This is a genomic window from Mesorhizobium subarcticum, assembly GCF_055456085.1.
In genome coordinates this window covers 4,812,699-4,924,947 of the sequence record NZ_CM144237.1, presented here as the reverse complement: position 1 = coordinate 4,924,947, position 112,249 = coordinate 4,812,699, and the positions used below count along the sequence as shown (strand labels likewise).

General features: G+C 61.7%; 115 protein-coding genes and 4 pseudogenes (2 of these 119 only partly in view). 93 read left to right on the top strand and 26 right to left on the bottom strand.

The window, feature by feature from the left end:
• The 3 genes and pseudogenes from rpoB to ACZYHG_RS23940 form a co-directional block, all read left to right on the top strand.
• Nucleotides 1–327: the 3' end of a DNA-directed RNA polymerase subunit beta gene (rpoB, locus tag ACZYHG_RS23950; protein WP_464610645.1), read on the top strand. 3,810 nt of this gene lie to the left of the window's left edge; 327 of the gene's 4,137 nt are visible here — the last part of the coding sequence; its start codon lies off the left edge, out of view; the stop codon is at nt 325–327.
• A 129-nt stretch (nt 328–456) separates the two neighbouring features.
• Nucleotides 457–4,654 (top strand): annotated as a pseudogene (gene rpoC, locus ACZYHG_RS23945) (DNA-directed RNA polymerase subunit beta').
• 153 nt (nt 4,655–4,807) lie between these two features.
• The gene (locus ACZYHG_RS23940; RefSeq protein WP_464610644.1) at nt 4,808–5,473 is read left to right on the top strand and encodes an O-methyltransferase; all 666 of its coding nucleotides are present in this window, start codon (nt 4,808–4,810) and stop codon (nt 5,471–5,473) included.
• Between the two features lie 154 nt (nt 5,474–5,627).
• On the opposite strand, the gene ACZYHG_RS23935 is transcribed toward ACZYHG_RS23940, so the two are convergent.
• The 3 genes from ACZYHG_RS23935 to ACZYHG_RS23925 all read right to left on the bottom strand — a co-directional run bounded on the left by ACZYHG_RS23935 (nt 5,628) and on the right by ACZYHG_RS23925 (nt 8,068).
• A complete protein-coding gene (locus ACZYHG_RS23935) occupies nt 5,628–6,551 on the bottom strand; it encodes a Gfo/Idh/MocA family protein (RefSeq protein WP_464614774.1) in 924 nt (307 codons plus the stop codon).
• A gap of 106 nt (nt 6,552–6,657) precedes the next feature.
• Nucleotides 6,658–7,755 (bottom strand): PLP-dependent cysteine synthase family protein, encoded by a 1,098-nt coding sequence (locus tag ACZYHG_RS23930; protein WP_464610643.1) that lies wholly within the window; start codon nt 7,753–7,755, stop codon nt 6,658–6,660.
• A gap of 31 nt (nt 7,756–7,786) precedes the next feature.
• Nucleotides 7,787–8,068, bottom strand: coding sequence for a hypothetical protein (locus tag ACZYHG_RS23925; RefSeq protein WP_027028835.1), 282 nt, complete (start codon nt 8,066–8,068; stop codon nt 7,787–7,789).
• 462 nt (nt 8,069–8,530) lie between these two features.
• On the opposite strand from ACZYHG_RS23925, the gene rpsL reads away from it, so the two are divergent.
• From rpsL to ACZYHG_RS23705, 44 genes and pseudogenes are all read left to right on the top strand, one after another.
• Nucleotides 8,531–8,902, top strand: coding sequence for a 30S ribosomal protein S12 (gene rpsL, locus ACZYHG_RS23920; RefSeq protein ID WP_006333356.1), 372 nt, complete (start codon nt 8,531–8,533; stop codon nt 8,900–8,902).
• Nucleotides 8,903–8,959: 57 nt separating this feature from the next.
• Nucleotides 8,960–9,430: a 30S ribosomal protein S7 gene (rpsG, locus tag ACZYHG_RS23915; protein ID WP_008875664.1), complete on the top strand. Its 471-nt coding sequence runs from the start codon at nt 8,960–8,962 to the stop codon at nt 9,428–9,430.
• Nucleotides 9,431–9,459: 29 nt separating this feature from the next.
• On the top strand, nt 9,460–11,550 hold the full coding sequence (gene fusA, locus ACZYHG_RS23910; RefSeq protein WP_464610642.1) for an elongation factor G: 2,091 nt from the start codon (nt 9,460–9,462) through the stop codon (nt 11,548–11,550).
• 66 nt (nt 11,551–11,616) lie between these two features.
• Nucleotides 11,617–12,792, top strand: a complete 1,176-nt coding sequence (gene tuf, locus ACZYHG_RS23905) for an elongation factor Tu (protein ID WP_023723394.1) — start codon at nt 11,617–11,619, stop codon at nt 12,790–12,792.
• A gap of 69 nt (nt 12,793–12,861) precedes the next feature.
• Complete coding sequence (gene rpsJ, locus ACZYHG_RS23900; RefSeq protein ID WP_010909272.1) at nt 12,862–13,170, top strand: 30S ribosomal protein S10; 309 nt, start codon at nt 12,862–12,864, stop codon at nt 13,168–13,170.
• Between the two features lie 61 nt (nt 13,171–13,231).
• Nucleotides 13,232–13,945 (top strand): 50S ribosomal protein L3, encoded by a 714-nt coding sequence (gene rplC, locus ACZYHG_RS23895; RefSeq protein WP_027057018.1) that lies wholly within the window; start codon nt 13,232–13,234, stop codon nt 13,943–13,945.
• Entirely contained in the window at nt 13,945–14,565 is a 621-nt protein-coding gene (gene rplD, locus ACZYHG_RS23890) for a 50S ribosomal protein L4 (protein ID WP_027057017.1), read from the top strand. Before rplC ends, rplD begins: the two co-directional genes overlap by 1 nt.
• Nucleotides 14,562–14,855, top strand: coding sequence for a 50S ribosomal protein L23 (locus ACZYHG_RS23885; RefSeq protein WP_027028839.1), 294 nt, complete (start codon nt 14,562–14,564; stop codon nt 14,853–14,855). The genes rplD and ACZYHG_RS23885 overlap by 4 nt, the downstream gene beginning before the upstream one ends.
• 22 nt (nt 14,856–14,877) lie before the next feature.
• The gene (gene rplB, locus ACZYHG_RS23880; protein ID WP_015317983.1) at nt 14,878–15,711 is read left to right on the top strand and encodes a 50S ribosomal protein L2; all 834 of its coding nucleotides are present in this window, start codon (nt 14,878–14,880) and stop codon (nt 15,709–15,711) included.
• 16 nt (nt 15,712–15,727) lie between these two features.
• Nucleotides 15,728–16,006 (top strand): 30S ribosomal protein S19, encoded by a 279-nt coding sequence (rpsS, locus tag ACZYHG_RS23875; RefSeq protein WP_006205463.1) that lies wholly within the window; start codon nt 15,728–15,730, stop codon nt 16,004–16,006.
• 2 nt (nt 16,007–16,008) lie between these two features.
• Nucleotides 16,009–16,398, top strand: coding sequence for a 50S ribosomal protein L22 (gene rplV, locus ACZYHG_RS23870; RefSeq protein ID WP_010909277.1), 390 nt, complete (start codon nt 16,009–16,011; stop codon nt 16,396–16,398).
• Entirely contained in the window at nt 16,398–17,123 is a 726-nt protein-coding gene (gene rpsC / locus ACZYHG_RS23865; protein WP_027028840.1) for a 30S ribosomal protein S3, read from the top strand. The genes rplV and rpsC overlap by 1 nt, the downstream gene beginning before the upstream one ends.
• Nucleotides 17,124–17,150: 27 nt before the next feature.
• On the top strand, nt 17,151–17,564 hold the full coding sequence (rplP, locus tag ACZYHG_RS23860) for a 50S ribosomal protein L16 (protein WP_013531427.1): 414 nt from the start codon (nt 17,151–17,153) through the stop codon (nt 17,562–17,564).
• A 13-nt stretch (nt 17,565–17,577) separates the two neighbouring features.
• Entirely contained in the window at nt 17,578–17,778 is a 201-nt protein-coding gene (gene rpmC, locus ACZYHG_RS23855) for a 50S ribosomal protein L29 (RefSeq protein WP_006205459.1), read from the top strand.
• A gap of 11 nt (nt 17,779–17,789) precedes the next feature.
• A complete protein-coding gene (gene rpsQ, locus ACZYHG_RS23850; protein WP_010909280.1) occupies nt 17,790–18,029 on the top strand; it encodes a 30S ribosomal protein S17 in 240 nt (79 codons plus the stop codon).
• A 72-nt stretch (nt 18,030–18,101) separates the two neighbouring features.
• A complete protein-coding gene (gene rplN, locus ACZYHG_RS23845) occupies nt 18,102–18,470 on the top strand; it encodes a 50S ribosomal protein L14 (protein ID WP_006205457.1) in 369 nt (122 codons plus the stop codon).
• A 12-nt stretch (nt 18,471–18,482) separates the two neighbouring features.
• On the top strand, nt 18,483–18,797 hold the full coding sequence (rplX, locus tag ACZYHG_RS23840; protein ID WP_013531428.1) for a 50S ribosomal protein L24: 315 nt from the start codon (nt 18,483–18,485) through the stop codon (nt 18,795–18,797).
• Entirely contained in the window at nt 18,790–19,368 is a 579-nt protein-coding gene (rplE, locus tag ACZYHG_RS23835) for a 50S ribosomal protein L5 (RefSeq protein WP_051429567.1), read from the top strand. The genes rplX and rplE overlap by 8 nt, the downstream gene beginning before the upstream one ends.
• 27 nt (nt 19,369–19,395) lie before the next feature.
• On the top strand, nt 19,396–19,701 hold the full coding sequence (rpsN, locus tag ACZYHG_RS23830; protein ID WP_013895695.1) for a 30S ribosomal protein S14: 306 nt from the start codon (nt 19,396–19,398) through the stop codon (nt 19,699–19,701).
• A 12-nt stretch (nt 19,702–19,713) separates the two neighbouring features.
• Complete coding sequence (rpsH, locus tag ACZYHG_RS23825) at nt 19,714–20,112, top strand: 30S ribosomal protein S8 (RefSeq protein ID WP_006205453.1); 399 nt, start codon at nt 19,714–19,716, stop codon at nt 20,110–20,112.
• 90 nt (nt 20,113–20,202) lie between these two features.
• Nucleotides 20,203–20,736 (top strand): 50S ribosomal protein L6, encoded by a 534-nt coding sequence (gene rplF / locus ACZYHG_RS23820; RefSeq protein WP_027028842.1) that lies wholly within the window; start codon nt 20,203–20,205, stop codon nt 20,734–20,736.
• Nucleotides 20,737–20,872: 136 nt separating this feature from the next.
• On the top strand, nt 20,873–21,232 hold the full coding sequence (gene rplR / locus ACZYHG_RS23815) for a 50S ribosomal protein L18 (protein ID WP_032925343.1): 360 nt from the start codon (nt 20,873–20,875) through the stop codon (nt 21,230–21,232).
• 80 nt (nt 21,233–21,312) lie between these two features.
• Nucleotides 21,313–21,876, top strand: coding sequence for a 30S ribosomal protein S5 (gene rpsE, locus ACZYHG_RS23810; RefSeq protein WP_464610641.1), 564 nt, complete (start codon nt 21,313–21,315; stop codon nt 21,874–21,876).
• A gap of 24 nt (nt 21,877–21,900) precedes the next feature.
• Nucleotides 21,901–22,098: a 50S ribosomal protein L30 gene (rpmD, locus tag ACZYHG_RS23805; RefSeq protein WP_006205449.1), complete on the top strand. Its 198-nt coding sequence runs from the start codon at nt 21,901–21,903 to the stop codon at nt 22,096–22,098.
• A gap of 22 nt (nt 22,099–22,120) precedes the next feature.
• Nucleotides 22,121–22,594, top strand: a complete 474-nt coding sequence (gene rplO, locus ACZYHG_RS23800; protein ID WP_464610640.1) for a 50S ribosomal protein L15 — start codon at nt 22,121–22,123, stop codon at nt 22,592–22,594.
• Nucleotides 22,595–22,788: 194 nt separating this feature from the next.
• Entirely contained in the window at nt 22,789–24,129 is a 1,341-nt protein-coding gene (gene secY / locus ACZYHG_RS23795) for a preprotein translocase subunit SecY (RefSeq protein WP_027028845.1), read from the top strand.
• On the top strand, nt 24,126–24,722 hold the full coding sequence (locus tag ACZYHG_RS23790; RefSeq protein WP_027028846.1) for an adenylate kinase: 597 nt from the start codon (nt 24,126–24,128) through the stop codon (nt 24,720–24,722). The genes secY and ACZYHG_RS23790 overlap by 4 nt, the downstream gene beginning before the upstream one ends.
• Before the next feature lie 218 nt (nt 24,723–24,940).
• Nucleotides 24,941–25,309, top strand: a complete 369-nt coding sequence (rpsM, locus tag ACZYHG_RS23785; protein ID WP_023757968.1) for a 30S ribosomal protein S13 — start codon at nt 24,941–24,943, stop codon at nt 25,307–25,309.
• A 138-nt stretch (nt 25,310–25,447) separates the two neighbouring features.
• Nucleotides 25,448–25,837 (top strand): 30S ribosomal protein S11, encoded by a 390-nt coding sequence (rpsK, locus tag ACZYHG_RS23780; RefSeq protein WP_006205444.1) that lies wholly within the window; start codon nt 25,448–25,450, stop codon nt 25,835–25,837.
• A gap of 103 nt (nt 25,838–25,940) precedes the next feature.
• The gene (locus ACZYHG_RS23775; protein ID WP_027028847.1) at nt 25,941–26,951 is read left to right on the top strand and encodes a DNA-directed RNA polymerase subunit alpha; all 1,011 of its coding nucleotides are present in this window, start codon (nt 25,941–25,943) and stop codon (nt 26,949–26,951) included.
• A gap of 104 nt (nt 26,952–27,055) precedes the next feature.
• A complete protein-coding gene (rplQ, locus tag ACZYHG_RS23770; RefSeq protein WP_027028848.1) occupies nt 27,056–27,484 on the top strand; it encodes a 50S ribosomal protein L17 in 429 nt (142 codons plus the stop codon).
• A 180-nt stretch (nt 27,485–27,664) separates the two neighbouring features.
• Complete coding sequence (locus ACZYHG_RS23765; RefSeq protein WP_464610639.1) at nt 27,665–29,161, top strand: DegQ family serine endoprotease; 1,497 nt, start codon at nt 27,665–27,667, stop codon at nt 29,159–29,161.
• A 58-nt stretch (nt 29,162–29,219) separates the two neighbouring features.
• Nucleotides 29,220–30,527: a replication-associated recombination protein A gene (locus tag ACZYHG_RS23760; protein WP_464610638.1), complete on the top strand. Its 1,308-nt coding sequence runs from the start codon at nt 29,220–29,222 to the stop codon at nt 30,525–30,527.
• 5 nt (nt 30,528–30,532) lie between these two features.
• Nucleotides 30,533–31,216, top strand: a complete 684-nt coding sequence (locus tag ACZYHG_RS23755) for a DUF930 domain-containing protein (protein ID WP_464610637.1) — start codon at nt 30,533–30,535, stop codon at nt 31,214–31,216.
• 160 nt (nt 31,217–31,376) lie between these two features.
• On the top strand, nt 31,377–32,207 hold the full coding sequence (locus tag ACZYHG_RS23750) for an aspartyl/asparaginyl beta-hydroxylase domain-containing protein (RefSeq protein ID WP_464610636.1): 831 nt from the start codon (nt 31,377–31,379) through the stop codon (nt 32,205–32,207).
• A gap of 232 nt (nt 32,208–32,439) precedes the next feature.
• Nucleotides 32,440–34,095 (top strand): hypothetical protein, encoded by a 1,656-nt coding sequence (locus ACZYHG_RS23745; protein WP_464610635.1) that lies wholly within the window; start codon nt 32,440–32,442, stop codon nt 34,093–34,095.
• A gap of 178 nt (nt 34,096–34,273) precedes the next feature.
• Entirely contained in the window at nt 34,274–35,245 is a 972-nt protein-coding gene (locus tag ACZYHG_RS23740; protein ID WP_464610634.1) for a helix-turn-helix domain-containing protein, read from the top strand.
• A gap of 141 nt (nt 35,246–35,386) precedes the next feature.
• The gene (gene adh, locus ACZYHG_RS23735; protein WP_464610633.1) at nt 35,387–36,904 is read left to right on the top strand and encodes an aldehyde dehydrogenase; all 1,518 of its coding nucleotides are present in this window, start codon (nt 35,387–35,389) and stop codon (nt 36,902–36,904) included.
• 106 nt (nt 36,905–37,010) lie between these two features.
• Nucleotides 37,011–37,379 carry a DUF779 domain-containing protein gene (locus tag ACZYHG_RS23730; protein ID WP_464614773.1) on the top strand — a complete coding sequence of 123 codons (369 nt, stop codon included), beginning with the start codon at nt 37,011–37,013 and terminating at the stop codon, nt 37,377–37,379.
• 41 nt (nt 37,380–37,420) lie between these two features.
• Entirely contained in the window at nt 37,421–37,795 is a 375-nt protein-coding gene (gene crcB / locus ACZYHG_RS23725) for a fluoride efflux transporter CrcB (protein ID WP_464610632.1), read from the top strand.
• 60 nt (nt 37,796–37,855) lie between these two features.
• Complete coding sequence (locus ACZYHG_RS23720; RefSeq protein ID WP_027051791.1) at nt 37,856–38,836, top strand: RluA family pseudouridine synthase; 981 nt, start codon at nt 37,856–37,858, stop codon at nt 38,834–38,836.
• Between the two features lie 47 nt (nt 38,837–38,883).
• Nucleotides 38,884–39,757: pseudogene (locus ACZYHG_RS23715) on the top strand (DMT family transporter).
• Between the two features lie 12 nt (nt 39,758–39,769).
• On the top strand, nt 39,770–40,561 hold the full coding sequence (locus tag ACZYHG_RS23710; protein ID WP_464610631.1) for an ATP12 family chaperone protein: 792 nt from the start codon (nt 39,770–39,772) through the stop codon (nt 40,559–40,561).
• A gap of 182 nt (nt 40,562–40,743) precedes the next feature.
• Nucleotides 40,744–42,633 (top strand): MFS transporter, encoded by a 1,890-nt coding sequence (locus ACZYHG_RS23705; protein ID WP_464610630.1) that lies wholly within the window; start codon nt 40,744–40,746, stop codon nt 42,631–42,633.
• Nucleotides 42,634–42,709: 76 nt separating this feature from the next.
• Here the strand turns inward: ACZYHG_RS23705 and ACZYHG_RS23700 are convergent, their stop codons facing one another.
• Nucleotides 42,710–42,901: a DUF2735 domain-containing protein gene (locus ACZYHG_RS23700; RefSeq protein WP_464610629.1), complete on the bottom strand. Its 192-nt coding sequence runs from the start codon at nt 42,899–42,901 to the stop codon at nt 42,710–42,712.
• 316 nt (nt 42,902–43,217) lie between these two features.
• On the opposite strand from ACZYHG_RS23700, the gene ACZYHG_RS23695 reads away from it, so the two are divergent.
• Nucleotides 43,218–44,258 (top strand): glutamine synthetase beta-grasp domain-containing protein, encoded by a 1,041-nt coding sequence (locus ACZYHG_RS23695; protein ID WP_464610628.1) that lies wholly within the window; start codon nt 43,218–43,220, stop codon nt 44,256–44,258.
• 119 nt (nt 44,259–44,377) lie between these two features.
• On the opposite strand, the gene ACZYHG_RS23690 is transcribed toward ACZYHG_RS23695, so the two are convergent.
• Both ACZYHG_RS23690 and ACZYHG_RS23685 read right to left on the bottom strand, forming a co-directional pair.
• A complete protein-coding gene (locus ACZYHG_RS23690) occupies nt 44,378–45,541 on the bottom strand; it encodes a DmpA family aminopeptidase (RefSeq protein ID WP_464610627.1) in 1,164 nt (387 codons plus the stop codon).
• A 32-nt stretch (nt 45,542–45,573) separates the two neighbouring features.
• Nucleotides 45,574–46,176, bottom strand: a complete 603-nt coding sequence (locus ACZYHG_RS23685; protein WP_464610626.1) for a TetR/AcrR family transcriptional regulator — start codon at nt 46,174–46,176, stop codon at nt 45,574–45,576.
• A gap of 147 nt (nt 46,177–46,323) precedes the next feature.
• On the opposite strand from ACZYHG_RS23685, the gene ACZYHG_RS23680 reads away from it, so the two are divergent.
• A complete protein-coding gene (locus ACZYHG_RS23680) occupies nt 46,324–47,745 on the top strand; it encodes an APC family permease (protein ID WP_464610625.1) in 1,422 nt (473 codons plus the stop codon).
• Between the two features lie 699 nt (nt 47,746–48,444).
• Here the strand turns inward: ACZYHG_RS23680 and glnA are convergent.
• Nucleotides 48,445–49,855 (bottom strand): annotated as a pseudogene (glnA, locus tag ACZYHG_RS23675) (type I glutamate--ammonia ligase).
• A 63-nt stretch (nt 49,856–49,918) separates the two neighbouring features.
• Entirely contained in the window at nt 49,919–50,257 is a 339-nt protein-coding gene (locus ACZYHG_RS23670; RefSeq protein WP_006205430.1) for a P-II family nitrogen regulator, read from the bottom strand.
• 354 nt (nt 50,258–50,611) lie between these two features.
• On the opposite strand from ACZYHG_RS23670, the gene ACZYHG_RS23665 reads away from it, so the two are divergent.
• From ACZYHG_RS23665 to ACZYHG_RS23655, 3 genes are read left to right on the top strand one after another with little or no spacing between them, the layout of a single operon-like run.
• Nucleotides 50,612–52,150, top strand: coding sequence for an NAD(P)H-hydrate dehydratase (locus ACZYHG_RS23665; RefSeq protein WP_464610624.1), 1,539 nt, complete (start codon nt 50,612–50,614; stop codon nt 52,148–52,150).
• Entirely contained in the window at nt 52,147–54,018 is a 1,872-nt protein-coding gene (locus tag ACZYHG_RS23660) for a hypothetical protein (protein ID WP_464610623.1), read from the top strand. The genes ACZYHG_RS23665 and ACZYHG_RS23660 overlap by 4 nt, the downstream gene beginning before the upstream one ends.
• A complete protein-coding gene (locus tag ACZYHG_RS23655) occupies nt 54,015–54,146 on the top strand; it encodes a hypothetical protein (RefSeq protein WP_464610622.1) in 132 nt (43 codons plus the stop codon). The genes ACZYHG_RS23660 and ACZYHG_RS23655 overlap by 4 nt, the downstream gene beginning before the upstream one ends.
• 18 nt (nt 54,147–54,164) lie before the next feature.
• On the opposite strand, the gene ACZYHG_RS23650 is transcribed toward ACZYHG_RS23655, so the two are convergent.
• Complete coding sequence (locus ACZYHG_RS23650) at nt 54,165–55,697, bottom strand: acyl-CoA carboxylase subunit beta (RefSeq protein WP_464610621.1); 1,533 nt, start codon at nt 55,695–55,697, stop codon at nt 54,165–54,167.
• Between the two features lie 404 nt (nt 55,698–56,101).
• Here ACZYHG_RS23650 and ACZYHG_RS23645 point away from each other — a divergent pair, with 404 nt between their 5' ends.
• Nucleotides 56,102–57,526, top strand: a complete 1,425-nt coding sequence (locus ACZYHG_RS23645) for a DEAD/DEAH box helicase (RefSeq protein WP_464610620.1) — start codon at nt 56,102–56,104, stop codon at nt 57,524–57,526.
• Nucleotides 57,527–57,631: 105 nt separating this feature from the next.
• On the opposite strand, the gene ACZYHG_RS23640 is transcribed toward ACZYHG_RS23645, so the two are convergent.
• Nucleotides 57,632–58,606 (bottom strand): alpha/beta hydrolase, encoded by a 975-nt coding sequence (locus ACZYHG_RS23640; RefSeq protein ID WP_464610619.1) that lies wholly within the window; start codon nt 58,604–58,606, stop codon nt 57,632–57,634.
• A gap of 94 nt (nt 58,607–58,700) precedes the next feature.
• A complete protein-coding gene (locus tag ACZYHG_RS23635; RefSeq protein ID WP_464610618.1) occupies nt 58,701–59,522 on the bottom strand; it encodes an SDR family oxidoreductase in 822 nt (273 codons plus the stop codon).
• A gap of 224 nt (nt 59,523–59,746) precedes the next feature.
• On the opposite strand from ACZYHG_RS23635, the pseudogene ACZYHG_RS23630 reads away from it, so the two are divergent.
• From ACZYHG_RS23630 to ACZYHG_RS23605, 6 genes and pseudogenes are all read left to right on the top strand, one after another.
• Nucleotides 59,747–60,780: pseudogene (locus tag ACZYHG_RS23630) on the top strand (cysteine synthase A).
• Nucleotides 60,780–61,523, top strand: coding sequence for an alanyl-tRNA editing protein (locus ACZYHG_RS23625; RefSeq protein ID WP_464610617.1), 744 nt, complete (start codon nt 60,780–60,782; stop codon nt 61,521–61,523). The pseudogene ACZYHG_RS23630 and the gene ACZYHG_RS23625 overlap by 1 nt, the downstream one beginning before the upstream one ends.
• A gap of 40 nt (nt 61,524–61,563) precedes the next feature.
• Complete coding sequence (gene sseA / locus ACZYHG_RS23620) at nt 61,564–62,415, top strand: 3-mercaptopyruvate sulfurtransferase (RefSeq protein WP_464610616.1); 852 nt, start codon at nt 61,564–61,566, stop codon at nt 62,413–62,415.
• Nucleotides 62,416–62,420: 5 nt separating this feature from the next.
• Nucleotides 62,421–62,984, top strand: coding sequence for a GNAT family N-acetyltransferase (locus ACZYHG_RS23615; RefSeq protein WP_027056977.1), 564 nt, complete (start codon nt 62,421–62,423; stop codon nt 62,982–62,984).
• A 118-nt stretch (nt 62,985–63,102) separates the two neighbouring features.
• Nucleotides 63,103–63,660 carry an OmpA family protein gene (locus ACZYHG_RS23610; protein ID WP_464610615.1) on the top strand — a complete coding sequence of 186 codons (558 nt, stop codon included), beginning with the start codon at nt 63,103–63,105 and terminating at the stop codon, nt 63,658–63,660.
• 174 nt (nt 63,661–63,834) lie between these two features.
• Nucleotides 63,835–64,302, top strand: coding sequence for a DUF1203 domain-containing protein (locus ACZYHG_RS23605; protein ID WP_464610614.1), 468 nt, complete (start codon nt 63,835–63,837; stop codon nt 64,300–64,302).
• Between the two features lie 223 nt (nt 64,303–64,525).
• On the opposite strand, the gene ACZYHG_RS23600 is transcribed toward ACZYHG_RS23605, so the two are convergent.
• Nucleotides 64,526–65,818 carry an outer membrane protein gene (locus ACZYHG_RS23600; protein ID WP_464610613.1) on the bottom strand — a complete coding sequence of 431 codons (1,293 nt, stop codon included), beginning with the start codon at nt 65,816–65,818 and terminating at the stop codon, nt 64,526–64,528.
• A gap of 217 nt (nt 65,819–66,035) precedes the next feature.
• The gene (gene ald / locus ACZYHG_RS23595) at nt 66,036–67,151 is read right to left on the bottom strand and encodes an alanine dehydrogenase (RefSeq protein ID WP_464610612.1); all 1,116 of its coding nucleotides are present in this window, start codon (nt 67,149–67,151) and stop codon (nt 66,036–66,038) included.
• Nucleotides 67,152–67,308: 157 nt separating this feature from the next.
• Here ald and ACZYHG_RS23590 point away from each other — a divergent pair, with 157 nt between their 5' ends.
• Nucleotides 67,309–67,782, top strand: coding sequence for an Lrp/AsnC family transcriptional regulator (locus ACZYHG_RS23590; RefSeq protein ID WP_010909317.1), 474 nt, complete (start codon nt 67,309–67,311; stop codon nt 67,780–67,782).
• A gap of 612 nt (nt 67,783–68,394) precedes the next feature.
• On the opposite strand, the gene ACZYHG_RS23585 is transcribed toward ACZYHG_RS23590, so the two are convergent.
• Complete coding sequence (locus ACZYHG_RS23585) at nt 68,395–68,976, bottom strand: 5-formyltetrahydrofolate cyclo-ligase (protein WP_464610611.1); 582 nt, start codon at nt 68,974–68,976, stop codon at nt 68,395–68,397.
• A gap of 184 nt (nt 68,977–69,160) precedes the next feature.
• Between ACZYHG_RS23585 and ACZYHG_RS23580 the strand changes: the two genes are divergently transcribed.
• Complete coding sequence (locus ACZYHG_RS23580; protein ID WP_464610610.1) at nt 69,161–70,426, top strand: NAD(P)/FAD-dependent oxidoreductase; 1,266 nt, start codon at nt 69,161–69,163, stop codon at nt 70,424–70,426.
• Nucleotides 70,427–70,573: 147 nt separating this feature from the next.
• Nucleotides 70,574–72,553, top strand: coding sequence for a bifunctional 2',3'-cyclic-nucleotide 2'-phosphodiesterase/3'-nucleotidase (locus ACZYHG_RS23575; RefSeq protein WP_464610609.1), 1,980 nt, complete (start codon nt 70,574–70,576; stop codon nt 72,551–72,553).
• 61 nt (nt 72,554–72,614) lie between these two features.
• Here ACZYHG_RS23575 and ACZYHG_RS23570 read toward each other — a convergent pair whose 3' ends face one another.
• Nucleotides 72,615–72,905 carry a hypothetical protein gene (locus ACZYHG_RS23570; RefSeq protein WP_464610608.1) on the bottom strand — a complete coding sequence of 97 codons (291 nt, stop codon included), beginning with the start codon at nt 72,903–72,905 and terminating at the stop codon, nt 72,615–72,617.
• Between the two features lie 69 nt (nt 72,906–72,974).
• Nucleotides 72,975–74,231 (bottom strand): class I SAM-dependent methyltransferase, encoded by a 1,257-nt coding sequence (locus ACZYHG_RS23565; RefSeq protein WP_464610607.1) that lies wholly within the window; start codon nt 74,229–74,231, stop codon nt 72,975–72,977.
• 412 nt (nt 74,232–74,643) lie between these two features.
• On the opposite strand from ACZYHG_RS23565, the gene ACZYHG_RS23560 reads away from it, so the two are divergent.
• Both ACZYHG_RS23560 and ACZYHG_RS23555 read left to right on the top strand, forming a co-directional pair.
• Nucleotides 74,644–74,778, top strand: coding sequence for a hypothetical protein (locus tag ACZYHG_RS23560; protein ID WP_275451202.1), 135 nt, complete (start codon nt 74,644–74,646; stop codon nt 74,776–74,778).
• Between the two features lie 167 nt (nt 74,779–74,945).
• Nucleotides 74,946–75,257 (top strand): Dabb family protein, encoded by a 312-nt coding sequence (locus tag ACZYHG_RS23555; RefSeq protein WP_464610606.1) that lies wholly within the window; start codon nt 74,946–74,948, stop codon nt 75,255–75,257.
• On the opposite strand, the gene ACZYHG_RS23550 is transcribed toward ACZYHG_RS23555, so the two are convergent.
• Genes ACZYHG_RS23550 through ACZYHG_RS23535 form a run of 4 tightly spaced genes read right to left on the bottom strand, consistent with a single transcriptional unit; the run spans nt 75,206 to nt 79,488 of the window.
• Complete coding sequence (locus tag ACZYHG_RS23550) at nt 75,206–76,216, bottom strand: glycosyltransferase family 2 protein (RefSeq protein ID WP_464610605.1); 1,011 nt, start codon at nt 76,214–76,216, stop codon at nt 75,206–75,208. The genes ACZYHG_RS23555 and ACZYHG_RS23550 overlap by 52 nt on opposite strands.
• The gene (locus ACZYHG_RS23545) at nt 76,213–77,226 is read right to left on the bottom strand and encodes a GNAT family N-acetyltransferase (protein WP_464610604.1); all 1,014 of its coding nucleotides are present in this window, start codon (nt 77,224–77,226) and stop codon (nt 76,213–76,215) included. The genes ACZYHG_RS23550 and ACZYHG_RS23545 overlap by 4 nt, the downstream gene beginning before the upstream one ends.
• Nucleotides 77,219–78,196: a hypothetical protein gene (locus ACZYHG_RS23540; RefSeq protein ID WP_464610603.1), complete on the bottom strand. Its 978-nt coding sequence runs from the start codon at nt 78,194–78,196 to the stop codon at nt 77,219–77,221. Before ACZYHG_RS23540 ends, ACZYHG_RS23545 begins: the two co-directional genes overlap by 8 nt.
• Entirely contained in the window at nt 78,193–79,488 is a 1,296-nt protein-coding gene (locus tag ACZYHG_RS23535) for a glycosyltransferase (protein ID WP_464610602.1), read from the bottom strand. The genes ACZYHG_RS23540 and ACZYHG_RS23535 overlap by 4 nt, the downstream gene beginning before the upstream one ends.
• A gap of 240 nt (nt 79,489–79,728) precedes the next feature.
• Here ACZYHG_RS23535 and ACZYHG_RS23530 point away from each other — a divergent pair, with 240 nt between their 5' ends.
• The 4 genes from ACZYHG_RS23530 (at nt 79,729) to ACZYHG_RS23515 (ending at nt 82,204) form a co-directional block, all read left to right on the top strand.
• Complete coding sequence (locus ACZYHG_RS23530) at nt 79,729–80,613, top strand: VOC family protein (RefSeq protein ID WP_464610601.1); 885 nt, start codon at nt 79,729–79,731, stop codon at nt 80,611–80,613.
• Nucleotides 80,610–81,470 (top strand): 3-deoxy-8-phosphooctulonate synthase, encoded by an 861-nt coding sequence (kdsA, locus tag ACZYHG_RS23525; RefSeq protein ID WP_464610600.1) that lies wholly within the window; start codon nt 80,610–80,612, stop codon nt 81,468–81,470. The genes ACZYHG_RS23530 and kdsA overlap by 4 nt, the downstream gene beginning before the upstream one ends.
• Before the next feature lie 80 nt (nt 81,471–81,550).
• A complete protein-coding gene (locus tag ACZYHG_RS23520) occupies nt 81,551–81,754 on the top strand; it encodes a dodecin family protein (RefSeq protein ID WP_027028899.1) in 204 nt (67 codons plus the stop codon).
• An 84-nt stretch (nt 81,755–81,838) separates the two neighbouring features.
• Nucleotides 81,839–82,204, top strand: coding sequence for a PRC-barrel domain-containing protein (locus ACZYHG_RS23515; protein ID WP_027028900.1), 366 nt, complete (start codon nt 81,839–81,841; stop codon nt 82,202–82,204).
• 58 nt (nt 82,205–82,262) lie between these two features.
• Here ACZYHG_RS23515 and ACZYHG_RS23510 read toward each other — a convergent pair whose 3' ends face one another.
• On the bottom strand, nt 82,263–82,388 hold the full coding sequence (locus tag ACZYHG_RS23510) for a hypothetical protein (protein WP_464610599.1): 126 nt from the start codon (nt 82,386–82,388) through the stop codon (nt 82,263–82,265).
• Between the two features lie 212 nt (nt 82,389–82,600).
• Here ACZYHG_RS23510 and eno point away from each other — a divergent pair, with 212 nt between their 5' ends.
• The 11 genes from eno to ACZYHG_RS23455 all read left to right on the top strand — a co-directional run bounded on the left by eno (nt 82,601) and on the right by ACZYHG_RS23455 (nt 92,961).
• On the top strand, nt 82,601–83,875 hold the full coding sequence (gene eno, locus ACZYHG_RS23505; RefSeq protein WP_027028901.1) for a phosphopyruvate hydratase: 1,275 nt from the start codon (nt 82,601–82,603) through the stop codon (nt 83,873–83,875).
• 157 nt (nt 83,876–84,032) lie between these two features.
• Entirely contained in the window at nt 84,033–84,356 is a 324-nt protein-coding gene (locus ACZYHG_RS23500) for an FtsB family cell division protein (protein WP_027028902.1), read from the top strand.
• Between the two features lie 193 nt (nt 84,357–84,549).
• Nucleotides 84,550–85,587 carry a pyruvate dehydrogenase (acetyl-transferring) E1 component subunit alpha gene (gene pdhA, locus ACZYHG_RS23495; RefSeq protein WP_464610598.1) on the top strand — a complete coding sequence of 346 codons (1,038 nt, stop codon included), beginning with the start codon at nt 84,550–84,552 and terminating at the stop codon, nt 85,585–85,587.
• Between the two features lie 14 nt (nt 85,588–85,601).
• Complete coding sequence (locus tag ACZYHG_RS23490) at nt 85,602–86,999, top strand: pyruvate dehydrogenase complex E1 component subunit beta (protein WP_464610597.1); 1,398 nt, start codon at nt 85,602–85,604, stop codon at nt 86,997–86,999.
• 20 nt (nt 87,000–87,019) lie between these two features.
• Nucleotides 87,020–88,393 carry a pyruvate dehydrogenase complex dihydrolipoamide acetyltransferase gene (locus tag ACZYHG_RS23485; protein WP_464610596.1) on the top strand — a complete coding sequence of 458 codons (1,374 nt, stop codon included), beginning with the start codon at nt 87,020–87,022 and terminating at the stop codon, nt 88,391–88,393.
• 14 nt (nt 88,394–88,407) lie between these two features.
• Nucleotides 88,408–88,821: a hypothetical protein gene (locus tag ACZYHG_RS23480; RefSeq protein WP_464610595.1), complete on the top strand. Its 414-nt coding sequence runs from the start codon at nt 88,408–88,410 to the stop codon at nt 88,819–88,821.
• 4 nt (nt 88,822–88,825) lie between these two features.
• Nucleotides 88,826–89,461 carry an SGNH/GDSL hydrolase family protein gene (locus ACZYHG_RS23475; RefSeq protein ID WP_464610594.1) on the top strand — a complete coding sequence of 212 codons (636 nt, stop codon included), beginning with the start codon at nt 88,826–88,828 and terminating at the stop codon, nt 89,459–89,461.
• Between the two features lie 14 nt (nt 89,462–89,475).
• Nucleotides 89,476–90,924, top strand: coding sequence for a dihydrolipoyl dehydrogenase (gene lpdA / locus ACZYHG_RS23470; protein WP_464610593.1), 1,449 nt, complete (start codon nt 89,476–89,478; stop codon nt 90,922–90,924).
• A gap of 99 nt (nt 90,925–91,023) precedes the next feature.
• Nucleotides 91,024–91,281 (top strand): GlsB/YeaQ/YmgE family stress response membrane protein, encoded by a 258-nt coding sequence (locus tag ACZYHG_RS23465; RefSeq protein ID WP_027028909.1) that lies wholly within the window; start codon nt 91,024–91,026, stop codon nt 91,279–91,281.
• Between the two features lie 142 nt (nt 91,282–91,423).
• A complete protein-coding gene (gene lipA, locus ACZYHG_RS23460) occupies nt 91,424–92,389 on the top strand; it encodes a lipoyl synthase (protein WP_464610592.1) in 966 nt (321 codons plus the stop codon).
• A 113-nt stretch (nt 92,390–92,502) separates the two neighbouring features.
• Nucleotides 92,503–92,961, top strand: a complete 459-nt coding sequence (locus ACZYHG_RS23455; protein ID WP_464610591.1) for a type II toxin-antitoxin system RatA family toxin — start codon at nt 92,503–92,505, stop codon at nt 92,959–92,961.
• On the opposite strand, the gene ACZYHG_RS23450 is transcribed toward ACZYHG_RS23455, so the two are convergent.
• Together ACZYHG_RS23450 and ACZYHG_RS23445 are read right to left on the bottom strand one after the other, a co-directional pair.
• Nucleotides 92,958–93,446, bottom strand: a complete 489-nt coding sequence (locus ACZYHG_RS23450) for a CinA family protein (RefSeq protein WP_464610590.1) — start codon at nt 93,444–93,446, stop codon at nt 92,958–92,960. The genes ACZYHG_RS23455 and ACZYHG_RS23450 overlap by 4 nt on opposite strands.
• Nucleotides 93,443–94,666 (bottom strand): bifunctional 2-C-methyl-D-erythritol 4-phosphate cytidylyltransferase/2-C-methyl-D-erythritol 2,4-cyclodiphosphate synthase, encoded by a 1,224-nt coding sequence (locus ACZYHG_RS23445; protein WP_464610589.1) that lies wholly within the window; start codon nt 94,664–94,666, stop codon nt 93,443–93,445. The genes ACZYHG_RS23450 and ACZYHG_RS23445 overlap by 4 nt, the downstream gene beginning before the upstream one ends.
• A 242-nt stretch (nt 94,667–94,908) precedes the next feature.
• Here ACZYHG_RS23445 and dusB point away from each other — a divergent pair, with 242 nt between their 5' ends.
• The 8 genes from dusB to hflX all read left to right on the top strand — a co-directional run bounded on the left by dusB (nt 94,909) and on the right by hflX (nt 105,047).
• Nucleotides 94,909–95,937 carry a tRNA dihydrouridine synthase DusB gene (dusB, locus tag ACZYHG_RS23440; RefSeq protein ID WP_464610588.1) on the top strand — a complete coding sequence of 343 codons (1,029 nt, stop codon included), beginning with the start codon at nt 94,909–94,911 and terminating at the stop codon, nt 95,935–95,937.
• On the top strand, nt 95,934–97,076 hold the full coding sequence (locus ACZYHG_RS23435) for a two-component system sensor histidine kinase NtrB (RefSeq protein WP_464610587.1): 1,143 nt from the start codon (nt 95,934–95,936) through the stop codon (nt 97,074–97,076). The genes dusB and ACZYHG_RS23435 overlap by 4 nt, the downstream gene beginning before the upstream one ends.
• The gene (ntrC, locus tag ACZYHG_RS23430; protein WP_464610586.1) at nt 97,073–98,533 is read left to right on the top strand and encodes a nitrogen regulation protein NR(I); all 1,461 of its coding nucleotides are present in this window, start codon (nt 97,073–97,075) and stop codon (nt 98,531–98,533) included. Before ACZYHG_RS23435 ends, ntrC begins: the two co-directional genes overlap by 4 nt.
• A gap of 84 nt (nt 98,534–98,617) precedes the next feature.
• Entirely contained in the window at nt 98,618–100,948 is a 2,331-nt protein-coding gene (locus ACZYHG_RS23425) for a sensor histidine kinase NtrY-like (RefSeq protein WP_464610585.1), read from the top strand.
• Nucleotides 100,938–102,299 (top strand): nitrogen assimilation response regulator NtrX, encoded by a 1,362-nt coding sequence (gene ntrX, locus ACZYHG_RS23420; protein ID WP_464610584.1) that lies wholly within the window; start codon nt 100,938–100,940, stop codon nt 102,297–102,299. The genes ACZYHG_RS23425 and ntrX overlap by 11 nt, the downstream gene beginning before the upstream one ends.
• Nucleotides 102,300–102,400: 101 nt before the next feature.
• Nucleotides 102,401–103,264 (top strand): D-amino-acid transaminase, encoded by an 864-nt coding sequence (locus ACZYHG_RS23415; RefSeq protein WP_464610583.1) that lies wholly within the window; start codon nt 102,401–102,403, stop codon nt 103,262–103,264.
• Nucleotides 103,265–103,409: 145 nt separating this feature from the next.
• Nucleotides 103,410–103,655: an RNA chaperone Hfq gene (gene hfq / locus ACZYHG_RS23410; RefSeq protein ID WP_006202172.1), complete on the top strand. Its 246-nt coding sequence runs from the start codon at nt 103,410–103,412 to the stop codon at nt 103,653–103,655.
• Complete coding sequence (gene hflX / locus ACZYHG_RS23405) at nt 103,656–105,047, top strand: GTPase HflX (RefSeq protein ID WP_464610582.1); 1,392 nt, start codon at nt 103,656–103,658, stop codon at nt 105,045–105,047.
• 120 nt (nt 105,048–105,167) lie between these two features.
• Here hflX and mazG read toward each other — a convergent pair whose 3' ends face one another.
• Nucleotides 105,168–105,992 (bottom strand): nucleoside triphosphate pyrophosphohydrolase, encoded by an 825-nt coding sequence (mazG, locus tag ACZYHG_RS23400; protein ID WP_464610581.1) that lies wholly within the window; start codon nt 105,990–105,992, stop codon nt 105,168–105,170.
• 80 nt (nt 105,993–106,072) lie between these two features.
• Entirely contained in the window at nt 106,073–107,260 is a 1,188-nt protein-coding gene (locus tag ACZYHG_RS23395; RefSeq protein WP_464610580.1) for an amino acid aminotransferase, read from the bottom strand.
• A gap of 173 nt (nt 107,261–107,433) precedes the next feature.
• On the opposite strand from ACZYHG_RS23395, the gene ACZYHG_RS23390 reads away from it, so the two are divergent.
• The 6 genes from ACZYHG_RS23390 (at nt 107,434) to ACZYHG_RS23365 (ending at nt 112,049) form a co-directional block, all read left to right on the top strand.
• On the top strand, nt 107,434–108,027 hold the full coding sequence (locus tag ACZYHG_RS23390; RefSeq protein WP_464610579.1) for a histidine phosphatase family protein: 594 nt from the start codon (nt 107,434–107,436) through the stop codon (nt 108,025–108,027).
• 108 nt (nt 108,028–108,135) lie between these two features.
• The gene (locus ACZYHG_RS23385) at nt 108,136–108,669 is read left to right on the top strand and encodes a sigma-70 family RNA polymerase sigma factor (RefSeq protein ID WP_464614772.1); all 534 of its coding nucleotides are present in this window, start codon (nt 108,136–108,138) and stop codon (nt 108,667–108,669) included.
• On the top strand, nt 108,666–109,439 hold the full coding sequence (locus ACZYHG_RS23380; RefSeq protein WP_464610578.1) for an anti-sigma factor family protein: 774 nt from the start codon (nt 108,666–108,668) through the stop codon (nt 109,437–109,439). The genes ACZYHG_RS23385 and ACZYHG_RS23380 overlap by 4 nt, the downstream gene beginning before the upstream one ends.
• 23 nt (nt 109,440–109,462) lie before the next feature.
• Nucleotides 109,463–110,179, top strand: coding sequence for a Bax inhibitor-1/YccA family protein (locus tag ACZYHG_RS23375; RefSeq protein ID WP_027028926.1), 717 nt, complete (start codon nt 109,463–109,465; stop codon nt 110,177–110,179).
• 168 nt (nt 110,180–110,347) lie between these two features.
• A complete protein-coding gene (locus ACZYHG_RS23370; RefSeq protein WP_464610577.1) occupies nt 110,348–111,232 on the top strand; it encodes an aldose 1-epimerase family protein in 885 nt (294 codons plus the stop codon).
• A 37-nt stretch (nt 111,233–111,269) separates the two neighbouring features.
• The gene (locus ACZYHG_RS23365; protein ID WP_464610576.1) at nt 111,270–112,049 is read left to right on the top strand and encodes a pyrroline-5-carboxylate reductase; all 780 of its coding nucleotides are present in this window, start codon (nt 111,270–111,272) and stop codon (nt 112,047–112,049) included.
• Nucleotides 112,050–112,091: 42 nt separating this feature from the next.
• On the opposite strand, the gene ACZYHG_RS23360 is transcribed toward ACZYHG_RS23365, so the two are convergent.
• Nucleotides 112,092–112,249: the final stretch of an agmatinase gene (locus tag ACZYHG_RS23360; RefSeq protein WP_464610575.1), read on the bottom strand. 748 nt of this gene lie beyond the right edge of the window; 158 of the gene's 906 nt are visible here — the last part of the coding sequence; its start codon lies beyond the right edge, outside the window; its stop codon occupies nt 112,092–112,094.

Here is a 112,249-nt window from a genome sequence, read left to right as displayed (position 1 = left end):
GGCCCGTACTCGCTCGTTACCCAGCAGCCGCTGGGCGGCAAGGCGCAGTTCGGTGGCCAGCGCTTCGGCGAGATGGAGGTCTGGGCGCTGGAAGCCTATGGCGCCGCCTACACGCTGCAGGAGATGCTGACGGTGAAGTCGGACGACGTCGCCGGCCGCACCAAGGTCTACGAGGCGATCGTGCGCGGCGACGACACCTTCGAGGCCGGCATCCCCGAGAGCTTCAACGTTCTCGTCAAGGAAATGCGGTCTCTCGGCCTCAATGTCGAGCTGGAGAACACCAAGCTCGACGACAACCCTGTCCGGCTGCCCGACGCAGCTGAGTAAGGCTACGGCGCGCCGCACAAGCTGCGGCGCGCCAACTAAATTCGACGGCCAGTGGCCGACACAAGACGGCGGGCGTTTGGCCCGCGCTAGATGCAAGGGGTTTTCGAGGACCCCGAAAAGGAGAACGGCATGAACCAAGAGGTCATGAATCTCTTCAATCCGCAGGCGCCTGCGCAGGTGTTCGATTCCATCCGGATCTCACTGGCCAGCCCTGAGAAGATTCTGTCCTGGTCGTTCGGCGAGATCAAGAAGCCGGAGACCATCAACTACCGCACCTTCAAGCCGGAGCGTGACGGTCTGTTCTGCGCGCGCATTTTCGGCCCGATCAAGGACTATGAGTGCCTGTGCGGCAAGTACAAGCGCATGAAGTACAAGGGCGTCATCTGCGAAAAGTGCGGCGTCGAAGTCACGCTGTCGCGCGTCCGTCGCGAGCGCATGGGCCATATCGAGCTCGCGGCACCCGTCGCCCACATCTGGTTCCTGAAGTCGCTGCCGTCGCGCATCGGCACGCTGCTCGACATGACCCTGAAGGACATCGAGCGCGTCCTCTACTTCGAGAACTACATCGTCACCGAGCCTGGCCTCACCGCGCTGAAGGAGCACCAGCTGCTCAGCGAGGAAGAGTACATGATCGCCGTCGACGAGTATGGCGAGGATTCGTTCACCGCCATGATCGGCGCCGAGGCAATTCATGACCTTCTGGCCGGCATGGACCTGGAGAAGATCGCGGGCGACCTGCGTTCGGAACTGGCTTCGACCACGTCCGAACTGAAGCAGAAGAAGTATCTCAAGCGGCTCAAGGTCGTCGAGAACTTCATGGAATCCGGCAACCGTCCGGAATGGATGATCATGAAGGTGGTTCCGGTAATACCGCCGGACCTGCGCCCGCTGGTTCCCCTGGATGGTGGACGTTTCGCCACGTCCGACCTGAACGACCTCTATCGTCGGGTCATCAACCGCAACAACCGTCTGAAGCGGCTGATCGAGCTGCGCGCTCCCGGCATCATCGTGCGCAATGAAAAGCGCATGCTGCAGGAAGCCGTCGATGCGCTGTTCGACAACGGCCGTCGCGGCCGCGTCATCACCGGCGCCAACAAGCGCCCGCTGAAGTCGCTGTCCGACATGCTGAAGGGCAAACAGGGCCGGTTCCGTCAGAACCTGCTCGGCAAGCGCGTCGACTATTCCGGCCGTTCGGTCATCGTCACCGGTCCGGAGCTCAAGCTGCACCAGTGCGGCCTGCCGAAGAAGATGGCGCTCGAACTGTTCAAGCCCTTCATCTACGCCCGCCTCGACGCCAAGGGTTACTCCTCGACCGTCAAGCAGGCCAAGAAGCTGGTCGAGAAGGAGCGTCCGGAAGTCTGGGATATCCTCGACGAGGTTATCCGTGAGCACCCGGTTCTGCTGAACCGCGCGCCGACGCTGCACCGCTTGGGCATCCAGGCGTTCGAGCCGATCCTGATCGAAGGCAAGGCGATCCAGCTGCATCCGCTGGTCTGCACGGCCTTCAACGCCGACTTCGACGGTGACCAGATGGCGGTTCACGTGCCGCTGTCGCTGGAAGCACAGCTTGAAGCCCGCGTGCTGATGATGTCGACCAACAACATCCTGCACCCGGCTTCCGGCGCGCCGATCATCGTGCCGTCGCAGGACATGGTTCTCGGTCTCTACTATCTCTCGATCGTCAACCAGAACGAGCCGGGCGAAGGCATGGTGTTTGCCGACATGGGCGAACTCCAGCATGCGCTCGAGACCAAGGCGGTGACGCTGCATTCCAAGATCAGGGGCCGCTTCCGCACGGTCGATGCCGAAGGCAAGGTCGTGTCGAAGATCCATGACACCACGCCTGGCCGCATGATCATCGGCGAACTTCTGCCGAAGAACGTCAACGTGCCTTACGAGACCGCTAACCAGGAGATGACCAAGAAGAACATCTCCAAGATGATCGACACCGTCTACCGCCATTGCGGTCAGAAGGAGACGGTCATTTTCTGCGATCGCATCATGGCTCTCGGCTTCAGCCATGCCTGCCGTGCCGGCATTTCGTTCGGCAAGGACGACATGCTGATCCCCGACAGCAAGATCAAGCTGGTGTCGGACACCGAGGCTTTGGCCAAGGAATACGAGCAGCAGTACAATGACGGCCTGATCACGCAGGGCGAGAAGTACAATAAGGTCGTCGACGCCTGGGCCAAGTGCTCGGAAAAGGTCGCCGACGAAATGATGGCCCGCATCAAGGCGGTCGAGTTCGAGGACAATGGCCGTCAGAAGCCGATGAACTCGATCTACATGATGTCGCACTCCGGTGCGCGTGGCTCGCCCACCCAGATGCGCCAGCTTGCCGGCATGCGCGGCCTGATGGCCAAGCCGTCGGGTGAAATCATTGAGACGCCGATCATCTCGAACTTCAAGGAAGGCCTGACCGTGCTCGAGTACTTCAACTCGACCCACGGCGCCCGCAAGGGTCTGGCCGACACCGCCTTGAAGACGGCGAACTCGGGCTACCTCACCCGTCGTCTGGTCGACGTGGCGCAGGACTGCATCGTCAACTCCGTGGATTGCGGCACCGACAAGGGCCTCACCATGCAGCCGATCGTCGATGCCGGTCAGGTCGTTGCTTCGGTCGGCCAGCGCGTGCTGGGCCGTACCTCGCTCGACGACATCACCCATCCGGTGTCGGGCGATGTTCTGGTCAAGGCCGGAACGCTGATGGACGAGCGTGACGTGGAGAAGATCGAAAAGGCCGGCGTGCAGTCGGTCCGCATTCGCTCGGCACTGACCTGCGAGGTCAGGATCGGCGTCTGCGCGGTCTGCTACGGACGCGATCTGGCTCGCGGTACCCCGGTCAACCAGGGTGAAGCGGTCGGCGTCATCGCGGCGCAGTCGATCGGCGAGCCGGGTACCCAGCTCACCATGCGTACCTTCCACATGGGCGGTACCGCGCAGGTGGTGGACTCTTCGTTCCTTGAAGCCTCCTATGAGGGCAAGGTCGAGATCCGCAACCGCAACGTGGTGCGCAACTCTGACGGCCAGCAGATGGTCATGGGCCGCAACATGGCGGTGCTGATCCTCGATGAAGCCGGCAAGGAGCGTGCCTCGCACCGCCTCACCTATGGTTCGCGCATCTTCGTGGACGATGGTGACAAGGTGAAGCGCGGCCAGCGTATCGCCGAGTGGGATCCCTATACCCGTCCGGTCCTCACCGAAATCGAGGGCAGGGTGTCGTACGAGGATCTGGTCGATGGCATTTCCGTTCAGGAAACGGCCGACGAGTCGACCGGCATCACCAAGCGTGAGGTCATCGACTGGCGGTCGACGCCGCGCGGCAACGACCTGAAGCCGGCAATCGCCATTCAGGACGCCAAGGGCAAGGTCGGCAAGCTGTCGAAGGGCGGCGACGCCCGCTTCCTGCTCTCGGTCGAGGCCATTCTCTCGGTCGAGCCGGGTTCGCAGGTTCGTCCCGGCGACGTGCTGGCGCGTATCCCGATGGAAAGCGCCAAGACCAAGGACATCACCGGCGGTCTGCCGCGTGTTGCCGAACTGTTCGAGGCACGTCGTCCGAAGGATCACGCCATCATCGCCGAGATCGATGGCACGATCCGCTTCGGCCGCGACTACAAGAACAAGCGCCGCATCATCATCGAGCCGCATGAACTCGACGCTTGAGCCGGTCGAATACCTGATCCCGAAGGGCAAGCCGTTCCATCTCCAGGACGGCGACGTCATCGAGAAGGGCGACTACATCCTCGACGGCAATCCGGCGCCGCACGACATCCTGGCGATCAAGGGCGTGGAGGCACTTGCTTCCTACCTCGTCAACGAAATCCAGGAAGTCTACCGCCTGCAGGGCGTGTCGATCAACGACAAGCACATCGAGGTGATCGTTCGCCAGATGCTGCAGAAAGTCGAGATCACGGTGCAGGGCGACTCGACCTACATTCCGGGCGACCACGTCGACGTGATCGAGCTGGAAGAGGTCAACGAGCGCCTGGTCGAGGACGGCAAGAAGCCGGCCGAAGGCCAGCCGGTGCTGCTGGGCATCACCAAGGCCTCGCTGCAGACGCCGTCCTTCATCTCGGCCGCCTCCTTCCAGGAGACGACCAGGGTGCTGACGGAAGCCGCGGTTGCCGGCAAGACCGACATGCTGCAGGGCTTGAAGGAAAACGTCATTGTCGGCCGGCTGATCCCGGCCGGTACGGGCGGCACGATGAGCCAGATCCGGCGCATCGCCACCTCGCGCGACGAACTGATCATCGACGAGCGCCGCAAGGCCTCCGGTGTGGAAGTTGCCGAGCCGATGCTGGCCGACATGACAACCGCCGCGCAGTAAGCGCGGCGGCCCAAAACTCAGGCAACAGGGCCGTCGGGGCAACCCGGCGGCCTTTTTGTTTTCCTGGGCATGGCGAAGTTGGTATCTATGGCGGAGAGAGGTCCACGCGTTCCTACTCATTCGCGTTTCGGCTCTCGATCGGAGAAGAGAACGATGAGCAAGAAGACCTGGGCTGCTGTCGACGACTACATCGTTGATGCCCTGTTCGAGGCGGATCCCGCCCTCGATGCCGTTCTGGCCGCTAACCGTGACCAAGGTTTGCCGCCGATCGACGTCTCGCCGGCGCAGGGCAAGCTGCTTTCGCTTCTGGCGCGCATTCAGGGAGCGAAGAAGGTTCTCGAAATAGGCACGCTGGGCGGCTATTCCACGATCTGGATGGCGCGAGCGTTGCCGATGGACGGCAAGATCGTGACGCTTGAACTCGATCCGCACCACGCCAGCGTCGCGCAGTCGAATTTCGAACGGGCAGGCGTGTCGGAGCGCGTGGACCTGCGGGTCGGTCCGGCCCTTCAATCGCTCGCTGCTTTAAGCGCTGAGAATGTCGGGCCGTTCGATCTCATCTTCATCGACGCCGACAAGCCGAACAACCCGAATTATCTGTCATGGGCGATGCGGCTTTCGCGGCCGGGAACAGTGATCATCTGCGACAATGTCATCCGCGATGGCGCAGTGCTCGACGGGGATGGCCATGACGCCAACGTCGTGGGCGCTCGGGCAGCGTTCTCGTTCGTCGGTGGCGACAAGCGCCTGGACGGCACCGCCATTCAGACAGTCGGCGCCAAGGGCTATGACGGCTTTGCGATTGCGATCGTCGAGTGATACCCGCTGCAATAGGCGCCCTTCCTCGACCCCGTCGATCGGAGGAGAGGTGGCTCGGCGTAGCCGAGCCGGAGTGGGAGTCAACCTAGCGCGAGCATGCATTCAAGCCAGGTTCTCGATCTCGCCAGGTTCTCGATCTCGTCGCGTGCACAACTCAGTCGAAAAACGCCTCGACCACATTACGTTTGCCGAGCATGAAGGCGTCGGCGACATGCTGCAGCGGCGCGAGATCGACATCTGAGGCACCGGCGCGCACGATCTCGGCGAAACGCTTGTAAAGCATCGGGTATTCCGCCTCCGGCTCCTCGTGCACGACCCGGCCGTCGACCGCGAGCTTCGAACCACCGCCCGACAGCACCATCTTGCCGGCATCCGTGTCGGCAAGGATGTCCCAGCTTTGCGGGCCGGTCTGCAGCCAGTCGAGGTCCATTGTCACCGGCAATCCGTTCGACGTGCGGAAGGTGACCTGCGCTGAGACCGGGGCGGCGCGATTTTCCGGAAAATCGAGCACGGCGGCGGTGATAAACATCGCCGGCAGGATGTGGGTCGCAATCGACAGCGCGTTGATGCCGGGATCGAAGACACCGAAGCCGCCAGGTGCCCAGATCCAGTCCTGGTTCGGATGCCAGCGGCGTACGTCCTCTTTCCAGACAATCGCAGCTGACCGGATTCGGGTCGATGCGAGGAAGTTGCGCGCGGCCTCCACAGCCGGCGCGTAGCGCGAATGCCAGCTGGCGAACAGCGAGACGCCACTGGCCGTCGCCAGTCTCTTCAGGTCCTCGACCTCGCTGACCGTGGCGCCGGGCGGCTTCTCCAGGAAGACATGCTTTTTTGCGATCAGCGCCGTGCGCGCCGCATCGTAGCGGAACTGCGGCGGCATGCAGAGCGAAACGGCGTCGAGTTCCGGCACCGCGTCGAGCATCGCCTCGATAGTCGGGAAATTCGGAATATTGTCGACCTTGCCGTGCCGGCTGGCGGCCGCGACCAGGAGATAGTCCTGGTCTTTCGCCAGGGCCGGCAGGTGCTGGTCGCGGACGATCTTGCCGACGCCGACAATACCTATCTTGATGGGGCCTATCTTGATGGGCTCGGACACGGCCGCTCCGTCTGTTTGATGATGGTGAGCGTTTCTAGCAGAAGACTTGTCTCGGGCAAGCCGAAGCCGCGGCGTGGGAGCCGAAAGCTCAGCCCCAGCTCTCCTCGAATTGCAGTGCGAGCTTTCCGCCCGCCAGAAAGGCCTCGATCGCCGGTTCGAAAGGCGAGGGGTCGAGGCCGTTGGCTGTCAGCCATTCATCCGAATAGTAGGTGTTGGCATAGCGGTCACCGGAATCGCAGATCAGCGTAACCAGCGAACCGGTTTTGCCATGCTCGACCATGCGTGCGGCCTGAAAGCACATGGCGATGAAGTTGGTGCCGGTCGAGCCGCCGACACGGCGGCCGAGCCGGCGCGACAAAACCCGCATCGCGGCCAGCGATACGGCATCCGGCACCCGCAGCATGTGATCGATCACGCCCGGCACGAAGGACGGCTCCATGCGCGGTCGGCCAATGCCCTCGATCCGCGACGGTTGTTCGCAGCGACAATCGCGATCGTGCGTGGCAAAGCCTTCGAAGAAGGCGGAGCGCTCTACGTCCGCAACCGACAGCCGCGTGGCGTGCCGCTTGTAGCGCAGGTATCGGCCAATCGTGGCTGACGTGCCGCCCGTGCCGGCGCTCATCACGATCCAGCTTGGGATGGGATGCCGCTCCTCGCGCATCTGTCCGAAGATGGAATCAGCAATGTTGTTGTTGCCCCGCCAGTCGGTGGCGCGTTCGGCATGGGTGAACTGGTCCATGAAATGGCCGCCGAGCCGTTCGGTGAGTTCGGCCAACTCGGCATAGATGCGCCTGCCGTCATCGATGAAATGGCAGTTGCCGCCATAATGCTCGATCGCGGCGATCTTTTCGCGCGACGTCGATCGGGGCATCACTGCATAGAAAGGCACGCCGATCATGCGGGCGAAATACGCTTCGGATACCGCTGTTGAGCCTGATGAGGCTTCGACCACTGGCGTGCCTTCGCGGACCAGGCCATTGCACAGCGCATAGAGAAACAGCGAACGCGCCAGCCGGTGCTTCAGGCTGCCGGTAGGATGGGTGGACTCATCCTTGAGATAGAAGTCGATTCTCATCAGCGCCGGCAGATCAAGCTTCCAAAGATGCGTGTCCGCGGAGCGGTGCTGGTCGGCCTCGATCGCGGCGACCGCCTTGTCGGCCCAGGCCCGGGATGCAGGTTCAACCATTCTCGATCCTGCCATCATCTGTGCCTTGGTTTCAGATCGGTACGTCGAAGGTGACGATCGAGACTTCGCCTTCGAGCGCGCCCTGGAAAGCCGACAGATGCGGCTCGTCATCCGGTACGCCTTCCATGTCGCCGATCTGGTCGAGTTCGGCCTCGGCGTAGCCCTCCGCGGCGAGCGATTCGAGCACGCGGCGAACCGCCGAATCGTCATCGGGCGCAACCAGCATCACATGCACGCCTTCCGGCTTGCCGCCCTTCTTCTTCCACACCCGGCCGGTGACGATGGTGACCGGGCGTTCCTCATTGTCGTTCACGGGTCAATTCCTCCGAATGAGGGGATTTGGGCTGTTCATGCGGACTTTTCGCATGAAGCATGGCTTTGCAACAGTCGAAAGCTGGTCACTTTCTTCTTCCTGATTGCAAAATGGCGAAAGAAAATTACATGCGGTTTTCGCATGGCTGCCAAGCCCCGGCTTCAATGCAATATTTGGCACTGCGGGGTTGACGGTTCGCGGGCTTACGAGTAGAAGCCGCCCAGTCAGAACCGATGTGAGGCTCTCCCTTCCGAAGCGACACGCTTTGGAGTTTGCCTCAAACAGGGTTCGTTTTACGAGCGAAAAGACATTTCCGGCGTGCACGAAGCGGGTTCCGCTTCCTCTGCCATTTGTTCGGGCAAGACCGCGAGGCGCGGTTTATGGCCCGAATTTGCGTATGGAAATGACGCTTTGAGCGGCCCTGACCGGGCGAGACACGGAATTGAGAGACAAGAGGGTTTAATGCCTACCGTCAACCAGCTGATCCGCAAGCCGCGCATTGCGCCGGTGAAGCGCAACAAGGTCCCGGCCATGCAGCAGAACCCGCAGAAGCGGGGCGTCTGCACGCGCGTCTATACAACGACGCCGAAGAAGCCGAACTCGGCGCTGCGCAAGGTTGCCAAGATCCGCCTGACCAATGGTTTTGAAGTGATCGGGTACATCCCCGGCGAAGGTCACAACCTTCAGGAACACTCCGTGGTCATGATCCGCGGCGGCCGCGTCAAGGATCTTCCGGGCGTTCGCTACCACATCATCCGCGGCGTGCTCGACACGCAGGGCGTGAAGAACCGCAAGCAGCGCCGTTCGAAGTACGGCGCCAAGCGTCCGAAGTAAGATTTTCCGGCCCTGGCGCTTGAATGCGTCGGGCTATGAGATTGAGAGACAAAAGCCATGTCGCGTCGTCACAGTGCAGAAAAGCGTGAGATCAATCCGGACCCGAAGTTCGGCGATCTGATCGTCACCAAGTTCATGAACGCCGTCATGTATGACGGCAAGAAGTCGGTTGCCGAGACCATCGTCTACGGCGCGCTCGACCAGGTTCAATCCAAGACCAAGCAGGAGCCGGTCACCGTCTTCCATCAGGCGCTCGACAATGTCGCGCCGCATGTGGAAGTGCGTTCGCGTCGTGTCGGCGGCGCCACCTATCAGGTTCCGGTCGATGTGCGCCCCGAGCGTCGTCAGGCATTGGCCATTCGCTGGCTGATCGCTGCCGCCCGCAACCGCAACGAGACCACCATGGTCGACCGCCTCTCCGGCGAGCTGATGGATGCGGCCAACAACCGCGGCACGGCCGTCAAGAAGCGTGAAGACACCCACAAGATGGCTGAAGCCAACCGCGCTTTCGCGCACTACCGCTGGTAAAGCGCGAACGAGACTGAGAGGCAGCTACGATGGCCCGCGAATACAAAATCGAAGACTACCGCAATTTCGGTATCATGGCGCATATTGACGCCGGCAAGACGACGACCACCGAGCGCGTCCTCTATTACACGGGCAAGTCGCACAAGATCGGCGAAGTGCACGACGGCGCTGCCACCATGGACTGGATGGAGCAGGAGCAGGAGCGCGGCATCACCATCACGTCCGCTGCCACCACGACCTTCTGGAAGGGTCGCAGCGGCAAGATGTACCGCTTCAACATCATCGACACCCCCGGACACGTCGACTTCACCATCGAAGTCGAGCGTTCGCTGCGTGTGCTCGACGGCGCTATCGCGCTGCTGGATGCCAATGCCGGTGTCGAGCCGCAGACGGAAACCGTCTGGCGCCAGGCTGACAAGTACCGCGTCCCGCGCATGATCTTCTGCAACAAGATGGACAAGATCGGTGCCGACTTCTACCGCTCGGTCGAGATGATCGGTTCGCGCCTTGGCGCGCATGCCGTTGTCATGCAGCTGCCGATTGGCGCCGAGACCGAGTTTAAGGGCGTTGTCGACCTCGTGGAGATGAACGCGCTGGTCTGGCGCGACGAGACGCTGGGCGCTGCCTGGGACGTCGTCGAGATCCCTGCCGACCTTCAGGCTCGTGCGGAAGAATACCGCGAGAAGATGATCGAGGCCGCCGTCGAAATGGACGAGACGGCGCTTGAGAATTACCTCGAAGGCAAGATGCCGTCGAACGACGAGATCCGCGCGCTGATCCGCAAGGGCACCATTGCGGTCAAGTTCTACCCGATGTTCTGCGGCTCGGCCTTCAAGAACAAGGGCGTGCAGCCGTTGCTCGACGCCGTCGTCGAATATCTGCCTTCACCGGCCGATGTTCCCGCCATCAAGGGCGTCGATGCCAAGACCGACGCTGATATCGAGCGTCATGCCGACGACAACGAGCCGCTTTCGATGCTCGCCTTCAAGATCATGAACGACCCGTTCGTCGGTTCGCTCACCTTTGCCCGCATCTACTCGGGCAAGCTGACCAAGGGCATTTCGGTCGACAACACCGTCAAGGGCAAGAAAGAGCGCATCGGCCGCATGCTGCAGATGCATGCGAATTCGCGCGCCGACGTCGAAGAGGCTTTTGCCGGCGACATCGTCGCTCTGGCTGGTCTCAAGGACACGACCACCGGCGACACGCTGAGCGATCCGCTGCACCCGGTCATCCTCGAGCGCATGGAATTCCCCGATCCGGTCATCCAGATCGCGATCGAGCCGAAGACCAAGAACGACCAGGAAAAGATGGGCCTCGCCCTTCACCGCCTGGCCGCCGAGGATCCGTCCTTCCGCGTGAAGACCGACGAGGAATCCGGCCAGACCATTATCTCCGGCATGGGCGAGTTGCACCTCGACATCATCGTCGACCGCATGCGCCGCGAGTTCAAGGTCGAAGCCAATGTCGGCGCGCCGCAGGTGGCCTATCGCGAGACGATCACCCGCAAGCACGAGCAGGACTACACGCACAAGAAGCAGACCGGCGGTACCGGTCAGTTCGCTCGCGTCAAGATCGTCTTCGAGCCGAATCCGGAAAGCAGCGAATTCGAGTTCGAGACCAAGATCGTCGGCGGCGCCGTGCCGAAGGAATACATCCCCGGTGTCGAAAAGGGCATCAACAGTGTCATGACTTCGGGTCCGTTCGCGGGCTTCCCGATGATCGGCGTGAAGGCAACCCTGATCGACGGCGCTTACCACGATGTGGACTCCAGCGTTCTGGCCTTCGAAATCGCCGGCCGCGCTTGCTTCCGTGAAGCCGCACCCAAGCTTGGCGTGCAGCTGCTCGAGCCGATCATGAAGGTCGAAGTCGTCACGCCGGAAGATTATGTCGGCAGCGTCATCGGTGACCTGAACGGCCGTCGCGGCCAGATCCAGGGCCAGGAAGCGCGCGGCGTGGCCGTCGTCATCAACGCGATGGTGCCGCTCGCCAACATGTTCAAGTACGTCGACAACCTGCGCTCGATGAGCCAGGGCCGCGCGGCTTACACGATGCAGTTCGATCACTATGAGCCTGTGCCGACCGCGGTCGCCCAGGAAGTCCAGAAGAAATACGCGTAACCCCGACGGGTTGCAGCAGTAACTTAATTCAAGGCCCGCACGGGCGAGCAGGATTGGAGACATCACATGGCAAAAGGTAAATTCGAGCGTAACAAGCCTCATGTGAACATCGGCACGATTGGTCACGTCGATCACGGCAAGACGTCGTTGACGGCGGCGATCACGAAGTATTTTGGCGAGTACAAGCGCTACGACCAGATCGATGCGGCGCCCGAAGAGAAGGCCCGCGGCATCACCATCTCGACGGCTCACGTCGAATACGAGACGGCTGCCCGCCACTACGCCCACGTCGACTGCCCCGGCCACGCCGACTATGTGAAGAACATGATCACCGGTGCCGCGCAGATGGACGGCGCGATCCTGGTCGTTTCGGCTGCCGACGGCCCGATGCCGCAGACCCGCGAGCACATCCTGCTTGCCCGTCAGGTCGGCGTGCCGTCGATCGTGGTGTTCCTCAACAAGGTCGACCAGGTCGACGACGCCGAGCTGCTCGAACTGGTCGAGCTCGAGGTTCGCGAGCTTCTGTCGAAGAACGAATTCCCCGGCGACGACATTCCGATCGTCAAGGGTTCGGCGCTGGCTGCTCTTGAAGATTCCAACAAGACGATCGGCGAAGACGCGATCCGCGAGCTGATGGCTGCGGTCGATGCCTACATCCCGACGCCGGTTCGTCCGCTCGACAAGCCGTTCCTGATGCCGATCGAAGACGTGTTCTCGATCTCGGGCCGTGGCACGGTTGTCACCGGCCGCGTCGAGCGCGGCATTGTCAAGGTTGGCGAGGAACTCGAGATCATCGGCATCCGTCCGACGACCAAGACGACCTGCACGGGCGTTGAAATGTTCCGCAAGCTGCTCGATCAGGGCCAGGCTGGCGACAACATCGGCGCGCTGCTGCGTGGCGTTGATCGTGAAGGTGTCGAGCGCGGCCAGGTTCTGGCGAAGCCCGGCACGGTGAAGCCGCACAAGAAGTTCGTGGCCGAAGCCTACATCCTGACCAAGGACGAAGGTGGCCGTCACACGCCGTTCTTCACCAACTACCGTCCGCAGTTCTACTTCCGCACGACCGACGTGACCGGCATCGTGTCGCTGCCGGAAGGCACCGAGATGGTTATGCCTGGCGACAACATCACGGTCGATGTCGAGCTGATCGTGCCGATCGCCATGGAAGAGAAGCTGCGCTTCGCCATCCGTGAAGGCGGCCGCACCGTCGGTGCCGGCATCGTCGTCACCATCAAAGAGTAATTTGGACTTAAACCGATCTGTCGCGGGCGCGGAAGTTGCCCGCGCCGCGCCAGAACAAGGAATTGACGCATGAACGGACAGAATATCCGCATCCGCCTGAAGGCGTTTGATCACCGCGTGCTTGACGCCTCGACGAAGGAAATCGTGTCGACGGCCAAGCGCACCGGGGCAAACGTCCGCGGCCCCATTCCGCTGCCGACGCGGATTGAAAAGTTCACGGTTAACCGGTCGCCTCACGTCGACAAGAAGAGCCGCGAGCAGTTCGAGATGCGCACGCACAAGCGTCTGCTCGACATCGTCGATCCGACCCCGCAGACCGTCGATGCTTTGATGAAGCTCGATTTGGCCGCCGGCGTCGACGTCGAGATCAAGCTCTAAGGGAATGAGAGCGCGGTAAGGGGCGGTGCCCCTGGCCCGGAACTCTAAAGGAATTGAACCGATGCGTTCAGGTGTGATTGCAAAGAAGGTGGGAATGACCCGCATCTATAACGATGCCGGGGAACATGTTCCCGTCACCGTTCTCCAGATGGAGAACTGCCAGGTCGTGGCGCAGCGCACGCAGGAGAAGAATGGCTACACCGCCGTTCAGCTCGGCGTTGGCCTCGCCAAGGTGAAGAACACGTCGAAGGCGCTGCGCGGCCATTTCGCGACCGCTTCCGTCGAGCCGAAGGCGAAAGTCGCAGAGTTCCGCGTCTCCGCCGACAACATGATCGACGTCGGCGCCGAGATCACCGTCGAGCACTTCGTCGCCGGCCAGAAGGTCGATGTGACGGGCACGACGATCGGCAAGGGTTTCCAGGGCGTCATCAAGCGCCACCACATGGGTGGTGGCCGCGCGACGCACGGTAACTCGGTCTCGCACCGTACGCACGGTTCGACCGGCCAGCGTCAGGACCCGGGCAAGGTGTTCAAGGGCAAGCATATGGCTGGCCACATGGGCGACACACGCGTCACCACACAGAATGTCGAGATCGTTTCGACCGACGCCGATCGCGGCCTGATCCTGATCCGCGGTGCGGTTCCCGGATCGAAGGGCGCCTGGATCCTGGTCCGCGATGCGGCCAAGGTGGCACTGCCGGCCAACGCGCCGAAGCCCGCCGCGATCCGTGTCGTCGCCAAGAACGAGGCTCCGGCCGCAGAGGGAGCAGAATAATGGATCTCAAGATCACAACGCTCGGCGGTAAAGACGCCGGCAAGGTGGAACTCTCCGAGGAGATTTTCGGCCTTGATCCGCGCGAGGATATTCTGCAGCGCGTCGTGCGCTGGCAGCTCGCCAAGAAGCAGCAGGGCACGCACAAGGCCAAGGGCCGCGCTGAAATCGCGCGCACCGGTGCCAAGATGTACAAGCAGAAGGGTACGGGCCGCGCCCGTCACCATTCGGCACGCGCTCCGCAGTTCCGCGGCGGCGGCAAGGCCCACGGCCCGGTCGTTCGCAGCCACGAGCATGAACTGCCCAAGAAGGTTCGTGCGCTTGGCCTCAAGCATGCTCTATCGGCCAAGGCCAAGAGCGCGTCGATCATCATCATTGACGAGCTGAAGCTGACCGAGGCCAAGACCAAGGCGCTGATCGCGAATTTCGCGACGCTGGGCCTGACCAACGCCCTGTTGATTGGCGGCGCCGAGCTTGACAAGAACTTCAAGCTGGCCGCGACCAACATTCCAAACATCGACGTGCTGCCCATCCAGGGCATCAACGTCTACGACATTCTGCGCCGCGGCACGCTGGTCCTTTCCAAGGCCGCCGTCGAGGCTCTCGAGGAGCGCTTTAAATGACCGACCTTCGTCATTATGACGTGATCGTCTCGCCGGCGATCACCGAAAAGTCGACCATGGCCTCCGAGAACAACCAGGTCGTCTTCAACGTCGCCAAGAAGGCGTCGAAGCCGGAAATCAAGGCTGCCGTCGAAGCGCTGTTTGGCGTCAAGGTGATGGCCGTGAACACGCTTGTCCGCAAGGGCAAGATCAAGCGCTTCCGTGGCACGGTTGGCCGCCAGAGCGACGTCAAGAAGGCGATTGTGACACTGGCCGATGGTCAGTCGATCGACGTCGCGACGGGTCTCTGAGCAAGGCCGCGAGGACAGAAACATGGCACTGAAAAAATTCAACCCGGTAACGCCGAGCACCCGCCAGCTGGTCATCGTCGACCGCTCGGGCCTCTACAAGGGCAAGCCTGTCAAAGGCTTGACCGAGGGCCTGACCAAGTCGGGCGGCCGCAACAATCACGGTCGCATCACGGCTCGCTTCATCGGCGGCGGTCACAAGCGTTCGTACCGTATCATCGACTTCAAGCGCCGAAAGTTCGACGTGGTCGGCACGGTCGAGCGTATCGAATACGATCCGAACCGCACCGCCTTCATCGCGCTGATCAAGTATGACGATGGCGAGCTGTCCTACATCATTGCTCCGCAGCGTCTTGCTCCCGGCGACAAGATCGTGGCTGGCGAAGCGGTCGACGTGAAGCCGGGCAATGCGATGCCCCTGGCCTCGATGCCGGTCGGCACGATCGTCCACAACATCGAGCTGAAGCCGGGCAAGGGTGCCCAGGTCGCTCGTTCGGCCGGTGGCTACGGCCAGCTGGTCGGCCGCGACCAGGGCATGGCGATCCTGCGCCTCAATTCGGGCGAGCAGCGTGTCGTTCACGGCTCCTGCATGGCGACCGTCGGTGCCGTGTCCAACCCGGACCACGGCAACATCAACGACGGCAAGGCCGGCCGCACGGTTTGGCGTGGCAAGCGCCCGCACAATCGCGGCGTGACCATGAACCCGGTCGACCATCCGCATGGCGGTGGTGAAGGCCGCACCTCCGGTGGCCGTCATCCGGTCAGCCCGTGGGGCAAGCCGACCAAGGGCAAGAAGACGCGGTCCAACAAGGCGACCGACAAGTTCATCCTGCGCTCGCGCCATCAGCGCAAGAGCTAAGAAGAGGTAACGCCAAGTGACTCGTTCTATTTGGAAAGGCCCCTTCATCGACGGCTACCTTCTCAAGAAGGTGGACAAGGTTCGTGAAGGTGGTCGCAATGAGGTGATCAAGATGTGGAGCCGTCGCTCCACCATCCTGCCGCAGTTCGTCGGCTTCACCTTCGGTGTCTACAACGGCCAGAAGCACGTTCCCGTCTCGGTGAACGAGGACATGGTCGGTCATAAGTTCGGTGAATTCGCTCCGACGCGGACCTATTACGGTCACGGCGCGGATAAGAAGGCGAAGAGGAAATAATCATGGGCAAGGCCAAAGCTCCGCGCAGGCTTGCTGATAACGAAGCGCGCGCCGTATTGCGCACGATCCGTATCAGCCCGCAGAAGCTGAACCTCGTTGCCGCGCTCATCCGCGGCAAGAAGGTCGCGACAGCGCTTTCCGACCTCGAATTCTCGGCCAAGCGGATTTCCGGCACGGTCAAGAAGACGCTGGAATCGGCGATCGCCAACGCGGAAAACAACCACGACCTCGATGTCGATGCGCTGGTCGTGGCGGAAGCCTATGTCGGCAAGTCGATCGTCATGAAGCGGTTCCACGCCCGTGGCCGTGGTCGCGCCAGCCGCATCGAGAAGCCGTTCTCGCACCTCACGATCGTCGTTCGTGAAGTCGAAGAAAAAGGGGAGGCCGCATAATGGGCCAGAAAGTCAATCCGATCGGTCTGCGCCTCGGCATCAACCGTACCTGGGATTCGCGCTGGTTCGCGAACACCGGCGAGTACGGCAAGCTGCTGCATGAGGACATCAAGATCCGCAAGTATCTTGAGAAGGAACTCAAGCAGGCCGCGATCTCGAAGGTCGTGATCGAGCGCCCGCACAAGAAGTGCCGCGTCACCATCCATGCCGCGCGCCCGGGTCTGATCATCGGCAAGAAGGGCGCCGACATCGAGAAGCTTCGCAAGAAGCTGATGGAGATGACGAAGTCCGAGACGCACCTCAACATCGTTGAAGTGCGCAAGCCGGAAATCGATGCGACCCTGGTCGCCCAGTCGATCGCCCAGCAGCTCGAGCGTCGTATCGCGTTCCGCCGTGCCATGAAGCGCGCCGTCCAGTCGGCGATGCGCCTCGGTGCCGAAGGCATCCGCATCAACTGCTCCGGCCGTCTCGGCGGCGCCGAGATCGCGCGCATGGAATGGTACCGCGAAGGTCGCGTGCCGCTGCACACGCTGCGCGCCGATGTCGACTACGGCACGGCTGAAGCGCATACGGCGTATGGCATCTGCGGCGTCAAGGTCTGGGTATTCAAGGGCGAGATCCTCGAGCACGATCCGATGGCTTCGGAACGCCGCGCGACCGAGGGTGATGCTGCGCATGGCGGTGGTGGTGATCGCGAACGCGGTCGTCGTCGCGAAAACGCCTGAGACATTTAGGAATTTGGAGTTAGAACGATGCTGCAGCCAAAGCGCACAAAGTTCCGCAAGCAGTTCAAGGGCCGTATCCATGGTACCGCAAAGGGCGGCACCAACCTGGATTTCGGTGGTTTCGGGCTGAAGGCGCTTGAGCCGAACCGCGTCACTGCACGTGAGATCGAGGCGGCCCGCCGAGCGATCACGCGTGAAATGAAGCGCGCTGGTCGCGTCTGGATCCGTATTTTCCCGGACGTGCCGGTCACTTCGAAGCCGACCGAAGTCCGCATGGGTAAGGGCAAGGGCGCGGTCGACTACTGGGCGGCGCGCGTCAAGCCGGGCCGCATCATGTTCGAGATCGACGGCGTCAATGAAGAAACCGCCCGTGAGGCGCTGCGTCTCGGCGCGGCCAAGCTCTCGGTCAAGACGCGCTTCGTACAGCGCATCGCAGAATAAGGACGGGCTGATCATGAAAGCCGAAGACATCCGGACCAAGACCCAGGATCAGCTGACCGACGATCTGGCCAGCCTGAAGAAGGAGCAGTTCAACCTGCGCTTCCAGAAGGCCACCGGCCAGCTCGAGAAGACCGCGCGCGTGAGACAGGTCCGTAAGGACATTGCGCGCATCAAGACCATCGCTGCGGAAAAGTCCGCGGCTAAGAAGGCTTAAGGACGAAAACCATGCCAAAGCGCATTCTGCAGGGCACCGTCGTCAGCGACAAGAACGAGAAGACGGTTGTCGTCAAGGTCGAACGGCGCTTCACGCATCCCGTGATGAAGAAGACCGTGCGCATGACCAAGAAGTACAAGGCGCACGACGAGAACAACGCCCACAAGGTTGGCGATCAGGTGTTCATCCAGGAATCGAAGCCGATTTCCAAGGATAAGCGCTGGATCGTTGTGTCTTCGGACCAGGCGTAAACAAACGAATTTTGGACAGACCGGGGAGGGGCTTCGAGCTCATCCCGTTAGAAAAGAAGAAGGCGGCCAGTCATGATTCAGATGCAAACAAACCTCGACGTGGCGGATAATTCCGGCGCGCGTCGTGTCATGTGCATCAAGGTGCTGGGCGGCTCGAAGCGGAAATACGCTTCCGTGGGCGACATCATCGTGGTGTCGATCAAGGAAGCCATTCCGCGCGGCCGCGTTAAGAAGGGCGATGTGATGAAGGCGGTCGTGGTTCGCACGGCCAAGGACATCCGCCGCCCGGACGGCAGCGTGATCCGTTTCGACAAGAACGCGGCCGTTCTCGTCGACAACAAGAAAGAGCCGATCGGCACGCGTATCTTCGGACCGGTTCCGCGCGAACTTCGCGCCAAGAACCACATGAAGATCATCTCGCTCGCGCCTGAAGTGCTGTAAGGAGCCGGACCAATGCAAAAGATTAGAAAAGGCGACAAGGTCGTCGTGCTGGCCGGCAAGGACAAGGGCCGTTCGGGCGAAGTCCTCTCGGTTCAGCCGAAGGAAGACACCGCGCTGGTGCGCGGCGTCAACATGATCCGTCGTCACCAGAAGCAGTCCCAGTCCCAAGAGGGCGGGATCATCACCAAGGAAGCGCCGATCCAGCTGTCGAACATCGCGCTGGCCGACCCCAAGGATGGCAAGCCGACCCGCGTCGGTTTCATCTTCCAGAAGGACGGCAAGAAGGTGCGCGTCGCCAAGCGCTCGGGAGAAGTCATCAATGGCTAAGGCTCAAACCAAGCAGGCGACTGCCACCAACACGCCGCGCCTCAAGCAGGTCTACAACGAGACCATCCGCAAGGCGCTGCAGGAGCAGTTCGGCTACGACAACGAAATGCAGGTTCCGCGCCTCGACAAGATCGTGCTGAACATGGGCGTTGGCGAAGCGACCGCCGATTCGAAGAAGCCTTCGGTTGCCGCCGAAGACCTGGCGATGATCGCCGGCCAGAAGGCCGTCGTCACCCGCGCCCGCAATTCGATCGCTGGCTTCAAGGTCCGCGAGAACATGCCGATCGGCGCCAAGGTCACGCTGCGCAAGGAACGCATGTACGAGTTCCTCGACCGCCTGGTGAACATCGCGCTGCCACGCGTCCGCGACTTTCGCGGACTGAATCCGAAGAGCTTCGATGGCCGTGGCAACTATGCCATGGGCATCAAGGAACACATCGTGTTCCCGGAGATCAACTACGACAAGGTTGATCAGATCTGGGGCATGGACGTCATCGTTTGTACGACTGCGAAGACGGACGACGAAGCCAGGGCATTGCTCAAGGCTTTCAACTTCCCCTTCCGCCAGTAACGGCAGCGAGAAAAGGAAAAATCTGAAATGGCAAAGACCAGCTCAGTCGAGAAGAACAACAGGCGCCGCAAGCTTGCCGACCAGTACGGTCCCAAGCGCGCTGCGCTCAAGGCGATCATCATGGATCAGTCCAAGCCGATGGAAGAGCGCTTCCGCGCTCAGCTAAAGCTTGCCGCCATGCCGCGCAACTCGGCCAAGATCCGCATCCGCAACCGCTGCGAAGTCACCGGTCGTCCGCGTGCCTACTATCGTAAGCTCAAAGTATCGCGTATCGCGCTTCGTGATCTCGGCAACAACGGCCAGATCCCGGGCCTGGTCAAGTCGAGCTGGTAAGGAGCACATAACATGTCATTGAGCGATCCTCTCGGCGATATGCTGACCCGCATCCGCAACGCCTACGGCCGCAAGAAGTCGAGCGTTTCGACCCCGGCTTCGCGTCTGCGCACCCGCGTCCTCGACGTGCTGAAGGCTGAAGGCTACATCCGCGACTACAGCCAGACCGACTTCGACAACGGCAAGTCCGAAATCGAAATCGAGCTGAAGTATTTCGACGGCGCGCCGGTCGTGCGTGAAATCGCCCGCGTTTCGAAGCCGGGCCGCCGCGTTTACGTCTCGGCTAAGTCGATCCCGCACGTCGCCAACGGCCTCGGCATCGCCATCCTTTCAACGCCGAAGGGCGTGATGGCCGACCACGAAGCGCGCGAACAGAACGTCGGTGGCGAGATCCTCTGCCAGATCTTCTGATCTGGCAGTTGACCCGCAAAGTGGAATCCGGTCTTCGGATCGTTTCCGAAGACAGAGACCTGAAACAAGAGAAGTGACGAGGACAACAAAATGTCTCGTATTGGAAAGAAACCCGTTTCGCTGCCGCAGGGCGTGACCGCGACCGTCAACGGCCAGACCGTGACGGCGAAGGGCCCCAAGGGCGAGCTGAAGTTCGTGGTGAACGACGAAGTCCTGGTCAAGATGGAAGGCAGCGAGATTGCTGTCCAGCCGCGCGACCAGACCAAGACGGCTCGTTCGAAGTGGGGCATGTCGCGCACGCAGATCGTCAACATCCTGCAGGGCGTGAAGGACGGCTTCGAAAAGAAGCTCGAGATCACCGGCGTCGGCTATCGCGCCGCGCTTCAGGGCAAGAACCTGCAGCTGGCACTTGGCTTCAGCCATGATGTCGTCTACGAGACGCCGGCCGGCATCACCATCACCGTGCCGAAGCCGACCGAGATCACCGTAACCGGCATCAACAAGCAGCAGGTTGGTCAGGTGGCTGCCGAGATCCGCGAATACCGGGGCCCCGAGCCTTACAAGGGCAAGGGCGTCCGTTACGCAGGCGAGAAGATCGTCCGCAAGGAAGGCAAGAAGAAGTAGCGGCTTGGCCCCGAGAAGTCGCAGACTTTTCGGAAAGGACCAGGCCAGAGAAACGTAACGCCGCGGGGAGCGGTCGCGGGAGGCGCTTTCGCCTACCGCATATGGCGGCCCCCGTTTTTGAAGGCAAGGAACTATCATGGCTACCAAGGAATCCATCCAGCGTCGCGCGCAGCGCGTCCGCCGTCAGATCAAGAAGGTCGCCGGCGAGCGTCCGCGTCTCTCGGTCCACCGCACGTCGAAGAACATCTACGTTCAGGTCATCGACGACGCCAAGGGTCACACCATCGCTGCTGCTTCGACGCTCGAGAAGGACCTCAAGGGTTCGCTCAAGACTGGCGCCGACACCGCAGCTGCTGCTGCGATCGGCAAGCTGATCGCCGAGCGCGCCACCAAGGCCGGCGTCAAGGAAGTCGTCTTCGATCGCGGCGCCTACATCTATCACGGCCGCGTCAAGGCGCTGGCCGAGGCTGCCCGCGAAGGCGGTCTCAGCTTCTAAAAGCTTTCGCCCCCGGTGACCCACAGAGGCGCCGGATCTTATCAGCAACCGTGCTTCCGGAAAAAAACAAGGAACAGGATATGGCACAGGAACGTAGGGATGGCGGCCGCGGCCGCGATCGTGAAGAACGCGATGACGGGATGGTGGACAAGCTTGTCCACATCAACCGCGTCGCCAAGGTCGTCAAGGGCGGCCGTCGCTTCGGTTTTGCGGCACTCGTCGTCGTCGGTGATCAGAAGGGCCGTGTCGGCTTTGGTCATGGCAAGGCGCGCGAAGTGCCTGAGGCTATCCGCAAGGCAACTGAATTGGCCAAGCGCGACATGATCTTCGTGCCGCTGCGTTCGGGCCGTACGCTGCATCATGACGTCGAAGGACGCTGGGGCGCCGGACGCGTGCTGCTGCGCGCTGCCAAGCAGGGTACCGGCATCATCGCCGGCGGCCCGATGCGCGCTGTCTTCGAGACGCTCGGCATGCATGACGTGGTCGCCAAGTCGATGGGTTCGTCGAACCCCTACAACATGGTTCGCGCCACCTTCGACGCGCTGAAGAGCCAGATGCATCCCAAGGATGTTGCTGCTGCTCGCGGCATCAAGTATTCGACCCTTCAGGCCCGCCGCGGCACCGCCGTTGCGGCTGAAGAATAGTCGATCTGACCAGGGATTTTGACCATGGCCAAGAAAGCAACCAAGACCATCACCGTTGAGCAGATCGGTTCGCCGATCCGCCGCCCGAAGGAACAGCGCGCGACGCTGGTCGGCCTCGGCCTCAACAAGATGCACAAGCAGCGCACCCTGGAAGATACGCCTTCCGTGCGCGGCATGATCGCCGCCGTTCAGCATCTCGTCCGCGTTGTGGACGAGGGTTGAGCCAAAGCGCAGGAGAACCCAGATGAAACTCAACGATCTGCGTGACAAGGACGGCGCGACGCACTCCAAGAAGCGTCTCGGCCGCGGCATCGGTTCCGGCTCGGGCAAGACCGCCGGTCGCGGCGTCAAGGGTCAGAAGGCGCGCTCCGGCGTCGCCATCAACGGCTTCGAGGGTGGCCAGATGCCACTCTATCGGCGCCTGCCGAAGCGTGGCTTCAACAACATCTTCGCCAAGAGCTTCACCGTCGTGTCGCTGGCCCGCATCCAGGTCGCCATCGACGCCAAGAAACTCGACGCCAAGGCAACCGTGACGGCTGAATCGCTCGTTGCCGCCGGCGTCATTCGCCGCGTCAAGGACGGCGTGCGCATCCTCTCGGACGGTGAGATCAAGGCGAAGCTCGCCTTCGACGTCGCCGGTGCCTCCAAGGCCGCGATCGAGAAGATCGAAAAGGCTGGCGGTTCGGTCAAGCTGCCGGAAAAGGCAGCTTCCGAGTAACAGCAATTTGAAGCGCGATCGGCAGGAATGGGATCCCGTTTTTGCTCACGATTGCGCTTTGATCTGCTCAATTAAGCGGCCGCGTCAACGCGGCCGCTTGCATGTTTAGAGCCCGGAGCTTATCTCGTGAGCTTCGGTGAAACGCACCGCCTGACCTCACGGGCCATCAAGCGTTACCAAGCGGAGAATCAGGCATGGCTTCGGCTGCTGAACAACTAGCCTCGAATCTGAATTTCTCGGCCTTCGCCAAGGCAGAGGACCTGAAGAAGCGCATCTGGTTCACCATCGGCGCGCTGCTCGTCTATCGCCTCGGCACCTATATCCCGCTTCCCGGCATCAATCCGGACGCCTTCGCCCAGGCCTTCTCCTCGCAGAGCAAGGGCGTGCTCGGCATGTTCAACATGTTCGCCGGCGGTGCCGTGCAGCGCATGGCGATCTTTGCGCTCGGCATCATGCCTTACATCTCCGCCTCCATCATCATGCAGCTGATGACATCCGTCATTCCCTCGCTGGAAGCGCTGAAGAAGGAAGGCGAGCAGGGCCGCAAGGTCATCAACCAGTACACACGCTACGGCACGGTGCTGCTGGCGTTGGTGCAGGCTTATGGCATTTCGGTGGGTCTGGAGAACGGCGCCGGCATCGTCAGTGATCCCGGCATGTTCTTCCGCATCTCCACCGTCGTCACGCTGGTTGGCGGCACCATGTTCCTGATGTGGCTCGGCGAGCAGATTACCGCGCGAGGCATCGGCAACGGCATTTCACTGATCATCTTCTCCGGCATCGTCGCCGGCCTGCCGCATGCCATTTCCGGCACGCTGGAGCTCGGCCGCACCGGCGCCTTGTCCACCGGCCTGATCCTGGCGATCATCGTTCTGGCCATTGTCGTCATCGCGCTCATCGTGTTCTTCGAGCGCGCCCAACGCCGCCTGCTGATCCAGTATCCGAAGCGCCAGGTCGGCAACCGCATGTTCCAGGGCGACACCTCGCATTTGCCGCTGAAGCTCAACACGTCAGGCGTCATTCCGCCGATCTTCGCTTCGTCGCTGCTGCTGCTGCCGGCCACCATTGCCGGCTTCTCGCAGACGACCAACATGCCGGCCTGGGCGAGCACCATTCTCGCCTCGCTTGGCCACGGCCAGCCGCTCTACATGCTGTTTTATGCGGCGATGATCGTGTTCTTCGCCTTCTTCTACACTGCGATTGTCTTCAACCCGAAGGACACCGCCGACCAGCTCAAGAAGCATTCGGGCTTCATCCCGGGGTACCGTCCGGGCGAGCGTACCGCCGATTACATCGATTACGTTCTCACCCGCATCACCGTCGTCGGCGCCATCTATCTGGTGCTGGTGTGCCTGCTGCCGGAGTTCCTGATCTCGGCGACTGGCGTACCATTCTACCTTGGTGGCACATCGCTTCTGATCGTGGTCAGTGTAACGCTCGATACGGTTGCGCAGATTCAGGGCCACCTGATTGCGCACCAGTATGAAGGCCTGATCAAGAAGTCGAAGCTGCGCGGGGGGAAGAAAGCCAGATGAGGTTGATTTTGCTTGGGCCGCCAGGGGCGGGCAAGGGGACACAAGCACAAAGACTGGTAGACAAATACGGCATACCCCAGCTTTCGACGGGTGACATGCTGCGTGCCGCCGTTCAGGCCGGTACCGAAGTCGGCAAGCGCGCCAAGGCGGTGATGGATGCCGGTGAGCTGGTATCTGACGCCATCGTCAACGCCATTGTTGCCGAGCGGATCGACCAGGCCGACTGCGCCAAGGGATTTATCCTCGACGGCTATCCGCGTACGCTGGTCCAGGCTGATGCGGTTGAATCGATGCTTTCCGATCGTGGCATCAGCCTCGATACGGTCATCGAGCTGGTCGTCGACGACAGGGCCCTGGTCGGCCGGATCGTCAAGCGCGCCGAGGATGCCAAGGCCGCTGGCCAGCCAGTGCGCAAGGATGACAACCCCGCGGTGTTCGAAGAGCGCCTGCGCGAGTACTACAAGAAAACCGCGCCGCTGACCGGCTACTACTACGCCAAGGGCAGGCTTAAGACTGTCGACGGCATGGCCAGCATCGACGCGGTGACCGCCGAGATAGAAGCCGTGCTCGCTGCGGCCGCCAAGGCGCGTTAGGGGAAAATAAAGATTGCACTTGACGAAGGCGGTTCGCTGCGGTATGGCGGCCCGTCTTCCTATCAGATGCGCACTTTGCTTGTCCGCAAGGGCAAGGCGGTCGCTTTGAACTGGAAACTCCCGCAAGGGCCGGCCTCCACCGGACGCGGGGCAACTTTGACAGCGCCGGGCCTACCTCGTTTTGAGGGTTGGTCCGCCCAAATGGAGAAGAGAAGAATATGGCTCGTATAGCCGGCGTCAACATTCCGACCAACAAGCGCGTCGTCATTGCGCTTCAGTACATTCACGGCATTGGCAAGAAGTTCGCCCAGGAGATCGTCGACAAGGTCGGCATCCCGGCCGAGCGCCGCGTCAACCAGCTGACCGATGCGGAAGTGCTGCAGATCCGCGAGGCCATCGACCGCGACTATCAGGTCGAGGGCGACCTGCGCCGCGAAGTGTCGATGAACATCAAGCGTCTCATGGACCTCGGCTGCTACCGCGGCCTGCGTCACCGCCGCTCGCTGCCGGTTCGCGGCCAGCGCACGCACACCAATGCGCGTACCCGCAAGGGCCCGGCCAAGTCGATCGCCGGCAAGAAGAAGTAATTTGGGCAGTAAGTAAGTAGGGCAGTAAGGCAATAGGATCGGCAGACATACTGCCCTACTGCCATATTCCCCTACTGCCTTCTCCCCGGTGGAGCCGCTGGCATTACGGCGGTGTAGAGATCAACTGAAAGGACTATCATGGCCAAGGAAGCCGCTCGTGTTCGCCGTCGCGAACGCAAGAATATCTCGTCGGGCGTTGCCCACGTCAATTCGACCTTCAACAACACGATGATCACCATCACCGACGCGCAGGGCAATTCGATTGCCTGGTCGTCGGCCGGTGCCCAAGGCTTCAAGGGTTCGCGCAAGTCGACCCCGTTCGCTGCCCAGATGGCTGCCGAAGATGTTGCCAAGAAGGCCCAGGAACACGGCATGCGCATGCTCGAAGTCGAGGTCTGCGGACCTGGCTCGGGTCGTGAGTCTGCTCTGCGCGCCCTGCAGGCGGCCGGTTTCACCATCACCTCGATCCGTGATGTGACGCCGATCCCGCACAATGGCTGCCGCCCGCGCAAGAAGCGCCGCGTCTAAGCAATTTATCGAACGCCGCGTGAGTGCCCCAGGGCGCTCCTCCACGGCATTCCAGGTCGCCCGCCACGATTGGATGGTGGCGGGTCAACGGAAGGAAAGCATCATGATCCAGAAAAATTGGCAAGAACTGATCAAGCCGAACAAGATCGAGTTCTCGTCGAAGAAGAAGACGCTGACCACGCTGGTCGCCGAGCCGCTTGAGCGTGGCTTTGGCCTCACCTTGGGCAACGCGCTGCGCCGCGTGCTTCTGTCTTCGCTGCGCGGTGCGGCTGTCACCGCCGTGCAGATCGACGGTGTCCTGCATGAATTCTCGTCCATCGCCGGTGTGCGCGAGGACGTCACCGACATCGTCTTGAACATCAAGGAAATCGCCATCCGCATGGAAGGCGATGGCCCCAAGCGCATGGTCGTTCGCAAGCAGGGACCGGGAGCGGTTTTGGCTGGCGACATTCAGACGGTTGGCGATGTCGAGATTCTCAATCCCGACCACGTCATCTGCACGCTGGACGAAGGCGCTGAAATCCGGATGGAATTCACCGTCGACACCGGCAAGGGCTACGTTCCGGCAGAGCGCAACCGCGCCGAAGACGCGCCGATCGGCCTCATCCCGGTCGACAGCCTGTATTCGCCGGTCAAGAAGGTCTCCTACAAGGTCGAAAACACCCGCGAGGGCCAGGTTCTCGACTACGACAAGCTGACCATGACCATCGAGACCGATGGATCGATCACCGGCGAGGACGCGGTGGCATTCGCTGCCCGCATCCTGCAGGACCAGCTCGGACTGTTCGTCAACTTCGACGAGCCGCAGAAGGAAGTCGCTGCCGAAGCCGTCACCGAGCTCGCCTTCAACCCGGCGCTGCTCAAGAAGGTCGACGAGCTCGAGCTTTCGGTGCGTTCGGCCAACTGCTTGAAGAACGACAACATCGTCTATATCGGCGATCTCATCCAGAAGACCGAAGCCGAGATGCTGCGCACCCCGAACTTCGGCCGCAAGTCGCTGAACGAGATCAAGGAAGTGCTCGCTGCGATGGGCCTGCACCTCGGCATGGAAGTACCGGACTGGCCGCCGGAAAACATCGAAGATCTCGCCAAGCGTTACGAAGACCAATATTGAGCATGAATTCCAAGGATCGGCGGCGTCTGCCGCTCGATCCGACGGTCATGCGGAAAACCATCAGAGGCCGCGGCCTCTTGAACAACTGAAGAAGGAAAAGAGCCATGCGCCACGGTTTCAAAGGCCGCCGCTTCGCCCGAAGCATTAGCCATCGCAAGTCGATGTTCGCCAACCTCGCCGTGTCGCTGCTCGAGCACGAGCAGATCGTCACCACCTTGCCGAAGGCGAAGGACCTGCGTCCGATCGTCGAGAAGCTGGTGACACTCGGCAAGCGCGGCGACCTGCACGCCCGCCGCCAGGTCATTGCCCAGATCGGCAATGAAGGCGTCGTCAAGCGTCTGTTCGACACCATCGCGCCGCGCTACGCCAACCGCAATGGCGGCTACCTGCGCATCATGAAGGCGGGCTTCCGTCACGGCGACAATGCCGCGATGGCCGTCATAGAGTTCGTCGATCGCGACACCTCGGCGAAGGGCGCCGGCGACCGCGCCCGCATCGAAGCCGAAGGCACCGACGAGGCCGCAGCAGCATAAGACTTTGTCTTGCCAGTGAGAATTAAAGGGGCCTGCGGGCCCCTTTTTCGTGTTCTGTAGGTGCCGAGGCACGACCAAACAGTCTGCTCGCCTGAAAATAATCGGATTTCAGCGGCTTAGCCTTTCATTTTGCACAATCGTCGGGACAATGCGCCCGAACTTGCCTTGGAGGATTCGCGAATGCGCGCCAAAAGACTGTCCCTTGTTCTGCTCTGCGCCTTCATGGTGTTCGCAGCCGCGCCGGCAGCCAGGCAAGCGCTTGCCGAGGACGCCGTCGCCCCCAAGGCTGATCCGGGTCTCTCCGATGTGTTGACCGATCTGCTGCATGGCGTCGAGGGCGAAAACTCGACCTCCGGCCCGGACAAGCGGGTGCCGTTCGGTCGTGAGGAGGTGCAGCTTTCGTTCGCGCCGCTGGTCAAGCAGACGGCGCCGGCCGTGGTCAACGTCTATGCCTCGCAGACGGCAAAGGTCACGTCGCCCTTTGAAGGCGATCCGTTCTTCGAAGAGTTTTTCGGCCGCGCGCAGCCTCGTGCGCAGTCCTCGTTGGGTTCGGGCGTGCTTGTCGACCCAAGCGGTGTCATCGTCACCAATTTCCACGTCATCAAGGATGCCGACGAGGTCAAGGTCGCGACCGCCGACGGCCGCGAATTCACCAGCAAAGTGATGCTCAAGGATGAGACGCTCGATCTGGCCGTACTCAAGATCGAGTCCGACAAGCCGTTCCCGGTCATCGCCATCGGTGATTCCGACGCGCTCGAAGTCGGCGACCTGGTGCTGGCCATTGGCAACCCCTTCGGCGTCGGCCAGACCACCACCAGCGGCATTGTCTCGGCACTTGCCCGCAGCCATATCGGCATTTCGGATTCGGGCTACTTCATCCAGACCGACGCCGCCATCAACCCCGGCAATTCCGGCGGCGCTCTGATCAACATGGGCGGACAGCTGGTTGGCATCAATACGGCCATCTACAGCCGCAGCGGCGGCTCGATCGGCATCGGCTTTGCCATACCCGCCAACATGGTGCGGGCTTTCGCCGATGCCGCCAAGGCCGGCCTCGATTTCTTCGAGCGGCCCTATATCGGCGCAGAGTTTGAAGCGGTGACGCCGCAGATCGCCGAATCGCTTGCCATGGAAAAGCCGACCGGGGCTCTTGTCTCTTCTGTCGAAGCCACGGGACCCGCCGGCAAGGCAGGGCTGAAGCCGGGTGACGTCGTGCTGCAGATCAACGGCAAGCCGGTCGAGAGCATCGAGGCGCTGGACTATCGCATGGCGACGCTGTCGATCGGCACCAAGGCCAATTTCGCGATCCTGACCAAGGGCCAGCAGGCGGCGATGGACATCGCCCTGGAGCGCGCGCCGGAGGGTGCGAAGGCCGCGGAAGTGACACTGCATGGCCGCAGCCCGTTCTCGGGCGCCAAGGTTGCTGAACTGTCGCCGCGGCTTGCCCAGAAGCTTGGCCTGCGGACCGACCTCAAGGGCGTGACGGTGATCGACATCAATCGCGATTCGCCGGCCGCCGATTTCGGCTTCCTGCCGGGCGATATCGTGCGCGAGGTCAACGGCACCACCATCGACTCCGCCGCAACGCTGGCGCAGGTAGCCCAGCAGGATACGCGCTGGTGGCGCTTTACCGTCGAGCGCGGTGGGCAGATACTGCGCCAGGTATTGCGTTACTGAGCTTGATCCGGAAGGGCCGGGCTCCAACCTGAAGACTTGCCCCAACCTGAAGACATAAATGGCCGATCTGTTCAGCCTTGACGAACCGGAGAAGGTGCCGCCCGGGCGGCCGCTGGCCGACAGGCTACGACCGAAAAGCCTCGACGAAGTTGTCGGCCAGGAGCATCTGACAGGCCCCGATGGCGCACTGACGCGGCTGATCGGTTCGGGCTCGCTCGGTTCGATGATTTTCTGGGGTCCGCCTGGCACCGGCAAGACCACTGTCGCAAGGTTGCTTGCCGGCGAGACCAGCCTGGCCTTCGAGCAGATATCGGCGGTCTTTTCCGGCGTTGCCGACCTGAAGAAAGTGTTCGAGGGAGCCAAGTTGCGTCGTGCCAACGGCCGCCAGACGCTGCTTTTCGTCGATGAGATCCATCGCTTCAATCGGGCCCAGCAGGATTCCTTTCTCCCTGTCATGGAGGATGGGACGGTCGTCCTGGTTGGCGCCACGACCGAAAATCCGTCCTTCGAACTCAACGCGGCTCTGTTGTCTCGTGCGCGCGTCATGGTCTTTCATTCGCTGGGCGAGGAGAGCATCGCCAAGCTGATGACGCGGGCGGAGGAGACAGAGGGCAGGGCGCTGCCGCTCGACGACGAGGCGCGCACGATGCTCATTCGCATGAGCGATGGCGATGGACGCGCATCACTGACGCTCGCTGAGGAAGTCTGGCGTGCCGCCAAGCCTGGCGAGATCTTCGATCCCGAGGGGCTGCAGCGCATCGTCCAGCGCCGTGCGCCGATATATGACAAGGGCCAGGACGGGCACTACAATCTGATCTCCGCGCTGCACAAGTCTGTGCGCGGCTCCGATCCCGATGCCGCGCTCTACTATCTCTCCCGCATGTTCGATGCTGGCGAGGATCCGCTCTATCTCGGCCGCCGGCTGGTGCGCATGGCGATGGAGGATATCGGCCTTGCCGATCCGCAGGCGCTGGTCATCGCCAATGCCGCCAAGGACGCCTACGATTATCTCGGCTCGCCGGAGGGCGAACTCGCCTTTGCCGAGGCCACCGTCTATCTCGCCACCGCGCCCAAATCCAACGCCGTCTACACCGCCTTCAAGGCGGCCACGCGCGCTGCGAAGGAGCATGGCTCGCTGTTGCCGCCGAAGCATATCCTCAACGCGCCGACCAAGCTGATGAAGGAAGAGGACTATGGCGCTGGCTATCGCTATGATCACGATGAGCCGGACGCCTTTTCGGGCCAGGACTATTTTCCGGAGAAAATGGGCCGCCAGACTTTCTATGATCCGCCTGAGCGCGGTTTCGAGCGCGACATCCGAAAGCGGCTCGATTATTGGGCGAAGCTGCGCAAAGAGCGGGAATAACAGGCTTGCGCGGCCCGGTGGTCGTCACGCTGCGAAACGTGGCTTCTCCCTGGGGCATCTCCGCCTCGGTCGTTCTCCATACGCTGCTGGCCGCCACGCTGGCCCTGATGCCGCTGCCGAAGCGGCCGAAACGGCTGGAGGAGGAACGGGTATCGGTCGACATCCTGACGCCGCAGCAGTTCGAGGCTTCGACAAGGCCACGGCCAGCGCCAGCACCGCTTCCGGCGCCAGAGGCGCGAGCGCCGGCACCAACACCAACGCCACCGCCGAATGCCCCTCAAACTCAACTGCCCACTGCTCCGGCCATGATCCGGCCGACTGAAATGCTGTCGGCCAAGACGCTTGCCGATCCGCGCAGCCGGCAGGCGCGCGCCGATCTCGCGACCTTCGCGTCCGACGAACGCATGGTGCAATTGTGCAATCTTGAGGCCATGGACCAGATTCGCCGCTGGCGCGCGGACTTTCAGCCGGAGCGGGTCGTGCCCTATGCAATGGCGGAGGAAAAAATCACTGGAACCACGATTGCCGCAAATGGTGCGGCTTTCCGCAGTCGCAGAAACTGGTATGGTCTGAAATTCAAATGCCAGCTCGCACAGGACGGCGAAAGCGTCATCGGCTTTGAGTTCCTGGTCGGCGATCCCGTGGCCAGGGAAAAATGGGACGAGCTTGGCTTGCCGGCGGTGCATTGACCTGATGCCGGCGGGCTCCACCAGGCAGCCGCCTGGCCATAATGCCGTGGCCGTTGTGTGGTGACCCAAAAAACCTTATCAAGGCGCACGACCGGGCGGTGGTCGTTGCCGAGATTTTGGCACCTCATTCGCAACAGGATCGCGCTCCGCGCGTGGAAAAATGACAAAAACCCTTCGCAAATCGCTTCGCAAATTCGCCATTGCCATCCCGCTTCTCGCCCTTGGCTTCTATTTCATCCCCATCCTGACGACGATCTTCATCGTTTGCGGCCTGATCGACGTGCTGCGCAACGACAGGAAGGATCTGTCGCTGTTCTCAGGCTACTTCCTTGGCAACGGCCTGTTCACCTGGCTGCTGTCGCCGTTCAATCTGCTGGTCGATCTCCTCTGCTACAGAAATCCCGGCGTGTGGAAGCTGGAGCAGTTTCCCGCTGACTATCAGCGCGAGGTCAATGAGGTCCTGGACATCTTCAAAGCGCGCAAGGACGAGATCATCGCCGACATCGACGCCAATTTCGGCGCCGGCCGACGCGGCATGTATGTCTACCAGTGGTACGGCAAGCACAAAATCGACAACGTCGCCGAGTTCAACAAGGATTTCAAATACATCAAGACGATCGCCGTTTCCGTTTTCAGCAAGCGCGAATCGACCTCCTGGCATTTCGGACCGCTGCGGCTCAGTCTGCGCATCCTCTACAATCTGGTCCCGGTGAAGTCGGAAATCTTCGTCGAATGCGGCAGCGTCAAGAACTACTGGTACGAAAATCCGCTGTTCATTTTCGACGACACGCTGCTGCATCGCTCGGTCAATGAATATGATGGCCGCCGCTACTGCGTGTTCATGGACATTATCAGGCCGTCCCCGTTCCCGGGGCTGATCGCAGGCATGCTCGCTGTGGTCTCGGTCAGCGTCGAGCGTATCAATTCGATGTTCTACAAGAACTGGAAGATGATCGGCTCGACCAAGCCGAAGAAGGTCGAAACCACCTGAACTGAGAACCCGTCAACGCTGCCGGCAGCGCCGCTGCCGGCTGCTTCGTAGGCCCTTTATGGGCGTTCTCCATGCTTGCGACATGCGCGTTTCAAGCATCGGGCCCATTTGGGCTCTCAACAATTCACTATATGAATCTAGTCACAAGATTCGCTGGAGCGGCCCCTGGCGGTGTCAGGGGATGGCTTCGGTTCGATCCCGGCAGTTCTCTTCTCTTCCTTGGCGGCTTCGAGTGACAAAGAACAAGATCTTCGGATTCTGGACGGGCACCTACCTGTGCACCGTGTTGCTCGGGGTCGCACTCAGCGCTGTGTACGTAAATCTCGAAGAGTCCGTCTACTATTGGGACTACGCTGCCTATTTCAACATGTTCAACCAGCAGGGCGCTCTCCTGGTCGAGAGCCCTCTCAAATGGCTGAGCCAGTTGAGCACCTCTATCGCGACCGAAGATTACGGCGTGGCGATCCTGGTGCCGCTGATGCCGTTTCACATCGTCTTTGGCGGTTCAAGGCTTGCCTTCGTCGCCGGAATAGTCGCGGTTTATCTGGTCCCGGCGGTTCTTTTCATTGGCAGGACAAGCTATTTGGAGGCGATCTCCGAGACCCCTTCCCGAGCTTGGATCGCCGTCTGGATTGCGGCCTTTCTGTATACCCCGTTCTGGGCGCCGACGCTGCGCGGAATGCCTGATGTTGCCGGCTGTCTCGCCTTGACCGCGGCAACCTATTTTCTCTGGAAGTCGAAGTTCCTGACCCGCGAACCCGTCTTGAGTGGACTATCCGTCGGTGCGTGCTTGTGGTTGGCGTTCATGCTGCGCCGCTGGTACGCTTATGCTGCAATAGGGATCACTGTTTCCGCGGCATTGCTGGGTTTGCGGCAGATCGCAAGAGACCGCGATTTGCCGGCCTTCCGCAACGCGGCGCTGGGCGGCGCGTGTGTGTTTTTCCTGATTGTCGCGACGGCCCTGAACTTCCAGCTGCCGCTGATCGCCAAGATTCTGCAGGTCAGCTACGGCGACCTCTACAGCGGCTACAGGACAAACTTCGTCACCCAACTCGGTGAGATCGGATCCCGGATCAGCTATCTGAACTGGGCGCTGATCGCAGCGGGCCTTTATATCTCTGTTGTGCGCCGCAACGGGTTTGCCTTGTTCTGTGCGATAGCTTCGGTGGTCACTTTCTTGGTCTTTATCCGGACCCAGGATCCGGAACGGCATCACTCGCTGCCGATGTTTCTTTGGCTCTTTCCCGCCTATGCCCAGGCAATCGTCTCCATCGTCTCGGCGCCAGGCCTGAAGTCACGATGGTCAACGGTCGCCATGGCGGTGGTCGCCGGATTTGCCTTTCTGGGCACGTTTTTTCCGACCGGTCGTCAATTGTTGTCGCCGGTTGGCTTCGTCTTCGCTGGGGAAGCCACGCTTCCCCTGCACCTGGACAATCTTCCTGAATACAAGCGCCTGATCGATGACCTTGTCGGCAGGATGGGACCGGAGGACCGTTTTTCGGTGTTTGCCTCAGGTCCTGTCATGAGCGACGCGCTGTTGTTCGGCATGAAGCCGGACCTGTTTACGTATGTCGGGTGGATTTGCCAGGTGGACAGTCGTGATCGCTTCCAGCCGGACGCATTGAAGTCCAGGTATGTCGTCGTGACGGACCGGCCTGTTACGCATCTGCAACCGGGCGCGCAGATCTGTGTCACTATACCCAACCAGTATATCTTCGAGGGCAAGGGCATCGGTGCCGCATACAAGCGCATTGCGCAGTACCAATTGTCCGGCGGCGTCGCCGGTTATCTCTATGAGCAGATGCGCCCGGTCAGCAAAGCCGAGATCGATGCGCTCTACGCGGAGTTCAGGAAAAAATATCCGGACTGGACGGCGCCTGAATGGTGATGGTCATCGCCTATGTCGGTGGAGGGGTTCCCAGCCTGGCCGCGTCGGGCGGGGGGTCTTGCACCATCGTCCTATAGCGCCCTCGAGCCCCGGTCCTCTAAAACTTAATGCTGCGGATATATCTGAACGGATATAACGCTGCTTGAGTTGGAAGCGACAATCGCCTTGGGAGGATGAGGTGAGCGGACGGCAGCCGACGGGTCATCATGCGGATTTCATCCAGGCCTCAATCGCCAGCAACGATGCGGCTCGCTCTGCACTGGTTGCGTCCTGGCGGCGCTCGCTCACCCTGCACGGCCTCGATCCGACCGAACGCCAGGCGCCGCGACGTCTCACCGAAAGCGAGTTGAGCGAGGCCCGGCAACGCATCGAGCCATTGCTACGCGCCGCGGATGCAAGCCTTGATCGTCTTTACCTTGCCGTTGGCGGCGTTGGCTGCTGTGTGCTGCTTGCCGACCGTGACGGTATTCCGGTCCAACGCCGCGGCGCCGTCGCGGATGACGATACATTCGACGAGTGGGGGTTGTGGACGGGCACGGTATGGAGCGAGGACTCCGAGGGCACCAACGGCATCGGCACCTGTCTCGCCGAAAAACGCGCGCTCACTATCCACCGCGATCAGCATTTTTTCTCGCGCAACACGCTGCTAAGTTGCACCACCGCGCCGATCTACGATCACGAAGGCAATCTGGCCGCTGCGCTTGATGTGTCATCCTGCCGGTCGGACCTGACCGAAGGCTTCGTCAACCTGATCGCCATGGCCGTGGGCGACGCCGCGCGCCGCATCGAGGCGGAGAATTTTCGCCTGGCGTATTCCAATGCCCGCATATTGCTGGCGCCGGTCGCCGAGCGCAGCGCCAGCGCATTGATCGCCGTCGATGCCGACGATCTGGTGGTCGGCGCCACGCGTTCGGCGCGCCTCGGTCTTGGGATCACACAGCAGGCCTTGGCCAAGGGCCTGCCTGCCGCCGATATCCTCGGCGGCTTAGCCAAGGCGGCGGAAGACCTGGATGAAGCCGAGCGCGGCGTGGTGCAGCGCGCCATGGCGCGCGCCGAAGGCAATGTCTCGGCCGCCGCCAGCAGTCTCGGAATTTCGCGGGCAACTTTGCACCGCAAGCTTGCCCGTTTCGGCATTCGCCGGCAGCACTGAGCTTTCGGGCTCGCGACTGTCGCAGATCTGCGACAGTCGGCCACGGCGAGTGGTCGGCCAGGGCTGACAAGCCGGACATCATCAGCAACTCTTCACGATGACGCGTCACATTCCGTGGCGCTGCTTCTTGGGAGGAAGACGATGAACAAAGTTGAATTTTCCCGCACGGCCAAGGTTCCCTTCGCCAAGCGATACGACAACTATATTGGCGGCAAATGGGTCGCTCCGTCGTCGGGACAGTATTTCGAGAACATATCCCCGGTAAACGGCCGCCCGCTGGGCGAGATCGCCCGCGGCAATGCCGCCGATATTGAACTGGCACTTGATGCCGCCCATAAGGCCAAAGACGCCTTGGGCAGGACCAGCCCGGCTGCGCGCGCGTTGATCCTCAACCGGATCGCCGACCGCATGGAAGACAATCTCGACCTGCTGGCGCTGGCCGAGACCTGGGACAATGGCAAGCCGATCCGCGAGACGACCGCCGCCGATCTGCCGCTCGCCGTCGATCACTTCCGCTATTTCGCCGGTGCTTTGCGCGCTCAGGAAGGCAGCCTGTCGCAAATCGACGATGACACCGTCGCCTATCACTTCCATGAGCCGCTCGGCGTCGTCGGCCAGATCATTCCCTGGAATTTCCCGCTGCTGATGGCCGTGTGGAAACTGGCGCCGGCACTTGCCGCCGGTAACTGCGTCGTGCTGAAGCCCGCCGAACAGACACCCGCCACCATCATGCTGTGGGCGGACCTGATCGGCGACCTGTTGCCGGACGGCGTGCTCAACATCGTCAACGGCTTTGGCCTGGAGGCCGGCAAGCCGCTCGCTTCGTCGAACCGCATCGCCAAGATCGCTTTCACCGGCGAGACCACGACCGGCCGGCTGATTTCGCAATATGCCAGCCAGAACCTGATCCCGGTGACGCTGGAACTCGGTGGCAAGTCGCCCAACATCTTCTTCCAGGACGTGACATCGGAGGATGATGATTTCTTCGACAAGGCGATCGAAGGCTTCGTCATGTTCGCGCTCAACCAGGGCGAGGTCTGCACATGCCCCAGCCGGGCGCTGGTGCATGAGAAGATCTATGACAAGTTCATGGAGAAGGCGCTGAAGCGCGTCGAGGCGATCGTCCAGGGCGATCCGCTCGACCCGGCAACCATGGTCGGTGCGCAGGCATCGAGCGAACAGTTGGAGAAGATCCTGAGCTACTTCGACATCGGCAAGCAGGAAGGCGCCCAGGTGCTGATCGGTGGCGAGCAGAACCATCTGCCTGGCGATCTTGCCGGCGGCTATTACGTGAAGCCGACCGTGTTCAAGGGCCACAACAAGATGCGCGTCTTCCAGGAGGAGATTTTTGGGCCGGTGGTGTCCGTCACCACCTTCAAGGATGACGACGAGGCGCTGTCGATCGCCAATGACACGCTCTATGGCCTCGGTGCCGGCATCTGGAGCCGCGATGCGAACCGCTGCTACCGCTTCGGCCGCGCCATTCAGGCCGGACGTGTGTGGACCAACTGCTACCACGCCTATCCTGCACACGCGGCGTTTGGCGGCTACAAGCAATCCGGCATCGGCCGCGAGAACCACAAGATGATGCTCGACCACTATCAGCAGACCAAGAACATGCTGGTCAGCTACAGCCCGAAGAAGCTCGGCTTCTTCTGAGAGCCTCCCGAGGCAGCGCATGATCCTTTCCGAGGGATCATACGCGCTCTACTTGGAAGGCGAGGCTCACGGGCCTCGCCTCGATCCATTCACGAAGGAGGACGGCATGCTCGACAAGGCTTCCCTCGGAAAAGTCTCGGCGACGCCGCAGGCCAGGGCTTTTCTGGCAGAAATCATCGCCGATCACGGTCCGGTGCTGTTCCACCAGTCCGGTGGTTGCTGCGACAGCTCCTCGCCGATGTGCTATCCCCAGAACGATTTTATCGTCGGCGACAATGATGTGATGCTGGGTGAGATCGGCGAGACGCCGGTCTATATCAGTTCTTCTCAGTTTGAGGTCTGGAAGCACACCGACCTCATCATCGACGTGGTGCCGGGCCGGGGCGGCATGTTCTCGCTCGACAACGGTCGCGAGAGGCGATTCCTGACACGTTCAACCCTCTGTGCCATTCCGGAAGTATCAACTCAGGCTTGAAGGGATTGACGTTGCTGCCCCGGCAAGGGCAATAAACGACCATGTTGAACCTGCTTCTCGTAGTCGTTGGCGGCGGCATTGGCGCTGGCATCCGACATCTCACCAACATCGGCGCGCTGCGCTTTGTCGGGCCGAATTATCCCTGGGGCACGATCGTTATCAACATCGTCGGCTCCTTTGCCATGGGCCTGTTTATCGCCACCCTGATGCGACGTGGCGGGTCGAACGAACTAAGGCTTTTCGTCGCCACCGGCATCCTTGGCGGCTTCACCACCTTTTCAGCCTTTTCGCTTGATTTCGCGACATTGTGGGAGCGGGGAGCCACGCTGCCAGCGTTTGGATATGCGCTGGCCAGTGTTGTTGGCGCCATTATCGCCCTGTTTCTGGGACTTTGGCTCGCAAGAAGCCTGCCTTAGTGCTATTGCCGCGCCAAGTGCGGGCAAAACCCTGCTCGGAAACGGATAAGCGAAGACAAAATGGCAGGCGTTGAACAGATCACGGTGGAGGCCGGCGAGGCGGGCATGCGGCTCGATCGCTGGTTCAAGACCCATTTCCCGGGCCTTGGCTTTGGCCATCTGCAGAAGTTGCTGCGCTCCGGCCAGATCCGCGTCGATGGCGGCCGGGTCAAGGCCGACAGCCGTGTCGAGCCTGGCCAGGTGGTCCGTGTTCCGCCACTCGAGGTGGACAAGAAGGGCGAGAGCGCGCTGACCGGCCACTCGATTCGTAACCAGGGTGACGCCGACGTCCTGGCAAAAATGCTGATCCATGAGGACCCGAAGGTTTTCGTCTTCAACAAGCCGGCAGGCCTCGCGGTGCAGGGCGGTTCGGGCGTCACCCGCAATGTCGACGACATGCTGGAAGCCTGGCGCAGCCAGAAAGGCGAGAAGCCGCGGCTGGTCCACCGGCTCGATCGCGACACGTCGGGCGTGCTGGTTGTCGCGCGCACCCGGCTTGCCGCCATGAAGCTGTCGGAAGCGTTTCGCGCCCGCGAAACGAAGAAGACCTACTGGGCCCTGGTCAAAGGCGTGCCGCCGAAGCGCGAGGACAAGATCTCGACCTGGCTGATCAAGGAGCCGACTGAGGACGGCGACCGCGTTCGGGTGGCTGCGCATGGTGAAAAAGGCGCCGACCACGCCGTGTCCTACTACCGCATTATCGAGCAGGCCGCGCAGACCATGACCTGGCTGGAGATGGAGCCCTATACGGGCCGCACCCACCAGCTTCGCGTTCATGCCGCCTATATTGGCTGCCCGATCATCGGTGATCCGAAATATTTCGAAGCCGACACCAATTGGGATTTCCCTGGTGGCATTCAGAACCGCCTGCATCTGCATGCTCGCCGCATCATCATTCCGCATCCCGACAAGGGCGTCATCGATGTCACCGCGCCGATGCCGCCGCATATGCGCCAGAGCTGGAACCTGATCGGCTTCGACGACGCCAGCGCGGAGGATTGATCTTGAGTGGCGCCGCCGACGCGCTCGATCGGCGCGACTCAGTCGATATGGCCGCCGCCGCCATCATGGTCGGCCTGACCTTTTCCTGGGGCCTGAACTACGTCGCCGCGAAAATCTCTTACACCGGCTACGACCCGGTCTTCCTGTCGATTGCGCGCTCGGTCATCGGCGGCTTCTGCGTCTTCCTCTGGTGCCGCTGGCGCGGCATCGCGCTGTTTACACGCGATGGCACGTTGCTGGCCGGCATCCTGGTTGGCGTGCTGTTCGGCATCGAGTTCCTTTGCCTCTATGTCGGCCTGGAGCACACGACCGTTGCCCGCAACACGCTGCTGGTCAACACCATGCCGTTCTGGATGCTGGTGGGCGGCCACTTCCTGCTTGGCGAACAGATCACCTTGCGCAAGTTCCTTGGCCTGCTGCTGGCCTTCGCCGGCCTTGCCGCCGTCTTTTCCGACAAGCTCGGCGGCGGCGGAGACATGCTGTTCGGTGACCTGTTGAGTTCTGGGCTCCGGGTTTTTCTGGGCCTTGACCAATATCCTCATCAAGCGATCGAGACTGGTAGAGGCGAGTGCCGAAAAACTGCTGCTCTACCAGCTCGCGGGCGCGGCGGTCGTTGGTATGCTGGTGATGCCTCTTGCAGGTCCACCGGTGCGCGATCCCACGCTGTTGGCGACGTTGGCCCTGCTGTTTCAGGCGGTCTTTATCGTTGCCTTCACCTATGTCCTGTGGTTTTGGCTGCTGCGCCGCTATCCGGCCTCCGGCCTGTCCAGCTTCACGTTCCTGTCGCCGGTTTTCGGTGTTTTGTGCGGTGCGCTCATCTTGAACGAGCCGCTGACCGTTCGCATTTTCCTGGCACTTGGCTTGATTGCGGCAGGACTGATCATCGTCAACCGGCCGGCTCGCAAGCTGACCCCGGTGTGAGTGAGGTTCTTCATGCGTGACATCCTCAGTGACCTCGAAGCGGGCAAGTATCTTTCCGATCCGGATCCGGTGCGTCGCGCCCAGATCCAGATGAAGACGCCGCTGCCCAAGCGCTTCTACAAGACCGTTTCCGTTGCGCCGGTGGAGGGCGGTTTTGCCGTGCATCTCGACGGCAAGCCGGTGCGCACGCCGGGCAAGGCGCTGCTGGCGCTGCCGACCGAAGCAGCTGCAACGCTGGTTGCAAACGAGTTCGCCGAGCAGGGCGAGACGATCAATCCGGTGTCGATGCCGGTGATGCGCCTGGTCAATACCGCCATCGATGGCGTCGCCAGCGATCCGCAGGCGGTGCTGGAAGACATATTGCGCTTTGCCTCGTCCGATCTGCTCTGTTACCGCACGAATGCGCCGCAAGGGCTGGTCGAGCGGCAGAACGAGCACTGGGATCCGGTCATCGATTGGGCGCGTGCTGCACTAGGCGCACGCTTCAACCTTGCCGAGGGGATCATCCATGTCGAGCAGCCGCGCGAAACCATTGCGGTGCTGGGTGTCCATCTCAGCCAGCGCGCCGAGCCCCTGCGGCTGGCCGCCATCCACGTCATGACGTCGCTGACCGGTTCGGCGCTGCTGGCGCTCGCCGTCGATACCGGCGAACTGGACGCGGAAGCGGCCTGGGCCGCCGGCCATGTCGACGAGGACTGGCAGATTGAGCAGTGGGGACAGGACGCCGAAGCCGTCGCGCGCCGTGCATACCGCAAGCGCGACATGATGGCTGCCGTCAGCCTTCTGGAAGCGCTCAAGGTCTGACCGCAGGCCCTTGCCGCACTGCACCTAATACCAAAGTCATAATCCCATTGTCGCTCTGCCGTTGGCGGGCGCTTTCTGTCATTTCTTCCGTGATGGCTCGGCATTGTGCGAGTTCGCGTTCGGAGGAGAACGCGGATATCGCGCCCAGCATCGAGGACAGGGTCTCACGGGAGGACAACTCAATGGCAATTGCATCAACCGCCGGCGGAGCAAGCCGCGGCATGACGCGAGAGGAGAAGAAGGTCATCTTCGCTTCCTCGCTCGGCACCGTTTTCGAATGGTACGACTTCTATCTCTACGGCTCGCTGGCAGTATTCATTGGTTCGACCTTCTTCAGTCCGACCATCCCCGAAGCGACGCGAAACATCTTCGCCCTGCTGGCTTTCGCCGCCGGCTTCCTGGTGCGCCCGTTCGGCGCGCTGCTGTTCGGCCGCATCGGCGACCTTGTCGGTCGCAAATATACATTCCTCGTCACCATGTCGATCATGGGCCTGTCGACCTTCCTGGTCGGCCTGCTGCCTGGTTATGCAAGCTGGGGTATTGCCGCTCCAGTGATCCTGATCATCTTGCGCATGCTGCAGGGGTTGGCGCTCGGCGGTGAATATGGCGGTGCTGCGACCTATGTGGCCGAACATGCACCTAACGACCGCCGCGGTTTCTACACATCATGGATCCAGACGACGGCGACACTCGGCCTTTTCCTGTCGCTGATCGTCATCCTGATCGTGCAGGGGTCGCTGAGCAAGGAAACCTATGCCGCCTGGGGTTGGCGCATTCCCTTCATCGTTTCCTTCTTGCTGCTCGCCGTGTCAGTCTGGATTCGGCTGTCTCTCTCCGAGTCTCCGACGTTTCAGAAGATGAAGGACGAAGGCAAGGGTTCGAAGGCGCCGCTCTCGGAAGCGTTTGGCCAGTGGAAGAATGCCAAGATTGCGATCCTGGCGCTCCTCGGTCTCACCGCCGGTCAGGCCGTGGTCTGGTACAATGGCCAGTTCTACGCACTGTTCTTCTTGCAGAACGTGCTGAAGGTCGACGCGCAGTCGGTCAACATCATGATCGCGATCGCGCTCGCCCTCGGTTCGATCTTCTTCGTCGTCTTCGGTTGGCTTTCTGACAAGATCGGCCGCAAGCCGATCATCATGGCGGGTCTCGCATTGGCGATCGTCTGCACCTTCCCGCTGTTCAAGGCACTGACCTGGGCCGCCAACCCGGCGCTCGCCAACGCCCAGAAGAACACGCGTGCGACGGTGACCGCCGCGCCAGGTGACTGCAAGTTCCAGTTCAACCCGGTCGGCACCGCCAAGTTCACGACGTCCTGCGACATTGCGACCTCGTTTCTGACCAAGAATTCGGTTCCCTATGACGTGTTGTCGACGGCGGCCCCCGGAACGGCTGCGGCGGTCAAGATCGGCGGTGAGACGGTGGACTCCTACGACGCCATCGCAGCTGGCGATCAAGCGAAAGCCAAGGACGCGGCCTTCGTCAAGGCCGTCAACATGTCCCTGCAGGACGGTGGTTATCCGCTGAAGCGTGCGGCGATCAAGGTCGCGGACCAGAAGCTCGACGCGTTTGTCGCCGCCAATCCGGAACTGAAGCTCGATGCCGCCGCCATCCGTGCCGGTGAGAAGGCAACTGTTCCGGTCGACCAGGCAATCAAGGACAAGATCGTGACCAAGGAAGAGGCCGCGGGTGCGCCGGAGGTCACAGTCTACAACATACCGGGCGGTGGTGCCTTCGCCATGTTCGCTGACCCGGCCGGGATCAACTGGCCGATGACGATCGGCATCCTGTTTGTCCTGATCCTTTTCGTGACCATGGTCTACGGGCCGATCGCGGCGATCCTGGTCGAGATGTTCCCGACCCGTATCCGCTACACCGGTATGTCTCTGCCCTACCACATCGGCAATGGCTGGTTCGGTGGTTTGCTGCCGGCGACGGTGTTCGCGCTCAGTGCTTATAAGGGCGACATTTACTACGGCCTTTGGTACCCGGTGGTGATCGCGGCGTTCACGCTCGTCATCGGCATGATCTTCGTCAAGGATACGCTCGGCACGGATCTGCACGCCAAGGACTGAGGGATCATCGGCCAACAGAAAGCCCGGCGTGAGCAATCACGCCGGGCTTTTCGTGTCTGAGACCTGAAGAAGCGGATCAGCTCTTGCGCTGAATTTCTTCCTCGACCGCCGCTTCGTGATACCAGCCGTCAAAATCGGCGTGCGTATAACGCAACGAGGCCACCTCTGCCGCGAATTTGGCCTTGGCGCCTAAATTTGAGGCAGATTTGCGCCCTGCCAGAGGGAACATCAGGATTGTTGCCGACGGACGGGAGATGGTGGCTTCCATAAGCGGCCTCCTTTCTCTTTCAGGAGTTTTTTGACTCATCTTTCAATGAAGATAAGTCCTGCGATTCCTTTAGGCAATATGCCTACGAAAAGATCATTGTTTGCCTACTATTTGTGCATTTGATGCCTCTGATCGATCTCGATCCAGTGATGAGGCGGCTCAGCAAATTCGGCGCAATATCGCGGCCATTTTGCCGCACCCGATGATGCCGGAGTGGCACACGATTTGCATTTTAGGTATCGGCAGCGCCGGCTGCTGACGGCAGACGCATGTTGACGCCGTTTGGTGTTCGGTGAACAAGCAACGAGAGGCTAGAATGACGAAATACAAGCTCGAGTATATCTGGCTCGATGGATACACCCCGGTCCCCAACCTTCGCGGCAAAACGCAGGTCAAGGAATTCGCCGAATTCCCGACGTTGGAAGAGCTCCCGCTTTGGGGTTTCGATGGTTCCTCCACGATGCAGGCCGAGGGCCACAGCTCCGACTGCGTGCTGAAGCCGGTCGCGGCTTATCCGGACCCGACCCGCACCAATGGCGTGCTGGTCATGTGCGAAGTCATGATGCCCGACGGCGTCACGCCGCACGCATCCAACAAGCGCGCCACCATCCTCGACGACGAGGGTGCCTGGTTCGGCTTCGAGCAGGAGTATTTCTTCTATAAGGACGGCCGCCCGCTCGGCTTCCCGGAGACCGGCTATCCCGCGCCGCAGGGTCCGTACTACACCGGCGTCGGCTACAAGAACGTTGGCGATGTCGCACGCCAGATCGTCGAAGACCATCTCGATCTTTGCCTTGCCGCTGGCATCAACCATGAAGGCATCAATGCCGAAGTGGCCAAGGGCCAGTGGGAATTCCAGATCTTCGGCAAGGGCTCCAAGAAGGCCGCCGACCAGATGTGGATCGCCCGCTATCTGCTTCTGCGCCTCACGGAAAAATACCGCATCGACATCGAGTTCCACTGCAAGCCGCTCGGCGATACCGATTGGAACGGCTCGGGCATGCATGCCAACTTCTCGACCGCCTATATGCGCGAAGTCGGCGGCAAGGCGTATTTCGAATTGCTTATGGCGCAGTTTGACAAGAACCTGATGGATCACATCGCCGTCTACGGCCCCGACAACGACAAGCGTCTGACCGGCAAGCATGAGACCGCGCCGTGGAACAAGTTCAGCTACGGCATAGCCGACCGTGGCGCGTCGATCCGCGTGCCGCACTCCTTCGTCAAGAATGACTACAAGGGCTATCTCGAAGACCGCCGTCCGAACTCGCAAGGCGACCCCTACCAGATCGCTTCGCAGATCCTGAAGACGATCTCGGAAGTTGCGACCGACGCGAAGGTCTCGGCCGCCGCCTGATTCTTTTTCGCGGTGCGGGCCATGAGATGGCTCGCGACTGAAGAAACAAAAAAGCCCCGGTGGGAAAAACGCCGGGGCTTTTTGCATATGCTTGGGGGATTTGAATGCGCTGGCCGCTCTCAGGCGGCGACGGCTCCACGTGCCTTGAGTGCAGCCAGCACCTTCGCATGCGGCAAAGCAGGGCTGCGGTTGTCGTCACGGCCGACCATGTCGCTGTTGGCGACCAATGCGTTGAGCACTGCTTCCTCGGTCGCATGCACGACGGCTGCATAGAAATCGTCCATGCGCCCCCACGGGATGAAATCCATGTGGCTGTAGCTCTTGTCGGTGGCCGGACCCTTCGGGAAGCGGCCGTTGAGCGCATCGCGGTTGGCTGTGGAGAAGGCCAGAAAAATGTCACCGGAGAAATGCGAGCCGGTGGTGCCGGTCCGGGCCAGGCCGAGCGGTACGCGTCGGGCCAGCGCCTTGCATTGGCCGGGTAGCAATGGCGCGTCGGTGGCGACGACGCCGATGCAGGAGCCGGCGCCTGTCGGACCGCCCCGGAAATAGGCCTCCATCGGATTGTCATCGGCCAGTTCGCCACCGAGCGGCACGCCGGCAATGGTGAGTTCATGGCGCGAGCCGAAATTGGCCTGCAGAAAGACACCGACCGTGTAGGAGCGATGGCCGTAGTCGACAATCCGCGAGGCCGTACCCGAGCCGCCTTTGAAGGCATAGCAATTCATGCCCGTGCCGCCGCCGACCGAGCCTTCCTCGATGCGCCCGCTCGCAGCATTGTCGATCGCGGCAATGGCGTGATCGACGGTGACGTGCGAGCCGTTGATGTCGTTGAGATAGCCATCCCAGGTTTCGGCCACCACCGGCAGCAGCCACTGGTTGGCGACATCGGGCTTGTGGCGGGCCACCCAGTCGATGACGCCGCGATGGCAGGGGCCGACGGCATGGGTGTTGGTGATCAGGATCGGCAGGCTGATGCTGCCGGCCTCCTCGATCCACGATGCGCCGGTCATCTCGCCATTGCCGTTGAAGGAATGATAGCCGGCGGCGCAGGCCACGCCGACGCCGTCACGGCCGAGCGGCAGGATGGCCGTCACCCCGGTGCGCACCGGTCCCTGTCCGTTGAGCTTGCCTTCGCCCTTGATGATCGTGGAATAGCCGACCAGGACGCCGTCGACATCGGTGATGGCATTGGCGGGGCCGGGCGTGCCTTGCAAGGGAATGCCGAGCGCGCGGGCCCGCGCTGTGCCGTCTGGTGTGGCGGTGTGGGTCGGCAGTTGGTCCATGCTTGGGTCTCGCTCCGTTGATGTAAGCCGGCTCAGCGAAGGCTGCAGTTGGTCGCAAGCTCGGCATAGCTGGTCAGGATCGCCAGCGCCGAAGCCTGGTCGACCGCCGGCACGACATTGACGAGATGCAGCCCCAGCCCGTCCTCGAGCACCACCAGGCTGCGCGCGACCGTCTCGCTGGTCGCCTGCAGTTTGAAGATGCCGGTGGCGGCGCCCGCTTCCAGAATGCCGACATAGATCGACACCTGCCGCTCGAACAGAGTGATGTGACGTGCCGCATAACTCGCATCCGAGCGCGAATAAGCGCCGAGTTCGAGCAGCAGCCGGCAGAGCTGATCATCCGCGTCGGTCGGCAGCCCGTTCTCGATCATCGTCTTCAGCCGCAGCCTGGGATCGGCGATCTCGGCGACCGACGCCGCACGTATCGTGCAGAACCGCTCGACGGCCTTGCGCTGTACATCGTCCAGCAGGTCCTTCAGGCCGGGATAGTAATAGAGCAGGGCGCTCGAACTCATCCCTGCCTCATTGGCAACGTCGCGCAGCGTGACGCTGGCAAGGCCGCGCCTGGCGATCATCGATTCTGCCGCCGCAACGAGGGTGAGGCGGCGATCGGTTTGGGTTTTGGGTCGTCCCATTTCCGTTTCCTGAATTTGATTCAATTTAAGGCTGGCATGTGGATTTTTGCAAGCACCAATGAACCATATTTGTTGACGATATCTGACTCCATCGATAGGTTCCGCTGCGGAGGATAGTTTTTATCTGATTAAAAAAAGGGGAGGACGATGTCTACAAACGAAGCAACAACAGGGGCAGCCGACAAGGCCGCGCCAACCGCCAAGGGACTGGATCGGGCGCTCAATGCGCTGGGCACGCTGATGATCGTGCTGTCGGCCGTGACGCCGGCATCCTCGGTGTTCATCATCGTGCCCGGCGTCATCGCGCTCGCCGGCACAGGCTCATTTCTGAGTTTCGTCATTGCCGCCGTCATCGGGCTGTTCATGGCCTTCGTCTATGCCGAATTGTCGTCGGCCTATCCGATGGCCGGTGGCGAATACACCATGATCGGCCGCACGCTCGGCCGCTTCTGGGGCTTTGTCACATTGGTGCTGGTGTTCGTCTCGATCGTGCTGATCGTTGCCGTCATCGCGCTCGGTGTCGGCACCTATCTCGGTGTGCTTGTTCCCAACCTCAGCCCGCAATGGGTCGGCGTGGTGACGATCGGGCTGGCCGGCACGGTCGCGGCCATGCGCATCAAGCTCAACGCCTTCGTCACCGGCATCTTCCTCGGCATAGAAATGCTGGCTCTGCTGGTCCTGACCGGCCTCAGCTTTGCCCATGTCGAGCGGCCTCTGTCGAGCCTGTTCACGTCGCCGCAATTGCTCGATGCCACCAACACGCTGGTGCCGGCGTCGGCCGGGATCATCCTAGCGGCCACCGCCGTTTCGCTGTTTGCCTATAATGGCTATGGCGCGGCCGCCTATTTTGGTGAGGAGACGCAGGACGCCAAGCGCAACATCGGCAAGGTCGTGGTCTGGGCGCTTTTGATCACCGTCGCAGCGGAACTCATCCCGCTGACGGCCGTGTTGCTGGGGTCGCCGGATATCGCAGCATTGCTCGCCGCGCCCCAGAAAATAGAATATTTCCTCGAGGCGCGCGGCGGTCACGCGCTGACGGTGCTGATCAGCCTTGCCATCGCCGTCGCCATCTTCAACGCGGTCATCGCCATCATCCTGCAGGCGGCGCGGCTGCTGTTCAGCTCCGGCCGCGACAAGACCTGGTTCGGCCCGATCAATGCCGCGGTCGCGTCCGTCCATGGCAGCTACGCATCGCCATGGATCGCCACCATTGTTGTGTCGGTACTGGCGGCGATCGCCTGCTTCATCGACATCAACCTGCTGCTGGTGGTCAGCGGCACCTCGCTGGTGGTGATCTACGCGCTTCTGTGCGTGGCGGTGTTTGCCGGGCGCCGCAACGGCAGCACCTCTGGCGGACACTACCGCATGCCCTTGTTTCCGGTTCCGGCCATCCTTGCCTTCGTGGCACTGATCTATGTCGCCTACCAGAACCTGCTCGATGCCGCCTTCGGGCGCCCGAGCCTGATTGCGACGCTGCTGATCATGGCCGTGGCGGCGATCTACTATGTGCTGGTGCTGGCCAGGCGAACGGACTGGGATCTGCACGGCCCCGACGAACTTGCCGGATAGGCGCCGCCCTCCGACGCTCTGTCCGTGCGAGAACCCCGGCCCTTGCCGGGGTTCTTTTTGTCCTGCTGGCCTGGCGAAGCGAATTCCCCCAAAAAAAGTCAGGTTGAAAAGGATCGAGTAAATTCACCGGGCCGAGAGGCTTTTGGCTGACGCTGAATGCCACCAAGGGTGGCATGCTGTTCCGTCTTCCCGAAAAAAGCCCGGAAAACAGCCTGTTTCAGGTCGTCCGTACACCAATGATCAGTTATATAAGCCTCTGTTCAATAATCGAAATCCGCGATTTATGCCTGCGGCCGGCGGCGTTGACAGATTGCACCGCAGCATGCGTATTCGTGGCTTGGGTTACGCCAAAGCGATGCTGTTCGAACGGGGCGGGGTTTCTTGAACGACAGCATTGGCGGGGGCGCCGGACGAGCGGGCATTGTAGCCTGAGGCAGTGCGCCGCTCGCTCCTGGCGATCGATTGCGCTCGAAAAGGCGCCGGCCAGCCTTCATTTGCGGCTTCTGCCGATGGCGCGGGGGCCTAGGAAAATTCAGCTATAAAACGGAACCTTGAACCAAAAGAGCTTGCCCGCTGTTGCGTGGCCGGCCACGCGCGATCCATCGCCAGAGCCGATCTATCGCAGGAGCATTGGGGCAGCAAAAAGCCCTTGAAGGTGGATATCCTTCAAGGGCTTTGCAACGCTATCCGAACCGGTTCTTACACCGAGTAGTACATGTCGTATTCTACCGGATGCGGGGTCATTTCGAAGCGCATCACCTCGGCCATTTTCAGCTCGATGTAGCTGTCGATCTGGTCGTCGTCGAAGACGCCGCCGGCTTTCAGGAAGCCGCGGTCCTTGTCGAGACTTCTGGAGTGCTTCACGCAGCGAGCCGCAGACGGTCGGGATCTTCTTCAGTTCCTTCGGCGGCAGGTCGTAGAGGTCCTTGTCCATCGGCTGTCCCGGATGGATCTTGTTCTTGATGCCGTCGAGACCGGCCATCAGCAACGCGGAGAAGGCCAGGTAGGGGTTCGCGCCCGGATCGGGGAAGCGGACCTCGACACGCTTGGCCTTCGGCGACGAGCCGAACGGGATACGGCAGGAGGCCGAGCGGTTGCGTGCCGAATAGGCGAGCAGCACCGGCGCTTCGTAGCCGGGCACCAGGCGCTTGTAGGAGTTGGTCAGCGGGTTGGTGAAGGCGTTGACCGCCTTGGCGTGCTTGATGACACCGCCGATGAAGAACAGGCAGTTCTCCGACAGGCCGGCATATTCATTGCCGGCGAAGGTCGGCTTGCCACCCTTCCAGATCGACATGTGGACATGCATGCCCGAACCATTGTCGCCAAAGATCGGCTTCGGCATGAAGGTTGCCGTCTTGCCATAGGCGTTGGCGACCTGGTGCACGACGTATTTGTAGATCAGCATCTTGTCGGCGTTGCGCACCAGCGCATCGAACTTGATGCCAAGCTCATGCTGGGCGGCCGCCACCTCGTGGTGGTGCTTTTCGACGCGCACACCCATTTCGGCGAGCACCGTCAGCATTTCAGAGCGCATGTCCTGCGCGCTGTCGATCGGCGGCACCGGGAAATAGCCGCCCTTGACGCGTGGGCGGTGGCCGAGGTTGCCAGTCTCGTAGTCGGTGTCGTCATTCGACGGCAGTTCGGTGGAATTGAGCTGGAAGCCGGTGTTGTAGGGATCGGCCTTGTACTTGACGTCGTCGAAGACGAAGAATTCGGCTTCCGGGCCGACATAGATGGTGTCGCCGATGCCTTCGGCCTTCATGTAGGCTTCGGCCTTCTTGGCCGTGCCGCGCGGATCGCGGTTGTAGGATTCGCCCGAGACCGGGTCGAGAATGTCGCACAGGATGACCATGGTCGACTGCGCGAAGAACGGGTCCATGTGGACCGTGTCCGGATCCGGCATCAGCACCATGTCGGACTCGTTGATGGCCTTCCAGCCGGCGATCGACGAGCCGTCGAACATGACGCCGTCGGCGAACATGTCTTCCTCGACCTCGACGACATCCATCGTCACGTGCTGCAGCTTGCCCTTCGGGTCGGTGAAGCGCAGGTCGACGAATTTCACGTCGTTGTCCTTGATCTGCTTCATGATGTCTTTGGCTGTCGTCATGTCATGTATCCCTGTTTGATGACGTGTTTTTTGATGGATGACGTTTCTTCGGGGATGGCCGCGTCAGACCGCGTCCATTCCGGTTTCGCCGGTGCGGATGCGCACAACTTCCTCGATGTTGGAGACGAAGATCTTGCCGTCGCCGATGCGGCCGGTCTGGGCCGCCTTGCGGATGGCCTCGATCGCGCCTTCGACAGCATCGTCGCCGAGCACGACCTCGATTTTCACCTTGGGCAGGAAATCGACCACATATTCGGCTCCACGATAGAGTTCAGTGTGGCCCTTCTGGCGCCCGAAGCCCTTGGCCTCGGTCACCGTGATGCCTTGCAGTCCGGCCTCCTGAAGCGCTTCCTTCACTTCGTCGAGCTTGAATGGCTTGATGATCGCTTCGATCTTTTTCATGTAAAAAGTGGCCTCCACTGCCAAAAAACGGGTTTTGACCCCCCGCTTGCGCCTCTTTCAAGCACGAACTGTGCCAGATAGACGGATTCGAAGCGGTATCATATGATTTCAAAGCCGCACCACGCCGGAATGCACTTTCGCGTCATTCGCTGCACCGGATGCGGCATGCATGCTGAAGTCCAATCAGTTGCCGCCCTCCTGTCCGCATAAAAATTAGGCAGATCGCCCATATTGCGGGCAACTCTGCACCTGCGACATCCATCTGAACGGTATGGCGGCAGATCGTTGCAACTCCTCCTGTTTGCTTCGAACCACAAACTGGACAATGCTTGATCGAATGCGGATCGGCAATCCATGAGCAACGAACTTCTTTCTCCCGCCGAAATGAGCGAGGCGGACCGGCTGACGATTGCCGGCGGCGCGTTCGACGGGATCGGCCTGATGCGCCGTGCCGGAGAGGCGGTCGCGGACGTGGTGCTGGCGCGCTATCCCACAGCGATGCGCGTCCACGTACTGTGTGGCCCCGGCAACAATGGCGGCGATGGCTATGTCGTGGCCCGCATCTTGGCCGACAGTGGCGTTGCCACGACGGTCTGGGCAAGCGGCACGCCGAGGCGGGAAAGCGATGCGGCTCTCGCCGCGGCGGAATGTCCGATCAAACCGCGGCCATTGTCGGCATTTGTCGCCGAAGCTGGCTCCATCGTCGTCGACGCGCTTTATGGGGCAGGTTTGTCCAAGCCGATGTCCGGCGATGCCGCCAGGGCGGTCGATATCGCTACCGACCGGCATTTAGCCGTTGTCGCGGTCGACCTGCCTTCCGGTGTTTCTGGTGACAGCGGCAAAGTGCTCGGCAAGGCATTTCGCGCCGACACCACCGTAACCTTTGCGCGCAAGAAACCCGGTCACTTGCTGTTGCCGGGCCGGGAGCGATGCGGCGAGATCGTGCTCGCCGATATCGGCATCGGCGACGACATCATTGCACGCCTCCAACCCCGGACGTCAGAGAACAAGCCGGCAAACTGGCTGCACGGTTTCCCAGTGCCGGCTGTCGACGCGCACAAATACAAGCGTGGCCATGTCGGGATCTTTTCCGGCGGGCCGAGCGCCACCGGCGCGGCGCGCCTGTCGGCACTCGCCGCAGCCCGCAGCGGGGCAGGGGCGGTGACCGTGCTGTCTCCCGGCAACGCCATGCAGGTCAATGCCGCCCACCTGACCTCGATCATGCTGCGCAAGGCCGATGACGTCGCGGACATAGAGGCGTTCATCGGCGAACGCCGGCCTTCTGCCTTTGTCCTCGGGCCTGGCTTTGGTGTTGGTGAGAAAACGCGGACCTTCGCGCTCGCGCTCCTTGCCTCCGGCCAGCCACAGGATGCTTCCGCACGGATCGATGGCCTTGTATTCGACGCCGACGCGATCACCGCGTTTCGCGAGGCGCCAGGTGTCTTGTTCGAAGCCGCGCATCGGCAAGACGCGCCAGCCCTGGTGATGACGCCGCATGAAGGAGAATTCGCCAGGCTGTTTCCCGACATCGCGGGCGACATCGCCTCGTCCAAGCTGTACAAGGCGCGTGCGGCGGCCGCACGTGCCAATACCATTATTGTCTATAAGGGCGCCGACACGGTGATCGCAGCGCCGAACGGCCGGGGGGCGATCAACGCCAATGGCGCGGCCTGGCTTGCCACCGCAGGATCAGGTGACGTGTTGTCCGGCATCACCGCAGGGCTGCTGGCGCAAGGCATGCCGGCGTTCGAGGCGGCTTGCGCTGCGGTATGGATCCATGCCGAAGCCGGCAGCCGGTCCGGCCCGGGGCTGATTGCCGAGGACCTGCCGCTGGCGCTGGTGCCGGTGCTACGAGAACTGGTCGAAGCAAGGCAGAAAGTGCCTATCGGATGAATTGGTTCGCGCTCGCCGTTGCGGCCATCATCGCGCTGTTCGCGTCGAATGGCGTGCGCGCTGGGCAGCCGGTGACGATCGTCGATGACCCAGCGGTGCTCGCCACCCTCGATGCCAAGGGCTACGGCTTCGCCGCACTGTTTGGCGCGGCGGGCGAGGGCGATTTGAAAACCCTCTATGAGAAGGCGCCAGCCTATCATGCGATCGTCGATACCGTGGCATCAGACATTGCCACGCTGCGCGCCGAGATGAAGGCCGGCGGGCGCACGCTCTACGAAGTGACCGACGGCAATGTCGGCCGCGTCATGGACATGCGCTGGCTGAAGACCGATGCGGCACGCTTCCGGCTGGTCGGCGTCGTCAACCGGATCGACCGTCGCGATTTTGCTGTCGTGCTGGGTGAGAAGAGCTGCGGCGAGGTCCGTTTCATCTACCGCCTGGCCTACAGTTTCCGGAAGAACGGCAAGCAACTGGCGTCGCGTCTGCCGTTCAATTTCAATGCGGTCTACAGCGTGGCGCCCGATGCCGATCGCGGTTGCGTCGGCGTTGCCGGACGCTGGACGCCACAGCTTGATGAGACCGTCGATGCCGGCTGGCTGACCGGCGGACCGCTGGAGAGAGCCGGGCTCACCTTCAAGCAACTTGAACTCAACGCGCAGGTCGTGCGCTTTCCTTCGGGCCAGGAGACCGAATTCGGCGGGCAAGCCGCCTACCTCATGCGCATCTTCGCCATCGATGGCGCCACCGTCAGCGAGAGACCGCTGGAGAACACGCCGGATACCGCGCGGCTCTCGGACGATGCGGCGCTGAAGAAAAGGCTCGCCGACTATGTCAGCGCCAATGTCACGGCGGTCGATCTCGGCGTCTATGAAATCCCCGACGAATTCCTGGCGAAGAAGGTCATCTCGTGGTCGACCTTCGGCAGCGCGAGACAAGCCAACCATCCGTTCACGCCGCTGTTCAAGCCCACGGATTTCGCTGGTCTGGACTATGCGGCGCTGAAACTGGTGGGCACACCGGAGGCGCTGGTCGAGCGGCTGGACAATGGCGCCTGCCAGGGCTGTCATCAGGCAGGTTCCACCGCCGGTTTTCATTTCATCGGCCTCGACGACAAGACCACGTCGCCTTTGAACCACATCGAGGTCGGCATCTCGCCGCATCTTCACGCCGAAATCCTGCGGCGCGAAGCCTGGCTGCGTGCAACCGGACAAGGCAAGGAGCCGAACCGCTACCGGCCGCTGTCTTTCGCACCGCCCGCCACATGGACCGATGCCGGCGACATCAACTACGCACCGGCCGGGATGGCGATGCCGTGCCTGATGCCGCAAGATGCCGCCCGCTTCGGCGGGACCTGGCAATGCGGCGGCGGCACTGTCTGCACGCCGCTGGCGACCGCTTCAGGCGTGCATACCGCGCTGGCGCAATGTCTGTTGCCCAAGGACAGCGAAAAGATGTTCTCCGGCCATCCCTGCCTGACGGGGTCTATCGCCAGCAATGCGGCGCAGCCCTTCAACGACCGCTACAGCATCACCGGTCAGTTCGCGGCGTTCGCGCCGGATGTCTCCCGCACCGCCTACACCTGCCGGCCGCCGAAGATCGGCGTGCCGGCCGGCATCGCCTACCGTGCGTGCGACGACAAGGACCGTCCTTCGCAGCCTTCAAAGCCGGCAAACCGATTCCGAACGAGATCTGTGGGCTCGTCGGCGGCAAGAAATTCGACATCTGTGTGGCCACCAACAATTTCGACCAGTGCCTCGGCGGCGCGGTCAATCGCGGCAACCGGCCGGCCTGTGATGCCGAACATTTCTGCCGCGAGGACTATATGTGCCAGTCGCTGCCGCCGGACACGCCGGGCATTTCAAAAGTGAAAGGCATCGGCTTCTGCTCGCCGACCTATTTCATCTTCCAGATGCGCATCGACAACCACGCAACGCCATGGGCAAGTGCTACCAGCGCCACCACGGGAGCGGGGTTCGGCGCTGCTGAGGAGGAGTAGGCAACTCGGCCGTCAATACTACAACGGGATGTTGTCGTGCTTCTTCCAGGGGTTCTGCATGTCCTTGTTGCGCAGCATGCGCAGCGCCCGCGCGATGCGGCGGCGGGTCGAGTGCGGCATGATCACCTCATCGACATAACCGCGCTCGGCGGCGACAAAAGGCGACAGGAAGCGATCCTCGTAAGCCTTTGTATGGGCTGCGATCTTTTCCGCGTCGCCAATGTCCTTGCGGTAGATGATCTCGACCGCGCCCCTGGCTCCCATCACCGCGATCTGTGCAGTGGGCCATGCATAGTTCATGTCGCCGCGCAGATGTTTTGAGGCCATGACGTCATAGGCGCCGCCATAGGCTTTGCGGGTGATAACGGTGATCTTCGGCACGGTCGCCTCGGCATAGGCGAACAACAATTTCGCGCCGTGCTTGATCAGCCCGCCATATTCCTGCGCGGTGCCGGGCAGGAAGCCGGGGACATCGACAAAGGTGACGATGGGGATCGAAAAACAGTCGCAGAAACGCACGAAGCGGGCCGCCTTACGGCTGGCATCGGAATCGAGCACGCCGGCCAGCACCATCGGCTGGTTGGCGACGAAGCCGACCGTGCGGCCTTCGACGCGCCCGAAGCCGGTGACGATGTTTTTGGCGAAGTTCTGCTGGATTTCGAAGAAGTCGCCTTCATCGGCAACCTTCAGGATCAGTTCCTTGATGTCATAGGGTTTGTTGGCGTTGTCGGGGATCAGCCGGTCGAGCGACAGATCATGGTCGGTTACCGACTGGTAGCATTCGATCTCGGGAAGCTCTGATGTGTTGGAGGCGGGCAAGAGATCGACCAGCCGGCGCATCTGCAAGAGCGCCTCGACGTCATTGTCATAGGCGCCATCGGCGATCGAGGATTTCGTCGTGTGTACGGAGGCCCCGCCGAGGCTCTCGGCCGTGACCGTCTCGTTGGTGACGGTCTTCACCACATCCGGCCCGGTGACGAACATGTAGGAGGTGTCGCGCACCATGAAGATGAAGTCGGTCATGGCAGGCGAATAGACATCGCCGCCCGCGCACGGACCCATGATCACCGAAATCTGCGGAATGACGCCGGAGGCCAGCACATTGCGCTGAAAGATCTCGGCATAGCCGCCAAGGGCTGCCACGCCCTCCTGGATGCGCGCGCCGCCAGCATCGTAGAGGCCGATGATCGGCGCGCGGTTGCGCAGCGCCATTTCCTGAACCTTGATGACCTTTTCGGCATGGGCTTCCGACAGCGAGCCGCCGAACACGGTGAAGTCCTTGGCGAAGAGATAGACCGGGCGGCCGTTGACCGTGCCCCAGCCGGTGACGACGCCATCGCCGGCGATCTTGGTTTTCTCCATGCCGAAATCAGTCGAGCGATGCTCGACATACATGTCGAATTCCTCGAACGAGCCTTCATCGAGAAAAACCTCGATGCGTTCACGCGCGGTGAGCTTGCCCTTATTGTGCTGGGCGTCGATGCGCGCCTGACCACCACCCATGCGGGCGATCTCGCGGCGCCGCTCGAGTTCCTTCAGCACGTCCTTCATCGTTCGGTCCCCAGATGGAAGCTGCATTTGTGGTAATGATGCCCGTCGGGGAGCGCAAGCGTTGGCTTTGGTCGGTTTTTGCTGCGCTGCAGCATGACGCCCCTTGCATTCCGGGGCGAACTCAGCCATATGCAGCCCATAGGCGCTTGGGCCGGGAGATTCCGGCCTTCTCGACAAATGAGACTGGTTGCGTCTGTTTTCCCTCTTTCCGGCAAATCGGCCCCCGATTGGTTGGCAAGGCGGTGAAAAAGCCCCGTGGCATGATGCCTGCGGGCACGACAGCGCAGCCGAGTGGACGTTAGCGTCCGCCCGCCTTGTCGTTTCATATCAAATTTTTCGACGGCAGGTTGCGCCCTGCCGCCATCGATGTTTGCGGCCAAGAAGCCGCGTGAAAGAAGACTATTTTGACCAACGAAAACACATTGCCCGGCAACGACACCGCGGAACTCACCGGTTTCGCGGCGCTGGGAATTACGGGTGCGCTGCTCAAGGCCACCCACAATGCCGGCTTCGCCGAACCGAAACCGATCCAGATGCAGGCGATCCCGCCGCAGCTGGAAGGCCGTGACATTTTCGGCATCGCGCAGACGGGTTCCGGCAAGACCGCGGCCTTTGCACTGCCGATTCTGTCAAAGATCATCGCGCTCGGCACCAAGCGGCGCGCCAAGACGACCCGTGCGCTGATCCTGGCGCCGACCCGCGAACTCGCCGTGCAGATCGAAGACACCATCAAGATCCTCGCAAAAGGCCAGCATGTCTCGACCGCTCTGGTGCTGGGCGGCGTCTCGCGCTTCAGCCAGGTGAAGAAGGTTGCTCCCGGCGTCGACATCCTCATTGCCACGCCAGGCCGGTTGACCGACCTGGTGCGCGAGGGCGACCTCATCCTCTCCGACACCAAATGGCTGGTGCTGGACGAGGGCGACCGCATGCTCGACATGGGTTTCATCAACGACGTCAAGCGCATTGCCAAGGCGACCGCGCCTGATCGCCAGACGGCGCTGTTCTCGGCCACCATGCCCGACGAGATCGCCGAGCTGGCCAAGGGCCTCCTGAAGAACCCCGTGCGCATCGAAGTCTCGCCGCAGAGCACCGCGGCCGCCGAGATCGTGCAGGGCGTCGTCTTCGCCCGCACCAAGCAGAAGCGCCAGGTTCTGTCGACCATGCTCGCCGACGAGGCGATGAAGTCCGTCATCATCTTTTCGCGCACCAAGCATGGCGCCGACCGGGTGACCAAGGACCTCGAGCGCGACGGCTTCAAGGCCGCCGTCATTCATGGCAACAAGTCGCAGAACGCCCGTCAGAAGGCGCTCAACGACTTCCGTGAGGGCTCGGTGCGCATTCTGGTCGCGACCGATATCGCCGCGCGCGGCATCGACGTCCCCGGCATCAGCCATGTCGTGAATTTCGATCTGCCGGACGAAGCCGAAAGCTATGTCCACCGCATCGGCCGTACCGGCCGCAACGGTATGGACGGCATCGCGATCACGCTTTGCGATCCTTCCGAGAACAGCAAGCTGCGCCAGGTCGAGCGCATCATCCGCACCAAGCTGCCGATCGTTGCCGACCATCTCGGCAGCCCCGATCCGCAGCGCAATCCGGCTGAAAAGAACGAGCGCTTCGAGCCCGCCAATGATCGCAACGACCGTAACGGTCGCCGCGATGGCAGGCGCCCGGGCGGCGAGAACAAGGGCAACGGTTTTGGCAAGAAGCGCTTCGGCGACAAGCCGGCCTTTGCCGGTGAGCGCAAGCCGGAAGGCGCCAAGCCGGCCTTCAAGGGCAACAACAAGCGCCGCTTCGGCGGCAAGCGTCCGGCAGCGCGCGCTGCTTGACCCATCATCCGTTGGGACGGACCAGTCGGTCCGGCCTGACTGACGGTGACTGAAAGAAAGGGCGGCTGAAGCGATGCTTCAGCCGCCCTTTTTCGTCTGAGAACCTCACTTCGCCACCGCCTCGATCCAGACGGCAATCCGTTGTGCAAGGAAAGCCGTGGTCGACGACGACAGCGCGTCGCCGGCAATGACGTGATTGTCGGGATCGCCAGAGCTTTCGATAGGGACCAGCTCATGCGCGCCTCCCCAGCGGGCGGCGATCTCACGCGTGCGGTCGGGCCGCACCACTTTGTCCATGTCCGAGAAGATGAACAAGGCCGGGATATCCGCCTTCTCCACTGGCGCGCCATAGGCAAGTTCCGTCAGCGCCTGCATCGGCATCGTCGCGGCGATCGGATATTTTGGGGTCCAGAATTTCTCGTGCAGTGCGTTGCGCGGCACGAAGCTGCGTTCCTTGCCGGCAACGAGTTCGGCGATCCGTTTGCCCCATGGCATGGTCAGGATCTCGGCACCGGACGCCTTCACGCCGAAATTGGGCGAGATGAACGCAATGGCCGCCACCCCATCCGAAGCGCCGGGCTGTGTTGCCGCCCATGCCGCCAGCGAACCGCCGGTCGAGGTCGAGATGACGATCACCTTGTCGCCGATTGCCCGGCCGATGGCGAGCGCCTCCTCATAGTCGTTGATCCAGGCATTGACGCTGCCTTGCGTCATCGCCGCGCCGTCCTGCCCGTGTCCGGTAAGGCGGGTGTAGAACAGGTTGGCGTCGAGCTGGTCGGCCACATCGTCGGGCAGGGGGCGGACCTCGCCCTTCGAAGCGGAAAAGCCGTGGATATAGACGATCGACAGCGGCGTCCTGGCATGCACCATCGGATCGGCCCAGACGATCTCCTTCTCCAGCCCGTCGCGGATGCCGGGCACGGCGGCCTCCACCTTGGCCACATAGGCCTGCGGATCGTCACCGATGACGGAGGGATCGAAGCGGATCGTGGTGTCGACGGGAACGCGTGGGCCAAGCACGAAGGCCAGGGCAAGGATGGTGACGAGACCCAGCACAGCAAGCACGATCCGTCGCCCCATGGCAAACTCCACGCAAGATGATCTCAACGTATGGCGGCGGCCGCAATCAGGCAACGGCCGGCCGGTGCGCGGCACACAACAATTCGGCGGCGTACTATTTGCCTGGTGGCTTGCGCTCATAGTGCAGCGGCCGCGCCTTCCAGCTGGTCATCAAGCTGATCACGCCTCTGCACATCGGCCTGGGCAACAGGCTGAGAAATTTCAGCGGCCAGCTTGTCCGGTATGGAAAGGTGACTTCGAAGCCACCGGACTTGATGCCTTTCACCATACGGCGCGTCGCACGGCTGACCGGCATCAGGCCGGGCATCGGCAGCATGTTCTTTTCGGTCAGCGGCGTGTCGACAAAACCGGGGTTTATCACCTGGACGCGGATGTTCATCTTGTCGAAATCGTACTTCAGCGACTCGGCCAGGATGTTGATCGCTGCCTTGGTCCCGCCATAGGCGGCCGTGGTCGGCCAGCCGAAATAGGCGGTGACCGATCCAACGAGCACGACATGGCCGCGCGACCGAACGCGCATATATTCCACGACCGGCACCAACCCGTTGATGATGCCGAAATAATTGACCTCGAAGGAGCGGCGAAAATCCTTGACGACGAGAGCCTCTCCAGGCGTCGAAATGTAGTTTCCAGCATTGAAGATGGCGAGCACGATCGGGCCGAGTTCGTTCTCGATCGCGGCAACCGTTCTTGCCATGCGCGGCTCGTCGCTGACGTCGCAGGGAAAAGCCGTGACGCTGCCCGGCATCTGCGCGGTCTCGACGATGAGCGTATCGATCGGATCGTCGTCGAGCGCCGTCACCGCCACCGCATAGCCCTGGGACGCTAGGTCCCTGGCCAGCGAGCGGCCAATGCCGCTTGAGCCGCCCGTGACCCAGGCGACGCCATGTTTCGGATCGGCCCGATAGAGTGTCATGCTGTGCCCTGTCACTTGTTGGTGTCTTGCTCTAGCGACGAAGGAATCGAATGAAAAGAGTGCTTTTCGACGCCAGGTGCAAATGAACTGTGCGATATCCACCCGGTCTTGGGGGTGTCCATGCACGGCTGTGCTGGAAATGCGACTGGACCAGACAAATTCTTGCCTTGAAACCGAAGCGTCGGGTTTCTAGGGTTTCGGCGCATGCACACAAGGAATCCTGAATGCCTCGTTCTGTGATCGACGCGATCGGCAACACGCCTCTGATCCGCCTCAACAAAGCGTCCGAAGAAACCGGCTGCGAGATACTGGGCAAGGCCGAGTTCATGAATCCGGGACAGTCGGTCAAGGATCGCGCAGGCCTGTTCATCATCCGCGACGCCCAACAGCGTGGCCTGTTGCAGCCGGGCGGCGTCATCGTCGAGGGCACGGCCGGCAACACCGGCATCGGGTTGACGCTGGTCGCCAAGGCGCTGGGATACCGCACCGTCATCGTCATTCCCGATACGCAGAGCCAGGAGAAGAAGGACACGATCAGGCTGCTTGGCGCCGAGCTGATCGAGGTGCCGGCTGTGGCGTACAAAAACCCCAACAACTACGTGAAGCTGTCGGGGCGGTTGGCTGAGCAACTTGCGCGGACCGAACCGAATGGTGCCATCTGGGCCAACCAGTTCGACAATGTCGCCAATCGCGACGGCCATATCCGCACCACCGCCGAGGAAATCTGGAACCAGACGGGTGGCAAGGTCGACGGTTTCGTCTCGGCGGTTGGGTCGGGGGCACGCTTGCCGGTGTCGCTTTCGGACTGAAGGCCAGGAGCAAGGACGTCAAGATAGCGCTCGCCGATCCGCTGGGTGCGTCACTCTACAATTTCTACACCAGCGGCGAATTGAAGGCCGAAGGCAGTTCGATCACCGAAGGCATCGGGCAGGGGCGCATTACCGCAAATCTCGAAGGATTCACCCCGGATTTCTCCTTCCAGATCACGGACGAGGACGCATTGCCGATCGTCTTCGACCTGATCCAGGAAGAAGGTCTTTGCGTCGGCGGCTCGACCGGCATCAACATTGCCGGCGCGATCCGGCTGGCCAGGGAATTGGGTCCCGGCCACACCATCGTGACCATTCTTTGCGACTACGGCACGCGCTACCAGTCGAAGCTGTTCAATCCGGAATTCCTGCGCGAGAAGAATTTGCCGGTGCCGGGCTGGATGGAACTGAAGAGCACCATTTCGGTGCCGTTCGAAAAGGTGGCTTGATGGCGCACAAGACGCAAGCGCTGTTTCGCGATGACGCCTATCTCAGCTCGACCGACGCCACGGTTGTCGCCATCAACGATCGCAACGGCATCATTCTCGACCGCACCATCTTCTACGCCACGTCGGGCGGCCAACCCGGCGATACCGGCTATCTCGAACGTGCCGATGGCAGCCGCATCGCCATTGCCGCCACGATCACGGGTGAGACCAAGGACGAGATCATCCACGTACCGGGGCCGGAGCAGGCAGTGCCAGGGGTTGGCGAGCGGGTGAAACTCGCCATCGACTGGGAACGTCGGCACCTGCTGATGCGCATGCACGCGGCTTGCCACCTGCTCACGGTCGTCTGCCCGTTCCCGATCACCGGTGCTTCCGTTTCAGAGGATGACAGCCGTGTCGATTTCGACATTCCGGACGCCAGCTTCAACAAGGAGGAGGTGACGGCGAGCCTGATGGATCTGGTGCACGCCGATCACCCGATTTTCACCAGGCTGATCAGTGACGAGGAACTCGCCGCGAACCCTGGCTTGGTGAAGTCGAAGAATGTCCGGCCGCCGGTCGGCACCGGCAGGATCCGCCTGGTCTGCATCGGCGAGAATGGCGCGGTCGACAGCCAGCCCTGCGGTGGCACACATGTGAAAAGCACCGGCGAAATCGGTGAAATCCACATCGGCAAGATCGAAAAGAAGGGCCGTGAGAACAGGCGCTTCCGCATCCGCTTTGGCCCGATGCCGGCGGCCTGACACGCAACGCTTTGCTTCACTCGAGATAGCGAGAACCAAAATGGCCGAAGACAGTCCCTTCACCGTCGATGCGGACTGGCTGCAGCAGCGCCTGGGCCAGCCTGGTCTGACGGTCATAGATGCGTCGTGGTACCTGCCGGCGCAAAAACGCGACGCGCGCGCCGAGTATGAAGCAGCCCACATTCCAGGCGCGCGATTCCTGGATCAGGATGCAGTTTCGGATCCGGAGGCCGCCTTGCCGCATACGCTGCCGTCACCGCAGCATTTTGCCCAGTATGTCGGTGCAATGGGCGTTTCGGCCGATGATACCATCGTCGTTTATGACGGCCCGGGCTTCTTCTCGGCCCCTCGCGCATGGTGGATGTTTCGTGTCATGGGCGTTTTTCAGGTCTACATACTGGACGGTGGTTTCGATGGCTGGAAGGCGGCCGGCCGGCCTGTAACGGCCGAACCCACGAAGATCGCGCCAAACGTGTTTCACGCCGATTTCGACGCTGGTCGTGTCGCCAGCCTTGCCGACATGCGCCGGATCGTCGATACCAGCGCCAGTCAGATCGCCGATGCCCGTGGACCGGGCCGCTTCACTGGGGCTGAGCCAGAGCCCCGAGCGGGTATCCGCTCCGGCCACATGCCAGGCGCGCGCAATGTGCCGTACTCCGCACTGTCGGAAAACGGCGTGTTGTTGTCGAAGGACCGTTTGCGCAAGGTGTTCGAGGAGGCCGGCATTGACCTCTCGAAGTCCGTCGTCACATCTTGCGGCTCCGGAGTCACCGCCGCGGTGATCACTCTGGCGCTGGAGACGCTTGGCCACACCGACAACAGGCTCTATGACGGCTCATGGACCGAGTGGGGCGGGCTCTCCGACACGCCTGTCGTGACCGGCAAGGAATAAACACGATGCAAAACGGCGTGCTGGAAGACATAGAAGTCACCGTTACATTTCTTGAGATGCATGTGCCGCCCACCTATACGCCGCCGGTGCCCTATAACAGGCAGGTCGCGCTGCTGAAGACCAAGGACATCCCCTTGCATTTCTACCGCTATTTGATGGACCGGGTCGGCCGCAAATGGCATTGGGTGAATGTTCTGAGGCTGGACGACGACGAGCTTTCGGCTGGCATCCACCGCGAGGACCGCGACATCCGGGTGCTCTACCTCGACGGTGCGCCAGCAGGGTTCTTTGACCTCAAGCCGCATCTGCCGGAAGAAGTGGAACTCGCCTATTTCGGCATGATGGAACATGCCACTGGCCTGGGCCTCGGCCGCTGGTTCCTCGGCTCGGCGATTGCCGCCGCATGGTCGTATGGGCCGAAGCGAGTGACGGTGCAGACCTGCACGCTCGATCATCCGGCGGCTCTGCCGCTCTACCAGAAGCTCGGTTTTGCACCGGTGGCGCAAAAGAAAGAGACTGTACATCCGCTGCCGTTCCTCGAGCGCTCGGCCAGCGTCATGCGGCCCTGATTTTAACCGGAATCCGACGCCAGCCGGGGATCCTGAACCCGTCGTTCATCGCCGCTTCAGCCTGCCTTTGGCATGTTGCCCGCACCATCAATGCGGCTGACGCCGAAGGAGAAGAGACATGCTGACCCGCCGTACACTTGCCGCCGCGCTGATCGCAGCGATTGCCCCGCCGAGCCTTGCTGCAGCCCAGGCGACAACGCCTTCGGCCGCGACGATCGAGCGCAAGCTCGAGGCAGCACCGCGGGTGAAGCTGCGGCCGAACGAACGTGTCACCATCCGCGAATTCAAGCGCCGGCCGGATCTGCGCCGCATGGCGCGCTCCATCGACATCCAGTCGATCAATTTCGCCTTCGGCTCGGCCGCCATTTCCAGTTCGCAATACGACAAGATCGAGAATATCGCAGACGCGCTGCAGCGCATCCTGCGTCGCGATCCCGGCGCCCGCGTGCTGATCGAGGGGCATACCGACGCCGTCGGCTCCTTCCAGTCGAACCAGGTGTTGTCGGAACAGCGCGCCGCTTCGCTGAAGCGCACGCTGGTGCGCGAATTCGGCGTGCCCGGCTATGCACTGGAGACAGTCGGCTACGGGGAGGAGTTTCTGCTCGTGCCGACGCAGAACGAAAACTGGCAGAATCGCCGCGTAACGCTGCGCCGCTTCGACGATTTTATCCGCTGATACGCAAGCGCTCCTATGAATTTATTAGTCGGCCTATCATTGATCATTCAGTCGAGCCAAGCGCGTCAGGATCGATTGTAGAACGCCGATCGGTCCTTCGTCACTTGGCAGGAATTGGGTGGGAAGTTTCGGTCTGAGTGAATAATTTCCGCCAGCCACACCGGAGATTTCACCATGACCATTCAGTTCAAAGCACTGCCGACCCAGGATGTCAGGGCCCTGCAGTTCGGCGGCCCGGATGCCTACGGCCACACGCCCGAGCGAAAGATTTCTGACGGTGACGGCATGCCTTGCCGGCACTGTCTGAAGAACATCGCCGCGGGCGACGCCTATCTCATTTTGGCTTACCGGCCATTTCCGGACCTTCAGCCCTATGCTGAAACCGGGCCGATTTTTCTGCATGCCGAGGAATGCGGCCGCGCCAACGAGACCGGGGCGCTTCCCGAGATTCTCGAAAGCCCGGACTACATTGTGCGCGGCTATGGCAGGGATGACCGCATCGTCTATGGCAGCGGCGGTGTCATCTCGACTGAGACGATTGCTGCGCGGGCCGAGACGCTGTTCGAACGCGACGATATTGCCTACCTGCATGTCCGCTCGGCGCGCAACAATTGTTATCAATGCCGTATCGAGCGCGCATGAGGGGTTGCCGGTAGGAGTTCTGTCGTACTCCCGTCGCATAGAGGCGATACAAGGCGAGTGTCGATCGATTGGCCGACCGCGGATGAACCGGCGGCAATCTCGATATCGAGGAAGCGGGGCTTTGGCTCCGCTTTTTTGTTGCCTGTCTCTTTTCAGCCATTTGCCGAACATCAAAAAAGCCCGCCGGCAATGCCGACGGGCCGAAACTTTTTGCCTGGAGGGCTTAGTTGAACTTGTACTTGGCGCCGATGCGAACGGTCTGGAACGAAGCCTTGTCGGTCAGCGTACCATCAGGCGCACCGAATTCGGACGAGAAGTCCTTCTTGCCGAACTGCGAATAGCGGTATTCGATGCCCACGGTCATGTTGCTGGAGACTGCCGTTTCGAGGCCGCCACCGATCGTGAACCCGCTCTTGCCCCAGTCGATTATGTCGCCGATCGGATCCGAGGCCTTCAGGTCGAAATGCTGGTAGCTGTAGCCGCCGATGACATAGGCCAGGGTCGATTCGTTGACCTTGGCGCCAACGCGGGCCAGAGCATCGAAGCCGTAATCGTTGTCGAGCTTGATCGATCCGCCAAGGATGTCGAGTTTCGAACGAATTCCGGAATAGCTGCCATCAAGCTGTACACCGGCAACCCAGCTGCCGAAATCGTAGTCGTAGCCAACGCTGGCTTCACCGAACACGCCTTCGCTGCCAATGCCATTGAGATCGAGAGTCCCGCCGCCAAGGTTGACGCCAAGGTCATGTACTGCGGTGCCCGCGCCAAGCGCGCCACCGACATAGAAGCCGGTCCAGTTGTATGCCGGTGCCGAGAAGGGAGCGCCACCGCCGTTCTGACCGCCAAAGCGATAGTTCGCGGCGATGTGGAAGGTGTGGGTGGACGGCTCGAGGTTCAGCGACGTGGGGCCCAAATCAAGCACCGACTTGTCGCCATAATTGGCATAGCGATATTCGGTCTTGAGGGTCCAGTTTCCACGCAACACGGTTTCCATGCCGGCACCGAGCACATAGCCGCTGCGGTTCTCGGTGAAGCTGAGCCCATCGAGACCGCCCGAACCATCAAGCTTGAAACGCTGCCAGCTGTAACCGCCAAGCACATAGCCGAGCGTGCTGGGGTTCAGTAGATAGCCAACGCGCACGCCAGCTTCGAAGCCGTAGGAATCAGTAAGGTCGATATCGGCGCCTGGAACGCTGAGCGACGGGCCGATATTGCCGAAATTGCCGTCGATGAAGCCGCCAAGCAGAAAACGTTCCGAGACCATGTAATCATAGCCGGCCGTCAATTCGCCAAAACCGCCATTGCCGCCAAGGCCGTTGAAGTCGACCAGAGGGTCTACGCTGATCTTGTGTACGCTGGAGCCAAAGCCGCCGCCAATGCCGATATAGGCGCCACTCCAGTTAAACCCCGATGCTTCCACTGGCTGAACCATGTCAGCCGCATGGGCAGCAGACATCAAAGCCACGGCAGAAACAGCACCCAACAGAAAAGATTTCGCAGAAACGCGAACGAACATAGCCCCATACCCCTTAGTCAATAAGCCCAAAACGTCTCTAGCGGGGCTCGACTAATTTAGGAATGACAAAAATGCAACAATGATAGGCAAAGTGCCTTGCTGCACATCTTGGGCGATCAATATGCCCGACAAACGGGCCTTGCGGCGGCCGATCCGGCTAACAAAAAACCCGCCGGAATGAACCGGCGGGTTGACGGGAGGAAACTCGTAAGTTGGATCAGGCGGCGAGAACTGCTTTCGGCTCGACCAGCTCGTAACCGAGCGCGTCTGCGACCGCGCGGTTGGTGATCTTGCCCTTGTGCACGTTGAGGCCGTTGCGCAGGTGGTGGTCGTCGATTAGCGCCTTCAGGCCCTTGTCGGCGAGTTGCAGGCCGTAGTGCAGCGTCGCGTTGTTGAGCGCATGGGCCGAGGTGACCGGCACAGCGCCTGGCATGTTGGCAACGCAATAGTGGATGACGCCATCGACTTCGTAGGTCGGCTCGGCGTGTGTCGTCGCATGCGAGGTCTCGAAGCAGCCGCCTTGGTCGATGGCGACGTCGACCAGCACCGAGCCCTTCTTCATGCCCGACAGCATTTCGCGGGTGACGAGCTTGGGTGCGGCAGCGCCGGGGATCAGCACGGCGCCAACGACGATGTCGGCCGAGAAGCATTCTTCCTCAAGCGCCTCGACGGTCGAATAACGGGTGTGCACACGGCCGGCAAAGAGGTCGTCGAGCTGGCGCAGGCGCGGGATCGAACGGTCGATGATGGTGACGTCGGCGCCAAGGCCGGCCGCCATGCGGGCCGCATGCAGGCCGACAACGCCGCCGCCGAGCACGGTGACCTTGCCGGGCAGCACGCCGGGCACGCCGCCGAGCAGCACACCGCGGCCGCCATTGGCCTTCTGCAGCGCCGTGGCGCCGGCCTGGATCGACAGACGGCCGGCGACTTCCGACATCGGCGCGAGCAGCGGCAGGCCGCCGCGGTCGTCGGTCACGGTCTCGTAGGCGATCGCGGTGACGCCGGAAGCGAGCAGGCCCTTGGTCTGCTCCGGATCCGGAGCCAGATGAAGATAGGTGTACAGAATCTGGCCGTCGCGCAACTGTGCCCATTCGTTGGGCTGTGGCTCCTTGACCTTGACGATCATGTCCGACTTGGCGAACACGTCGGCGGCGGTTTTCGCGATAGTGGCGCCGGCCGCGCGATAGGCATTGTCATCGGCGCCGATGCCGGCACCGGCGCCAGTCTCGACCAGCACTTCGTGGCCGTGCGCAACGTATTCACGCACCGAGCCGGGCGTAAGGCCGACGCGGTATTCGTGGTTCTTGATTTCCTTGGGGCAGCCGACGCGCATTTTCTTCTCCTGATCCGGGCCCTTTTGGGCTCACTCCCTGTATAGGTGAAGTGAACCATGAATCGGGCTGCAGGTGTTTGCGAATGCGCTTGCGCAGGAAGGCCTGTTTCGATAATCCTTGCGCGAAATCGCAGAATATCAGCAGGATTCACGAAAAATGCCGCTCGACAGGATCGATATCGCCATTCTGGAGACTTTGCAGAAGGATGGCCGGATACCCAATGCGGCGCTTGCCGAAAAGGTCGGCCTGTCGCAATCGGCCTGTTCGCGCCGGCTAGATAATCTCGAGAAATCCGGAACCATTCGCGGCTACCACGCCCGGCTTTCCAATGCGGCGCTCGGTCATCAGATGACGGCGATCGTGCATATATCGCTGTCGGGCCAGTTCGAGAAGACGCTGTCGGATTTCGAAGCGGCGATCAAGCGCTGCCCCAATGTGCTGTCCTGCCATCTGATGTCGGGCGAATACGATTATATCCTGCGCATCGCGGCGAAGGACCTGGTCGACTATGAGCGCATCCACAAGGAATGGCTGTCGGCCATGCCGCATGTAACGAAGATTAATTCGTCATTCGCCTTGCGTGAGATCGTCGACCGCACGGCGATGGGTATGAAGCCGGAAATGGCTTAACGCCAAAGGCCGATCCGGCACCCCAATTTTGACCGCTTAACTTTACGGCTCCGCTTATTGGTCGAGCGTCATATCTGCTCGGCCAGGGCAGAGGGCATTATATTGCTCAAGGGCCTCGCCATAACTAGAGACGGTAGACCCATTGAGTGGGCCATATTTGCTGCTTACTATGAGGTAATTAGCACCGTATTCTGCAGGATGCTTCCGCTTGCCAAGGAACCGAAGCCGACCCATTCCAATATATAGCATTGTGAACCATCCGCTCACACAATCACCTTCAATATGATCTGTAAGGTACTTTTCGTCTCCTTCGTCAAGTTTCACTTTTATGACCGCGTGGCGCGTGCCTATTCCAGAGCTGCTGAGAATATCGACCTCATCCCCGACGCGCGGTCCGGACACCAACTTGCCGCCCGCAAAAGCCGGAGTTGCAATGCTTAATGAAAGCGAAAAAACGAAGATAGTTCTACAGAGATATCGCATCGTATCCTCCTCCTAAAGAGCGACGCACACTGTTGGATCCGCCTAGAGCGAATGTCGAAACGGTCCTCCGCAGAGTGACATTTGCGCTGCTGCGCGGCGGAAATATGGGCAATTTTCCGAAACAGGCTCTTAGGCCTCGGTGACAATTCGGTCCATCGCAATGTCATGCGGCTGCGGATAGATGGTGGCGATGCGCTGCAGTTCGTAGCCGACGCCGATGACCAGCGGCTTGAACGGCATGGCCGCCAGCGTGCGATCGAAGAAGCCGCCGCCATAGCCCAGCCGGTAGTTTGCCGGGTCAATGCCGACGATCGGCGAGATGACGATGTCCGGCAACACCCAATCACCCCCGGCTGGGACCGGAATGTTCCAGATACCTTTTTCCAGCCGGTCGCCCGCTTTGTAGGCCCGGAAAATCAGCGGCTGTCCTTTCTCGATGACAATGGGCAGTGCGGTGCGGCCGCCGCGTTCATTGACGGATGTCATCCATGGCCGCAAATCCGGCTCGCCCCTAAACGGCCAGTAGAGGCTCACCATGCGGCCGGCGATCTCGCCGATGATCGCATCAAGGCCTTCGGCAATGCGTTGCGACATGGCGGTGCGTGCGTCCGCCGGCACTGCGAGACGCGCCGCGATCAGTCGCTCGCGCTCGGCCTTGCGCCAGCGCCTGACGTCGGCCCAGTCCTTGGCGTCGTCATGACCGTTGGCCATGCCTCACTCCCGTGATCTCGTTTCGGGGAGGCTATACCCCCTATGAGCCCGCGGACACGTGCATTCACGACATGGGAAGGCGAGCTCTGGGCAGCCCTTGGTGCAGGGCAGCCTTGCACGCCACGACGTTGTTGCAATGCACAAAAACCACTACATAACTGGCAGACAAACCGGGGTGAATGAGATGAGTGAAGCCAGCCATCATGTCGTCGTTGTCGGCGCGGGTTTCGGCGGTCTCGAATGCACCCGCGCGCTGTCAGGCACTCCGGTGCGCATCACCATGATCGACAAGCGCAACCATCATCTCTTCCAGCCGCTGCTTTACCAGGTAGCGACGACCGCGCTGGCAACCTCCGAGGTTGCCTGGCCAATCCGCCATCTCCTGCGCAAGCGCAAGGACGTGACGACACTGCTGGCCAACGTCACCGGCGTCGACCGTGCCGGTAAACGCGTGCTGCTCGATGATGGCAGCGCCGTCGCTTACGACACGCTGGTGCTCGCCACCGGCGCGCGCCACGCCTATTTCGGCCACGACGAATGGGAGCCTTTCGCGCCGGGCCTGAAGACGCTGGAGGACGCCACCACCATTCGGCGGCGCATTCTGCTGGCCTTCGAGCAGGCCGAGCGGGAAACCGATCCCGCCAAACGCCAGGCGCTGCTGACCATTGCGATCGTCGGCGGTGGGCCGACCGGCGTGGAACTGGCCGGCACCATCGCCGAGCTGGCGCATGAGACGCTGCGCGGCGAGTTCCGCAACATCGATACGCGGCAAACGCGCGTGGTGCTGATCGAGGCCGGCGACCGCATCCTTGCCAATTTCGCGCCAAAACGCTCCGACTATGCAAGCAAGGCGCTCGAACGCCTCGGCGTGACGGTCGAGCTCGGGCGGGCTGTCACGCGCTGCGATGCCGAGGGCGTCGTCTTCGGCGACAAGCAATTGGCGGCCCGAACGATCCTGTGGGCAGCCGGCGTTGCCGCTTCGCCCGCCGCCGAATGGCTGGGGGCGAAGGCGGACCGCGCGGGCAGGGTGCTCGTCGAGCCTGGCCTCAGCGTGCCCGGCAGTCCGGAGATTTTCGTCATCGGCGACGCCGCCCTCGTGCTGCGGCCGGATGGACGGCCGGTACCCGGTGTAGCGCCTTCCGCCAAGCAGGAGGGCCGACATGTTGCAGCCACCATCAAGGCCAGGCTCGGCGGTGACAATGCCGCGCGGCCATTTCGCTACAAACACGCCGGCGATCTGGCGACGATCGGCAAACGCGCCGCCGCGATCGATTTCGGCTGGATCAAGCTCACCGGCTGGCTCGCCTGGTGGCTGTGGGGAATTGCGCACATCTATTTTCTGATCGGCTTCCGCAACCGGCTTGCGGTTTCCCTGAGCTGGCTATGGATCTACGTTACGGGCCAGCGCAGCGCCCGGCTGATCACCCAGGGCGACGACGACAAGACCTGACTTCTTCACTGTCCCATTCATCCGCACGTCATCTCTGGCTGATGGACTGATGTCCGCACGCACGCGACCTGTTGAGTGGACTTGAGCCGATTTCGGCGCCAAGTTTGCTTCGGGGGCAGGGCGTCACGTCGTCGAAGAGGAGAAAACATGTCACAACTGCTCCATCCCGTCTCTCGCCGCAATTTCCTCGCTGGCGTCGCTGCCACAGGGGCGCTGATCGTGCTTCATCCCTTCTCTGCCCGCGCGCAGGCCAACCAGGCGCATCTTCGCATCATGGAGACCACGGATATCCATGTGAATGTGCTGCCTTATGATTATTACGCCGACAAAGCCAACGACACGATGGGCCTGTCGCGCACGGCATCACTGATCGATGCAGTGCGCAAGGAAGCCGCCAATTCGATGCTGATCGACAATGGCGACCTGCTGCAGGGTAACCCGATGGGCGACTACATCGCCTACGAAAAGGGCCTGAAGGACGGCGATCTCCATCCGATCATGAAGGGCATGAACCTGCTCGGCTACGAGTGCTCGACGCTCGGCAACCACGAGTTCAACTACGGCCTGTCCTTCCTGGACAAGGCGCTGGCCGGCGCCAATTTCCCGTTCGTCTGCGCCAATCTGATCCGCGGCACCGCGCTTGCCGCCAACCCACGCGACGACAAGCTCTATCTCAAGCCCTATGTGATCCTCGACAAGAAGATCAAGGATGGTTCGGGCTCCGAGCAGCCGATCAGGATCGGCATAATCGGCTTCGTACCGCCGCAGATCATGGTCTGGGATCTCAAGAATCTCGAAGGCAACGTCAAGACGCGCGACATTGTCGAGGCGGCCAGGGCATGGGTGCCGCAGATGAAGGAGGAGGGGGCTGACATCATCATTGCGCTCTCCCATTCCGGCATCGATGTGAAGCAGGGCGACATGATGGAGAACGCGTCGTTCTTCGTTGCCGGCGTCGATGGCATCGATGCCGTGTTCACCGGCCACCAGCATCTTGTCTTCCCAGGCAAGAAGGATTTCCAGTCGCTCGAGGGCGTCGACACGCAAAAAGGCACCTTGCAGGGCAAGCCCGCCGTCATGGGTGGTTTCTGGGGCTCGCATATGGGGCTGATCGACCTGATGCTGGAGCGCGACGGATCGAAATGGAGGGTCGTTTCCGCCACGTCCGAGGCGCGGCCGATCTTCGAGCGCGTCGACAACAAGAACAAGCCGACTGTTCCCGACGACAAGCGCATCATCGCAGCGCTCGAACAGGACCACCAGGCGACCTTGGCCTATGTGCGCCGTCCTGTCGGCAAGACCTCCGCGCCGCTCTACTCCTATTTCTCGCTGGTTGCCGACGATCCGTCGGTGCAAGTCGTCAACCAGGCACAGACCTGGTACTTGAAGGACATTCTCAAGAGCACGCAGTGGAAGGATGTCCCGCTGTTGTCGGCCGCCGCTCCCTTCAAAGCCGGCGGGCGCAACGGCGCCGACTACTATACCGACATGCCGGCCGGCGACATCGCCATCAAGAACGTCGCCGACCTCTATCTCTACCCCAACACCGTGCGGGCCGTCGAAATCAACGGTGCGCAGGTGAAGGAATGGCTGGAAATGTCGGCAGGCATCTTCAACAGGATCGAGGCAGGGAAGGCCGACCAGGTGCTCATCAACACCGATTTCCCATCCTACAATTTCGACGTCATTGATGGCGTCACTTACAAGATAGACCTGTCGCAGCCGCCGAAATACGATGCCAAGGGCGGCGTGGCGAATGCCGGTGCCAACCGCATCGTCGACCTGATGTTCGATGGCAAGCCGATTGATCCAAATCAGAAATTCGTCGTTGCGACCAACAATTACAGGGCCGGTGGTGGCGGCAATTTCCCCGACATCAATGCCTCGAAGATCATCTATGAGGCGCCGGACACCAACCGCGACGTTATCGTTCGCTATATCGTAAGCCAGGGCACCATCAATCCGTCGGCCGACGACAACTGGTCGTTCGCGCCGCTGCCAGGAACCAGCGTCGTGTTCGAGACAGGCGTCAAGGCAAAGGATTTTATTGCCCAGGTGAAGTCGCTGAAGATCGAATCGGCGGGCGAGGGCGAAGCGGGTTTCGCCAGATATCGCATCCTGCTCTGATACGGCCGTCCAGGACGGTTCACCGCAACGCCGAGCCGCTCTGTCTGTTTGTTTTGATGGCTCAGTTGGTCGCAGGCGTTAGCGGCAAGGCTGTCGCGGGAGCTTGCGGGCTGACTGGCTGCGTTGGCTCAAGCGACATGCCAGTCGGGTCGCTGGGCACGGTCAGTGGCGCCATCCCGGCTGGAGCATGAACCTCGTGGATGGTCGAGGTCGGTGTGTTGTCGATGAGATCACTGGCACCAGGCGTCATTGTCGGGCTGATGCTGTGGCCCAGCGGATCGTTCATGACAGTGGGTGGCGCTATGCGCCGTGCGTCGGCAGCGGATATGGCGGCAAGCAGGACGCTCGCCATGCAATGCCACTCCCCGGCGCATCCCCCGAAAAGCTGGCCACTGGCGACGCAATCGATGAGTGTGCCGGCTTACGCCTTGTAGACCACCTGGCGCACGTCGATATAGCTGGCGCGGAATCCGGCCTCGCAATAGTGCAGGTAGAATTCCCAGAGCTTCTTGAAGCGATCGTCGAAGCCGAGCGGCACTATCTTCTCCCACGACGCCCAGAAGCGATTGCGCCATTCGGCGAGCGTGCGCGCATAGTCGTCGGGAAAAACGCGCTCACGCAGATGCGCGAGGCCATGATCCCTCCCGAGCGCCTTCAGGATCGACGGTGTCGGCAGCATGCCGCCAGGAAACACGTAGCGCTGGATGAAATCCGGCCTGGCGCGATAGGTGTCGTAGGCGGCTTCGTTGATGGTGATGATCTGCAGGCCCGCGGTACCGCCGGGCTTCAGGCAGGCTTTCATCTTCGAGAAGAACACAGGCCAGTATTTCTCGCCCACGGCCTCGAACATCTCGATCGAGGCGATGCGATCGTAAGTCCCCGTTTCGTCCCGATAATCCTGCAGCTTGATGTCGACCTTGTCGGCAAGCCCGGCCTTGGCGATGCGCGCCTTGGCGAAGTCGTGCTGTTCGCGGCTGATCGTCAGCCCGGTAACGCGGCAGCCGATTTCGCGCGCCGCGAATTCAGCAAAGCCACCCCAGCCACAGCCGATCTCCAGCACATGGTCCTTCCTGCTGATCCCTGTATCCCGGGCCAGTGCCCGGTATTTGGCGGCCTGGGCGCTTTCGAGGTCGTTGGCGCCGTTCGCGTAGAGCGCCGAGGAATAGGTCATGCTCGGGTCGAGCCATTCCTTGTAGAAGGCATTGCCGAGATCGTAATGCGCCGAGATATTGCGTTTCGAACCCGACCGCGTGTTCTCGTTGAACCAGTGGCGTATGCGCTGGACCGTGTTGATCAGCCAGCTCGCTCCGCCGGCGATCTTCTCGCCAAAGGCGGAGTTGACGACGAAGAGTTCAAGGAAACTGGTGACATCGGGGCTCTCCCAATCGCCGTCCATGTAGGATTCGGCGACGCCGATCGTGCCGCCGGAAAAGGCACGGCCGGGCAGGCGCCAGTTCTTGAGCACCAACTCGGCATCGGGACCTGGTGCCTTGCCGCCGACAAGGACGGCGCGGCCGTCCGGCATCCTAACCTTGAGTGAACCGCGCGGCAGGTTCATCGCCATCGACAGCACCATGCGCGCCTTGGCCGGCAGGCCCTTGACGATCTCAGCGAAATTGAACTCGTCGAGCCTGACCGCTTCGCCCGGCGTCGTGCCAAAAAGTTCGTTGTGAGCCATGTCACGCCCTTGAATTTTCGCGCTGCCGGCGCAATTGCCAACCGTGCGTCTCACAGTTCATACGCCGGGTTCGAACGTCGTTGCCTATCCACGGTATTCGGCAGCAGCGGCAACGGGCAAACTCCAAAAACGCTAGCCCACTAACCAGAGTTTCAGCGTTTGCCGGTGAATCCCCACGACAATCTTCCACATCGTTATGGGGAACTTCAAGAGGCAAGCCGACAGCTGGGCTGTGCCACGTGGCGTTTGGCGGCTGGTCGCTTTGTATCGGCTTGCTGTTGCCATGGCGCCGGCATGACCGAGACATCCTCAAAAGTCCTGATGTTTCGGCGCGTTTGAAGGTGAGCCCAGTGGATGCCGGCATATTAAAAACGCCTATGGCCGTCGCAACGCATGTGCGATAGCGTTAGCCATGCGTTATGTAATCGTCATTGCCGCCATCGCGTTCTTCCTGATCTGGGACGGCCTCTACAATCAGGGCCGGTATCTCGACATGTCTGTCAGGGAACTCTCCCATGTCGTGCGCTACGTCACCGGCAAAGCCTAGAGATACGCTTCAAAGGTAGCGGCCAGGCGCCTCATCCAGGATGTTGTAGCCGCGAGACGAGGTCCCTGCTGTCCAGGGCGCGTCGCAAAGACGCGTGGCCCCATGGAAGGTTGACGCGAAGAGCCCATCGTCACAAAAGACCCCGGCATTCAGATCAGGAGGCGGGATTGATCCGGCATATCGTTTTCTTCAGCGCGAAGCGCAAGGAGGATGTGGAGGCAGTGCACACCGGGCTGTTAGCGCTCGGCAACATTCCTCATTCCAACCTCTTCGAGGTCACGTTGAACACGAAGGTCGATCCGCTGTCCGATGAAGTCGACGTCGTCGTCTATGCCGAATTCGCCGATGACGCAGCACTGGCCGCTTACAAGGCGCATCCGCTCTATGCGCAGACCACGGCCAAGGTCAAACCATTGCGCGAACTGCGTTATTCCGCCGATGTCGTGGCAGGCAGCGGATCCAGCGCCGGCGGCAACTGATCCAGCACCCGCGTTTGCTGACCCAGCGCTTGCTCCAGCAGGCGCCGTTGTCGACGTCCCATAAAATAGCCGGGCAGCACGTGGAAGCCGCTTGGCAGATGGCTGGCCTTGCGCCAGGCCTTCACTTCAGCCAGTGCATCACCGAAATGACCTTGCGCCATCGCCTTCAGCGGACCGCGCACCGTCAGATAGCTGACGATCAATTCATAGCCCTGCGATCGATAGTCGGGACAGCGGGCGACGAAATCATCCAGTCCCCTGATATAACCGGCATGGTTTCGTGAAATCGAGTTCCCGGACCGATATTTGAGAACGTCGGTGGCCGCGCCGAAGGCGATGCGATGTTGTCGCGCCAGGCGCAGCAGCAATTCTCTATCCTGATGGCGCCACAGGTCCGGATCATAGCCGCCGACCGCGGTGAAGGCCGCGCGGCGAACCGTGACGGTCGAATTGGTCAGCGGGATGCAGTGGCAGAGCAGGAGTTGCCGCAGTCTTTCGCTATCGGGCGTAATACGCGGCAGTCGGTGCACCCGTTCGCCGCTGTTCGAAATATCGCTGAAGCCGTCTATGCTGCAGGCGATGTCAGGGTTCTCGTCGAAGAAGGCGATCAGCCGATCCAACCGCCCGGGGCGAAAGGCGTCGTCCGAATCGAGAAAGGCGATGAGCGGTGCGCTGGACAGGGCGGCGCCCTCGTTGCGAGCCCTGTTGGCGCCGACCGGCGCTGGAAAGCGGCGCCATTTCAGTCTCGGATCTTCGAGCGATGCCAGGTAGTTCTCGGTCCCATCAGTCGATCCGTCGTCGATAACCGCGACCTCGATGTCTGTTCGGAGGCTGCCAAGTACGGACGCCAGCGTGCGCGGCAGGCTTTTGCGCCGGTTTCTGGCGGGGATCACGACAGCAAGGCGGGGCGTGACGGCGCTCGCGATTTCCTTGGGAAAGGATGTCGGAACGACCGTCATAGCCGAAACTCGTGCATGGTGGTGCGGGTGCAGCCGAAGTCGGCCTTGAAGGGTTCGTCGCCTATGGTGAAATCGAAGGCCTTGCCGCCCTCGGCGGCCCATGCCGCCATGACCAGGTCCAGCACCACGCGACCGGGAGAATGATGGGCGTGGGACGTATAGTTGCAGCCCAGCAGGATGTAGCGAAAGCAGTCACCATCGACCAAGCCGAAGACAAAGGCGATCGGATCATGCTTGGCGCCGAGGCGATAGGTTCGTGCAAGGCCGGAGCGCGCGCCGTTGGTGGCGAGATCGATGTAGAATTCGAGACCGTGCACTGTCTGCAGCGGATCGTCGGGAAAGCGTCCGGCGCGGAAGTCGCTCGTCGCAACCAGGGCTTGACGCGCGCCGTCTGGCTCGACCAGTTCCAGCTTCAGCCCGCCAGCTTCGGCAAGCCTGCGCGCCTTGCGGTCGAGGCCAGCCCTGCGACGGGAACCGAGATTGATCCTGCGCCACTGGGCGTAAGGAAAACCAAAGCGCACCGCATGCGCACCGAAGTCGAGGGTGGACGGCTCGACCCCAAGCAGCAGGCGCCACAGATGCAGATGGCTATGATGGACAGGGCCGATTCTCAAGCCTGCATGGGCACCAAGCACTTCACGAAAGAGCTGCGCGGTCTTTGCGCCAACGGTGATGCCCTTGGCGATGACAGGACACACATAGTCGGTGACACCGAGAAAGGCATATTCGATCGAAGGGGCCGCATCGCCGCTTTTGCGCCGGACGAGCGGGACGAGCAGCTGGAGTTCGCCGTCGCGATCCCGGCCGGTGACCACCAGCGGTTCGGCGTCATGCGCCGGAGCGATATTGCGGTAGAAAGCCGCGAGCCAGTCCGGGTGCTGGAAAGCTGATGCAGACGCACCTGAGTACAGCCGCCGGTACTCGTTCGAATCGAAATCGAAGCGATCGCTCGCGCCGAGGAGGATCGGCCGATCGGGACTTCGATGTTCTGGCGTGGCAAGGTCAAGCACGCTTCAGCCCCGTGAAAAGTCTTCTGAACGCCTGTTGCGGGACAAGCGCAGGATCGTCGAGGCTGATGCGGGGGCCAACCGGCAAGTCCACGGCGCGCAAGGCGGCGTACAGCCTGTCTTCCGAAAGTCTCTGGGTCTCAACGCGCTGAGGAGGCGTTTCCCGATAGATCGTGCTGTGGGAACCGTGCGCCGGATTGGTGTTGATCTCAAAGATCTGCGGACGTCCGTCGACCAGCGAGAAGTCGGCGCGTCCATAGTCGATGCCGGCAAGGTCGAATGCCCTGCGCAGCACTTCTTCATACAAATTGCCTTCGACGAACTGGCGCTCGTTTTCGAGGAATGTCTCGAACATCGGATGGGCGAGGAGACGTTTGGTATCCTGGACATCCTTGGCCACCCAGCGGAAGTCGACGGCATGGTGATGGGCGATCAGCCGATGGCCGACGCGATAGGTGGCAAAGCGCTGCCAGACGCCGGGGCTCACTTCCTGTCCGGCATATTCGATCACCATCTTGCCGACCAGCGGTATCCCGTTCGCTCTCATCCGGCTCAATGTCGCATCAAGCGCCGGCTGGTCAGCGATCAATTCGAGGTCGGCCGAAAGGTGATCAAACTCATTGCGGATGAACACGGGAAAGCTGTTCGGGCGTGGCTGGCATTCACAACGCCAGGCCGAGAAGCGGTTGATGCCGGCCACATTCAGGGCTTTCAACAGGTCGTGGCGGCTCAGCACATGGGCGGGATGGTTGAGAACGCGCGCACCTCCGCTCTCAAGCCGGTTGGCGACCCTGGCAGCCAGTGCGATCTCGAAGTTCGAAAGCCGCTCGTGATCGGTGAAGATCCATGTGCCGGAACGCAGTTCTTTCTGTCGGAACAGGCGCTCGTAGCTCCAATGGCGTGCGTTGCCCAACTGGCGGACCAGATGGCGAACGGTATAGGAGTGGCTGCGCGTGGTGACGAGATTGATCAAGCACCATCCGGCGAGCCGCCGTCCTCCTGCAGCGCCAGAATTCCCATCGTGGGTCGCGATCCGTTCTTCGAGCCTGCAAGAACCGAAGCATAAAGGGCAAGGTTGAGCGCGACTGCCGAATCCAGCGAAAAATCCTGCGCGCGCCGACGCCCTCGCGCCACCAACACATCCCTTGCGTCGCCGTTGGCAAGCAGCTGCAGCGTTCGCTCGGCGAGTTCTTCTCTCCGTCCTTCCGGCACCAGCGCCAATGCTTCGGGCCGACCGGCCACGTCAACCACCCCACCGACGGCATAGGCGACAACAGGCACGTCTGCCGCCATCGCTTCGAGCAGGACGCTGCCGAACACTTCGCGGCGTGAGGGCAGGATCATCACGTCGGAAATCTCAAGCCCTTTCTTGACCTCGGCCGGCGAGACAAACCCGGTGATGGTCCACCAGCCTGGTCGCGAGATCGCGGCGAGAGCGGTCTCGAGTTTGCGACGGTCGGGACCATCTCCGCAGACGAGCAGGAATATGCCTTCTTCGGACAGTCGCTCGACAAGTGCCGGTAAATCCTGCCAGCCCTTTTCGGCACTGACACGGCCGATAAAGCTGACGATCGGGCGCCCGTCCGCGATGCCATGCTCGTCGCGAAAGGCTTGAAGCGCCTCCGCGGCCGCTGGTTGGCGGAAAGCCTCGACGTCGACAGCATCGGGGATCACGTCGACGCGCGAGGCATCGAGCCCCAATTCGCCCGCCGCGCTCCGGCCATATGTGTCGGTCAGCGCAACGATCCGGTCCGCCGATTTCAAGGCCGCCCGCTCGATCCAGCGGGTGACATCGTATGGCTTGCCCCTGAGCCGAAGCGCGCTCTGAAATCCGGACCACAAAGGCGTGTTCATCGAAACGACAAGCGGTATCTTCAGCCTGCCGACAATGATGGCGATGATCCTGCACCAGATCGAATGGTTGAAATGGATATGAACGACATCGTAGCGGCGACGGGCGCGTAGAAGCTCCGGTATCGCGCCCATAAACCAGCTGAAGCACAGCATCGGGCCGGCCAGGAATTCGGGCAGCCAGAAGCCTGTACATTTTACCTGCATCGTCGCGGACAGTTGCACGTGCCTTGGGCTGCCAGGGATGTAGCTGGTCAGAACAGTCTGAGCCGTGCCGGCCTTGTCCATGCCTTGCGCGATCGTCCATGTCTGGTTCTGCAATCCGCCGACCGGATCGAACGCAACCGGCCAATTGCCGGGCCGGTAGAAATGCGGCGTGATCCGCAAGATCCTGAGCATGCAGTTGCCCGCCATTCGTGGTTCCAGCCGTGCAAGCAAGGCAATGGGCGCCATTCGACGTCGAATCGCGACGTCGTGACAATTGTCCAAGACGGAATTCGCAACATCCCCCATGCGGGGGATATCCTTACGTCAATTCCCCTGGTGGCAGAAGAAGAAATTGGGGCCTTTTCTGATGGCTGTTGGCACGTGGCTGACTGCGGTATCGCTATCAAGTCTTGAACCGATTTACGGAATGATGCACATCGCGCCTCCATGACCCAAACAACAGCAGCCGGTATTCACCCGCTCGATCATCTGGTGCTGCCGACGCAGAACCTCGATGTGGCGCGAGCGCGGCTCAGTTCACTTGGCTTCGTCGTCGCCCCGACCGGCATCCATCCGTTTGGAACGGAAAACTGCTGCGTTTTCCTCGCCGACGGCACCTATCTGGAACCGCTTGCCATCGGCGATGAGCAGGCTGCGATGAAAGCCATTGCTGATGGCAACGTCTTCGTCGCGCGCGACCGCGCCTATCGCGAAAGCCGCGGCGACGAGGGATTTTCCGCGGTGGTTCTGGGAACCGACCATGCCGATGCCGACCATGCGCGCTATGTCGAAGCCGGCCTGTCGGCAGGAGACACGCTGAGCTTTTCGCGCGCTTTCACCGATATATCAGGCAAAAGCGAGGTCGCGTCATTCAAACTGGCCTTCGCGTCGGCCAGCGAGGCAACCGACGCGTTCCTGTTTGCCTGCCAGCGGATCAACGCGCCAAAGGTGGACCGTACAGCCTTGCAGGCTCACGCCAATGGCGCCAGCGGGATCCTCGAGGTGGTGGCGATCAGCGACCAGCCCGCCGAGCAGATCAGGTTGATCTCCGTGGCGGTGAACGATCCCGCTGTCGACGGCGAGGTGTTCCGCCTGCCGAATGCAACCTTGAGCGTGCTTGACGGCAAATCTTTCACCGCTCGCTTTGGCATTCCGGCCGGATCCTCGACAAAACTTCGCTTCGCCGCGATCGTCTTTGCTGTCCCAAGCATCGATGTCACATCGCGGCTGCTTGCAGCCAATTCCATTCAGCACGATATAGCGGGCAATGACATTGTCGTGCAGCCGGCATCCGGACAGGGCGCGGCTTTCATCTTCCGGGAGATTCCATGAGCAAGTCCCAAGCGTCCAATTCGATGGCGCCCAATTCGACGGTAACGGTCGGCAACGTCGTTTTCGACAACAGCGCGGCTTTGGCGCTGATCGCCGGCCCGTGCCAGTTCGAATCGCGTCAGCATGCCTTCGACATGGCCGGCGCGCTGAAGGAAATGACAGGCAAGCTCGGCATCGGCCTCGTCTACAAGACCAGCTACGACAAGGCCAATCGCACCTCGCTGTCGGCGACGCGCGGCGCAGGCATGGACGCTGCACTTCCGGTCTTCGACGAACTGCGCAAGGAATTTTCGCTTCCCATTTTGACCGATGTCCACACCGAGGAGCAGTGCGCGATCGTCGCGCCGCATGTCGATGTGCTGCAGATTCCAGCTTTCCTGTCGCGCCAGACCGACATGCTGGTCGCCGCTGCCAGGACAGGCAAGGTCATCAATGTGAAGAAGGGGCAGTTCCTCGCCCCCTGGGACATGAAGAACGTGGTCGCCAAGATCACCGGCTCCGGCAACCCCAACGTCCTGACCACCGAGCGCGGCGCGTCATTCGGCTACAATACGCTGGTGTCTGACATGCGCGCGCTGCCGATCATGGCGGAAATCGGCGCGCCGGTGATCTTCGATGCCACGCATTCGGTGCAGCAGCCGGGCGGGCAGGGCGGCTCCTCCGGTGGCGAGCGCCGCTTTGTCGAAACCCTGGCTCGCGCGGCAGTTGCCGTCGGTGTTGCCGGCGTGTTCATCGAGACCCACCAGGATCCTGACAATTCGACGTCCTCCGATGGTCCCAACATGCTGCCGTTGAAGGATATGCCAGCGCTTCTTGAAAAGCTGATGGCATTCGACCGGATTGCGAAGGGTCGCTGAGCCAGGCGCCCGGCGCTTGTGGTCGGCAACAGCCGGTTGTACGGTTGGCCGGCAAATGAGCGTTTTGGCAGGAGGAAGCCATGTCTGTCGCCCGCGTCACCGAAATCACCTCGTCGTCGAAGAAGAGCTTTCAGGATGCCATCGAAAAGGGAGTCGCACGCGCATCGAAAACCCTTAAGAACGTCGAAGGCGCCTGGATCCAGGACCAGAAGATCGTCGTCGAGGATGGCAAGATCGCTGCCTATCGCGTCAACATGAAGGTGACTTTCATCCTCGCGGAGTGATTGGCCGCCGCCGAAAAAGTCGGGAACTTTCGCCCGCGCCCCTCATTGTCAAAGCATAGTTCAACGACAACGAGGAGCATGATCATGACAACCCAGACAGGCCACACCGAAGCCATCGCCGCTTCACGCGTCATCGGTACATCCGTCTACAATACCGAAGGCGACAAGATCGGCGGCATCGAGGACATCATGCTCGACAAGACGTCGAACGGCATCATGTTTGCGGTGATCGGTTTCGGCGGCTTCCTCGGCATTGGCGAGAAGTACCATGCCATTCCTTGGGCAAGTCTCGACTATGACGAGGACAAGGGCGGCTACATCGTGCCCTTCTCCAAGGATCAGCTGAAGGCGGCGCCCGCTTATTCGATCAACGAACTTGCCGGCGCCGATGGCGAGACAGCGCGCGATGCGTCCTATGACTACTACAAGGTCACGCCCTACTGGCATTGACGCGATGTGAATTAAAAAGGGCCTCGTTTCGACGAGGCCCTTTTGATTCAAGTCAGCGCTATTCGCTGACGTGCAGGGCCGGCAATGGCGCGAATGCCTTGGGTGGCGATTGCTGGCTGTCGCACGACGTCAGGAACGCCGCCGCGATCAGGAACAAACTCACGATACCGCTCAACTCGGACATGCTAGCTTAGTCATGGCGAAACTCCTCCTGTTTCGCCCCGCGCATAAAAACCATACCTCGAAATGCGCATCTGATGGCATGACTTATGATGACAGAAATTTGCGCTTCGTGAATTGGGCGGGCGGCACTATTCGGCGAGGGCCGGATTGCCTTTTGCGTCGCTTTGGCTAAGACGGGCGCGACCTTTCGTCAGATCAATCGGGGACATCGCAATGACCGCCATCATCGACATTGTCGGACGTGAAATCCTGGACAGCCGTGGAAACCCGACCGTCGAGGTCGATGTCGTGCTCGAAGACGGTTCGATGGGCCGCGCGGCGGTGCCGTCAGGCGCCTCGACCGGCGCCCACGAGGCGGTCGAGCTTCGCGACGGCGGCGCCCGCTATCTCGGCAAGGGCGTGCTCAAGGCCGTCGAGGCGGTCAATGGCGAGCTGTTCGAGGCGATCGGCGGCATGGAAGCCGAAAACCAGATCCACATCGATCAGACCATGATCGAACTCGATGGCACGCCCAACAAGAGCCGGCTCGGCGCCAATGCCATTCTCGGCGTTTCCCTGGCGGTGGCCAAGGCCGCGGCCGACGCCGCAGGCCTGCCGCTCTATCGCTATGTCGGTGGCACCAAGGCGCATATCCTGCCGGTGCCGATGATGAACATCATCAATGGCGGCGCCCATGCCGACAACCCGATCGACTTCCAGGAATTCATGATCCTGCCGGTCGGCGCACCGACGCTGCGCGAAGCCGTACGCTGGGGGTCGGAGATTTTCCACACGCTGCGCAAGAAGCTGAAGGATGCCGGCCACAACACCAATGTCGGCGACGAAGGCGGCTTTGCCCCGAACCTGAAGAGCGCTCCGGTCGCGCTCGATTTCATCATGGAATCAATCGAGAAGGCCGGTTTCAAGCCGGGCGAAGAGATCGCGCTCGGCCTTGATTGCGCCGCGACCGAGTTCTTCAAGGACGGCAACTACGTCTATGAAGGCGAGAAGAAGACGCGTGATCCCAAGGCGCAGGCCAAATACCTGGCCAAACTCGCCGCCGACTACCCGATCATTTCGATCGAGGACGGCCTGGCCGAGGACGACTGGGAAGGCTGGAAATACCTGACCGACCTGATCGGCAAGAAGACCCAGCTGGTCGGCGACGATCTGTTCGTCACCAACACGGCACGGCTGCGCGACGGTATCCGCATGGGCGTTGCCAATTCGATTCTGGTCAAGGTCAACCAGATCGGCTCGCTGACGGAAACGCTCGACGCCGTCGAGACCGCGCACAAGGCTGCTTACACCGCTGTCATGTCGCACCGTTCGGGTGAAACCGAGGATTCGACCATCGCCGATCTCGCCGTCGCCACCAATTGCGGGCAGATCAAGACCGGTTCGTTGTCACGCTCCGACCGCATGGCCAAGTACAACCAGCTGATCCGCATCGAGGAAGAGCTTGGCAAGCAGGCGCGCTACGCCGGCAAGTCGGTGATCAAGGGTTGATCCGAAAAGCCAATCCTGGATATTGTGCAAAGGGCGGGAGTATTCCCGCCCTTTTTCATTTCGCTGTCGCCGGGCCGGTCTCCGTAACTGTCCGTTAAGCACAATCAGGCGAAAAAGGGTCCGGGTCGTTTGAGTTTGCGGCCATGGGGAATCGGTTATGTGGACGCGTCAGCACAAGCAGAGAAATACCGGCCGGCTGATCATTCCCTCGCTTTGCGTCCTGTTCCTGGCCTATTTCGGCTTCCATGCCTATCACGGTGAATTCGGCATCAATTCGAAATATCAGCTGGAAGCGCAGACGGTTGCGCTGCAGGCTCAGCTCGATGCCGTCAAGGCGCGTCGGATAGAACTCGAACGGCGCGTTCGGCTCATGCATGACGGCACGCTTGAGAAGGACATGCTCGATGAGCAGGCGCGCAGGGCGCTTAACCTGTCCCAGGCTGATGAAATCACCATCATGTTGCCGGCTTCGTCGAAATAACTGTATTTCAGTTAATCACTAATATTTTCAATGATTTTAATCGCTTAGGCGCATGCCAGCTATGCAAATTCGTCATGGCGCAACGCTCTGACGCGTGTTAGCCTTGCATAAATCGGTGGGGAGAGCTGATCTTCCCAGGGCAGATTTCATCCTGCCCTAATGTCCGCAAAGAGACGCCAACAGGGAGTGATGCATGGCCACCGCAGCCAGAAAAGCGCCTGCCAAATCGAAATCCGACGGCAAATCAGGGCTTTCCGCGCCCAAGCCCGCTGAATTCACCAAGGACGAAGAGCTCGCTGCCTATCGGCACATGCTGCTCATCCGCCGCTTCGAGGAAAAGGCCGGCCAACTCTACGGCATGGGCTTCATTGGCGGCTTCTGCCATCTCTATATCGGCCAGGAAGCGGTCGTCACCGGCATGAAGATGGCGCTGATCGACGGCGACCAGATGATCACCGCTTATCGCGACCACGGCCACATGCTGGCGATGGAGCTTTCGCCGCGCGGCGTCATGGCCGAGCTGACCGGGCGCCGCGGTGGCCTGTCCAGGGGCAAGGGCGGCTCAATGCACATGTTCTCCAAGGAGAAGCATTTCTACGGCGGCCACGGCATTGTCGGCGCGCAGGTGTCGCTGGGCACCGGCTTGGCCTTCGCCAACCGTTATCGCGACAACAACAACGTCTCGCTGACCTATTTCGGCGACGGCGCGGCCAACCAGGGTCAGGTCTATGAAAGCTTCAACATGGCCTCGCTGTGGAAGCTGCCGGTGATCTACATTATCGAGAACAACCGCTACGCCATGGGCACCTCTGTCTCTCGTTCGTCGGCGGAGACCAATTTTTCGCATCGCGGCGCCTCGTTCAAAATTCCCGGCATCCAGGTCGACGGCATGGATGTGCGCGCGGTCAAATCCGCCGGCGATCAGGCGACCGAATGGTGCCGCGCGGGCAACGGGCCGATCATTCTCGAAATGCAGACTTACCGCTATCGCGGTCACTCGATGTCGGATCCGGCGAAATACCGCTCCAAGGAAGAAGTGCAGAAGATGCGCTCCGACCATGACCCGATCGAGCAGGTCAAGGCGCGGTTGACTGAGAAGAAGTGGGCGACCGAAGACGAGCTGAAGACCATCGACAAGGAGGTTCGCGACATCGTCGCCGACGCCGCCGAATTTGCCCAGAACGATGCAGAGCCGGATCCGTCCGAACTCTGGACCGATATCGTACTGTAAGGGAGGGCCAGGACATGCCGATCGAAATTCTCATGCCCGCTCTCTCGCCGACCATGGAAGAGGGCAATCTTTCCAAGTGGTTGAAGAACGAAGGCGACAAGGTCGTCGCCGGTGACGTCATCGCCGAGATAGAAACCGACAAGGCGACGATGGAAGTCGAAGCCGTCGATGAAGGCACGATTGGCAAGATCGTGGTTCCCGCTGGCACCGAAGGCGTCAAGGTCAATGCGGTGATCGCCATTTTGCTGCAGGACGGCGAAAGCGCTGCCGACGCTGGCAAGACTGCGGCGCCTGCCAAGGCGGAGGCGCCGGCAAAGGCTGAAGCACCGGCCGCCGCTGACGAGGCCGCTCCGGCAGCCAAGCCGGCACCTGTTGCCGCCGCCCCGAAAACCGAAATCGCCGCCGATCCGGACATTCCGGCCGGCACCGAGATGGTCTCGACCACGGTGCGCGAGGCGCTGCGCGATGCCATGGCCGAGGAGATGCGCCGTGACGGCGATGTCTTCGTCATGGGCGAGGAGGTTGCCGAATACCAGGGCGCCTACAAGATCACGCAAGGCCTGCTGCAGGAATTCGGACCGCGGCGCGTCGTCGACACGCCGATCACCGAGCACGGCTTCGCCGGCGTCGGTGTTGGTGCTGCGATGGCCGGGCTGAAGCCGATCGTCGAGTTCATGACTTTCAACTTCGCCATGCAGGCGATCGACCAGATCATCAACTCGGCCGCCAAGACGCTCTATATGTCGGGTGGCCAGATGGGCGCGCCGATCGTGTTCCGCGGACCGAACGGGGCTGCCGCTCGCGTCGCCGCCCAGCACTCGCAGTGTTATGCCGCCTGGTACAGCCACATTCCGGGCCTGAAAGTCGTGATGCCTTACACGGCCGCCGACGCCAAGGGCCTGCTCAAGGCGGCGATCCGCGATCCGAACCCGGTCATCTTCCTCGAGAACGAAATCCTCTACGGCCAGTCCTTCGACGTGCCGAAGCTGGATGATTTCGTGCTGCCCATCGGCAAGGCGCGCATCCACAAGGTGGGCAAGGACGTCACCATCGTCTCGTTCGGGATCGGCATGACATACGCGGTCAAGGCAGAAGCGGAACTGCGTGGCATGGGCATCGACGCGGAGATCATCGACCTGCGCACGATCCGCCCGCTGGACCTGGACACCATCATCGCCTCGGTCAAGAAGACCAACCGCCTGGTCGTGGTGGAGGAAGGTTATCCGCAGAGTTCGGTCGGCGACCACATCGCCAACCAGGTCTCGCAGCGCGCCTTCGATTTCCTCGACGCGCCGGTCATCACCATTGCCGGCAAGGACGTGCCGATGCCTTATGCGGCAAACCTCGAAAAGCTGGCATTGCCGAATGTCGGCGAGGTCATCGAGGCGGTCAAAGCCGTCGCGTATCGCTGAACCGGGCGGGAGGACAAGAAATGCCAATCAACATCACCATGCCGGCGCTCTCGCCCACGATGGAAGAGGGCAATCTTTCCAAATGGCTCGTGAAAGAGGGCGACAAGGTTTCGCCGGGCGATGTCATCGCCGAGATCGAGACCGACAAGGCGACGATGGAGGTCGAGGCCGTCGATGAGGGCACTGTTGCCAAGCTTGTCGTTCCCGCTGGCACCGAAGGCGTCAAGGTCAATGCGCTGATCGCCGTGCTCGCCGCCGAGGGCGAAGATGCAAGCGCTGCGGCGAAGAGCGGCGGCGACGCCGCACCGGCGAAAGCCGAGGCTGCGAAAACGGATGCCGCCAAGGCCGATGCGCCAAAGGCCGAGGCACCGAAGTCTGAACCTGTCACCCCTGCACCCAAGGCTGAGGCGGCTCCAGTAGCCAACGGCCATGCGGCTGGCGAACGCACCTTCGCCTCGCCGCTCGCACGCCGCATCGCCAAGGACGCTGGCGTCGATGTCTCCGCCGTAACCGGCACCGGTCCGCATGGCCGCGTGGTCAAGGCCGATGTCGATGCGGCGATTGCCGGTGTCGGTGCCAAGGCGGCGCCCGCAGCCAAGGCTCCGGCTGGCGCGCCTGCTGCTGCTGCTCCGGCAGTGAAGGCGATGTCGGACGATCAGGTGCTGAAGCTGTTCGAGCAGGGCTCCTACGACCTCGTCCCGCATGACAATATGCGCAAGACCATCGCGCGGCGGCTGGTCGAGGCCAAGACCACCATCCCGCATTTTTACCTGACGCTCGACTGCGAGCTCGATGCGCTGCTGGCGCTGCGCACGCAGATCAATGCGGCAGCGCCGATGAAGAAGACCGACAAAGGCGACGCTCCGGCCTACAAGCTGTCGGTCAACGACATGGTGATCAAGGCGATGGCGATGGCGCTGAAGGCGGTGCCGGATGCCAATGCCTCATGGACCGAAACCGCCATGGTCAAGCACAAGCACGCTGATGTCGGCGTTGCCGTGTCGATCCCCGGCGGCCTGATCACGCCGATCATTCGGCATGCGGACGAAAAGACGCTGTCGACCATTTCCAACGAGATGAAGGATCTGGCCAGTCGTGCCCGCAGCCGCAAGCTGAAGCCGGAAGAGTATCAGGGCGGCACCACGGCGGTGTCGAACCTCGGCATGTTCGGCATCAAGGACTTTGCCGCCGTCATCAACCCGCCGCATGCGACGATCCTGGCGGTCGGTGCCGGTGAGGAGCGGGCGGTGGTCAAGAACGGCGAGATCAAGATCGCCACGGTTATGTCTGTGACGCTGTCAACCGATCATCGCGCCGTTGACGGAGCGCTCGGTGCCGAACTGCTGGTCGCTTTCAAGCGGCTGATCGAAAACCCGATGGGCATGCTGGTTTAGGAAGGGAGAGGGCGGTGCGGAAATTCTTCACCAGCCTCTTCGCTTTCATCATCTCCGGATTCGTCGGCGGTCTGGTCGCCCAGCAACTGGCCGTCATCACGGATGCGCAAGAAGAATACATCATCGTCTTCATGTTCTCGGTGCTGGTGACGTTTGTCGTCACCTTCGTCTTCTTCGTGGCGCAGCTGATGAACGACCCGGTCGCGGCCGTGGCCCGAACGGGCAAGTGGACGCTGATTGTTTTTGTGGTGTTGCTTGCCCTGTTTGTCGCGCTGATCCTCTACAGCGACAGCAGCGCCGCGGTGGTGAGGAAAGACATGCCGATGGTTGCCGGGCTTGGTCTGCCGGGCTTGGTGACAATCATCGTGCACTGGCTGTTCGTACGCTGGCGGGTGAAACGCGGCGCGGCCGACATGAAGGCAGGCTGAACGCATGAAGACGGTGCTTTGCTATGGCAACTCGCTGACCTGGGGCTACAACGCCGAGGGTGGTCGCCACGCGTTTGAGGATCGCTGGTCAAGCGTGCTGCAGGCTGGGCTGGGCGAAGGCGTACAGGTCGTCGCCGACGGCCTCAATGGTCGCACCACCGCCTTCGACGATCACCTGGCTGGAGCCGATCGCAACGGCGCGAGGCTGCTGCCGACGGTGCTGACGACGCACGCGCCGATCGATCTGATCGTCATCATGCTTGGTGCCAACGACATGAAACCGTGGATCCACGGCAATCCGGTCGCGGCCAAGCAAGGCATATCGAGGTTGATCGACATCGTGCGTGGCCATGATTATCCGTTCGGCTGGCCGGCGCCACAGATCCTGATTGTTTCGCCGCCTCTTGTTACCCGCACCGAGAATGCCGATTTCAAGGAAATGTTCGCCGGCGGCGACGATGCCTCGAAGCAGCTGGCGCCGCAATACGCCGCGCTTGCCGACGAGGCTGGCTGCGGCTTTTTCGACGCCGGCAGCGTCGCCACCACGACACCGCTCGACGGCGTCCACCTCGACGCCGAAAACACGCGAAACATCGGCAAGGCGCTGACATCGACCGTGCGCGTCATGCTGGAATTGTGATCAAGGAGAAAACCGTGGCTGAGAACTACGACGTCATCATCATCGGCTCCGGCCCCGGCGGCTATGTCACGGCGGTGCGTTCCGCCCAGCTCGGCTTCAAGACGGCGATCGTCGAGCGCGAGCATCTCGGCGGCATCTGCCTCAACTGGGGCTGCATCCCGACCAAGGCGCTGCTGCGTTCGGCCGAGATCATGCACTATTCGGATCATTTGAAGGATTACGGGCTCAAGCTCGACGGCGGCAAGATCAGTGCCGATACCGCCGCCGTCGTCGACCGCTCGCGAAAAGTGTCGCTGAGGCTCAATGGCGGCGTTGCCTTCCTGATGAAGAAGAACAAGGTCGACGTCATCTGGGGCGAAGCCAAGCTGTCGAAGCCCGGTGAGATCGTCGTCTCCAAGACGGCCAAGAAGCCGATGGAGCCGCAGCCGCCGGTGCCGAAGGGCGTCAAGGGCGAGGGCACCTACACCGCCAAGCACATCATCCTGGCGACCGGTGCGCGGCCGCGTGCGTTGCCCGGCATCGAACCGGACGGCAAGCTGATCTGGACCTATTTTGAGGCCATGGTGCCGAAGGAGATGCCGAAGTCATTGCTGGTAATGGGCTCAGGCGCCATCGGCATCGAATTCGCTTCCTTCTACCGCACCATGGGCGCCGACGTGACAGTCGTCGAATTGCTGCCGGCGGTGATGCCGGTTGAGGATGCCGAGGTCTCGAAATTCGCGCAGAAGCAGTTCGAGAAGCAAGGCATGAAGATCATTCTCGAAGCCAAGGTGACCAAGGTCGAGAAGGGTGCGAACTCGGTTACTGCGCATGTCGAGATGAAGGACGGCAAGGTCGAGAGGATCACCGCCGACCGCATGATCTCGGCCGTCGGTGTCCAGGGCAACATCGAGAATCTCGGGCTTGAGGCGCTTGGCGTGAAGACGGAGCGTGGTTGCGTCGTCATCGACGGCTACGGCAAGACCAATGTGCCAGGCATCTACGCCATCGGCGATGTCGCCGGTCCACCGATGCTTGCTCACAAGGCCGAGCACGAGGGCGTGGTGTGCATCGAGAAGATCGCCAATTTTCCTGGTGTTCACGCAACGGACAAGCTCAAGATCCCCGGCTGCACCTATTGCAACCCGCAGGTTGCCTCTGTCGGCCTGACGGAAGCCAAGGCCAAGGCCGAAGGCAAGGATATCCGTGTCGGGCGCTTCCAGTTCGCCGCCAACGGCAAGGCGATTGCGCTTGGCGAGGACCAGGGCTTCATCAAGACCATCTTCGACAAGAAGACTGGTCAGCTGCTCGGCGCCCACATGGTCGGCGCCGAGGTGACTGAATTGATCCAGGGTTTTGTCGTCGCGATGAACCTGGAGACGACAGAAGAAGAGCTGATGCACACCATCTTCCCGCATCCGACGCTGTCGGAGATGATGAAGGAAAGCGTGCTCGACGCCTATGGCCGCGCATTGAACGCATGATAGATTCGCCGCAAGAGACTCAGCCGCGAAAGCCCTGGGAACTCGACGGCAACGGTGGTCGTTTCCGGATGCATTGTTACGCGCGCAAGGAGAAGGCATATGCACTTGAACGGCGTGGGCTGGATCGCAGCCATCATCATCGGCGGCTTGGCAGGCTGGTTCGCCGAAATGGTCATGAAGAGCAACACCGGCATTTTCATGAATATTATCATGGGCATCGTTGGCGCGGTGGTGTTGAACGCCATCCTGCAGGCTCTCAACATCGGCGTGTTCGGCGTCGGCTGGACCGCCTATCTGATCACCGGCTTCATCGGGGCCTGTCTGCTGATCTTTGTCGGTCGCCTGGTGCGCCGTTAGTCGATATTGCTGCCGGCTATGCGAAAACGGTTGTAGCGGCATGCGCGGCTGCAGCCTTTTTCTTTGTGCCGAAAAGTCCTAGATGACGTAAACGTGACGATCGCAGCCGACAGGCGGTCGTTAGGAAAAGCCAGGGTTTGAGATGGTCACTGTCCTCGACACGATCGCCAACGCGCCGCGGCTGCGGCACCCCGAGAAGGCGCACAAGCGCGACCAGGAAGTGCTGCGCAAGCCTGACTGGATCCGCGTCAAGGCGCCGGTCTCGAAGGGTTATGCCGAGACACGCGAAATCGTGAAGTCGCACAAGCTGGTGACGGTCTGTGAAGAGGCTGGCTGCCCCAACATTGGCGAGTGCTGGGAGAAGAAGCACGCCACCTTCATGATCATGGGCGAGATCTGCACGCGCGCCTGCGCCTTCTGCAATGTCGCTACCGGCATTCCGACCGCACTCGATGCCGATGAACCTGCGCGGGTCGCGCATGCCGTCAAGCAGATGGGCCTGACCCATGTCGTCATCACCTCGGTCGACCGCGATGATCTTGCCGATGGCGGCGCAGAGCATTTCGCCGAGGTCATCCGCGCCATCAGGGCGGCGACACCCCTGACCACGATCGAAATCCTGACGCCTGATTTCCTGCGCAAGGACGGCGCGCTGGAGATCGTGGTGGCGGCAAGGCCCGACGTCTTCAACCACAATCTCGAAACCGTGCCGTCGAATTATCTGAAAGTAAGGCCAGGCGCCCGCTATTTCCATTCGATCCGGCTGTTGCAGCGGGTCAAGGAACTCGATCCGTCGATCTTCACCAAGTCCGGCATCATGGTTGGCCTGGGCGAGGAGCGGAATGAAATCCTGCAGCTCATGGACGATTTGCGTTCGGCCAATGTCGACTTCATGACCATCGGTCAATATCTGCAGCCATCGAAGAAGCATCATCCGGTGATCCGCTTCGTCACACCGGAGGAGTTCAAATCCTTCGAGACGATCGGGCGGACCAAGGGCTTTCTTCTGGTGGCATCGAGCCCGCTGACGCGCTCGTCGCACCATGCCGGCGACGATTTCGCCCGGCTGCGCGCGGCGCGGGAAGCACAGCTCCAAAAGACGCTCTGATGCATGTCGCCCAAAAGTGACCTCGGTTTTGGGAGCACGACATGCATAGAAACAAAGACCCTAAAGCGCGTCGCATGAATCCGTTCCGACGCGATGCGCTTTAGAGCCGGTTCATGCCGAAATTCGAAGCCACCCGCCGCCTTGCCCATACGCCACAGCAGATGTTTGCACTGGTTGCCGATATCGAGGCCTATCCGCAATTCCTGCCGCTCTGCGAGGCGCTGACGGTGCGCTCACGCAAGGAGCGTGACGGACGCACCGTTCTCCTCGCCGACATGAGTGTCGGTTACAAGGCGATCCGCGAAACCTTTACGACGCAGGTGCTTTTGAAGCCCGACGACAGCACCATAGAGGTCAAATACATCGACGGGCCGTTCAAATATCTGAGCAATGTCTGGCGTTTCGAGCCTGATGGCGGCGGCTGCGCGGTCCGCTTCTTCATCGACTATGAGTTCAAGAGCCGCATCCTGGGCGCGCTGATGGGCACCATGTTCGACCGTGGCTTTCGCATGTTCGCCGAGGCTTTCGAAAAGCGCGCCGACGTCGTCTATGGTGTGGCACCGCAGGCCTAATTCCGGCTGAGCGCTTGCAGGCCCAGCTTCAGGGCGTGCCTCACTGTCTCGTGGCGGATGAATTCGCGGCCCTTGTGGCCAAACAGCTGGCGCTCGGCGACAACCGGCTGGCCAGCCAGGGCAAGGCCGAACCAGACGAGACCGACCGGCTTGTCGGCCGAACCTCCGCCTGGACCGGCAATGCCGGTAACGGCAAGAGAAAGGCTTGCGCGTGAATGTGTCAGCGCGCCGGCCGCCATCTCCAGCACCGTTTCGCGCGACACAGCTCCATGCGCGTCGAGCGTTTCGGCGGAAACGCCGAGCATCTCCATCTTGGCTTCGTTGGAATAGGTGATGAAGCCGCGGTCGACCACGGCGGAGGAGCCGGCGATGTCGGTGAGTGCTGCGATGATCAGGCCGCCGGTGCAGCTTTCCGCCGTTGCCAGCATGATGCTGCGTTGCTGGCAGGCAAGCAGCAGGGCGTTTGCGAGCTCGGCGTTGCTCATTCCGGCACCTCGCCTGGAAACACCACGCTGGCGGTGGCGATCGCCGCAATGCCTTCCTCGCGGCCGATGAAGCCGAGCTTCTCGTTGGTTGTCGCCTTGATCGAGATGCGGTCGGCGGAAATGCCCAGCATCTGCGACAGGGCCGATGTCATCGCCTCGCGGTGCGGCCCGACGCGCGGCGCTTCGCAGATCAGCGTGATGTCGGCATTGGCGATGCGCCCGCCGCGTTCGCGTACCACTTTCGCCGCGTGTTCGACGAATATCCGGGACGCAGCACCCTTCCACTGCGGGTCGGATGGCGGAAAATGCGTGCCGATGTCGCCCGCGCCGCAGGTGGCCAGCAGCGCATCGGTCAAAGCGTGCAGGCCGACATCGGCATCGGAATGGCCGGACAGTTTCTTGTCATGTGGAATGGCAACACCGCACAGGGTGACGTGGTCTCCCGGCTCGAAAGCATGGACGTCGTAACCGTTGCCGGTGCGGATGTCGGGGAAGTGTGTTCGTTCGCTGGAAAGCCGCTGGTGCGCCATGGCGATGTCCCGTGCCCAGGTGAGTTTGACATTGTCCGGAGAGCCGGGAACGAGCTTGACTGGAATATGCGCCCATTCGGCGATGGCCGCGTCGTCCGTGAAGTCCAGCCTGCCCAGCTGATGAGCCTTGTCGTGTGCCGCCAGGATCGGCCCGTAGGGAAAACCTTGCGGTGTTTGCGCGGCGTGAAGCCCGCTACGGGAAACGGTTTCCGCGACAACGCCCGACGCTGACTCGCGCTTCAACGTGTCGGCGACGGGCAGGGCCGGCAATGCCCCCTCGTTCTCGCCGATGGCGGCGATGGTGCGGTCGATCAACTCCGCGTCGACGAACGGGCGGACGGCATCGTGAATCAGAACATGGACGGGCGCGTGGTCTTTCAGCGCCAGCAGCCCTAGCCGGACGGATTCCTGCCTGGTTGGCCCGCCAATGACGGCAGTGACACGCTGGGCCTGGATGCCGGCCGCTTGCCGGAACAGGTCGTGGTCGTCGGCGTGGATGGCGACAACGATCTGGCCGGTTTGCGGATGCGCCAGAAACATCTCCAGCGTATGCGCAATGACGGCGCGCCCGCCGATGGTTTGGTACTGCTTGGGTCCGTTGGCCTGCCCTGCACGAGCGCCGCGGCCAGCGGCGACGATCACCACGGCAACCCCACCTCTCGCACTCGCGTTTTCGCTTGCGTCAGTCATGGCGATTGGCTTAGCGCACGATCCCCAAAAGTGTAATTGGTTTTCGGAAAAGATCGTGCGTCAAATATGAATTCCAAAGCGTCCTTCACACATACTGGACGATGCGCGGCAACCTCGTCGCGGCAAAAGCCGAACGCCCGCTTTTTCCCAATTGCGCCTTAATGTGGCGTCATTCCGCGTTGCACATTGCGGCTGACATGGCTAGAGAATGTGCAACGAATAGACGTGCTTGGTTTTTGTGCATGGTTAACTCAGCCAAATTGGCCGCGCCTCTCGACGTCGGCGGCGTGGAAATCCGCAATCGCGTATTCCTAGCGCCGATGTCGGGGATTACCGACGAGCCTTTCCGCAAGCGCGCCCATGCGCATGGCGCTGGCCTGGTCGTGTCCGAAATGGTGGCAAGCGGCGAACTCGCCAAGGGCAGGGCCGGTTTCGACCTGCGCATACGTCATTCCGGCCTGCCCGTCCATATGGTGCAGCTTGCTGGCCGCGAGGCTATCCATATGGCCGAGGGCGCGCGTATCGCCGCCGGCGAGGGCGCCGACATCATCGACATCAACATGGGCTGCCCGGCCAAGAAGGTGACCGGCGGCTATGCCGGCTCGGCATTGATGCTGGACCTCGATCATGCCCTGTCGCTGATTGAGGCCGTGGTTGGCGCAGTCGAGGTCCCGGTGACGGTCAAGATGCGGCTCGGCTGGGATGAAGGCGCGCTCAATGCGCCTATCCTGGCGCGCCGCGCCGAGCAGGCCGGCGTCAAGATGGTAACGGTGCATGGCCGCACGCGCTGCCAGTTCTATCAGGGCAAGGCCAACTGGCGCGCTATCGCCCGCGTCAAGGAAGCAGTATCGATTCCCGTCATTGCCAATGGCGACGTCTGTTGCCCGGCAGAGGCCGCCGACATTCTCGAACAATCCGGTGCCGATGCGGTGATGGTCGGCCGCGCGCATTATGGCGCGCCCTGGATCGCCGGTGGCATTGCAGCCGCGGCAGTTGGCGGAAGGGCGGCCAACGTGCCGCGCAATCCCGCGGCATTGGCCGATTATGTCGTCGCCCACTACGAGGACATGCTGGCGCTGTATGGCGTCGAGAGCGGCTTGCGCCAGGCGCGCAAGCATCTGGGCTGGTATCTCGATCGCCATGCCGCTGGCGTCGCCGACGACAGTCGAAAAGCCGTCCTGACCGCGTTCGAACCAGCCCGTGTCATTGCCTTGCTGCGCGATGTGTTTTCGCGCGATCCGCAATCCCTGAACCTGCGGAGTGCGGCATGAACGCCAACGCCACCCACGGCACCGATATGGCAGAGGCCGCCCATATCGTGCTCAACACCATCCGCCGTCCGGTGATCATGGTCGATATGGATGGGTTCATCACTTACGCCAATGCCGATGCCGAGGACTTCTTCCGCTCGAGCGCGAATATGCTCGCCCGCAACACACTGTCGAAACTCATTCCTTTCGGCAGCCCTTTGCTGACGCTGGTCGACCAGGTGCGCGAGCGTCGGGCTCCGGTCAACGAGTATCGCGTCGACGTGTCCTCGCCGCGTCTCGGCATCGAGAAAGTCGTCGATCTCTATGTCGCGCCAGTGCCGGAATTCCCGGGTTCCGTCGTCGTCATGTTCCAGGAGCGGTCGATGGCTGACAAGATCGACCGGCAAATGACGCATCGCGGTGCGGCGCGTTCGGTGACCGGCCTGGCGGCGATGCTTGCCCATGAGATCAAGAACCCACTCTCCGGCATCAGGGGAGCCGCGCAGTTGCTCGAACTGTCCGCATCCGACGAGGATCGCGCGCTGACCCGGCTGATCACCGATGAGACCGACCGTATTGTTTCGCTGGTCGATCGCATGGAGGTGTTTTCCGACGAGCGGCCGATCGATCGCTACCCTGTCAACATCCACGTCGTGCTGGATCATGTGAAAGCGATTGCAAAAAACGGTTTCGCCAAGAAAATCAAGATCTTGGAAGACTATGATCCATCATTGCCTCCGGTTTTTGCCAACCGGGACCAGCTGATCCAGGTCTTCCTCAACCTGGTCAAGAACGCCGCCGAGGCGATCGGCAGCGACCCTCAGGGCGAGATCGTGCTGTCAACCGCCTTCCGGCCGGGCATTCGCGTTTCCGTTCCGGGCACGCAGGATCGCGTCTCGCTGCCGCTGGAATTCTGCGTGCGCGACAACGGCTCCGGGGTCTCGGAGGATATCCTGCCGATCCTGTTTGATCCCTTCATCACCACCAAGCCGAACGGCTCGGGACTTGGGCTGGCGCTGGTCGCCAAGATCGTCGGCGAGCACGGTGGCATCATCGAATGCGATTCGACGCCGCGCGGAACCACATTCCGCATCCTGATGCCGGCCTGGAAGGAAACGCCGTTCGGCGCTGAAGAAGACGGTGAAGGAGACCGCAAATGACGGTTCGCGGCAATATTCTCGTCGCCGATGACGATGCGGCCATCCGCACGGTGCTCAATCAGGCCCTCTCGCGCGTCGGCCACGAGGTGCGCGTCACCTCCAACGCCTCGACCTTGTGGCGCTGGGTGGCGGCGGGCGAGGGTGACCTCGTCATCACCGATGTGGTGATGCCGGACGAGAACGCCTTCGACATGCTGCCCCGCATCAAGAAGGCTCGGCCGGAGCTGCCCGTCATCGTCATGAGCGCCCAGAACACCTTCATGACGGCGATCCGCGCATCCGAAACCGGCGCCTACGAATATCTGCCGAAACCGTTCGACCTGACTGAACTGCTCAGCATCGTCAACCGGGCGCTTTCTGAACCACGCCGGCCGAAGATCGATACGCACCCCGAAGAACAGCCAGACGCGATGCCGCTTGTCGGACGCTCGGCTGCCATGCAGGACATCTACCGCATGCTGGCCCGCATGATGCAGACCGACCTGACGGTGATGATCTCGGGCGAGTCCGGTACCGGCAAGGAATTGGTGGCGCGCGCGCTGCACGAATATGGCCGCCGTCGAGGCGGCCCGTTCGTTGCCATCAACATGGCGGCGATCCCGCGCGATCTGATCGAATCCGAACTGTTCGGTCACGAAAAGGGCGCTTTCACCGGCGCGCAGAACCGCTCCACTGGCCGCTTTGAGCAGGCCGAGGGCGGCACACTGTTCCTGGACGAGATCGGCGACATGCCGATGGAGGCACAAACGCGCCTGCTGCGCGTCCTGCAGCAGGGCGAATACACCACGGTCGGCGGCCGCACGCCGATCAAGACCGATGTGCGCATCGTCGCCGCCACCAACAAGGACCTGCGCACGCTGATCAACCAGGGAATGTTCCGCGAGGATCTGTTCTATCGTCTCAACGTCGTGCCGCTCCGCTTGCCCGCGCTGCGCGAGCGATCGGAGGATGTCCCTGATCTCGTTCGCCACTTCTTCAAGCTGGGCGAACTGGAAGGCCTGCAGACCAAGCGTATTTCTTCCGGCGGCATCGAACTGATGAAGCGCTATCCGTGGCCGGGCAATGTGCGCGAACTGGAAAACCTGGTTCGACGGCTCGCCGCGCTTTATTCACAAGATGAGATTTCCGCCGAGATCATCGAGGCGGAACTGAAGACTGGCGAGCGCCCCGTTGTGCCCGGCGGCGGCAACCTGATTCCCGACGATCTCTCCATCGGCCAGGCGGTCGAGCACTTCCTGCAGCGCTATTTCGCTTCTTTTGCCGGCGAATTGCCGCCCGCCGGCTTGTACCAGCGCATCCTGTCCGAGGTCGAATACCCGCTGGTCCTTGCCTCGATGACGGCAACCCGCGGCAACCAGATCAAGGCCGCGGAGCTGCTGGGATTGAACCGCAACACGTTGCGCAAGAAGATTCGCGAACTGGGCGTCAACGTCTACAAATCGTCGCGGCCGGGCTGAGCGCTGATCTGACGCCGGCTCTTTTCGGGGGACTGAGCGGCGAAAGATTACCGTCGCGGTCACACTTGTTGCATAATCGCCACAATGCGTTGCATAGATCGAACGCAATCATTGGCTCAATACGGCGACATGGCTCCGCAAGCACCTGCACTCAACCAACCGCTTTTCAGCGAACCCGGCGCACGCGACGGACGAAGGCTGCTGGCGTTGCCCGGCGTGGTGGCGGTCATCGGCGCGCTCGTCATGGCCGCCATTTCGTTCACCATTCTGGTCGGTGCGACACCCATCGTGCCGGACGCAAAGACAACCTGGGCGCTGATCGCGCTCAACGCGGCCTTCGTACTCTTCCTCATGGCACTGGTTGGACGCGAGGTGCATCGCATCGTCATGGCGCGCCGGCATGGCAAGGCGGCCTCGCGTTTGCATGTGCGCATCGTCGCCATGTTTGCTCTGGTTGCTGCCATTCCGGCCATCATGGTGGCGATCATCGCCTCGATCACGCTCGATATCGGTCTTGATCGCTGGTTCGAGATTCGTACCAAGACGATCGTCAATTCCTCACTCTCGATCGCCGATGCCTATGTTCAGGAAAATGCGCGCAATCTGCAGGGCACGACGCTATCGATGGCCTATGATCTCGACGCGTCGCGCACGCTTTATGGTCTTGATCGCACAGGCTTTCTCGACCTCCTCAACAAGGAGGCCGTTGGCAGGTCACTGGCCCACGCTGCGCTGATCAAGCCCGACGGTTCGTTCGTCATGAGCGCCCAGACCGATGCCGATTTCGCCATGCCGGAACCGCCACCAGGCTCAGTCAGCACCGCCACCGACGGCAAGCCGGTGCTGATAGAGCCACGTACCCGCAACATCATGGGCGCCATCGTCAAGCTGCGTGAGATCGAGGGCCTTTATCTCTACACAATTCGCCTCGTCGATCCCGAGGTCATCAAGGCGCGGCAGATCGTCAGGTCCAACACTGACGAATATCGCAATCTCGAAGACAACAGGCGCACCTCGCAAGTGGCCTTCGCGCTGCCCTATCTCTCGCTGACGCTGATCATCATCCTGTCGGCCATCTGGACCGGTATCGCCGTCGCTGATCGGCTGGTGCGGCCAATCCGCCAGCTCATAGGCGCTGCCGACGAGGTGGCGACCGGGAATCTCGACGTCGCGGTGCCGGTGCGGCCATCGGACGGGGATGTCGCCTCGCTCGGCGACACCTTCAACAAGATGCTGCTGGAACTGAAATCCCAGCGCAACGAGATTCTGTCGGCCAAGGACCTGATCGATGAACGGCGGCGCTTTTCGGAAGCCGTGCTGGCCGGCGTCACCGCCGGTGTCATCGGCGTCGACCCCTATGGCATCGTCACCATCGTCAACCGTTCGGCCGAATCGATGCTGGCCATCTCCGCCAGTGCGACACTCGGGCAGAACCTTTCCGCCATTCTGCCGCATGTCGGCCGTGTCTTCGAGATCGGCCGCCAGTCGGGCAAGCCAGTCTACCGCGAGCAGGTGACATTCTTCCGCGCCGGCACCGAGCGCACCTTCAACGTGCAGATCACCATCGAGGCCGGCGACGACGGTTCGGAGGAGAAATCCTACGTCGTGACCGTCGACGACATCACCGATCTGGTTCAGGCCCAGCGTTCCTCGGCCTGGGCCGATGTGGCGCGGCGCATCGCCCACGAGATCAAGAATCCGCTGACGCCGATCCAGCTTTCGGCCGAGCGCATCAAGCGCCGGTACGGCAAGGTCATCACCGAGGACCGCGAGGTTTTCGATCAGTGCACCGACACCATCATACGGCAGGTCGAGGACATCGGCCGCATGGTCGATGAATTCTCAGCTTTTGCCCGGATGCCCAAGCCCGAGATGAAGGCCATCGATTTGCGCGAATCGTTGCGCGAGGCTTCGTTCCTGGTCGAAGTCAGCCGCGCCGACATCACCTTCGAGCGCCTCTTCGGCAACGAACCGCTCAAGGGCACGTTCGACAGCCGGCTGATGGCGCAGGCTTTCGGCAATGTGATCAAGAATGCCGCCGAAGCGATCGACGGGTTGGAACAGAAGGACGGTTCGCACGGCATAATCCGGATTCAAGCCGGCCGCCAGAATGGCGCGATTCGAATCGACGTCATCGACAATGGCAAAGGCCTGCCGCGGGAGAATCGCCAACGGCTGCTGGAGCCCTATATGACCACACGCGAGAAGGGCACCGGGCTTGGTCTCGCCATCGTCAAGAAGATCGTGGAGGACCATGGTGGCAGGCTGGAACTACATGATGCACCTGCGGATTTCCATGGCGGGCGTGGTGCGATGATCTCGATCATCCTGCCGCTCGCGGCAGCCACGCCGTCGCGCGGCGAAGCCAAGACGGAACACGAAAGAGAAACTGAAAAGGTCGGTAATGGCGTCTGATATTCTCATCGTCGATGACGAGGAAGACATCCGTGAACTCGTCGCGGGTCTATTGAGCGACGAAGGTCACGAAACCCGTACGGCGTTCGATGCCGACAGCGCGCTGGCGGCAATAGCTGATCGTGCGCCGAGGTTGATTTTCCTCGACATCTGGCTGCAGGGCTCGCGTCTGGACGGCCTGGCCTTGCTGGATGAGATCAAGACCATGCATCCCACCTTGCCGGTGGTGATGATCTCCGGCCACGGCAACATCGAAACGGCGGTCTCCGCCATCCGTCGTGGCGCCTATGATTTCATCGAGAAGCCATTCAAGGCCGACCGGCTGATCCTCATTGCCGAGCGCGCGCTCGAGACCTCGAAATTGCGGCGCGAGGTTTCCGACCTCAAGCAGCGCAGCGGCGAAACCTTCGACCTGATCGGCATGTCGTCTGCGATGAGCCAGCTGCGCCAGACCATCGAGCGCGTCGCGCCGACCAACAGCCGTGTCATGATCATCGGCCCGTCCGGATCCGGCAAGGAACTGGCCGCCCGCGCCATCCACACGCTGTCGGCACGCAAGGGCGCACCATTCGTGACGCTGAGCGCCGCCAACATCACTCCCGAACGCATGGAGATCGAGCTGTTCGGCACCGAATCGAACGGTGTCGAACGCAAGGTCGGCGCGCTGGAAGAAGCCCATCGCGGCATCCTCTACATCGACGAAGTGGCCGACATGCCGCGCGAGACGCAAAACAAAATCCTGCGCGTGCTCGTCGAGCAGCAATTCGAGCGGGTAGGGGGCACCAAGCGGGTCAAGGTCGACGTCCGCATCATCTCCTCGATCTCGCAAAACCTGGAAGCGATGATCGCCGACGGTCGTTTTCGCGAGGATCTCTATCATCGCTTGGCGGTGGTTCCTGTGATGGTTCCGGGATTGGCCGAGCGGCGCGAGGACATTCCCTACCTCGTCGACAATTTCATGAAGCAGATTGCCCGCCAGGCCGGTATCAAGCCGCGCCGTATCGGCGACGATGCGCTGGCCGTGCTGCAGGCGCACAACTGGCCGGGCAACGTCCGCCAGCTGCGCAACAATGTCGAGCGGCTGATGATCTTGGCGCGTGGCGACGATGTCGATGCGCCGATCACCGCGGATCTGCTGCCGTCCGAGATCGGCGATGTCATGCCGCGCACGCCCAACCAGTCCGACCAGCACATCATGGCGCTGCCGCTGCGTGAGGCGCGCGAACAGTTCGAGAAGGACTATCTGATCGCCCAGATCAACCGCTTCGGCGGCAACATCTCGAAGACCGCCGAGTTCATCGGCATGGAACGTTCGGCCCTGCACCGCAAACTTAAATCGCTGGGCGTCTGACAGGCGCGACGTCTGTTCGGCCGCGCCTGGGCCAAGCATTTATCGGTTACGGTAGCGGCGGAATCGCATAAGAAAGCTGGGACTTTTCTGAGGGACCACCCATGCCGCGCATTGCCTATATCAACGGGCGCTACATCGCTCACGCGGACGCTTCCGTGCATATCGAGGATCGCGGCTATCAGTTCGCCGATGGTGTCTACGAGGTCTGCGAGGTGGCGCGTGGCTTCATCGTCGACATGCCGCGCCATCTTGCCCGGCTCAACCGCTCACTGAGCGAACTGTCGATCGCCTGGCCGGTGACCCCAAACGTGTTGCCGCTGATCCTGCGCGAAGTGGTCAACCGCAACCATGTCGTCAACGGCCTGGTCTATCTCCAGGTGACGCGCGGTGTCGCTAGCCGCGATTTCGTTTTCCCGTCGGCGGATACCAAGCCGGCTTTGGTGGTGACCGCCAGGAAGGCCGATCCTGCCGCCGGCGCGAAACGGGCCGAGACGGGTATCGCGGTCATCACTGTGCCTGAGAACCGTTGGGATCGTGTTGACATCAAGAGCACCGGGTTGCTGCCCAATGTACTGGCCAAGCAAAAGGCCAAGGAGGCCGGCGCGCAGGAGGCGTGGTTCGTCGACACCGACGGTAACGTCAAGGAAGGTGGCTCGTCGAATGCCTGGATCGTCACCCGGGACGGCGTCCTGGTCACCAGGCCGGCCGAGCACGGCATCCTGCGCGGCATCACCCGCACCACCATGTTCGAGGTCGCGTCGAAGCTCGGGTTAAAGATTGAGGAACGTGGCTTTTCCGTTGCCGAGGCCAAGGCTGCACGCGAGGCATTCATCAGTTCGGCGACGACGATTGCCATGCCGGTCGTGTCGATAGATGGCGATTCCGTCGCCAATGGGCACCCCGGCTCAATAACACTTTCGTTGCGGCAGGCCTTTTTTGACATTGCGGAAAAAAGTCCAGCCTGATAACCGCACAGGTGGAATGAACATCAATATATCTCGTTCTGCTTGTCGTTACTGACGACAAGACGGTGTTTGCGAGCTTGACATGCGCCCGACAATTTGGCGCATTGGTTTGCAAACCGAAGGGGATCGGCGAAAGACAAGAACAATGGCGGAACGATCGCAAAACCTTCAGGACCTGTTCCTGAATTCAGTTCGCAAGAGCAAGAACCCGCTCACCATCTTCCTCATCAACGGCGTGAAGCTGACCGGCGTGGTCACTTCGTTCGACAATTTCTGTGTCCTGCTGCGCCGCGACGGTCACTCCCAGCTCGTCTACAAGCACGCCATTTCCACGATCATGCCGAGCCAGCCGGTTCAGATGTTCGATGGCGAGGAAAGCCAGGGCGCCTGATTGGCACGTGACAAGGACGCGGACGGTACGGTTCGCGGAAAACCAGCACATCATCCCGGGACGGAAGCCAAGGGTCCGACCCGGGCTGTGGTCATCGTGCCTGTGCTTACCCGCCACCAGCGCAACGACGATGAGACGAACCGTCCAAGGCTGGTGCGTTCTCCCGAGGCCCGTCACGACGAAGCGGTCGGCCTTGCCCGCGCGATCAACCTTGATCTGATCCACACGGCGGTGGTGACCGTCAACGATCCGCGCCCTGCGACACTGCTTGGCAGCGGCAAGGTCGCCGAATTCGCCGAGATCGTCAAAGAGGGTCATGCGGAAGTGGTCATCGTCGACCATCCGCTGACGCCGGTGCAGCAGCGCAATCTTGAAAAAGAATTCAACGCCAAGGTGCTGGATCGCACCGGGCTGATCCTTGAAATCTTTGGTGAGCGCGCCCGCACCAAGGAAGGCACGTTGCAGGTTGAACTTGCCCATCTCAACTACCAGAAGGGGCGCCTCGTGCGCAGCTGGACCCACCTTGAACGCCAGCGCGGCGGCGCCGGCTTCCTCGGCGGCCCCGGCGAAACCCAGATCGAGTCCGACCGGCGGCAGCTGCAGGAAAAGATCATCAAGCTCAAGCACGAGCTGGAAACGGTGCGCCGCACCCGTGACCTGCACCGGGCCAAACGCAAGAAGGTGCCGTTCCCGGTGGTGGCGATCGTCGGCTACACCAATGCCGGCAAGTCGACGCTGTTCAACCGGCTGACCGGAGCCGATGTGCTGGCCGAAGACATGCTGTTTGCCACGCTCGACCCCACGCTTCGCCGGGTGCGGCTGCCGCACGGCACGCCGATCATCCTGTCGGACACGGTCGGCTTCATTTCCGACTTGCCGACGCATCTGGTCGCCGCCTTCCGCGCCACGCTGGAAGAGGTGGTCGAGGCTGACCTTGTCATCCATCTGCGTGATATCTCGGATCCCGACACCGCCGCGCAGGCCGAGGATGTCGAACGCATCCTCGCCGATCTCGGCGTCGATGCCGGTGATGCCAAGCGTGTCATCGAGGTGTGGAACAAGGTCGACCTGCTCGACGACGGCAATCGGGAGCGTCTGCTTGCCGATGGTGCCGACGCCAACAAGGCGCCGCCGATCGCCATCTCGGCCATCACAGGCGAAGGCATCGATGCGCTGAAAGCGCTGATCGAGACCAGGATGTCGGGCGAGCTGGAGGAACTGACGGTGACCATTGAGCCGGCGCAGTTCGGCCTCGTCGACTGGCTCTACCGCAATGGCGACATCGTTTCGCGCACCGACAATGAGGATGGCAGCGCGACCATCTCGCTCAAGGCAACGCACACGGCCCGGCAAGAGATCGAAAGCCGATTGCATCGCAAGAACAAGGACTAGATCGTTTCGCCGAAACGGTGAAACGATCGATTTCTTTTTTACGCAATTCCCAAGGGAAAGCGCTACGCGCTTTTCCCGGGAAAATCGCGCACACTTTTCCTGGAATTGCTCGAAGTCCGCTTACTTCTTGCCTTTGGCTTGCTGCCAGAGCGCTTCCATCTCATCCAGCGTGGCTTTTTCCAGCGTGCTTCCCGACGCTTCCAGTGCGCGTTCGACATAGTGAAAGCGTGAGCGGAACTTTTCATTTGTGCCGCTGAGCGCTGCTTCGGAATCGAGCTTGAGGTGACGACCCAGATTGACGACGGCAAACAGCATGTCGCCGAACTCGTCCTTGATCTCAGCCGTTTCGCCCTTGGCCAGAGCCTCGCGCAATTCGCCGATCTCTTCCTCGATCTTGTCGAGGATGGGCGCCGCCTCGCTCCAGTCGAAGCCGACGCGGGCAGCCTTCTCTTGAAGTTTCAGCGCCCGTGTCAGGGCGGGCAGGGCGACCGGCACACTGTCCAGGAACCCCTTGCCATTGTCTTCCGGGTCGAGGCCGCGAGCGAGGCGGGCGCTGCGTTTCTCCGCCTTCTCCTGCGCCTTGATCCTTTCCCACATGCCCTTGGCCATGCCGGCACTACGCGCCTTCTCGTCGCCAAAGACATGCGGGTGGCGGCGGATCATTTTCGTGGTGATCGCCTGAACCACATCCGGGAAGGCGAATTCGCCAGCTTCCTGCGCCATCTGGGCGTGGTAGACGACCTGCAGCAGCAGATCGCCGAGCTCGTCGCGCAGATCGTCAAGATCGCCGCGCGCGATGGCGTCGGCCACCTCATAGGCTTCCTCGATCGTATAGGGCGCGATGCTCGTGAAATCCTGCTCGATATCCCAGGGGCAACCGGTCTTGGGCTCACGCAGCGCCGCCATGATCTCGATCAGGCGCGAAATGTCTTTGGATGGCGTCATACGCGGGATGCTATCCTGCGGCCCGACGCGCGGCCAACGCTGTCAGCCGGCGAGGGGGCCTTGTCCACAGGTGAACCGCTTCAGTCGAGTACGGAAACGATCGCCTTGGCGAGGTCATCCATGCCGTCCTCGGGCAGTCCGGCGACGTTGATGCGGCTGTCGCCGACCATGTAGACGCCATGTTCAGCACGCAGCCGCTCGACCTGTGCTTCCGTGAGGCCAAGCCGCGAGAACATGCCGCGATGGCTGGCGACGAAATCGAAGCGGTCGGAGTTGGACTGCCGGCGCAGTGCCTCGGCGAAAGCCACGCGAAGCCTCAGCATGCGCAGGCGCATCTCTTCCAGCTCGGCTTCCCAGTCCGCACGCAAGACGTCGTCTTCCAGCACGATGCGCACGGCGGCAGCCCCATGGTCTGGCGGCATCGAATACATGGCGCGCGCCGCTGACAGCATCTGGCTCATCGCCACATCAGCTTGCGCGCCGTCCCTGGCCACGACCATCGCCGCACCGACACGATCGCGGTAGACAGCAAAATTTTTCGAGCAGCTCGACGCAACGACCATTTCCGGAACTTTGGCCGCCAGCAGCCGCAGGCCAAGGGCGTCGGCCTCGAGGCCGTCGCCAAAGCCTTGATAGGCGATGTCGACAAATGGCAGCAGGCCGCGCTCGACGACCAGATCGGTGACGGCCTCCCACTGAGCCGCATCCAGGTTCGCGCCGGTCGGGTTGTGGCAGCAGCCATGCAGCAGCACCACGTCGCCGCTGCTGGCCGTGCGCAACGCGGCCAGCATGTCGTCGAAACGAACCGCACCCGATGCCGCATCAAAATAGGGGTACTCGCGGATCTGCAGGCCGGCGGCGCGCATCACTGGCATGTGGTTCGGCCAGGTCGGGTCCGACAGCCAGACGACGGTCGCGTCCGAACGCGTCCGCTTCAGCAACTCCGCCACCAGCCGCAACGCGCCGGAGCCGCCGGGCGCTTGTGCTGCCCGGATGCGCGTCATATCAGCGCCGGGGCCGAAGGCGAGCTTGGCCATCACCGTGTTGAAGCCGGTGTCGCCGGCAAGTCCGAGATAGGTCTTGGTGTCCTGGCTATTGAGCAGCCGCTTTTCGGCTTCGCGCACGGCGCGCATGACCGGCGTCTTGCCGTCGCGATCCTTGTACACGCCGACGCCGAGATCGACCTTGTTGGGGCGTGGATCGGCGCGATAGAGACCGATCAATGCCAGAATCTTGTCGGCGGGAGCTGGCTGCAGGTCTTCAAACATCGCTATGGTTCCGTTGGCGCGGCGGAGTGATACGCAAATCGGACGTGATGCACCAGCGCTTTTAGTTGTGCGAAACAGAAGGCGGTGCCCAAGGCCTTTCGATCGAAACGATAGCCGCTATTCTAATCACAGCATATGCACCGCTTTGAAGGCGGCTTAGGGATGACTGCTTCATGCTGGTACGGCTGACGATGATCTGCAACGGTGCCACGGCCGCGACCCGGAAGGGTGCGTTCCCGGGGGACGAGCCGCTGGAGCCGCGATCGCTGGCACTGGCGAAGGCGATGCGCGGAACGCTGCGCCGCGCCGACCGCGTGTGGACAGCGCCAGCACTTCGCGCCCGCCAGACCTCCGAGGCGCTAGCGCTCGAAGCATCGGTCCAACCGCTTCTGGCGGACCAGGATCACGGCCGCTGGGCCGGCCGGAGTTTTGAGGAAGTCCAGGCGGAGCAGCCCGAGGGCATAGCCGCCTGGCTTACCGACCCCAATGCGGCCCCGCATGGCGGCGAGTCGCTGGCCGAGGTTGCTCGCCGGACCTCCGACTTGATGGACCGGTTAATGGCGGAGCGTGGTCACACAATCACCGTGACCCATGCCAGCATCATTCGCACAGCGATCCTGCACGTCCTCGGCGCGCCGCTTGCCGCCAGTTGGAAGATCGATATCGAACCGCTCAGCATCACCGATTTTCGCAGCGACGGCGGCAGATGGGTTCTGCGCGCCTGCGGCGTAACAACTCCCAAACCGTCGAAAACACTTCGCCCCTGAAAACCAAGCTTGGGGAGGGTACTGGCAAACCCGGCCCCTTCGGCGAACCCGCCAAAGAAAAAATCGCATCGCCGGGATTAAAATCCCCACATGCTCCGTAAACAGGACATGAAACGGTCGATGCCACGCTTTGACATCATAGGACAGCTCGGATCGCTGCGCCGCTACGCACAGTCGCTGACGCGCGACAGTGCGGACGCCGAGGATCTCGTGCATGATGCGCTGGTGCGCGCCTATGAGCGGCGCGGCACCTTCCGCTCGGGCGGAAACCTGCGGGCCTGGCTGCTGTCTATCGTTCACAACGCGTTTGTCGACCGCATGCGCTCGCGCCGCTCGGAAGCGGCGCGCGTCGAACAGGCCGGATACCTTGCCGATGCCAGCACGCCGGCGCCACAGGAGCATTCGGTGCGCCTGGCGCAGGTGCGGGACGCCTTCTTCAAACTGCCGGAAGAACAGCGTTCGGCGCTGCATCTGGTCGCCATCGAAGGGCTTTCCTATCAACAGGCGGCCAATGCCACCGGCGTGCCGCTGGGCACGCTGATGTCGCGCATCGGTAGGGCACGCGCCGCCTTGCGCCAGATGGAAGACGCCGCCCCGGGGCGCGGAAAAAATCATCTCAGGATTGTGGGAGGTGAGCCATGAGCGCTCTTGTCGACCCGGTGACCGACACCGACCTCGACGCCTATGTCGACGACCAGCTGGATGTCACCCGCCGCATCGAGGTCGAGGCATTCCTGTCGACCCGTCCAGAGACCGCCGCGCGCGTGATGTCGGATCTGCGGACCCGGGACGAACTGCGCGTGGCGCTTGCTGGCTCCAAAGGCATGGCGCGACCGGCGACCGCTGACGCGGCGCGACGGCTGGAGAGGGGGCTGGCGCGGGGCCGCATCTTCGGCGTGTTACAGCGCGCTGCCGCGGTTGCCGCCTTCGTTGCCGCCGGCTGGCTGGCGAATGGTATCATCGGGCCGATGTCGGTGACCAAGGTCGTCGCTTCACCGCAGCCGCCGGCCTATGTCGACGAGGCGGTGCGCGCGCACAGAACGACGTTGGTGCGCGAAACCATGCCCTCGCAGCCGGAAGCGCCCAATTACAATGCCAGCGAGATCCGTGCGGCGACCGCGATCGTCATGCCGTCGCTGCCCAAGGACTGGAAGGTGCGCGACGTGCAGATCTATCCCTCGCGCTTCGGCCCGAGCGTCGAGATGGCTGTCGACACCAAGGATATGGGGCTGGTGTCGCTGTTTGCGATCCGGCCGGGAACCTTCGATGTGGTCAAGCCGACCGTCGCACCCTCGGGCGATATTTCCTCTGCCTATTTCCAGATCGGCGAGGTCGCCTATGCGGTGGTCGGCAAGAGCGGGGTCCATGACCTCGACCGCGCCGCCGAGACACTCGCCAAGACGCTTTACTGACCGATCCATAAAGGAGACTGCAAATGAACACGCCCAATCTGGGATATCGCGTTGGCACCGGCGCCCAGACCGGAGCCGTCTTTGACGAGGGCCTGCGCCAGCACATGCTGCGCGTCTACAATTACATGGGCCTTGGCCTTGTGGTCACCGGCCTGGTCGCCTTCCTGGTGTCATCGACACCGGCGCTTTACGTGCCGATCTTCTCCAGCCCGCTGAAATATGTGGTGATGCTGGCGCCGCTCGCCTTCGTCCTGCTGTTCTCGTTCAAGATGCAGACCATGTCGGCGGCCAGCGCCCAGGCGATGTTCTGGGCCTTCTGCGCGGTGATGGGCCTGTCGCTCGCCTCCGTGTTCCTGGTCTTCACCGGCACCAGCATCGCGCGCACCTTCTTCATCGCGGCCACCATGTTCGGCGCCACCAGCCTCTATGGCTACACGACGAAGCGCGACCTGACGCAGTTTTCGTCGTTCCTGATCATGGGCCTGATCGGCGTGGTGATCGCCAGCATCGTCAACATCTTCCTCGGCTCGACGGCGCTGCAGTTCGCCATTTCGGTGATCGGCATTGCCGTCTTCATCGGCCTGACCGCCTGGGACACGCAGACGATCAAGGAACAGTATGCCGAGAATTTCGACGCGGAATCGCGGCAGAAACTGGCCGTCTTCGGCGCCTTCTCGCTCTATCTGAACTTCATCAACATCTTCCAGCTGCTGCTGAACTTCACCGGAGAGCGGGAGTAACGACTATCCGCTGTGGGCAAGGGTGGGGTTCTCGCCCTTGATGCGGAGAGGTGGCCGGAGGAGAGATCCTCCGGCCACAATTCGTTCCGCCAGGACCGACTACGGCTTGAGTTCCTCAAAAGCCTTTGCTAGTCTGCCTCGCAACAGCCTTCAAAACCGCGAGGACATATGGGTCAGGACAGCCAGACGCTCCATGGCGACGGCATTTCGGCTGTTATAGTCGGGCAGGGTGCCGAGCTGGTCTCGCTGCAGGATGCGCAAGGATTTGAGTACTTGTGGCAGGCCGGGCCGGAGTGGCGGCGCCATTCGCCGGTGCTGTTTCCAATCGTCGGCCGGCTGAAGGGCGACCAACTGCGCCATCGCGGCAAGACCTATCCAATGACGCAACACGGCTTCGCGCGCGACAAGCCTTTTGCCTGGGCGGAGAGGGGGCCTCGGTCCTGTACGCTGGTTCTGACCGATGATGCCGACACGCGCGCGCACTACCCCTTCGCCTTTCGCCTTGCCGCGACCTACACACTGGACCGTCAACAGCTCGGTGTGGCCCTGGAGGTCACCAACACCGGTGACGAGCCGTTACCGGCCTCGGTCGGCGCGCATCCGGCATTCAACTGGCCATTGCTGCCGGAATTGTCCAAGGAGGCCTATCGGCTGACCTTTGCCAATGATGAGCCGGCACCGATCCGCCGCTTGAAAGATGGCCTGTTGCTGCCAGCACCGCAGCCGACGCCGATCAAAGGCAAGACGCTTGCACTGTCCGAACGGCTGTTCGATGAGGACGCCGTCATCTTGGATCGACCCGCCAGCACCAGCGCGCGCTACGCCGCCGACCGTGGTCCGGCGATCGAAATGTCATGGCAGGGAGCAGAGGAGCTCGGCATCTGGTCCAAGCCGGGCGGCGCGCCGTTCCTGTGCCTCGAGCCCTGGCACGGCGTGGCAAGCCCGGCCGATTTCGACGGCGAATTCGCTGACAAACCTGGCGTGATGCTGATCGAACCGGGCGCGAAGCGGTCGCTGAGTTACCGGATCAGCTTGGAGCAGGGGCCGTTGTGACCAGCGGACGACCAGACGGAAAACCGTGGGACATCAAATGAAACTTGGCTTCATCGGCACAGGCGCGCTCACGGCCGCCATTGTCACCGGGCTCAAATCCGTTGCCGGCAACTCGGTCTCGGTGGTGTTGTCGCCGCGCAACGAAGAGATCGCAGCGGATCTCGCTTCCCGCTATCCGAATGTGGATGTTGCCGCCGACAATCAGGCGGTACTCGATGAATGCGACACCGTCATGCTGGCCGTCCGGCCGCAGATTGCCCACCAGGTGCTGCCCGAATTGCGGTTTCGGCACGACCATCATCTCATCAGCCTGATCGCCACCCTGTCGCGGGAGGAAATCGTCGGCCTGGCCGCACCCGCGAAACGCGTGACGAAAGCGCTACCTATGCCAATGATCGCCCAGCGGCTCGGGGCGACGATCGTTTACCCGCCCGATCCGGGCGTAGCGGCGTTGCTGGCCGGGCTGGGGAAGGTGATCGAGGTCGAGAGTTCCAGAGAATTTGACGCGTTGAGCGTCGTGACCGCAACCTATGCGACGTATTTCAAATACCTCGATACGATTCATCGCTGGCTGAAAGCGCATGACGTTCCGGATGCCAAGGGGCGCGATTATATCGCCGCGCTCTTCACGGCTCTTGGCCACGCTCCGGAGACGGCGCCCGATGCGGACTTCACCCATCTGGCGCAGGACTATGCGACCCGTGGCGGCATCAATGAGCAGGTCCTGAACGAACTCACGGCCCGTAACGTCTTCGATGCGTTGGCGGAAAGCCTGGACGGCGTCCATCGTCGCGTTTCAGCGGCCGGCACCACATAAAAGGCCAAGCGCAGACCTGACCGCCGAAAGAGAAGCCAGCTCTCAAACCTGCCGGACGATGGCGCCGATCACATTGACGAGAAGGCGCGCGGCGGTCAGCGCTGACAGGCCGTCAATGTCGGCGGGGGGATAGAGCTCGACAAGGTCGAATCCCGCGATCCTGGCCCGCTTGCCGAGGCCCGCGATCAGGTCGATCACCT

Excerpts from the sequence above, each read along its gene's own strand:
- ACZYHG_RS23940 (WP_464610644.1), top strand. The coding sequence starts at position 4,808 with ATGAGCAAGAAGACCTGGGCTGCTGTCGACGACTACATCGTTGATGCC.
- ACZYHG_RS23930 (WP_464610643.1), bottom strand. The coding sequence starts at position 7,755 with ATGGTTGAACCTGCATCCCGGGCCTGGGCCGACAAGGCGGTCGCCGCG.
- rpsL (WP_006333356.1), top strand. The coding sequence starts at position 8,531 with ATGCCTACCGTCAACCAGCTGATCCGCAAGCCGCGCATTGCGCCGGTG.
- rpsG (WP_008875664.1), top strand. The coding sequence starts at position 8,960 with ATGTCGCGTCGTCACAGTGCAGAAAAGCGTGAGATCAATCCGGACCCG.
- fusA (WP_464610642.1), top strand. The coding sequence starts at position 9,460 with ATGGCCCGCGAATACAAAATCGAAGACTACCGCAATTTCGGTATCATG.
- tuf (WP_023723394.1), top strand. The coding sequence starts at position 11,617 with ATGGCAAAAGGTAAATTCGAGCGTAACAAGCCTCATGTGAACATCGGC.
- rpsJ (WP_010909272.1), top strand. The coding sequence starts at position 12,862 with ATGAACGGACAGAATATCCGCATCCGCCTGAAGGCGTTTGATCACCGC.
- rplC (WP_027057018.1), top strand. The coding sequence starts at position 13,232 with ATGCGTTCAGGTGTGATTGCAAAGAAGGTGGGAATGACCCGCATCTAT.
- rplD (WP_027057017.1), top strand. The coding sequence starts at position 13,945 with ATGGATCTCAAGATCACAACGCTCGGCGGTAAAGACGCCGGCAAGGTG.
- ACZYHG_RS23885 (WP_027028839.1), top strand. The coding sequence starts at position 14,562 with ATGACCGACCTTCGTCATTATGACGTGATCGTCTCGCCGGCGATCACC.
- rplB (WP_015317983.1), top strand. The coding sequence starts at position 14,878 with ATGGCACTGAAAAAATTCAACCCGGTAACGCCGAGCACCCGCCAGCTG.
- rplV (WP_010909277.1), top strand. The coding sequence starts at position 16,009 with ATGGGCAAGGCCAAAGCTCCGCGCAGGCTTGCTGATAACGAAGCGCGC.
- rpsC (WP_027028840.1), top strand. The coding sequence starts at position 16,398 with ATGGGCCAGAAAGTCAATCCGATCGGTCTGCGCCTCGGCATCAACCGT.
- rplP (WP_013531427.1), top strand. The coding sequence starts at position 17,151 with ATGCTGCAGCCAAAGCGCACAAAGTTCCGCAAGCAGTTCAAGGGCCGT.
- rpmC (WP_006205459.1), top strand. The coding sequence starts at position 17,578 with ATGAAAGCCGAAGACATCCGGACCAAGACCCAGGATCAGCTGACCGAC.
- rpsQ (WP_010909280.1), top strand. The coding sequence starts at position 17,790 with ATGCCAAAGCGCATTCTGCAGGGCACCGTCGTCAGCGACAAGAACGAG.
- rplN (WP_006205457.1), top strand. The coding sequence starts at position 18,102 with ATGATTCAGATGCAAACAAACCTCGACGTGGCGGATAATTCCGGCGCG.
- rplX (WP_013531428.1), top strand. The coding sequence starts at position 18,483 with ATGCAAAAGATTAGAAAAGGCGACAAGGTCGTCGTGCTGGCCGGCAAG.
- rplE (WP_051429567.1), top strand. The coding sequence starts at position 18,790 with ATGGCTAAGGCTCAAACCAAGCAGGCGACTGCCACCAACACGCCGCGC.
- rpsN (WP_013895695.1), top strand. The coding sequence starts at position 19,396 with ATGGCAAAGACCAGCTCAGTCGAGAAGAACAACAGGCGCCGCAAGCTT.
- rpsH (WP_006205453.1), top strand. The coding sequence starts at position 19,714 with ATGTCATTGAGCGATCCTCTCGGCGATATGCTGACCCGCATCCGCAAC.
- rplF (WP_027028842.1), top strand. The coding sequence starts at position 20,203 with ATGTCTCGTATTGGAAAGAAACCCGTTTCGCTGCCGCAGGGCGTGACC.
- rplR (WP_032925343.1), top strand. The coding sequence starts at position 20,873 with ATGGCTACCAAGGAATCCATCCAGCGTCGCGCGCAGCGCGTCCGCCGT.
- rpsE (WP_464610641.1), top strand. The coding sequence starts at position 21,313 with ATGGCACAGGAACGTAGGGATGGCGGCCGCGGCCGCGATCGTGAAGAA.
- rpmD (WP_006205449.1), top strand. The coding sequence starts at position 21,901 with ATGGCCAAGAAAGCAACCAAGACCATCACCGTTGAGCAGATCGGTTCG.
- rplO (WP_464610640.1), top strand. The coding sequence starts at position 22,121 with ATGAAACTCAACGATCTGCGTGACAAGGACGGCGCGACGCACTCCAAG.
- secY (WP_027028845.1), top strand. The coding sequence starts at position 22,789 with ATGGCTTCGGCTGCTGAACAACTAGCCTCGAATCTGAATTTCTCGGCC.
- ACZYHG_RS23790 (WP_027028846.1), top strand. The coding sequence starts at position 24,126 with ATGAGGTTGATTTTGCTTGGGCCGCCAGGGGCGGGCAAGGGGACACAA.
- rpsM (WP_023757968.1), top strand. The coding sequence starts at position 24,941 with ATGGCTCGTATAGCCGGCGTCAACATTCCGACCAACAAGCGCGTCGTC.
- rpsK (WP_006205444.1), top strand. The coding sequence starts at position 25,448 with ATGGCCAAGGAAGCCGCTCGTGTTCGCCGTCGCGAACGCAAGAATATC.
- ACZYHG_RS23775 (WP_027028847.1), top strand. The coding sequence starts at position 25,941 with ATGATCCAGAAAAATTGGCAAGAACTGATCAAGCCGAACAAGATCGAG.
- rplQ (WP_027028848.1), top strand. The coding sequence starts at position 27,056 with ATGCGCCACGGTTTCAAAGGCCGCCGCTTCGCCCGAAGCATTAGCCAT.
- ACZYHG_RS23765 (WP_464610639.1), top strand. The coding sequence starts at position 27,665 with ATGCGCGCCAAAAGACTGTCCCTTGTTCTGCTCTGCGCCTTCATGGTG.
- ACZYHG_RS23760 (WP_464610638.1), top strand. The coding sequence starts at position 29,220 with ATGGCCGATCTGTTCAGCCTTGACGAACCGGAGAAGGTGCCGCCCGGG.
- ACZYHG_RS23750 (WP_464610636.1), top strand. The coding sequence starts at position 31,377 with ATGACAAAAACCCTTCGCAAATCGCTTCGCAAATTCGCCATTGCCATC.
- adh (WP_464610633.1), top strand. The coding sequence starts at position 35,387 with ATGAACAAAGTTGAATTTTCCCGCACGGCCAAGGTTCCCTTCGCCAAG.
- ACZYHG_RS23730 (WP_464614773.1), top strand. The coding sequence starts at position 37,011 with ATGCTCGACAAGGCTTCCCTCGGAAAAGTCTCGGCGACGCCGCAGGCC.
- crcB (WP_464610632.1), top strand. The coding sequence starts at position 37,421 with ATGTTGAACCTGCTTCTCGTAGTCGTTGGCGGCGGCATTGGCGCTGGC.
- ACZYHG_RS23720 (WP_027051791.1), top strand. The coding sequence starts at position 37,856 with ATGGCAGGCGTTGAACAGATCACGGTGGAGGCCGGCGAGGCGGGCATG.
- ACZYHG_RS23710 (WP_464610631.1), top strand. The coding sequence starts at position 39,770 with ATGCGTGACATCCTCAGTGACCTCGAAGCGGGCAAGTATCTTTCCGAT.
- ACZYHG_RS23705 (WP_464610630.1), top strand. The coding sequence starts at position 40,744 with ATGGCAATTGCATCAACCGCCGGCGGAGCAAGCCGCGGCATGACGCGA.
- ACZYHG_RS23700 (WP_464610629.1), bottom strand. The coding sequence starts at position 42,901 with ATGGAAGCCACCATCTCCCGTCCGTCGGCAACAATCCTGATGTTCCCT.
- ACZYHG_RS23695 (WP_464610628.1), top strand. The coding sequence starts at position 43,218 with ATGACGAAATACAAGCTCGAGTATATCTGGCTCGATGGATACACCCCG.
- ACZYHG_RS23690 (WP_464610627.1), bottom strand. The coding sequence starts at position 45,541 with ATGGACCAACTGCCGACCCACACCGCCACACCAGACGGCACAGCGCGG.
- ACZYHG_RS23685 (WP_464610626.1), bottom strand. The coding sequence starts at position 46,176 with ATGGGACGACCCAAAACCCAAACCGATCGCCGCCTCACCCTCGTTGCG.
- ACZYHG_RS23680 (WP_464610625.1), top strand. The coding sequence starts at position 46,324 with ATGTCTACAAACGAAGCAACAACAGGGGCAGCCGACAAGGCCGCGCCA.
- ACZYHG_RS23670 (WP_006205430.1), bottom strand. The coding sequence starts at position 50,257 with ATGAAAAAGATCGAAGCGATCATCAAGCCATTCAAGCTCGACGAAGTG.
- ACZYHG_RS23665 (WP_464610624.1), top strand. The coding sequence starts at position 50,612 with ATGAGCAACGAACTTCTTTCTCCCGCCGAAATGAGCGAGGCGGACCGG.
- ACZYHG_RS23660 (WP_464610623.1), top strand. The coding sequence starts at position 52,147 with ATGAATTGGTTCGCGCTCGCCGTTGCGGCCATCATCGCGCTGTTCGCG.
- ACZYHG_RS23650 (WP_464610621.1), bottom strand. The coding sequence starts at position 55,697 with ATGAAGGACGTGCTGAAGGAACTCGAGCGGCGCCGCGAGATCGCCCGC.
- ACZYHG_RS23640 (WP_464610619.1), bottom strand. The coding sequence starts at position 58,606 with ATGGGGCGACGGATCGTGCTTGCTGTGCTGGGTCTCGTCACCATCCTT.
- ACZYHG_RS23635 (WP_464610618.1), bottom strand. The coding sequence starts at position 59,522 with ATGACACTCTATCGGGCCGATCCGAAACATGGCGTCGCCTGGGTCACG.
- ACZYHG_RS23625 (WP_464610617.1), top strand. The coding sequence starts at position 60,780 with ATGGCGCACAAGACGCAAGCGCTGTTTCGCGATGACGCCTATCTCAGC.
- sseA (WP_464610616.1), top strand. The coding sequence starts at position 61,564 with ATGGCCGAAGACAGTCCCTTCACCGTCGATGCGGACTGGCTGCAGCAG.
- ACZYHG_RS23615 (WP_027056977.1), top strand. The coding sequence starts at position 62,421 with ATGCAAAACGGCGTGCTGGAAGACATAGAAGTCACCGTTACATTTCTT.
- ACZYHG_RS23610 (WP_464610615.1), top strand. The coding sequence starts at position 63,103 with ATGCTGACCCGCCGTACACTTGCCGCCGCGCTGATCGCAGCGATTGCC.
- ACZYHG_RS23605 (WP_464610614.1), top strand. The coding sequence starts at position 63,835 with ATGACCATTCAGTTCAAAGCACTGCCGACCCAGGATGTCAGGGCCCTG.
- ACZYHG_RS23600 (WP_464610613.1), bottom strand. The coding sequence starts at position 65,818 with ATGTTCGTTCGCGTTTCTGCGAAATCTTTTCTGTTGGGTGCTGTTTCT.
- ald (WP_464610612.1), bottom strand. The coding sequence starts at position 67,151 with ATGCGCGTCGGCTGCCCCAAGGAAATCAAGAACCACGAATACCGCGTC.
- ACZYHG_RS23590 (WP_010909317.1), top strand. The coding sequence starts at position 67,309 with ATGCCGCTCGACAGGATCGATATCGCCATTCTGGAGACTTTGCAGAAG.
- ACZYHG_RS23585 (WP_464610611.1), bottom strand. The coding sequence starts at position 68,976 with ATGGCCAACGGTCATGACGACGCCAAGGACTGGGCCGACGTCAGGCGC.
- ACZYHG_RS23580 (WP_464610610.1), top strand. The coding sequence starts at position 69,161 with ATGAGTGAAGCCAGCCATCATGTCGTCGTTGTCGGCGCGGGTTTCGGC.
- ACZYHG_RS23575 (WP_464610609.1), top strand. The coding sequence starts at position 70,574 with ATGTCACAACTGCTCCATCCCGTCTCTCGCCGCAATTTCCTCGCTGGC.
- ACZYHG_RS23570 (WP_464610608.1), bottom strand. The coding sequence starts at position 72,905 with ATGGCGAGCGTCCTGCTTGCCGCCATATCCGCTGCCGACGCACGGCGC.
- ACZYHG_RS23565 (WP_464610607.1), bottom strand. The coding sequence starts at position 74,231 with ATGGCTCACAACGAACTTTTTGGCACGACGCCGGGCGAAGCGGTCAGG.
- ACZYHG_RS23560 (WP_275451202.1), top strand. The coding sequence starts at position 74,644 with ATGCGTTATGTAATCGTCATTGCCGCCATCGCGTTCTTCCTGATCTGG.
- ACZYHG_RS23550 (WP_464610605.1), bottom strand. The coding sequence starts at position 76,216 with ATGACGGTCGTTCCGACATCCTTTCCCAAGGAAATCGCGAGCGCCGTC.
- ACZYHG_RS23535 (WP_464610602.1), bottom strand. The coding sequence starts at position 79,488 with ATGGCGGGCAACTGCATGCTCAGGATCTTGCGGATCACGCCGCATTTC.
- ACZYHG_RS23530 (WP_464610601.1), top strand. The coding sequence starts at position 79,729 with ATGACCCAAACAACAGCAGCCGGTATTCACCCGCTCGATCATCTGGTG.
- kdsA (WP_464610600.1), top strand. The coding sequence starts at position 80,610 with ATGAGCAAGTCCCAAGCGTCCAATTCGATGGCGCCCAATTCGACGGTA.
- ACZYHG_RS23520 (WP_027028899.1), top strand. The coding sequence starts at position 81,551 with ATGTCTGTCGCCCGCGTCACCGAAATCACCTCGTCGTCGAAGAAGAGC.
- ACZYHG_RS23515 (WP_027028900.1), top strand. The coding sequence starts at position 81,839 with ATGACAACCCAGACAGGCCACACCGAAGCCATCGCCGCTTCACGCGTC.
- ACZYHG_RS23510 (WP_464610599.1), bottom strand. The coding sequence starts at position 82,388 with ATGTCCGAGTTGAGCGGTATCGTGAGTTTGTTCCTGATCGCGGCGGCG.
- eno (WP_027028901.1), top strand. The coding sequence starts at position 82,601 with ATGACCGCCATCATCGACATTGTCGGACGTGAAATCCTGGACAGCCGT.
- ACZYHG_RS23500 (WP_027028902.1), top strand. The coding sequence starts at position 84,033 with ATGTGGACGCGTCAGCACAAGCAGAGAAATACCGGCCGGCTGATCATT.
- pdhA (WP_464610598.1), top strand. The coding sequence starts at position 84,550 with ATGGCCACCGCAGCCAGAAAAGCGCCTGCCAAATCGAAATCCGACGGC.
- ACZYHG_RS23490 (WP_464610597.1), top strand. The coding sequence starts at position 85,602 with ATGCCGATCGAAATTCTCATGCCCGCTCTCTCGCCGACCATGGAAGAG.
- ACZYHG_RS23485 (WP_464610596.1), top strand. The coding sequence starts at position 87,020 with ATGCCAATCAACATCACCATGCCGGCGCTCTCGCCCACGATGGAAGAG.
- ACZYHG_RS23475 (WP_464610594.1), top strand. The coding sequence starts at position 88,826 with ATGAAGACGGTGCTTTGCTATGGCAACTCGCTGACCTGGGGCTACAAC.
- ACZYHG_RS23465 (WP_027028909.1), top strand. The coding sequence starts at position 91,024 with ATGCACTTGAACGGCGTGGGCTGGATCGCAGCCATCATCATCGGCGGC.
- lipA (WP_464610592.1), top strand. The coding sequence starts at position 91,424 with ATGGTCACTGTCCTCGACACGATCGCCAACGCGCCGCGGCTGCGGCAC.
- ACZYHG_RS23455 (WP_464610591.1), top strand. The coding sequence starts at position 92,503 with ATGCCGAAATTCGAAGCCACCCGCCGCCTTGCCCATACGCCACAGCAG.
- ACZYHG_RS23450 (WP_464610590.1), bottom strand. The coding sequence starts at position 93,446 with ATGAGCAACGCCGAGCTCGCAAACGCCCTGCTGCTTGCCTGCCAGCAA.
- ACZYHG_RS23445 (WP_464610589.1), bottom strand. The coding sequence starts at position 94,666 with ATGACTGACGCAAGCGAAAACGCGAGTGCGAGAGGTGGGGTTGCCGTG.
- dusB (WP_464610588.1), top strand. The coding sequence starts at position 94,909 with ATGGTTAACTCAGCCAAATTGGCCGCGCCTCTCGACGTCGGCGGCGTG.
- ACZYHG_RS23435 (WP_464610587.1), top strand. The coding sequence starts at position 95,934 with ATGAACGCCAACGCCACCCACGGCACCGATATGGCAGAGGCCGCCCAT.
- ntrC (WP_464610586.1), top strand. The coding sequence starts at position 97,073 with ATGACGGTTCGCGGCAATATTCTCGTCGCCGATGACGATGCGGCCATC.
- ACZYHG_RS23425 (WP_464610585.1), top strand. The coding sequence starts at position 98,618 with ATGCGTTGCATAGATCGAACGCAATCATTGGCTCAATACGGCGACATG.
- ntrX (WP_464610584.1), top strand. The coding sequence starts at position 100,938 with ATGGCGTCTGATATTCTCATCGTCGATGACGAGGAAGACATCCGTGAA.
- ACZYHG_RS23415 (WP_464610583.1), top strand. The coding sequence starts at position 102,401 with ATGCCGCGCATTGCCTATATCAACGGGCGCTACATCGCTCACGCGGAC.
- hfq (WP_006202172.1), top strand. The coding sequence starts at position 103,410 with ATGGCGGAACGATCGCAAAACCTTCAGGACCTGTTCCTGAATTCAGTT.
- mazG (WP_464610581.1), bottom strand. The coding sequence starts at position 105,992 with ATGACGCCATCCAAAGACATTTCGCGCCTGATCGAGATCATGGCGGCG.
- ACZYHG_RS23395 (WP_464610580.1), bottom strand. The coding sequence starts at position 107,260 with ATGTTTGAAGACCTGCAGCCAGCTCCCGCCGACAAGATTCTGGCATTG.
- ACZYHG_RS23390 (WP_464610579.1), top strand. The coding sequence starts at position 107,434 with ATGCTGGTACGGCTGACGATGATCTGCAACGGTGCCACGGCCGCGACC.
- ACZYHG_RS23385 (WP_464614772.1), top strand. The coding sequence starts at position 108,136 with ATGAAACGGTCGATGCCACGCTTTGACATCATAGGACAGCTCGGATCG.
- ACZYHG_RS23380 (WP_464610578.1), top strand. The coding sequence starts at position 108,666 with ATGAGCGCTCTTGTCGACCCGGTGACCGACACCGACCTCGACGCCTAT.
- ACZYHG_RS23375 (WP_027028926.1), top strand. The coding sequence starts at position 109,463 with ATGAACACGCCCAATCTGGGATATCGCGTTGGCACCGGCGCCCAGACC.
- ACZYHG_RS23370 (WP_464610577.1), top strand. The coding sequence starts at position 110,348 with ATGGGTCAGGACAGCCAGACGCTCCATGGCGACGGCATTTCGGCTGTT.
- ACZYHG_RS23365 (WP_464610576.1), top strand. The coding sequence starts at position 111,270 with ATGAAACTTGGCTTCATCGGCACAGGCGCGCTCACGGCCGCCATTGTC.